The following is a 112,497-nucleotide window of genomic DNA, read 5'->3' as shown; positions in this document are numbered from 1 at the left end:
CATGCATAAACGGTGTTATGCATCATTTTGAGGTGTTTTGGCGACACATGACCGTTTTAGCGTGCGAGTGACGAAGAGGCATGGCAGGTGGTGCACGCCCCCTCTTGCCTTGTGGCCGGGCAGGTGCTTGCGCCACTCCTCTCTGCCCCCGTGCTTTCGAACAGATGTGCGCCTGACTGATGGGGTCCGGCTTCCTCGCGTAGGCACGAACCATCGCCCCTTCTCCCCCGCCTCGGCGGCCCAAGAGCCGGCGTCCGTCCGTATTTCGACTGAATGCGCAGTTCAGGTCGGGTGAACACACGCTCCCGCTCCCCCGGCGCCGGCGCTCACAGTCCCAGGGCGGCACGCACCTGAGGGTGTTCGAACGTACGTACACACCAGGCGAAGTGGCCGTCCTCGCCCCGCTCCGAATAGGCGTTGGCGCCCGCCAGCCCATAGGCGGCCCGATACACCAGCGCGCGCTCGCGCTCGATGCCCGACTCCCCCACCCATCGGGCCAACAGGGTCTGGTCGAACTCGCGGGCTCGGGGCCCGTACATGTCGTAGAACCCGGCGGCGGTGGCGGTGTCGAACAGCGGATCGCCCGCCGTGGTGTGAAAACCCCAGTCCAGTACCGCGGTGGGCTCGCCTTGGGGGGTGGCCAGGATGTTGGGCGGGCACAGGTCGCCGTGCACGATGCGCGCGGGTGGGTCGGGGATGCGGTGCAGGCGTTGGGTCAGTGCGCCCAGCAGGGTGTCCAGGTCGGGAAGGGCGGCGCGCAGGGAGGGGGCGAAGCGCCTGGTGCGGCGTTGGACCAGGGCGGCCAGGGCCTGGCCCCACATGGTGTGGCCCTCCCAGAGGGGGCGGGTCTCGTCCAGGACCGGTAGGGCTCGGGTGGCGGCTCCGGCGTGTGTGCGGGCCAGGGCGGCCAGGACGTCGGTGAAGGTGTTCTGGGCTTGGGCGTGGGTGAGGGTGCCTTGGGTGAGCAGGGTGTCCAGGGCGGTTCCCCTCAGGTGGGGTTCGATGGTGATGGTGGTGTCGTGGTGGTGGCGGATGTGGAGGATACGGGGGGTGGCGAAGGGTGGGTGTTGGGCGGCGAGTTCGTCGTAGAAGGCTTGGAGGGGCAGCAGGTCGGTGCTGGTGCGGGTGTGCCAGGCCTTGGCGATGAGGTCGTCGCCCAGGGGGCCCGGGCCCAGGTGGTGGACGGTGCCTTCCATGCCTTGGCCGAGGGGGCGGGTGTGGTGGTGGCCCCATTGGGCGTAGGTGGTCTTTGTGGTCATGGTGGGGATCAGGTTAGTTCCTGTGTTCGGGGTCCGTGGGTGTGCGCCGCTCCCCCGGTGTGGAAGGGGATCGGGGGCCCTCGCCGTTCGGGGTGGGTGGTGCGCGCACACCCGTGCCGAAGCGGGCAGGATGTGGGGTATGAGTGGCGATGCTGTGTTGGTGGAGCAGGCGATCGAGCGGTATTTGGTGGCGCGGCGGGCCGCCAAGCCCTCGCCGCACACGGTGGCGGCCTACCGGCGGGATCTGGTGGCGGTGTCGGGGTGTGCGGCGCGGGTGTTGGGGTGTGGTGTCGATGGGGTGGTGTTGGGGTCGTTGACCTCGCAGGTGTTGCGGGAGGCGTTCGCGGATTTCGCCGAGGAGCGGGCGGCTTCGAGTGTGTTGCGGGCGTGGTCGACGTGGAACGGGTTCTTTTCGTTCTGGGTGGCCGAGCAGGTGGTGGCGGGTAATCCGATGTCGGCGGTGCCGCGGCCGCGGGTGCGTCCTTCGACTCCCAAGCCGTTGATGGGTGAGGACACCCCGGAGCGGTTGTTGGAGGCGTTGGCGCGGGGTGCGCGTCGGGCGCGGGATCCGTGGCCGGAGCGGGATCTGGCGGTGTTGGCGTTGGCGTTGTTGACGGGGATGCGGTCGGCGGAGATGTTGTCGCTTCGGGTGGAGTCGTTGGGTGGGCGCCCTGGGGAGCGGCGGATTCGGGTGGTGGGCAAGGGGGGTGGGGAGCGGGTGTTGCCGATCGAGGTGCCGTTGGAGGCGTTGTTGGAGGCGTATTTGGTTTCGCGGCGGGCGAGGTTCGATGGTCCGGTGCGGGGGTCGGACGCGTTGTTGGTGGACAACCGGGGTCAGGGGTTGCGTCGGGGTGGGTTGCAGTACTTGGTGAAGCAGTGTTATCGGCATGCGGGTGTGCATGATCGGGTGGCGCGGGGGACGTTGGTGCACGCGTTGCGGCACACGTTCGCTACGAGGTTGGCCGAGGACGGGGCCTCGGTCACCGAGATCATGCATTTGTTGGGGCATGCGTCGGTGACGTCGTCGCAGGCCTATATCGAGGTGACGTCCAGGGCCCAGCGGGAGGCCGCCGGGTCCAATCGCACCTATGGGGTGTTGCGGAGGTTGGCTCAGGAGGGGGCTTGAGGGGGTGGCGTGGTGGCTACTCTGTTGGGCGTGAACGAGTCGAGTTTTGTTGTGTCCAGTGTGAACGTGAACGGGTTGCGTGCGGCCTCCAGGAAGGATCCTGGGTTCGTGTCGTGGTTGGGGGCCACGGAGGCGGACGTGGTGTGTTTGCAGGAGACGCGTGCCGAGGCCGATCAGTTGCCGGCTCATGTGGTGGAGCCGGATGGGTGGCATGTGGTGTTGTGTCCTGCGGTGGCCAAGGGTCGTGCGGGGGTGGCGATCTATTCGCGGGTGGTGCCCGATGCGGTGCGGGTGGGTTTTCCGGGCACGGAGTTCGAGGACGCGGGCCGGTATGTGGAGGCTGATTTCGGTTCGGTGACGGTGGCGAGTTTGTATCTGCCCTCGGGTGAGGTGGGTACGCCGCGTCAGGAGGAGAAGGAGCGTTTCATGGAGATGTTCCTGCCCTTTTTGGTGGAGCGGCGGGCGGAGGTCGAGGCGTCGGGGCGTGGGTTGGTGGTGTGCGGGGATTGGAATATCGCGCACACTGAGGCGGATTTGAAGAATTGGCGGGGGAATCGGAAGAATTCTGGGTTCTTGCCGCAGGAGCGTGCTTGGTTGTCGCGGGTTTTCGATGAGGCGGGGTATGTGGACGTTGTGCGTTCGTTCTTCCCTGACCAGGAGGGCCCGTATTCGTGGTGGTCGTATCGGGGTCGGGCCTTTGACAATGACACCGGGTGGCGGATCGATCTTCAGGTGGCCACGCCGGGTTTGGCGGGTGGGGCACGTGAGGGTGTGGTGGAGCGTTATCCCTCGCGTGAGGAGCGTTGGTCCGATCACGCGCCGGTGACGGTGCGTTACGCGGTACGGGGATGAAGGGGGGTTCGGTGATGGGTGTGCCGATCGTGTTGGTGCACGGGTTGCGGTTGTCGTCGAGTATGTGGCGGCCGCAGTTGGAGTTGTTGCGTGCGCAAGGGCGCACGGTGGTGGCACCGGATCTGCCCGGGCACGGGTCGCGGCGGGGTGAGGAGTTCTCGCTGGGGCGTGCGGTGGACACCGTTTCGGAGGCCATCGATGAGGTGGGTGGTGGTGCCTTGTTGGTGGGTTTGAGTTTGGGTGGGTTCGTTTCGATCGCCACGGCGGGGGTGCTGGGGCCGGGTCGGGTGGCGGGGTTGGTGGCGGCCAGTTGCACGGCCAAGCCGGCGCAGTCGCTTGCGCAGGTGTATCGGATTCCGGCGGCGTTGATGGATCGGTTGCCCGATAAGGGGGCCACGCTCAATGAGCGTTTTCATCGGTTGACGTTGCGTGATGGTGCGGTCGATGCGGTGTTGGATGGTGGGTTAGCGGTGGAGGCGGCCACGGCGGTGATCGATGAGATCTCTGATATGGACGCGATCGCGGCGTTGCGTGCTTATGAGGGTCCGGTGTGGTTGATCAATGGGGCGCGTGATCATTTCCGGATCCATGAGAAGCAGTTCTTTGATGCTTGTGGTGATGGGCGGTTGGTGAATGTTCCGCGGGCCGGTCACATGGTGAGTTTGGATCAGCCGGTGAATTTCTCGCGGATCGTGGGAGATGCGGCCGATGTGGTCTCGGTCGGGCAGGGGCGTTCGGTGGTGGAGGCGGGCACCGAGGAGCGTGCTCGGGCGCAGGCCGAGCAGGAGCGCGCGGAGCTGGAGTCCGACGGGATGTGAGGTGTGGGGGCGCGGGGGTGCGGGGGTGTGGGCCCGGGTGGGTCCACTCCCCCGTTCTTTTGTGTGTTCAGGTGCGGTGGGCGGGGTCGTCGTTGGAGGTGCGTTGGCGTGGTGGGCTGAACAGGGCCGCGGGCCTTGGGCGCTCGGGTAGGCGGAAGAAGATCATGGGGTTGTGGGTGGACTCGTGTACGGGGGTGTGCAGGTCGAGTTCGTCTTTGAGGTCGCTCAGGGCCCGGTGGTGGTGGGGTGCGCGGGCGGCCGAGGCGGTGAAGTAGTCGGTGGTGTTGTCGGCGAGCCATTTGAGGACGACGGCGCCTTCGGTGAAGGGCAGGGCGTAGCGCTGGTGGAAGACGTCGTGGACGCTGATGGGGATGTGGGCGGGCAGGGTGGGCAGTAGGTGGTGGATGTACCAGCGGGCGAACCAGCCGTTGTGTGCGGCGTCCAGGAACAGGTAGTCGGTGCGGGCGGGCATGTGGGTGATCTTGGCGCGTACGTCGCCTTGGGTGAAGGTCCAGCGGTCTTGGGTCAGGTCTTGGGGTACGTGGCGGGTGGCGTGGTCGACGATGTCGAAGGAGTGCAGGTGCCCGGTGCCGTTGTCGCGTAGGGCGGACAGGATCCAGGTGGTGGACCAGCCGTAGTAGGTGCCGATCTCTACGACGTTGGCGGGGCGGTGGTGGCGTAGGAGCAGGTAGGTGATCTCTGCTTCGAGGTCGTCGAGTTGGGGGGTCATGGTGGGGTCGGCCTGTTGGTGGTGGCGGCGCAGTTGGTCGCGTACGCGGGCCAGGTCGTGGTGGTGTGTTCGGTACAGGTGGGTGATGAGGTCGAGGTCGATGGCCGCTGGTGTGGTCATGGTGGTCTCCCCCGGTGATGTGCTGCCCTTTTGAGTGCCGAACGTAGCAGTGTTGTTACTTTCTGTTGGTGGTGGTGTGGGGTGTGTCGTGTTCTCAGGTGGGTCGGGCGGGTTGGATGAGGCCGGAGTCGTAGGCGGCGATGACGGCTTGGGCGCGGTCGCGTACGCCGAGTTCGGTCAGGGTGTTGGACACGTGGGTTTTGATGGTTTGTAGGCCCAGGTACGGGTGTGCGGCGATTTCGGTGTTGGTGAGGCCTTGTGCGATGAGGGTGAGGGTCGAAGCGGCGCGGTGAGGTGGCCCATGGTGGGGATGGTTGCACAGGGGGCGGGTGTGCGCCTCCCTCTTGGGGGTGATGGCGGGGGGAGACGGGATCGTGGTGGTGGGTTCGTTGGTCGTTGGGCGCGGGGTTTGGGGGAAGGGTGGTGATCCTTTCGTCCTATGGTGGGGCGTGTGAGAGGCAGTGAGAGATCGTCGCGAGAGACGACACAGGACGAGGACGGGTCGGGGCTGGCGCATTCGCTTCGCCGCCGGCACATGGCTTTGATCGCGATCGGCGGTTCGGTGGGGGCCGGGCTGTTCATCGGTTCGGGTGCGGTGATCCAGACCGCGGGTCCGGCGGCGATCTTGTCCTATGCGTTGGCCGGGGCTTTGGTGTTCTTGACCTTGCGCGCGTTGGGCGAGATGGTCGTGGCGGTGCCGGCGGGTGGGTCTTTTTCCGACTATGCGCGGTTGGCGTTCGGTCCGCGGGCGGGGTTCACCATCGGGTGGGTGTACTGGTGGATGTACGCGGTGTTGGTGGCCGCGGAGTCGGTGGCCGGTGCCACGATCCTTGGGCAATGGGTGGATGTGCCCGGTTGGGCGTTGGCGCTGGTGGTGTTGTTGGCCATGACGGTGGCCAACCTGATCTCGGTGAAGGTGTTCGCTGAGACCGAGTCGTTGTTCTCGCTGGTCAAGGTCGCCACGATTGTGGCGTTCTTGTTGGTGGGCGGGTTGTACGCGTTGGGGTTGTGGAGTGGCTCGGGTGGGTCGTCGGTGGCCAACCTGTGGCAGATCGGTGGGTTCGCTCCCAATGGGTGGGTCGCGGTTCTGGGTGCCACGGTGGTGGTGTTGTTCGCCTTTGGTGGGGTGGAGATCATCACGGTGGCGGCCGGGGAGAGTGATGAGCCCGAGCGTGGGGTGGCCTCGGCGATCACCAATGTGCTCTGGCGGATCGGTCTGTTCTATGTGGCCTCCATCGTGGTGGTGGTGATGGTGGTGCCGTGGAATTCCACGGAGTTGGACCGTAGTCCGTTCGTGGTGGTCATGGAGACCGTGGGTGTTCCGGGTGCGGCGTTGATCATGGAGGTCGTGGTGCTGATCGCGGTGTTGAGTGTGCTCAACGCGGCGATGTACACCTCTTCGCGGATGTTGTTCACGCTCACTCGTCAGGGGGACGCGCCGCGTGTGTTGCGTGGCACCAATCGGCGTGGGGTTCCGGTGCGGGCGATTCTGTTGGGCACCGTGGTGGGGTATGCGGCGGTGGTGGCCGACTATTTGTTCCCGGGTCGGGTGTTCGGGTTCTTGGTGGCCTCCATCGGGGCGATCCTGTTGGTGTTGTTCTTGGTGATCTGTGCTTCGCAGTTGGTGTTGGGTGCTCGGGTGCGTCGTAACGCTCCTGAGCGGTTGACGTTGCGGATGTGGGGTTTTCCGTATCTGACGTGGGCGACGTTGTTGGGGTTGGGGGCGGTCTTCGTGTCCATGGCGGCGTTGCCCGAGCACCGTCAGGCGTTGTGGGCGTCGGTGGGTGCGGTCGTGGTCGCGGTGTTGGTGTATGAGGTGCGTCGTCGGTTGGGTCCTGAGCCCAGTCGTCGGGTGTTGGGTGTGCCGGGTCGGGCGAGGCCGGAGGAGTTGGACGCGCTCGTGGGTCCGGGTTCGGTGTCTCGTGCGGGGTCCGGTTCGAGCGGGGGTGAGTCCTCTGAGTCGGAGTGATCGCGCTCACGGTGGGTGATTGTTCGGTTGTGGTGGCGTTCTGCCCTTGGGGGTGGGACGCCACCGTTGTTGTGGGGCCAGGGGTGTGGGGGTGTCGTCGCTGGTGAGGGGTCTTTGACGGCGGGGTGGGTGGTTTGTCCGGGTGGGGGGCGAGGGTGCCTTGGTCGGTTTTTGTCGCTATCGTGCTGCCAACCCCTGAGAGGAGCACCCCCGTGCGACATTTCGTCGGCTTCCTGTCGGGCCTTATTTTGGGCCCGGTCCTGCTGCTGGTGTGCGGCTGGGCCTTCGCGCATCTGCGGGGCCTGTACGCCGCCGACCTGAGTGTGCTGTCGGGCACCGGACCGGTCGCTCTGGCCGGGTTGGTGGGCGTGGGGCTCCTGCTGGCCCTGGTGGCCGTGCCCCCGCGTTTGACCCCGATGTTGCCCTTCGGTGCGGCCCTGGTGTTGGCCGGGTTGAGCGTGCTCTCCCTGGTGCGCCCGCACCTGGTGGAGCGTTTGCCCGTGGTTCCGGGCAGTGAGGGCGCCTTGGCGCTGCTGCCCTTGGGCGTGTTCGTCCCCTTGGCGCTGGTGTTGTTCGCCCCGTTGTTCGTGGGCGGTCGCTGGGTGCGCTCGGATGAGGACGGTCTCAGCAAGGAGGAGTACTTCGAGGGGCTCTATGAGGACGGTGAGGGTCGCTCCGATCGGCGCAGTGCGCTGCGTTCGGAGCCGGTCGCGGCCGTGCATGAGCCTCGGCACCGCCTGGAGGACGACTGAGAGGAGTCCTGGCCCCCGCCCCACGATTCTTGCGGCCCTCGCATCCGATCTTCTCGGGTGCGGGGGCCGCGGGTCCTCTCAGCGCCAGGTGGGTCCCCACCCCTTGGAGTGGGAGACTCCGGGCGGTAGTGGTGGCAGGTCCGGTCCGGTGGTGGGGCGCTGGGGCTCGGGCGCGGGCCGGGGCGCCTCGGGTTCGGGTTCGGGGTCTGCTTCGACGTCGGTCGGGGCCGGCTCGGGGTCTTGGCCCGCTCGCTCGTCCTGGTCGGCCTGCACGTCCTGGGGCTCGGGCGTGGGCGTGTCGGTGACCTGGGGTGGGGGCACGAAGCCGCGCACCCGACCGGCGGATTCGGTGTCGGGTTCCAGCACGAGTGGTTGGGGCAGGGGTGGTTCACCCTGATCAGGGGTGTGTGAGGGCAGGGTCTCGGCCGGGGCGACGCGCTTCCACCACAGGAGTGCCTCCTCGGGCTCCAGTTCGGAGTCCACTTCCAGCCAGCCGCTCACCTGGGGGTGGCGACGTTCGGCGTTCCAGGAGCGGGGGTAGGGCTGTTCGTCCAAGATGATGACGTGTTCGCCGTCGATCCTGGGGATCTCCGCGGGTAGGCCCTCGTTCCACACCCAGGAGCCGTCGTGGGCCACCAGGTTCCACCAGCCCCACACGGTTTGGGCTTGGGGGTCGGTCTCCGCGGAGCGGTAGGCGGCGGCCCAGCGCGGGTCGGGGGGTGTTCCCGCCAGGCCTTGGGCGTTGGGGCCGATGAGGGCGGCGGCGAGCAGGGTGTGGAGTTGGAAGTTGTCGCCGATGCCGTCGAAGAGGACACGGAAGGCCCGGTGTGAGGCGCGGTCCATGATCAGGGCGGAGGTGGCCTCTGCCATGCGCAGCAGGGTGCGCACCTCGTCGAATTCGTAGAGTTGGTCGCTGAGCTGGTTGGTGATGGCCACCAGTTGGACGTGCAGGATGGGGTCGCGGCGCAGGTGGGAGCGTACCTCGGGGTGGCTGAGCATGGTTTTGCCGGCCAGGCCCAGGCGGCGGCTGGTCCACCAGCACATGGTGGCGGCGGGGGCGTCGTTGCCCAGGTGTGCGGCCACGCGTGCTTCGGCGTCGGCGGTGACGTGGTCGGGGTCGGGTGGGGTGCCGCCGCCGGTGCGGTCCCAGGCGTCCAGGAAGGCGACGGCGCCGTTGCCCATGGTGCGCAGTAGGTGGAGGATTTCGATGCCGGCGGGGCCGGGGTCGGTGTCCATTTCGACCAGGGCGCCGGCGACGACGGCCAGGTCGGCCAGGACTCCGGGGGCGGCGTGTTCGCCGGCGAGCAGGGGGGTGAGGGCTTCCAGGGCCAGTTCCCGTTCGGAGGCGGGGATTTGGGAGGCCAGGAGGTAGACCTTGTGGACGGCCGGTGGGAAGCGGTGGGGGTCTGTGGCGACGGATGCGTCGATCAGTTCTTGGAATGCGGTGCGAAACTCGTCGACCATGGCTACGTCCCCTTTCTCACGCAACCAACCTAATGTTTCATCAGGGAAGGATCGCACGTTAACGGGCTATTTCGGGTGTTATTGGTGGGTTTGTTGGTGATTCGAGATGGGGTCCTCACAGCCCCAGTCGGGTGACGGCGTTGTCGTCCAGGGGGTTGGCGGTGCGGATGTAGTCGTGCACCGTGGCCGGGTTGGTCCATCTGCCCTGGCGCATGATCTCGCGGTCGGCGGCCCCGCTCAGGGCGGCCTGGGTGGCGAACCCGGCGCGCAGGGAGTGCCCACCGAAGTCGTCCGGATCCAGTCCGGCGCGCTGGGCGTAGCGTTTGACCAGGTCGCCCACGGCGCGTGGGGACATGGAGCGCTCACCGATACGGCCGTGGCGGTCCACCGAGGGCAGCAGCGGGCGACCGGTGCCATCGGCCAGGTCCAGTTTTTCGAGGGTGGTGCAGCTGTGGGCGGTGGGCTCGGGTGCGCCTTGTAGCCCTTGCAGGTGGGAGCGAAGGGCGTGGGCGCCGTGGGTGGCGTGCACGCGCACCAGGTGTGACCAGTCGGTCAGCGCGCATACGCAGCAGGTGGTGCGGCGCCGCCCTTGGGGTAGGGCCACCTGTTGGTGTTTGCGGCCCTCTTGGTCGGTCTTGGTGGTGTGCAGGGCCACCACCACGGTGGGGGCGCCGGTGGTGGGGTCGGTGGCCAGGGTGAGGTCGTCGAAGGTGAGCGCGGCCAGTTCGGAGCGGCGCAGTGCTCCGGCGAACCCGGTCAGGAGCAGTAGGGCGTCGCGGCGTCGGGCCACTCCCCCGGGGTGTCCCTCGGCCGGGCGTGCGGCCAGTAGCCCTTCCAGGGTGGACAGGATGACGGGGGCCTTGCGGCGCGGGCGCCTTTTGCGGGTGCGGCGGATGCCGCGCAGGGTCATGCGTACGACTTCGGCGCGGGTGGGTGAGTCCAGGCCGTGGGCGCCGTGGACGGCGGCGATGGCCGCGGCTCGTCGCTCCAGGGTGGAGGGGGCCAGGGCCCAGTCGGTGTCGTCGGGGGTGCGGGCGCGGGCGCACACGGCCAGGTAGACGGCCACGTCGGTGGGGTCGGCGGGCAGGGAGGTGCGGCCCTCGGCCAGGCACCAGGCGCAAAAGGAGGTCCAGTCGGCGCGGTAGGCGCGCAGGGTGGCCGGGGATTGGGCGCCGGCCAGGAAGGTGCCCAGTAGGTGGGCCTGGTCGGCGTCGAAGCGTTCGCGTACGCGTTCCAGGGCGCGGGTGTCCACGAGTACGCCGTGGTCGTGGTGGCGCAGGCGGCTGCGTACGGTGACGGGGAGTGCGCCGTCGGTGTCGATGGTGGGTGCTTGGGTGGTGTCCACGTGTTCCATTGTGGCCGGTGGTGGTTCGGGGTCGTGTCAGGCGTGGCCGGGTGGGAGGGGTTTCAGCCGAACAGGTGGGCGCTCAGGGCGTCCCAGATCTCGGTGGGCGGGGAGACCAGGAACAGCAGGGTCAGGGATAGGGCCAGGGCCACGGCGAAGCACAGGGCGGCCATCTTGCGGCGCGTGAGCAGGGCCAGGGTGGTGCCCAGTGCGGGTATCCCCCAGGCCATGATCAGTAGCCATACCAGGGCGTTGCCCATGGCGCGCACGGCTTGGCGTTGTTGTTCGGCCATCAGTTGGGCGGCCGCTTCGGGGTCGTCCATGCGGGGGTCGCCGGGGGCCGGGTCCGTGCCCAGCCCGGCGAAGAGCAGTCCGGCCAGGGCCAGGGGTGTGCCCAGGGCCCAGGCGATCCACAGGATCACCCACAGGGCGGTGAGGCGCCGGTCGGGTGGGGAGCCCACCACCACGGGGGTGCGTTTGAGGGTGCGTTTTTCGGGTGTGGTGCCCGCGGGGACGCGTCCTTGTTCGGCCTCCCCCGTCGGGGTGGTGGCCGGTTGTTCCTGGGGTTTGCGGCGTTTGCGCTTCTTGGGTGACACGGGCCGGAGCCTACCCGGCCATGCCCAGCAGGTGAACGACCACCACGAACACCACCGGCCAGGCCAGTAGGGCCAGGGACCACAGGGCGGCGCGGCGGTCGCCGGCGACGGTGGCCACGGCGGCGGCCAGGAAGGGCAGGCCGACGGCGGCGCCGAAGGCCAGGGTGAACCATTCGGCGGCCGATCCGGCGTGGGCTTGGGCGTCCAGCCCCATCAGGTATCCCAGGGGGCCAAGGGTCAGGGCGAGCAGGGCCAGGATGGCGATGACGACGCGGATCCCGGTGGGGTGGCGGGTGTTGCGGCCGCCCTCGGGGGCGGAGGGTCGTTCAGACACGGGGGCCGTTCGGCCTTTCGACAAATGCGGGTGGTGGTCCGGGTCAGGGGCGCGCGGCGTCGCGGCCCGCGGGCATACCGGGTACCCGTCACGGGGGTGAGCCGGGGTCGTGGTGTGCCATCTAAAACGTACTCCACCAGGGATGTGTCCGAAACCTGGGAGGGGCGTGTGCCTCACTGGGCCGGCCAGGGTCGGGCGGTGGTGACCAGGCCGGTGAAGGAGGCCAAAAGGCGTAGTTCGTCCACGGTGCGGGGGGTGGTGGTGAGCAGGTCGGGTGAGTGGATGACCAGGGCGAGGAGTTGGGCGCGGGAGAGGGCCACGTTGAGTCGGTTGCGGTCCAGGACGAAGGAGGGGCCGCGGCTGGTCTGGGCGGCGTTGGAGGTGGTCATGGAGCAGATGACGGCTGCTGCCTCTTGGCCTTGGAACTTGTCGACGGTGCCCACGCGTACCCCTTCCAGGGCGGGGTGGTCTTGGCCTGCTCGGGCCAGGGCGCGGCGTAGGGCGCGTACCTGCAGGTTGTAGGGGGCCACGACCAGGATGTCGGTGCCGGTCAGGGGGCGTGGTCCTTGTTCGGGGTCGGTGGTGAGGTGTTCGTGGGTCAGGCGCAGGGCGGCTTGGAGGACCGCGTCGATCTCTTCGGGGCTGTGGGTGGTGCGGCCGGTGTGGGTGATGGGTTGTGAGTACACCCCGGGGTGCAGGGTGCCCAGGGTGCGGGTCGTGGTGGTGGGGTGGGCTTGGAGGCGTCCTTGGTAGGACAGGGCGGAGACGGGGGCGCACACGGCCGGGTGCATGCGCCTGGTCTGGTCCAGGAAGTAGCCCAGGGCGGGGTCGATGATGGCCTGGTCGGCCATCAGGTGTTGCAGGGCCGAGGCGTCGGCGCCGTCGGTGTGCACGCCTTGGACGACCTGGGGTAGTTGTTGTGGGTCGCCCAGTAGGACGAGGTTGTGGGCGGAGGCGGACACGGCCAAGGTGTCGGCCAGGGCGAATTGTCCGGCCTCGTCGATGATGAGTACGTCCAGGGGGTCGGCGATGGTGTCGGCGCCGGACATGCCCCAGGCGGTGCCGCCGATGAGGACGGGTTCGCCCTTGGTGGTGTGTTTGGTGCGCCAGTTGGCCAGGACCTGTTGGCTGGAGGGTTGGTACCAGGGGGCGTCGGGGTCCTTCTTGCCGCCGCGGGGGCGTTTGGCGGCGGCCAGGGTCAGGCCTTGGTCCCGGGCGGCGCGCAGGGCGGCGGACATGACGTTCTCCACGGCTTTGTGGCCGGTGGAGCACACGCCCACGCTGCGTCCTTGTTTGATCAGGTGGGTGATGAGTTGGGCGGCCAGGTAGGTTTTGCCGGCTCCGGGTGGGCCTTGGACGGCCAGGTAGGAGTGGTCCAGGCGGTCCACGGCGCTGATGGCGGCGTCGATGAGGTCGCCGCCGCCGGTGGGTTGTGGCAGGGGGCCCGGGGGGTTCAGGCGTGGGGGGATGCGGCGTAGGGCGTCCAGGCCGGGGTGGGCGGGCCAGGTGGGCAGTTCTTGGGCGGCGGTGTGGGCGACCCCTTCCAGGGCGCCGTCCTTGGGTTTGGGGTCGATGGGCGATCCGGGCAGGGCGGCCACGGGGGCGGCGGAGATGGTGTCTTCGGGTGGGGCGCTCTCCAACAGTTCGAGGGAGTCGGGTTCGGCGGCCAGGACCTTGGCGGGGTGGGTGGTGGCGGCCTGTCCGGGGGCTCCGGGGTGCAGTAGGTGGACGCTGTCGCCGACACCGAAGGGGTTGGGGTGGGCGCGGTCCAGGCGCATGGTCACTTCGCGGCGTGCGGTTTTTTGGCGGCCGGTGGGCTCTTGCCATCCGCCCACGTGGACCTGCCAGGGCACGGCGCAGTTGGTGTCGGTCTCCAGTTCCGGCAGGGGTGCGCTTTGGCGTTGGAAGTGTTCGCGCCAGGGCGGGGAGTTCTCGCGCCGGTAGTAGCCGACCAGGGCGGCCAGGGCGGCGCGGGGGTGGTCGTCCTCGGTGCGCTGGTCGGGGTCTTGGGACACCCCCTCCAGGAGGGGGCCGGTCAGGGCGGCGTGGCGGGCGGCCTTCTCGGCCCTTTTGCGGGCGCGTTCGGCTTCTTCCTCGGTGAGTTCGCTCTGGATCAGGGGGCGGGTGGTGATGCCCTGGTGGGTGCGGTGTTCTTCGAGCCAGTCGCGTAGGCGTGCGGTGGAGTGGCAGTCGTCGCGGTTGTAGGCGGCGATGTCGTCCAGGACCCGTTGTGCGGTGGTGGGGTCGTGTTCTTGGCGGGCGGTGAGGTAGGCGGCGTAGGCGTCGATGCTGGAGGCGGCGGTTTTGACGTCGCCGGAGCGGGTGGTGTCCAGGTAGAGGGGTTCAAGGTACTTGATGGAGTAGGAGCGTTGGGATACGCGCAGGCTCTTGCGGACCACGGTGTACAGGTCGATGAGGCGGTGTTCGCGCAGGAGCCGGTCGACTTCCTCCTCGTGGGTGTTGTACTCGGAGCTGAGGTGTTTGAGGCGGTCCACCTCGTAGGAGGCGTAGTGGTAGATGTGGGCGCCCTGGTCGGCGTCGATACGGGCCAGGGCGAAGTCGACGAAGTCCTGTAGGGCCTTTTTCTCCTGGGCGCGGTCGTGGGCCCAAAAGGCGTGGAAGGTCTCGTTGCCCTGGGGGTCTTCGGTGGTGGCGCCGAAGAGGTATTCCAGGCCTCGTCCGCCCTGGGTGGAGTGGTAGGGGTAGCCCTCCATGTCGAAGAAGAGGTCGCCGGGGGCCGGTGCGGGCAGGGTGGCCAGTCCCTCGGGTGAGAAGACCTCGGCGGTGACGGTGCCCTGGGGGTCGGTGGGTGTGCGGGTGGTGTCCTGGCGTACTTGGAGTAGGGCTTGGGCGCGTAGTTGGTCGAAGGAGCGGCGGGGCAGGGTGGTGGGCCGGTCGTCTTCGGTGGCGGCGGCCAGGGCGTCGATGGTGTTCAGGCCGGCGTCGGTGAGTTTGGTGGCCTGGTCGGTGCGCAGGCCCGCGACCAGGGACAGGTGGCGGGCCACCACGCGTCCTTGGGAGCACCAGGTGTTGTAGCCGCAGCCCTCGCAGGTGGGGCGGGGTTGTCCCCAGGTGGGGGTGGGCAGGGCGGGTTCGGTGGCCAGGTGGTCGAGTAGGCGGGTGGTGATGGTGGTCAGGATGGGGGTGAAGTCGGCGGTGGGCAGGGTGTGGGTGTGTCCGTCGCCGGTGAGCAGGTGCATGTGGTGGGGGGCGGGGCCGTGCAGGTGGGGTACGGCCTGGGCGTAGGCGGCCAGTTGGACGATGGCGGCGGGGCCGGGGCGGCGGGCGAGTTTGGTGTCCCAGGGTTCGTAGGTGCTTTGGCCGGTGTGGTCGGGGCGGGGTCGGCCGGTGTTGGTGTCCAGGTCGGAGCGGATGAGGAAGTCGGCGCGTCCGTGGAAGGCGACGCGGTCGGTGAGGCGGTGGTGGAAGACGCCTTGGTAGATGACGGGGACGCCGGCGGCCATGGCCTGGGCGGTCTGGTGGGCGGCGCGGGCCAGGTCGTGGTCGTCGGGTTCGGGGTCGGCGATGGTGGTGACCTGGCCGAAGACTTGGCGTAGGCGGTCGAGTTCGGCCTTTTCGTGGGCGTGGCCGTGTTGGGCGATGAGGGCGTCGACGGGTTCGGGTCGGGGTGCGCCGGGCACGTGGGCGGCCAGGGCGCTCTTGAGCGTGGTGCGGTGGTCGCATTCGAGGGTGTCGACCAGGTCGGTGGGTGAGATGACCCATCCGGAGGTGGTGCGGAACAAGGCCCTGCGCTCCCCTTGTGTGTTTCGGTGTTCGTGGTGGTGCGGGATTGTGTCACGTGGGGGTGACGTGTGGGGTTCGCCCGCTGGTGGGGTGGGGTCCCTGGGCGGGAATTGTACGCCGCCGGGGGTGGGTGGGGTGGGTGGTGACATGGATGGGGGCGCCCGGGATGTGGTCCCGGGCGCCCCTTTGGTGTGTGTGGGTGGTGGGTGTTTTAGCCGACGACCTGCCAGGAGACGGTGCCCACTCCGGAGCCGGTGCCGATGATCTCGTCGAAGGCGGCCGTGGACAGGTCCAGGCAGCGTCCGTCGATGTAGGGTCCGCGGTCGTTGATGCGCACGGTCACCGATTTGCCGTTGCCGGGGTTGGTGACCTGGACCATGGTGTCGAAGGGCAGGGTCTTGTGTGCGGCCGTCATGGCGTTGGTGTCGAAGGTTTCGCCGTTGGCGGTGGTGGCGCCGTGGAAGCCGTCGCCGTAGAAGGAGGCCTGGCAGGTGCCGCCCTCGCCGGAGCCTTCGGAGGGTGATTCGGTGGTGGTGTCCTGCTCTTCCTCCTCTTCGGGCTCGGGTTCTTCGGCGATGGTGGTGCCGGCGGCCGACTGGGATTGGGTGGCCCCCTGGCGGGCGTTTTCGGCGCGCTCGCGTAGTTCGGGAGTGACCTCTTCGTCGTCGGTGGAGGCCTGTAGTGGGTCGGGTTGGGCCTGGGGGACGCCCACGGCGGTGGTGGCCTCTTCGGGGCCGGCGCCGGAGGAGATGACGGCGGCCGCGGCGCCGCCGCCCACGACCAGGGTCAGGCCGGCGGCCGAGGCCACGATCAGGGCGCGCTTTTTGCGTGAGCGTGCGGCTGCTCGACGTGGGCCCAGTGGCGCGGGGGCCGCTGGGGTGTAGGCGTCGGCGTAGGTGGCCGTGCCGTCGTCGAGGTGGTCGTCCACCGGTGGGTTCTGGGGCTGGTGTTTGCCCACGACGCAGTCCTTCGAACGGGAACAGTTCAGGGCGGGCCCTCTCCTGGTGCTTGCGGGGCACGGTCAGGGTCAGGTGCGTGGTGCGCCTGCCCGCGTGGGCCCCCCGGGGGGTGGGGGCGGCACGGGTGGAGTGGGGCCGCCGGTGTCAATGGCGTTGCACGGGGTCTGAGCGCAGAGCTTAGGAGTAACGCGAGGGTAACGGTACCGGAAAGGGGAGGTTTGTGGAACTTCTCACCGATGTGGGCAGAGGGTCTGGTGGGGGTTTTCAGGGGTGGGTGGTGTGGGGGCGCAGGTCGGGGCGTCGTGGGGGTGGGTGTCCGTTGAAGAGGGTGTGGGCGGGATCGGGTAGGTCGATGCCGCTGAGGTGGGCCACGGCCTGGGACATGGTGGGGTTGTCCAGGTGTCCGCCCACGGCGGTGATGAGGGTGGTCATGGTGGGCAGGGGTGGTGCGTCCAGGGTGGTGATGGCGTAGCGGGCGGCCACCGCGGGGGTGCGGGAGGCTCCGGCCCAGCAGTGCACCAGGACGCTTTTTCCTTCGGCGCGCAGGGTGGCCACGGCCGCGGCGGCCTGGTCCAGGGTGTAGTGCAGGTTGGGGTTGGCGCCTGGGGAATCGTGCAGCCATACGCGTACCCAGTCGGGGCCGGGCAGGTGGGGTGCGTCGTGGGGGTGGGTGCGGCACAGGGAGACCACGGCGTCGGTGGCGGTGGGGTGGCGGCGTAGGTGGGCCAGGTTGCCCAGTAGTACGTGGGGGTCCAGGGGGTGGGGGACGGCGAAGGGGGTGAAGCGTTGACGGTCCTCTTGGTTCAGGGGGGCTTGTGGCCATTGGGCGGGGTCGGAGTGGGTGGTGATCGCTTGGAGGGCGGTGGTGATGGGGGTGTGGGGGTCGGTGTGTTCGCTGAGGTGGCGCATCGCTTGCAGGGGTAGGGCCGAGGCGCCCCAGCGGGCTCCGGCCAGGGCGCCGGTGTACAGGGCGGCGGTGTGGCCGCCGGTGCGGTGGGCGGCGGTGATGGCGTCGACCAGATGGGTGCAGGCGAAGGTTCCGCGGGAGGGGGCGTTCGCCGGTAGTGGGGTGTGGGTCAGGGCCCGCCAGGAGGCGCCGTAAGGGTTGTGGTCGGGGGTGTGTTCCAGGGCGCGGGGGTGGTCGGGGGTGTGCCCGGTACGGACCAGGGTGCGCAGGGTGTGGGCCCAGGCGCGGGCGGTGGGGTCTTGGGGAGGGTCGGTGGGGGCGGCGGTGGTGAGTGCGCCTTGCAGGGCGGTGTGGATCAGGTGGTTCAGGGTCGGGTCGGTGGTGGCCTTGGTGGGTGGGGTGCTCACCATGGCGGCCGCGGCCAGGGGGCCCAGCAGGGCGCCGGCCGCACGGTCGGGTTCGGGGTGTCGGGGGTCGGGTGGTGAGGGCACGGCCGTCCTCGTTTCGGAGGTGGGGTGGGCCGGTCCGGGTGGGCCGGCCCCTTGGGGTGTGTGCCCTGGGGTGGGATCGCTCGATCGGGGCTTGCCGGTTGTGGCCACTCCTTGTGCGGGACTCTCTCGGGTGCGCTCGGGCGGGGTGGGAAGGGCTTGGGGGTGGCGGTCCACGGCGGGGTGGACGATGGCCGGGGCCGGGCACGGGGGTGCGCGGGCCACGTTCGAGCGCGCGGCCGGGAGGTGGCCATGGAACAGGCCGGTGGCCCCGGGCGGCTTGGTCAAGGTGGGCGTGCGCCACCAAAGGTTCGGCGACCAAGGTCGGGCGGACGCAAAGGAGCTCGCGTGCGCCCAGGGTCGGGAGGAGGGCGGGTTTCAGCATGGGTGGGTTTCCAGGGCCAGGCGGTAGCCGCGTTTGACGACCGTTTGGATGATCTTGGGGTCGCCCAGGGCGGTGCGCAGGCGGGCCACGGCCGTTTCGACGGCGTGGGTGTCGGCGTCCTGGCCCAGGCAGGTGAGTAGGTGGGTGCGGCTTTGGACCTGTCCGGGGTGGTGGGCCAGGGCGCGCATGAGACGCATCAGGGTGGGCGAGAGGGTGTGGACGGTGCCGTCGACCAGGACGGCGTGGCCGCGCAGGCGCAGTCGGTGGCCGGCGATGGTCAGGGTGGGGAATCGGGCGGGTAGTGCCTGGGCCAGGGTGCGGACCTGGGCGCCGATGCGGGCGCGTTCGGGCCACAGGGTGGGGATGTCGTAAGCCATGAGGGGGCGTGCGGTGACCGGTCCCACGCACATCGCCATGACGTGGTGGCGTAGGGCGCCCACCAGGGCGGGGCCGGTGTGGGTGGTGTGGGCGTGGGTGAGCAGGCCGGCTGCGGCGGGGGCGCTGGTGAAGGTGACCGCGTCCACTCCCCCGGTGGTGATGGCCTCGATGAGGCGGTCCAGGGGTGCGGTGTGTTCGGGTGGGGTCCACCGGTAGACGGGGACCTCGATGACCTCGGCGCCGGCCAGGCGTAGGGCGGCGGTGAAGTCCGGGAGGGGTTGGCCGTGTAGTTGGACGGCCACGCGCAGGCCTTGGACACCGAGGTTCAGCAGGTGGTCCAGGACCTCGGCGGAGGATTCCGAGGGTGGTGACCATTCCTCGGTGAGGCCGGCCGCGCGGATGGCGCCCTTGGCTTTGGGGCCGCGTGCCAGTAGGCGTGAGGAGCGCATGGCCTGGAGCAGGGGTTGGGCGGTGCCCCAGGTCTCGCAGGCCTCGACCCATCCGCGAAAGCCGATGCCGGTGGTGGCCACGACGATGTCGGCGGGGGTGCGGGTGAGTTGTTCGGAGACCGTGGCCAGGCGTTGGTCGTCGCTCAAGGGGACGATGCGCAGGGTGGGTGCGGCGATGACCTGGGCGCCCTTGCGGTGGAGTAGGGCGGTGAGTTCCTCGGTGCGGCGTGCGGCGGTCACGGCGACGGTGAACCCGGCCAGGGGTGCGGTGGTGCTCACGGTGTTCCTTGGGGTGTGGTGCCGATTTGGAGCATGCCGTGGTGTTGGCGTACGGGCCAGGTGGACAGGCGGATGTTGTCGTTGTCGAGGCCCTGGCCGGTGCGCAGGCTGAAGACGTGTTTGAGCATGGGTGAGGCGATGGTGGGTTCGCCTGAGCGGTCGCCGACGATTCCGCGGGAGATGACGGCGGCGCCGGTGTGGGGGTCGAGGTTGTCCACGGCGTACAGGTGGCCGTCGTGGGTGCGGAACAGGGCGATTTGGTGGTGGTCGGGTAGCAGGACGGCCAGGCCGATCTCGGTTTCGAGGTGGTGGGTGGGGCAGGCGTCGATCCAGGTCGGTGGTGGGGCCAGGGTGGTCATGGGGTGGTCTCCTTGGTGGGTGGGAGGGTGGGCATGCCCAGGGGGGTGGGTGTGGGGACGGGTTGGTCGCGGGTGGTGGTGAAGGCGATGGTGGGGTCGGGGGTGTGCGGGGCGTTGGTGAAGGAGACGAAGCGGGCGAGTTTGTCGGGGTCGGAGAGCACGGCGGCCCATTCGTCGGTGTAGGAGGCCACGTGGTCGGCCATGGCCGCTTCCAGGTCGGCGGCGATGCCCAGGTGGTCGTCGACGATGACGGCGCGCAGGTGGTCCAGGCCGCCGTCCATGGCCTGGATCCAGGTGGCGGTGCGTTGGAGACGGTCGGCGGTGCGGACGTAGAACATCAGGAACCGGTCGATGTGGCGGATGAGGGTGTGGGTGTCCAGGTCGGTGGCGAGCAGTTCGGCGTGGTGGGGGGTGAAGCCGCCGTTGCCGCCCACGTACAGGTTCCAGCCGGTGTCGGTGGCGATGACCCCGAAGTCCTTGCTGCGGGCTTCGGCGCATTCGCGGGCGCATCCGGACACGGCGGCCTTGAGTTTGTGGGGTGAGCGCAGGCCCCGGTAGCGCTCCTCCAGGCGGATGGCCAGGCCCACCGAGTCTTGGACGCCGTAGCGGCACCAGGTGGTGCCCACGCATGATTTGACGGTGCGCAGGGACTTTCCGTAGGCGTGTCCGGACTCGAAACCGGCCTGGACCAGGCGTGTCCAGATGGCGGGGAGTTGTTCCAGGCGGGCGCCGAACATGTCGATGCGTTGGCCGCCGGTGATCTTGGTGTAGAGGTCGAAGTCGCGGGCGACCTCGCCGATGACGATGAGTTTGTCGGGGGTGATCTCACCGCCGGGGATGCGTGGCACCACCGAGTAGCTGCCGTTGCGTTGCAGGTTGGCCAGGTAGCGGTCGTTGGTGTCCTGCAGGGTGGCCTGTTCGCCGTTGAGGATGTGGCCGTGGCCTTGGGAGGCCAGGATGGAGGCGATGGCGGGCTTGCACACGTCGCAGCCGCGGCCGGTGCCGTGGGTGGCGATGAGCTCGGAGAAGGTGGTGATGGTGGTGGAGCGGACGATCTCCCACAGTTCGGTGCGCGAGTGGGTGAAGTGTTCGCACAGGGCGCTGGATTGGGTGATGCCCGAGCGGGCCAGGATCTGCTTGAGCATGGGCACGCACGAGCCGCAGCTGGTGCCGGCGCGGGTGCGGGACTTCAGCGCGGGCACGTCTTGGGCGCCGTCGTCGATGGCCTGGCACACCTGGGCTTTGGTGACGGCGTTGCAGGAGCAGATCTGGGCGTGGTCGGGCAGTTGGTGGGTGCCCGGGCCGGTCTCGCCCGAGGGGCTGATCAGGGCCAGTGGGTCGCCGGGCAGGGGTTGTCCGACCAGGGGGCGCAGGGTGGCGTAGGCGGAGGCGTCGCCGACCAGGATGCCGCCGAGCAGGGTGGTGGCGTCGTCGGACAGGACGAGTTTGGCGTAGCGGCCTTTGGCGGCGTCGTTGACGACCACGTCCAGGGCTTGGGGTGCGCCGGCGTGGGCGTCGCCGAAGCTGGCCACGTCCACGCCCAGGAGTTTGAGTTTGGTGGAGGTGTCGGCGCCGGTGAAGGTGGCGTCGCCGCCCAGGAGGCGGTCGGTGAGGACTTCGGCCATGGCGTTGCCGGGGGCGATGAGGCCGTAGATGGTGCCGTTGTGGTGGGCGACCTCGCCGATGGCGTGGATGGTGGGGTCGCTGGTGGTGCAGGTGTGGTCGATGTCCACGCCTCCGCGTGGGCCCAGGCGCAGGTCGGCGGCTCGGGCGAGTTCGTCGCGGGGGCGGATGCCGACGGAGAACACGACCAGGTCGGTGTCCAGGTGGGTGCCGTCGTCCAGGAGGAGGCGTTGTGCGCGGCCGTTGGGTCCGGGTTCGATGGCGGTGGTGGCGGTGTTGGTGTGTACGTGCACGCCCAGGTCGGTGATCAGGCGTTGGAGGAGGGCTCCGGCTCCCTGGTCGATTTGGGTGGGCATCAGGTGGGGTGCCAGTTCGATCACGTGGGCCTCAAGGCCCAGTAGGCGAAGGGCGTTGGCGGCTTCGAGGCCCAGGAGGCCGCCGCCGATGACCACGCCGGTGTGGGCGCCTTGGGCGTCGGTGGTGAGGTCGTCCAGGTCCTGGATGGTGCGGTAGAGGTGGCAGCCGGGTAGGTCGTGGCCGGGGATGGGTGGCACGAAGGGGCTGGAGCCGGTGGCCAGGACGAGGCGGTCGTAGGGCAGGGTGCGGCCGGTGTGGGTGGTGATGGTGCGTTGGGTGCGGTCGATGGCGGTGGCGCGTTCGTCGACGTGTACGTGGACGTGGGGGCCGCTCACTCGGCCCAGGGACAGGTCTTGGGTGGTGGCGCCTTCGAGGTAGGTGGACAGGGCCACACGGTCGTAGGCGGTGTGGGGTTCCTCGCCCACGACGGTGATGCGCCATCGGTGGTCGTGGTCGCGGTCGTTGAGGGCTTCGATGAGTCGGTGGCCGACCATGCCGTTGCCGATGACGACGAGTTCTTCCACGGGTGGTCTCCTGCGTGGTCGGGGTGGGAGGTGTTTTTCAGGCAACCGGTCGGGTGTTTCCCCGGGGTCAGATGGTGGTTTCGTGGGTGTTTCGTTGTGCTGTCGGTGCAGGGCCGGGGGTGTGTGATCGGTGGCGTGGACAGGGTGGGTGCGCCGGGGGTGGGTGTTGTGGAGCGCGGGTCGGGTGAAGTGATTTGAGGGTTGTTCTCCCCTGATCGCTGATGGTGCGTGGTTTTTCTGCTCCAGGTCTCACAAAGCAGTTCAATGACACACTCGAAGGTAGGAGTGGGGCGGGCGTCCGGGTCGGCCCTGTGTGCTGAGGAAGGGGTGTGTGCGATGAACGAGGAGGAGGTCATCGCTTTGGTGGCCGCTCTGGGGTCGGTGCGGGTGGATCGGGCGAGTAAGGAGAGTGGGGCGCCCCAGGTGGCCTGGGGCGATACCTTCCTCACCTATGAGCCGCACGGGCGGGCCGGTGGGCGGGGGTTCCAGCCGTTCGTGACGGTGGTGACCAAGGACTATCCGGGCTTTGACACCGTCTCCGACCTGGACCGGGAAGGGGTGTTCCGGGTCAACGTCGCGGTGGGAAGGGCCCTGTTCACCGAGGTGGTGGGCCACTCCCCCGCCGAGCACGCCGCGGTCGGCGCCGACGTCGACTTCACCGAGTCGGATCGGTTGTTGCCGCATCCGGTCTACGCCGTGCAGGGGTGGGTGTCGGTGGTGTGCCCGGGCCCGCGCACCGGTGACCGGTTGCGTGAACTGGTGGGTGCGGCCTGGCGGCGGGCGGTGGCGCGCCATCAGGCGCGAACCACTGGGCAGGTACCCTAGGAAAAGTTACAAATGGGGTGAGTGGTGGGAAGTAACCGGCTTCGCTCGGTGTTGTGATCGCCGAATCGAGTGTGTGCGGCGGTGGTCGTCCGGCGTCGTCGAAGTCGGCGCTCATCGACCGGGAAGGGGCCTTGGAGTTGAACGATGGCGAGCCCGAACAGGATGAGCGGGTCCCGGATGAAACGCTCCCCCGGGACCGGGGCCAGGACAGGGAGCGGGTCTTGGCCCTGCCTTTGGTCGAGGGTCTGGTGACGTTGGGTTCCGAGGACGCGCCGGTGTGCTCGGACGGAATCTGTCTCTGAGCGGGGATGACATTGAGAATCGAAGTATGGTCCGACATCGTCTGCCCGTGGTGCTACATCGGCAAGCGTCGTCTGGAGCGGGCGTTGGCGGACTTCGAGCACGCCGAGGAGGTCGAGATCCTCTGGCGTAGCTTCCAGCTGGACCCCACCTTCCCCCAGGGGGTGAGCGAGCCGGTCTATGACTCCCTGGCCAAGAAGATGAACGCCCCACGCGAGCAGGTTCAGGCCATGACCGAGCAGGTCCAGCAGGTGGCCGCCCAGGAGGGGTTGCGCTATGACTTCGCGGGCGGGGTCATGGTCAACACCTTCGACGCCCACCGGTTGACCCACCTGGCCCGTGAGCACGGTCTGGGTGATGCGGCGCACGAGCGGCTGATGAACGCCCAGTTGGTGCAGGGGCGTGTGCTCAACGACGTGGACACCCTGGTGGAGCTGGCCGGCGAGATCGGTCTGGACACCGAGCGGGCCCGCACCGTGTTGGAGGGCGACCAATACGCCGACCAGGTGCGCGCCGACATCGAGGAGGCCCGCCGCCTGGGCGCCACGGGTGTGCCCTTCTTCGTGCTGGACCGGGCCTTGGGGATCTCCGGAGCCCAGCCGCTGGAGGTCTTCAGCGCGGCGTTGGACAAGGCCTACGCCCAAAAGGGCTGATCGAGGGGTTCACCTGCGAACGCGTGAGGGGGCCGGCGTCCCGGGCAGGGCGGCGGCCCCCTTCGTCGTATCCGGTCCCGGGGGGCGAGGGTGCTTTCGCTCGGATGGGGGCGGTGCCCCGTCCCCGTGCGGGGAGGCGGGGCACCGGACCATGTGGCCCGGGTCCCTACTGGATGGGGATCTGGGGGATCTCACCGAAGGCGCCCGCGTACAGGGTCATCTCGGCGACGTCGGTGGCCGGGGCGGGAAAGACCGCCAGGGCCAGGTACTCCTCGCCCGGGCTGAGGGTGTGGATCTCGTCGGCGAAGTCCTCGTACTCCTCCTCGCCGGTGCTGATGCGGATCACGTAGCGGATCAGTCCGGAGTCGGCCTCCTCCAGACGGAAACCGCCCATGGTGCCCTCGGCGTACTGGGCGGGGCTGCCCGGCAGGCGCGCCTCGTCACCCTCCAGGTCCGCCTCCAGATCGCTCAGGGTGGAGTTCTGGAACCCCACCACCTGGAACAGGTAGGCGCCGTCGCGCACCAGCGGGTAGACGTTCAGGTCGATGTCGTTGTGGGAGACGGTGGTGTGCACGTCCATCTCCTCGAAGTAGGGGGCCGGGTCGGCCACGTGGCGTTGGGCGGCGTCCAGGCCTTCGGTGTCCTCGCTGTCGGTGGCGTCCATGGGCACCTCGTAGAAGAACTCCACGCGGCGGTTGCGGGCGCGGGCCTCCTCGTCGTCGTCCCCGCCCTCCTGGGCCAGGAGTTCGTCGGCGCCGCGCCCCTCGGTGGCGAAGGTGAAGCCTTGCCCCAGTTCCTCTTCGATGAGTTCACGGGCGGCCTGGGCCCGCTCCTGGGACAGGGTCTGGTTGTGGCTGTCGGAGCCGGTGGAGTCGGTGTGGCCGATGACGGTGATCTCGGTGCCCTGGGCCAGGTTCTCGCGCAGGGAGGCCGCGGTCTGGCGGATGGTCTCGGCCGCCTCGTCGGTGGGGTCGGCCTCATCGACCTCGAACATGTTGTCCGAGTGCAGGGCGATGGTCTCCTGGTCACCGGAGCGGGTGGTGGAGGCGATGGGGCTGTCGACGAAGCTCTCCATGGACTGGCGGTAGGCGTCCACGTCCAGGCCCGGTTCGGGTACGTCCTCGGGGTAGAAGATCTCCTCGGGCAGCTCGCCCTGTTCCCAGGTGTCGGGGTCGATGTGGTCGTAGACGTTGGGTTCGGGTGCTTCGGTGAACTCGTCGACGTGGGTGATGGGGACCCCGGGGACGTAACCCAGTCCGGCGCCGGTGAAGGTGAGGGTCCGCACGTTCTCGCTGGGGGCGGGGAAGTAGCGGCGCATGGGCAGGGGCAGACCTTCGTGGGTGGGCAGGAAGGGGTCGCCCTCCTCGAAGTAGGTGCCGTAGTTCTCGCCGTGCTCTTCGTTGTTCAACACCCGAAGGACCTCGCCGGAGAGCGGGTCGACCATGCGGATGGGGGCCACGGCGCTGGTGACGGTGCCGGGCAGGGGTTCGAGGATGTTGTGGGTGACGTCGATCATCATGTACTCGCCGTTGGATTCGAGTGCGTTGATGACGACCTCGAAGGCGACGTCGTTGCCGTCTTCGACGAACATGCGGCCCTGGCGGGTGTAGGGAAGTTCCGGTGCGGGGCTCTCTTGGGCCTGTTCGGGGCTCTCCTGGGTCGGGGGCCCATCCTCACCGTCGGTGAGGTCGCGGACCAGACCACAGGAGCTCAGGGCCAGGCTCAGCGCCAGAGCCGCGCCGATCGCGCCGAGGGCTCGTTGGGACATGTGCGGGGGCTCCTTGTGCGTCTTCGGCCGTTGGGGAGGGCCGGGGGTTGTGGATCGCTTTGCCGCTCAGACGCTTGGGAGCCGATTCTGGTTCGGTAAGCGGGCAAAAGGGCTCGGGCCGATGGTGGCCCCGGGGCCCGCACCGAAGACACGGTATTCGGTTGGGAGGGTGACCGGTTTCGGTCGCGGCCTTGGGGTGGGCGGTGGTGGTGGGCCATGGCGCGCCGGGCGGGGAGGTGCTTCGATGTTGTGGGGCGGTTCCCCCGGGTGGGTCGTCCCCGGCGAGGGAGGGTGGGCGTGTGGATGTGACACAGGTGGTGTTCGGGTTCGTTCCGGTGCTGGCCGTGGTGTTGACGGGCCTGTTCGCGGGGTTGTTCCTGGGTTTTTCGATGGCGGTGATGCCCGGCCTGGCCAGGGCGCGGGACCAGGCGATGGTGGAGTCGATGCAGCGCATCAACTCCGCCATCCTCAATCCGATGTTCGCGCTGGTGTTCGTGGGTGCGCCGGTGGCGGTGCTGGGCTCTACGGCGCTCTTGTTCGCGGCCGGCGCGCACCACTCGGCGCTTTGGACGGGGGTGGGGTTGGCGGCGTTGGTGGTGGCGGTGGCCGTCACCTTCACGGTGAACGTTCCGCGCAACAACGCCTTGGACGCCGTGGGGCCGGCCGCCAAGGCGGAGGATGTGGCGGCGGCGCGGTCCGCCTTCGAGCCGGTGTGGGTGCGCTGGAACAATGTGCGCACCCTGATGTCGGTGGTCGCTTTGGTGTGCTGTGTGGTGGGTTTGTCCCTGCGCTGAGGTGGGCCCTGAACAGTTGCGTGAGTGGACCGAAACCCCGGGGGTGTGGTCGTTCAGGGCACGGAGGCGGGAGTGGGGATGGGGCCGGCCCGGCCCAGCCCCGCCAACAGGGCGTCGACGTCGCGCACGCAGCCTCCGCAGCCGGTGGTGGCACGGGTGTGTTCGGCGATGGCCTGGCGGGTGCGGGCCCCCTGCGACCAGGCCTGTTCGATCTCCTCTGCTCCCACCGCGTTGCACCGGCACACCGGGGCCGGGGCGGGGGTTCGCTCATCGGTGGTCGGCAGGGGGCGTCCCTGGACCAGGGCGAGGCGGTCGGCGGGTACGGGCGCGGCGGTGTCGTAGAGCTGGGACAGGGTGGCCGCGGCCTCGGGGAAGCCGAGTAGGACCGCGCCCACCACACGCTCGTGGCGCACCGACAACTTGGCGTAGCGGCCCCCGTGGGGGTCGCTGACGGTGACGGTCTCCACCTGGGGGCCCTCGTCCTCTTCTTGGACGCGGCCGAACGCGGTCAGTTCGATGCCCTGGGCCTTGAGGCGTGTCTGTGGGCGGGCGCCCCGGTAGCGGGCGCCCGGTTCGGCTCCGGTGAGGCGATGGGCCAGTACCGCGGCCTGTTCCCAGCCCGGTCGGATCAGCCCGGCCCCTCCCCCGGGGTGCTGGGCGCAGTCGCCGATGGCGTGGACACGGCTGTGCGAGGTGGTCAGGTGGTCGTCGACCACGACACCGTGTTCGACCTCGATACCGGCGTCCTTGGCCAGTTCGACGTTGGCGCGCACCCCCGCGGTGACCATCAGGGCGTCACCGGCCAGGACACGGCCGTCGTCCAGTTCCAGGCCGGTTGTGGGGATCCATCGGTGGGCCACCCGCCAGGAGTGCACGCTCACGCCCAGATCCTGGTAGAGGCGGGCCAGGATGTGGGCGGCCGGTCGGTCGATCTGGCGGCGCATGATCCAGGGCGAGGACTCCACCAGGCTCACCCGGGCGCCGCGCTCGACCAGGCCGCGGGCGGTTTCCAATCCAAGGACGCCGCCGCCCAGGACCACCACGGGTGCGCCCGGGCGGACCAGGGACAGCGCGCGTTCGCAATCGTCCAGGTCTCGTAGGGCGCACACCCCCGTGCCGGGGGTGTTGTCGGGGGTGTTGACGCCTGGGATGGGTGGCAGGGCGGCGCGGGCTCCGGTGGCCAGGACCAGGTCGTCGAAGTCCAGGTGGGTGCCCTCGTCCAGTTCCACGCGTCCTCGTGTGGTGTCGACGCGGGTGGCGGTCACGCCGGTGCGCACGTTCACCCCGGGGGTGTGGGGTATGGGCAGTCGGATCTGTTCGGGGGTGTGGGTGCCGGCCAGGACCTGTGGGAGCAGGACCCGGTTGTAGGCGGGGTGGTGTTCGGCGCCCACCACGCGCAGGTCCACCCGGGTGCCGTCGGGGTCCAGGCGGGCGATCTCCTCTGCCAGACGTGCGCCGACCATGCCGTTGCCGATGACCACGATCCGGCGCGGGGACGGGTGGGGGCTCACGGGGTTCCTCCGGTCGGTGGGGTCGGGGCCGGTTCCAGGCGCACGGCGGCGACCTTGAACTCGGGCATGCGGCTGGTGGGGTCCAGGGCGGGGTGGGTGAGGTTGTTGGCGGCCTGGGCCCCGGCGTAGTGGAAGGGCATGAACACCGTGTCCAGGCGGGCGGTGGGGTCAAGGCGTACCCGGGCCAGGGTGGTGCCGCGCCGGGAGGTCAGGTGGGCCCAGTCGTTGTGGGTGAGTCCGGCGCGCGCCGCGGTGTCGGGGTGCACCTCCACATACGCCGAGGGTTCGGCGTCGGTGAGTTCGCGAACGCGGCGGGTCTGGGCGCCGGACTGGTAGTGGCCCATGAGGCGGCCGGTGGTGAGGATGAGGGGGTGGTCCTGGTCGGGTTCCTCGGCCGGTGGGCGGTGATCGACGGGGGTGAAACGGGCGCGCCCGTCGGGGTGGGCGAAGGAGTCCAGGAACAGGCGGGGGGTGGTGGAGCCGTCTTGGGGAAGCGGCCAGTACAGTGCCTGCTCGCCGTCCAGGCGTTGGGGGCTCAGCCCGGAGTAGTCGGCCGCTCCGCCGGCGGAGGCGGCGCCCAGTTCGCTCAGGATGGTGTCGGGGTCGGTGGGAAAGGCCGTGTGGGGGTGGCCCAGACGGGTGGCCAGGGAGTTGAGGACGTGCAGGTCGGTGCGTACCCCCGGTGGTGGCGGTGTGGCGCGGCGTCGGCGTAGGACGCGTCCTTCGAGGTTGGTCATGGTGCCCGATTCCTCGGCCCATTGGGTCACGGGCAGGACCACGTCGGACATGGCGGCGGTCTCGGACAGGACGAAGTCGGCGGTGACCAGTAGGTCCAGGGATCGTAGGCGTTGGTGTACGTGGGTGGTGTGGGGTGCGGACACGGCCGGGTTGGCGCCGAAGAGGAGCATGGCGCGGGGTCCGCCCGGGGTGCCCAGGGCGTCGAGGAGTTCGAAGGCGCTGCGACCCGCTCCAGGCAGGTCTTGGGGGTCCATGCCCCACACCTGGGCCACGTGGGCGCGTGCGGTGGGGTCGTCGATGTGACGGTAGCCGGGTAGTTGGTCGGCTTTTTGTCCGTGTTCGCGGCCGCCTTGGCCGTTGCCCTGGCCGGTGATGCACCCGTAGCCGGAGCCGGTGCGGCCGGGTAGGCCCAGGGCCAGGGCCAGGTTGATCCAGGCGGAGACGGTGTCGGTGCCCTTGGTGTGCTGTTCGGTGCCGCGTCCGGTCAGGACGTAGGCCGATCGCTCGCGTGCGGCTCGGCCGAGCAGGTCGGCGGTGGCGCGGATCTGGGCGGCGGGTACCCCGGTGACGGGTTCGGCGTGTTCGGGCCACCAGGCGGCGGCTCGCTGCCAGGCGGTGTCGAAGCCGCTGGTGCGGGTCTGGACGAAGTCGGGGTCGCCCCATCCTCTGGTGAGGGTGGCGTGCAGCAGGCTCAGGGCCAGGGCGGTGTCGGTTCCCGGGCGTGGGGCCAGGTGGAGTCCGCCGTTGTCCAGGGCGGTGCGTGCGGTGGCGGTGCGGCGCGGGTCGATGACCACCAGGCGGGGTGCGCTCAGGTGTCCCATCATCGGTGGCATGGTCTCGGCCGGGTTGGCGCCGGCCAGCAGGACCACGTCGGCGTGGGCGAGGTCGGTCAGGGGGAAGGCCATGCCGCGGTCCAGACCGAAGGCGCGGTTGCCGGCGGCCGCCGCGGAGGACATGCAAAAGCGGCCGTTGTAGTCGATCTGGGAGGTGCCCAGGGCCAGTCGGGCGAACTTGCCCAGGAGGTAGGACTTCTCGTTGGTCAGTGCTCCGCTGCCGAAGACCGCGACGCTGTCGGGGCCCGATTCGGTGCGCAACGAGAGGAGTCGTTGGACGATGTGGTCCAGGGCGGTGTCCCAGTCCACTTCGCGCAGGGGTGAGGTGCGGTCCTTGCGCATCAGGGGGCGGGTGAGTCGGTCGGGGGTGTTGAGGACCTCGGTGGAGGTCCAACCCTTGCGACACAGGCCTCCCCGGTTGGTGGGGAAGGGGGCGGGTCGCACGGTCAGGGTCCCTTGAGGGGTGGGGCTCAGGTCCATGGCGCATTGCAGGGCGCAGTAGGGGCAGTGGGTGCGGGTGGCCTGGTCGGAGGGGGCGGTCATCGTGTGGCCGTTCCGGTGGGCGAGGTGGTGTGCGGGCGTAAGTAGACCAGGTACGTCAGGGCCGCGCACACCAGGTAGAACACCGCGAAGGCCGCGAAGGCGGGTGCGGTGGATCCGGTGGCGGCGAAGGACTCGCGGAAGGTGACGTTGACGCCCACCCCGCCCAGGGCGCCGACCGCTCCGATGAGTCCGAGCATGGAGGAGGAGGTGTCCCTGGTGCGTTCCAGGGCCTGTTCGCGGGGTTCTCCGGCGGCGATGGCGTCCTTGGCCCTGGCCGCGTGGATGGTGGGGATCATCTTGTAGGTGGAGCCGTTGCCCAGGCCGGTGAGGGTGAACATCACCGCGAACGCGCCGACGAAGAGCGTGAGGTGGGAGCCCTGGGCGGCGAGCAGGAGCACTCCGGCGCACACGGCCATGGCGGTGAACACCCACAGGGTGAGGCGGGCTCCGCCCAGGGAGTCGGCCCATCTGCCGCCCACCGGGCGTAGCAGGGAGCCGATGATCGGGCCCAGGACGGCGATCGCGGCCGAGGTGAGGGGGGTGAGTCCGAACTGGGTCTGCAACAGCAGGGCGAAGGCGAAGCCGGTGCCGATGAAGGATCCGAACGTGCCGATGTAGAGCACCGACATGATCCAGAAGTGGCGGTCCTGGATGGCCGAGAGTCGGGCGCGGGTGTGGCTTGGGACGTGGGGCAGGTTGTTCATCGATCGCAGTGCCCACCAGGCCACCAGCAGGATCAGCGGGGCGTAGAACAGGGGCACCAGGTGTGCGGCCGAGGTGGTGAACAGGGCGATGACCGCCAGTCCCACCAGTTGGACGGTGGCCACCCCGATGTTGCCGCCTCCGGCGTTCAACCCCAGGGCCCGCCCCTTTTCGCGTTCGGGGAAGTAGGAGTTGATGTTGGCCATGGAGGAGGAGAAGTTGCCGCCGCCCAGCCCCGCGGTGGCGGCCAGGGTCAACATCAGCCAGAACGGGGTGTTCGGGGCCTGGATGAGGAAGAACGCGGCCGTGGTGGGCACGATCAGCAGTGTGGTGGACACGATGGTCCAGTCGCGTCCACCGAACAGGGGTACGGCCAGGGTGTAGGGCACCCGCAGCAGGGCGCCGACCAGGGTGACCACCGACAGCAACAGGAACTTCTGCTCCGGTGTGGTGGAGAAACCGTGCTCGGGGGTCATGAACAGCACCAGTACCGACCAGATCGACCAGACCGAGAAGCCGACGTGTTCGGAGGCGATGGAGGCCCACAGGTTGCGGTGGGCCACCCTGCGGCCGGCGCTCTCCCAGAAGGTGTGGTCCTCGGGGTCCCAGTGGGTGATCGGGCCGGGTCCGATGCGTGGGGCTCGCACGCCGGTGTGAGCGCTCATGATCGGTGCCTTCCTGTGCGAGGGCTGCTTGTCGTGGCCGACGGTAGGAAGCGGGGGTTACCGGGACGTGTCGTGAGGTAACGCGCGGGAAACAGTGGGCTCACCCGGTCTGGGCGCCGGTGGTGAGAACGGTGGTGGCGTGCCCCTTGTGGGAGGGGGACAGCGCGGGGCCGGATGTGAAACGGTGTCGGGGTGAGCCCATTCGTGGAATCCTTCGACCCCGTCACGGCCTCCCACCCTGACCTGGCCGCTTGGACGGCGATCTTCACCGCGGGGCAGGGCGAGCTGTCGGGTGGGGCCCCTCGGGCCGAGGACCTGGCGGTGCGGTTGCGTTCGCGGCGGGCCGGTCAGGGGTGGCGGTGGGCCTCGCGTCTGTCGGCGGGGGATCCGGTGGTGGGGGTGGCCGAGCTGCGAGGACAACCCCACGATGAGCGGATCGGGTTCCTGCGACTGTTCGTGGCCCCCCTGGCCCGCCGCATGGGTATGGGGAGCGAGCTGCGCGAGACGGTGGTCGAGCGGGCTCGGGCGTTGGGCATGGAGCGGCTCCAGAGCACCGTGCTGGCCGGTGAGCCGGGTGAGCCCTTCGCTCGGGCCAGCCCCTACCTGCGCACCCTGTTGCGGTTGGAGTTGCAAAAGCAGTACCTGGACGAGGCCACGCTGCGGCGCTGTTGGTCGCTGGCGGCCACCCCGGCACGCGGTTATCGGCTCACCCATTGGGAGGGGCCCGCCCCCGAGGAGTTGGTGCGCTCGTTCGGGAGGGTGATGGGGCATCTGTTGGACGCGCCCGGAGCGGCGTTGCAGATGGTGGCCCGGTCCTGGGGGCCGGCGCAGGTGCGCGAGTGGGAACGCAAGATCACCGAGGACGGTTCACGTCTGGTGGTGGGCGCGGCGCTGGATCGGATGTCGGATCAGGTGGTGGCGGCCACCGTGTGCACGGTCACCGGTGGTGTGGTGGCCGATCAGCACGACACCGCGGTGATGCCGGCCCATCGTCGTCGGAAGCTGGCCAGCCGGGTCAAGGCCACCCAGGCGCTGCGGGTGCACGATCTGTTCCCGCACGTGCGGGCGCTGGCGGTGACCATCAACCAGGAGAACGCGGCGATGCTCGCGGTCAACCGGTCGTTGATGTATGAGCGGGTGGCCGAGCGTTTGCTGGTGGAGGAGTGCCTGGCGGCGCGCTGAGCACCTGGGTGGGGGTCTGGGGTCAGCGCTGGTTCTTCTTGGCGCTGGAGGCGCCGAAGCACAGTGCGAACATCACGCCGAAGGCGATGCCCATGGCCACGCTGTCGAAGAGCAATCCGAAACACAGGCCCAGGGCCACCCCCAGACCCAGGTTCATGCCCTGCCCGTACTTGCCGCCCATGTTCCCTCTTCCGTTCGGTGTCCCTGATCCGACGTCGTCGGCTCCCGTCGGGTTCCCGACGCCGTGTGTGCGCGCCCCGGGCGGGGCGCACACACGGTGGCTCAGACGCCGAAGGCCTCCGGGTAGCGGATGGTCCCGCGCGGTGTGGGCCGTGAGGGGTCCAGGGCCAGGGCCATCATGGCCTCGTCGGGCACCTCGAAGGGGGCGCGCACACCGAACCCGGAGGCCGGGGTGAAGCCGAACCTTGGGTAGTAGTCGGCGTGTCCCAGTACCAGGACGAGGTTCTCGCCCATCCGCTGTGCGCTCTCCAGACCGGTACGGATGGCGGCCGAACCGGCGCCGGTGCGCTGGAAGGCGGGCAGGACCGAGCACGGGGCCAACGCCAGCGCGGGGGCGCCGTCCACGTGACAGCGCGTGAACAGGGCGTGGCCCACGACTCGACCTTCGTCGGTCTGGGCGAGGATCGACAATCCCTCGATCCAGGCCTGGGCGTCGGCGCGCAGGGCCTCGACCAGGTCGGCCTCGGCCTCGGTGTCGAAGGCCGCCGCGTTGATGGCGTGGATGGCGCCGATGTCGGCACCGGTCTCGGGTCGGGTGGACCAGGTTCGTGTGGGGTCGGACAACTCAAGGACCTTTGCTCGTGGGGCCCCGTCGTCTGTTCAGCTCAGGGCCCGGTGTTCGGGGACGTTGTGGGCGCTGCTCGTGGCGGCACCGGCTCTGAGGGGCATCGACTCACCCGTATCTCGGTCTGCGGTGGCCGGCTCTCGGCTCCGCGCCGGTCAACGTTAACAGTGGTCTCGCTGTTGCCCGAAGCGGTTTTTCCCAGACCCGACGCGGAACCGCTCGGCGGGCTACCGTGTCTTATTCGTGGGGCTTTCCGGGTCGGTGAGAGTCCTGGTGACGACGGTGGAGGATGACGCGGTGGAGTTGTTCGAAGAGGGTGCCAAGGTCTTGACCCAGGAGATGGTCAAGGGCGGATGGACCGTGGTGCAGGCCTGGGTCACCCGCCTGTTCAAGGGTGATGCGGCCAAGAAGCAGGAGGCCTTGAGCGAGTTGGAGCGCTCCCGAGCGGATCTGGAGGAGGACCCCACGCTCCTGGAGGATATGCAGCAGGAGTGGAAGACCCGGCTGCGCCGTCTGCTGCGCGAGGACCCCCAGGCCGCGACCGAGCTGCGCGCCCTGTTGGACGAGGTGGCTCCCCAGCGGGGCGGGGACACCATCGTCAACACCGCCCGTGACATCGGGGGTGGCAGCTTCGTGATCCAGGCCGGGCACGTGCACGGCGGTATGCACGAGTACAAGGGCGACCACGTCGACATGAGTGGCGCGCGGGCCCAGGGGGACATCATCGGTACTCAGTACAACGACGGGTCCCGGGACCGTGAGGACTGAACGGGTGGGTGCTCAGCGCGCCGACAGGCTCAGCTGAGAGCCCCTCTCCTCGAACCGGGCGAGCTCGGGTTCGGGTGCCACGGCCAAAGGTCCGCCCAACCCGATTCCGGCCGGGTGTTCCCACATCGCGAAGGGCTCGATCACGCGGTCGAGCCTGCCATGGGTCGGCTCGGTGGAAAACCCTTTGTGTGTTGCTCGTGCGCCTTTGTAGGTTGCTCGTGGACCCATCGTCGTGAGGACAACAGAGGAGACGGCGCCGCGTGACCCCACCTGCTCTTGAGACCTGACATCTTTCGCTCTTCTTGAAGCCGGCCCTGGTGTCGGCTCTGCCGGGCCGCTCTCGCGCGCCCGGTGAATCAGCGTTCGAGGCCGCGCGTAATCGGTCTCGTGTCAGGTCTAGAGAGTGCTGTGTCTTCTCAACCTCATATCGTGCTGCCCTGGGTGGTCCGTCGTACCCGGTTGCCGCTGCTGTCGATGCGGTGCCCGAACTGTCGGGCCGGGTCGTTCACCACCGGACAGGGCAGGTTCCGTGTCAACGCCAATGGCAAGCTGCTGGACGTGTGGCTGTTGGTCCGCTGTCTTGCGTGTGATCACACGAGCAAGCTGGCCGTGCACGAGCGAGCGGCGGTCGGGTCCTTCGATCCGGCGACGCTGGATGGCTACCTCGCCAACGATCCGGGGGCGGTGGCGTCCTGGTTGTTGGATCCGCTCATGGCCCGGCGTCACCGCTTCGCCCTGGACTGGGAGGGGGCCTGGCGGTTGGAGGTCCCACAGGCCGGGTTCGATGAGCGGTGGCCGGTCCGAATCCGGGTCCACTTTCGGGATCCGGTGCCGGTGCGCCGTGATCGGCTCATCGCCCAAGGGTTGGGGCTGAGCCGCAACGAAGTGCGGTCTCGGGTCAAGTGCGAGGCCTCGTTGCGTCGTTCGACGGTCGCCGGGTTCACCTTCGTCTTGATGCCCCGGGACTGACCGGGGGCACGTGCGAGGGGTGAACATCACATCCGGTGGTGGCTCCGTGGGAATGGGGTCGCCACCGGATGACCGAATAGGATTCTGGTTGTTGTGGCCGACAAAGCTACTCACCGGTAACATTGGTGCATGAGCCAAGATCGCCCCGTCGAAGAGTACGAGTTCGACCGGGACACCCGTGTCCACAAGAGCGCCGATGGCGGGTTCACCGCCACCCTCACCGATGGGTGGACCACCTTCACCTCCCATCCCAACGGTGGCTACGTGTTGGGCACCGCCCTCAACGCCCTGGGTCAGACCCTCGCCCAGCCCGACCCTTTGGCGGTCTCCGCCTTCTACCTGCGGCCCGCCGCCCCCGGCCCGGCGAACCTGCGTACCGAGACCATCCGCGAGGGGCGTCGCACGGCCACCGGCGCCGTCGTGGTCGAGCAGGGCGGCAAGGAGATCCTGCGCGCCACCGCCACCTATGGCGACCTGAGCGTGGAGGGACGCGAGCTGCACCTTCAAGGTCCGCCGGAGCTGCCTGCCCCCGAGGAGTGCCAGGTGCCGAGCGAGTTCTCCGGCGAGGTGGAGGGCATCACCATCGCCCGGCGCGTCGAGTACCGCTACCCGCGCCGTCCCGCCTGGTTGGACGGGCAAAAGGACGGTCGCCCCGAGGTCGAGTTCTGGATGCGCTTCGCCGACGGTCGCGACGCCGACACCCACTCCCTGCCCGCCATGGTGGACTTCGCGGTCCCGGCGGTGCTGGAGATCGGTGAGTTCAACACGATCACCGTGGAGCTGAGCACCCACGTGCGCGCCCGGCCGGCCCCCGGCTGGTTGGCTTGTCGGGTGTTCACCAGGCACCTGTCCCATGGTCTGCACGAGGAGGACATGGAGATCTGGGACGGTCAGGGCACTTTGGTCGCCCAGGCTCGCCAGCTGGCCATGCTGATCTGAGGGCTGTCCGCGTGTGAGGGCGGGTGCCGTTCGGGGCCCGCTCCGACCACTAGAACCCAAGATCACCGGGGGCGGGCCCCGCCCGTTCGTGGTGGGACCCGGGTGAGTTCAGTGGTCGGTGCGGGACTGTAGGCGTTCGTGGCGTTGGCGGGCGGCCTGGGCGGTGCCCAGACCCAGCCCGTAGGCCAGTTCCTGCCAGGTCATTCCGCGCCCTTTGGCCATGGTGAGCAGGCCGGCCTCCATCTGGTCGAACTCGGCGCGGGCCAGGGGCACCAGGGTCAGGGCGGCGGTCAGGTCGGCCTCGTCCACGGCCGGGGCGCCTTCGTCGGGTACGGCGGTGCCGGCGGTCAGGTCGCACACGCGTTGGATGGCCTCGTGGGCGAACATGGGCAGGCGGCGCTCCTGCCACAGGTCGCGTGCCTCTCCGGTGGCGTGGCGTTCGGTGATGCGGAAGAGGGCCTCGGGGGCGCGGGCGCGGCGGATCCGTTCGGGGTCGGGTCGGCTGAAGGGGTGCTGTTCGGTACTCATGCTTCAACTATGCGTTGGCATGAGAATGTTGTCAACAGAGTATTCAAAATGGTTTGTTCAAGCCCGATTGTGCAGGGCGCGGGCGGTGCGACCGCGCCAGAGCACCCCTTGGCGGGGTGAGAACAGGTAGGCCAGGGTGAACAGGGCGGCCTGGGCGAGCACGATGCACCCGCCGGTGGACACGTTCAGGTGGAAGCTGGTGAAGACCCCGCTCACCGAGGCCGTGACCGAGACCGCCATGGCGATGAGCAGCATCCGCTCGAAGCGGTCGGTGAGCAGGTAGGCGGTCGCACCGGGGATGATCACCATGGCCACGACCAGGATGATGCCCACCGCCTGCAGCGCCACCACCACGGTCACCGACAACAGGCCCAGCAGCAGGGTCTCCAACAGGCGCGGGTTGACGCCGATGGCGTGGGCGTGGACCGGGTCGAAGGCGTACATGGTCAGGTCGCGGTGCTTGTACCAGACCACCGCCAGCACCACCGCGGCCAGGATCAGCACCTGGAGGATGTCGGTGTCGGAGGCCCCCAGGACGTTGCCGAAGAGGATGTGGCTCAGGTCGGTCTGGCTGGGCACCCGGGAGACCAGGACCAGCCCCAGGGCGAACAGGGCGGTGAAGACCACCCCGATGACGGCGTCCTCCTTGACCCGGGAGGTGCGGTTGACCACCCCGATCAACGTGACCGAACCGGCGCCGAAGACCAGGGCCCCCAGGGCGAAGGGCAGCCCGAACATGTAGGAGAGCACCACCCCGGGCAGTACGGCGTGGGAGACCGCGTCGCCCATCAGGGACCAGCCCACCAGGGTCATCCAGCACGAGAGGACGGCGCACACCAGCCCGGCGACCAGGCTGACCAGTAGGGCGCGTTGGACGAACTCGAATCGCATCGGCACCGTGAACCACTCCACGAGCGCGGTCACCGTGTCCATGTGGCCCCCTCCGAGGCTTGGATGCCGAACGCCTCCAGCAGCACGTTCGGTTCGAGTACCTGTTCGGGTGGGCCGTGGGCGATGACCCGGCCCTGTAACAGGAGCGCCTCGTCGCACAGCGCGGGCACCTGGGACAGGTCGTGGGTGGAGACCAGCAGGGTGTGTCCGGCTCGGCGCAGTTGGAGGAGTAGTTCGGTGATGGTGGCCTCGGAGCGTTTGTCCACCCCGGCGAAGGGTTCGTCCAGCAGCAGCACGGCGGCGTCCTGGGCGATGGCGCGGGCGACGAAGGCGCGTTTGCGCTGGCCGCCGGAGAGCGCGCCGATCTGGCGGTCGGCCAGGTCGGTCAGGTCGGTGCGGGCCAGGGCGTGCTCGACGGCCTCGCGGTCGGTGGGGCGCGGTCGGCGTCGGCCTCCCATGTGGCCGTAGCGGCCCATCATGACCACGTCGCGGACCCGGACGGGGAAGGCCCAGTCGACCTGTTCGGACTGGGGGACGTAGCCGAGCAGTCCTTTGCGGCGGGCGGTGGCGCTCTTCATGCCCTGGACGCGTACGCGGCCGCGGTCGGGTGTGACCAGGCCGAGCACGGTCTTGAACAGGGTGGACTTGCCCGAGCCGTTCATGCCGAGTAGGCCGCAGACACGCCCTGGCCGTACGGACACGCTCACCTCGTCCAGGGCCAGGACGTCGCCGTAGCGGACGGTGGCGTCCTTGACCTCGATGGCGGCGCTCACGGCCTCCTCCTTGCCTTGTGCGGGTGGGCGGCTCATGTGGTGGTCAGGCCCTCGACGATGGCCTCGGCGTCGTGGCGCAGCAGGTCCAGGTAGGTGGGAACGGGCCCGTCTGCCTCGGAGAGGGAGTCGACGTAGAGGGTCTGTCCCATCCGTGCGTCGGTCTCGCGGATCACCGACTGTTGGGCGCCGTCGTTGACGGTGCTCTCGCAGAAGACGGTGGGAACGTCGTTGTCTTGGACGAACTCGGCCACGGCGGCGATCTGTTGGGGGGTGCCCTCGCTTTCGGCGTTGACCGGCCACAGGTATCGCTCGGTCAGGTCGGCGTCGCGGGCCAGGTAGGAGAAGGCGCCCTCGCAGGTGACCAGGGCGCGGGCGTTGTCGGGGACCTCGGCCAGTTCGGTGTCCAGGTAGGTGGAGACCTCGTTGATCTCGTCCTTGTAGTCCTGGGCGGCTCGGGCGAAGTCGTCGGCGCCCTCGGGGTCGAGTTCGGTCAGGGCGGCCTGGATGTTGTCGACGTAGGTCAGGGCGTTGGTGGGTGACATCCAGGCGTGGGGGTTGGGTTCGCCCTGGTGGTCGCCGGAGGAGATGGGGATGGTCTCGACGTCTTGGGTGAGCACGGTGGTGGGGGCCTGGACGCGTTCGGTGAACTGGGCGAACCAGGCCTCAAGACCCAGGCCGTTCTCCAGGATGAGGTCGGCGTCCTGGCCGCGGACGAGGTCGTCGGGGGTGGGTTCGTAGCCGTGGATCTCGGCGCCGGGGCGGGTCAGGGAGGCCACGCGTACGCGGTCGGCGGCGATGTTCTCGGTCATGTCGGCCAGAACGGTGAAGGTGGTCAGGACCAGGGGGCGACCGTCGTCGTCGGAGGCCTGTCCGGTGGAGGAGGTGCAGGCGGTCAGACTGAGCGCGGGGACCAGGGCGCAAACCGTGACCAACCAGGTCTTTGAAGACAACCCATCTCTAATGTTCGGCACGCCTAACTTTTACCACAGTCGAGACGAACCCACACATGCCGCTGTCGACTTTTCGGTGTGGGATACGACCGTTTCGCGCCTCCTGAATCCGTTGTAGTCATTGCAGTCATTACTGCAATGACTGTACGATGAAGGCATGAGTGAACCCACCGAAGCCGAACTCGCCTTCGTCGACGACCTCGCGGTCTTCTTCGAACACGAAGGCATGCCGCTGATCGCCGGACGCGTCATCGGCTGGCTACTGGTGTGCGATCCGCCCGAACAGAGCGCCGCCCGCCTGGCCGAGGTGCTCCAGGTCAGTCGCAGCTCCATCGGCAGCGCCACCCGGATGCTCACCCCCAGCGGGCTCGTGGAGGGGGTGCGCAAACGCGGCCACCGCCAGGAGTACTTCCGTATCGCCGCCGACGGGTGGAGCCGCATGCTCCAACGCCGCTACGCGCAGACCACCGAGTTTCGTCGCGTCACCGAACGCGGACTCGCCGCACTACAGGACGCCTCACCGCGGCGGCGCGAGCGCCTGGAGAACGTGCACGAGCTCTACGGGTTCCTGGAGACCGAACTACCCGCCCTGCTCGACCGCTGGCGGGACCGACAGCGAAAGGACACCTCATGAGCAAGGCCGGCACAAGACCCGACGACTTCCACCGCGAACACATCGACATGCCCCAGGGCCGCCTGAGCGTCATCACCCAGGGCCCCGAAGGCGCCCCGCCGGTGCTGTTGCTGAGCGGGGGCGGGGTGGACAACGCCACCCTGAGCTGGCGCCACCTCATCCCCGACCTGGCCCGCGACCACCGGGTCATCGCCCCCGACTGGCCCAAGCAGGGACACAGCCGCGACTGGAACGGAATCGCCGACCACGCCGCCCTGCGCCGCTGCGTCACCGCGATCCTGGACCACTACGACGTGGACCGGACCGGGGTGGTGGGCATGTCCCAGGGCGGGGCGATGACCCTGGACACCGCCATCGAACACCCCGACCGGGTGGAACGCGTCGTGGCCATCAACCCGGGCGGCGTGCTCTCCTTCGCCCCCGGATACCACCAACTCCTGTGGCTCACCGCCAAGAGCCGCCTGCTCAACACCACGCTGCCCGGTCTGATGGTCGGGGACCGGCGCAAGGTGGAGCTCTTCGTCCGCAAGGCGCTGTTCGCCGGCCCCGCACCCGACCAGGAACAGGTCATCGACGAGGTCATGGCCGAGATCGAGGCCAATGGGGCGGGCTCCTCGGACTGGCAGAACACCTCCATCGGCCCCTGGCGCATGAACGTGGACCTGCGGCCACGCCTGGGCGAGATCGGCTGCCCCACCCTGTTCATCGCCGGGGAGAAGGACATCGGCGTCAAGCCCGCCACCACCATCGCCGCCGCCCGCGCGGTTCCCGGAGCCCGCGTCGAACTTCTCGCCGGTCAGGGGCACTGGGCCAACCGCCAGTCCCCCGAGTGGGTCGGCCGCCTGGTACGCGACTTCCTCACCGAGATCGAACCCGGCTCGTAGGGCCTGGAACGCACGGGAGATTCGGGGCCCGTGGGATCGTTGGGCAAGACAGGGACGATAATCCGTAAACTGGACTCCCCCACCGCGCCGCGCCCCCGCGTGGCCCTTTCCCGTCCCCGCGGGCCCCCACGCCCCACGACCCCCATCAGGAGTAACCGGTGGCCGATTCCCAGCGCACGCTGCACGAACGCTACGAATTGCGTGCAGAGGTCGGCCGGGGAGGCATGGGCCGGGTATGGAAGGCCCACGACATACGACTCAACCGCACCGTGGCGGTCAAGGAGATCCTCCTGGGCCCCGGCCTGGACGAGGACGACCGCACCCGCATGGCCGCCAGGGCACGGCGCGAGGCCCAGGCCACCGCCATGGGCCAGCACCCCAACATCGTGACCGTCCACGACATCCTGGAGGACGACGGTCGCCCCTGGATCGTCATGGAGTTCCTGGAAGGGGAATCCCTGCACCGGATCGTGCGCGACCAGGGGCCGTTGGAGCCCGAGCGCGCCGCCGCCTGGGGATTGTCCCTGCTCGACGCGTTGGGCACGGCCCACGCCCAGGGCATCACCCACCGCGACGTCAAGCCCGAGAACGTCATGGTCACCGACTCCGGCCGGGTGGTCCTGACCGACTTCGGCATCGCCACCATCGCCGACACCGCCGCGGTCACCCAGACCGCCGGGGTGATGGGCTCACCGGCCTACCTGGCCCCCGAACGCCTGGCCTCGTCCCCGGCCAGCCCCGCCGGTGACCTGTGGTCGCTGGGCGCCACCCTCTACCAGGCCACCACCGGCGTCTCCCCCTTCCAACGCGAGGGCATCCCGGCCACCCTGCACGCGGTGCTCAACGCCGAACCTCCCGGTGTCCTGCCCGGCCCGCTGGGCGGGGCGATCCAGGGGATGTTGGTCAAGGACCCCGCCCGACGGCTGGACGAGGCGGGCAGCCGATCCCTGATGGAGGCCGCGGCCCGTGGGTCCGAACACGGTGGCGACAACGGGTCACGACCCGCCACCGGCCCCCAGACCGGCACGACCACGCTCGGTGCGGGCACCCCGCCCACGGGCAACAGACCACCGCACCCCTATGGGACGCACCCGCAGCAGGTGGGGCATCCACAGGCGGCCCCGCCCTTCTCGGCCCCCACCCAGGTGAGCGACGCGGGCACCATGCCCGTGACCCCACAGGGTTCGCGTCGCCTGTCCTGGCCGGTGGTCGTGCTGACCCTGGGACTGGCCTCCCTGGTGGTGGCCGCCTCCCTGGTCGTGTTCAACCCCTGGAGTGATGAGCAGGGCGTGGTCTCGGCCGGCACCGGAACCTCCGAGGAGGAGGCCGGCGAGGAGCCCACCGAGGCCGAGGAACCGGCGGCCTCGCCCTCCACCCCCGTCGTGGAGACCGACGAGGAAGGCGACCCCACCGCCGCGGGCATGACCTGGACCCAGGACCCCGAGGGCTTCTCGATGCTCGTTCCCGACGGATGGGTCCGCCGGGTCGAGGGCGACAGCGTCTTCTACGACTCCCACACCGACAACTCCTACCTGCAGGTGGACCGCACCGCCCACCCCACCGACGACCAGTATCAACACGTGCTGGACCAGGAGGACGTCTCCGGCGGCGACGAACGCTTCCCCGGTTATGAGCGGGTCCGAGTGGAGGACGTCACCGGCACCACCGACTTCCACTCGGCCGCCGACTGGGAGTTCATCTGGTCCCAGAACGGGGTGCCCCGGCACCTGATGGCCCGCAACATCACGGTGACCAGCGGTGACTACTACACGGTGCTGTTCGCCGCCGAGGAGAACCGGTGGACCCAGCAGGGCGACCTGCGCGAGAACGCCATCACCTCCTTCGACCCGTTGTGACCACGGCGGTGGACGCGCGGCGGTACCCTCGATGCGTTCGTCCCTGAGCTGTGAGAAGGAGGGGCCGGGGTGACCCACACCTGGACCGCGATCGACTTCGAGACCGCCAACGCCGACCGCGGCAGTGTCTGCGCGGTGGGTCTGGTGCGCGTCGAGGAGGGTCGGGTGGTGGACCGCTACAGCACCCTGATCCGCCCACCGGAGCAGGTGTCGTTCTTCTCCCGGCACAACACCGCGGTGCACGGCATCACCGCCGCCGACGTGGTCGGGGCGCCCACCTGGCACGGAGTGCGCGACCGGATCCTGGAGTTCGCCCAGGGTGGGGCGCTGGTGGCGCACAACGCCGCCTTCGACATGGGTGCGCTGCGTCAGGCCTGTGCCCACACCGGCCAAGAGCTGCCCGCCCTGGACTACGCCTGCACCCTGGCCCTGTCCCGACGCACCTGGAAGTTGCCCGACCACCGTCTGCCCACGGTGTGCGCGCACATCGGCCACGAGATCACCCGGCACCACCGGGCCGACGCGGACGCCGAGGCGGCCGCCCACATCATGATCGCCGCCATGCGCGACTACGGCACCACCTCACTGCCCGAACTGGCGCGGGCCTCCCGGATGCCGTTGCGCCGGGCCGAGGCCGTCGCCGCCACCGTGCTGCCCGTGCCCATCGCACCGACCACGGTGCGGGCGGCGGCCACCGAGGACCGGTTCGGTCGTTGGCAACGGGCCGCGCAGAGCCCCCTGCCCGAGCCCTCCCCCGACGCCGACCCGGCCGGCCCCCTGTTCGGGCGCACGGTGTGCGTGTCCGGAGACCTGAACGGGATGGACAAGCCCGAGGTGTGGAAGCGCATCGCCGAGGCCGGTGGACTTCCCGCCAAGAACGTCACCAAGAAGACCGACGTGTTGGTGGTCGGAGACAGCGACCACGGGGGCAAGACCTCCAAGCACCGACAGGCGGAGACCTACATCGCCAAGGGCCAGCGCATCGACATCATCACCGGCTCGGAACTGATGGCCCGCCTGGGCATGGCCTCGGCCTGAAAGGCACCGGAGGGCGCCCGCGCACGTGCGTCGAGTCGACCTTGAGGTCGACATCGGTAGTGTCGCCGCCCCAACGGCCTTGAACTCCGGGCCGGTGGGGCGGCGACCGTGAGGGACTACCCGCGGCTCACAGGTTGCCGGGGCCCGCACCGTCGCCGACGATCGAGGGCACGTCCTCGGCCGGGTCCAGGCTGTAGGAGTAGGGGATCGACTCCACGGTCCCGCCCCCGCTCTCGGGCTCGCCGGAGCCGTCGAAGACGTTGCCGCTCTCCTCCACGGCACCGATGTCGGAGTCGGCGTAACCGGTGTGGGTGGGGTTGTCCACGTCCTCGAAGTAGTTGCCCTCGACGAGCACACCGCCGCCCATGGTGGAGGCCACGCCGTACTCGTCGTTGTCGCGGTAGTAGTTGTTGTACACGTGCACCGGGTTGCCGAAGCGCACCCGGGGATGACGGGTATCGGTGCCGTCGAAGTAGTTGTGGTGGTAGGTCACCCGCAGGTGGCCGGCGTCTTCGGTGTGGTCGTCGGAGTGCCCGACCAGGGACGTCTTGTCGTGGTCGAAGAAGTGGTTCCAGGAGATGGTCACGAAGTCCGACTCGCGCTTGACGTCCACGGCGCCGTCATAGCCGTCGGTGAAGCTGTTGTGGTCGATCCACACGTTGGTGCTGCCCTCCTGGACGTTGACGGCGTCGTCGTCCCAACCGGAGAAGGCGATGTTGCGGATGATCACGTTGGACACACCGTCCACGTCCAGGCCACCGCCGGTGATCTGGGCGCCGTCCAGCCCGATGAGGGTGGTGTCGGCGGGCACGTCGTTCATACCGGACAGCTCGATGGAGCCGTCGATCTGGATGACCTGGGGGCCCGAGCTCGATAGGGCCGAGAGCAGCGCGTCGGTGTCGGAGACGGTGACGACGTCGCCGCCCTCACCGCCGGTGGTGCCGCCGTTCTCACCGGCCCAACCCGAAGGGGTTTCCTGGGCGGCGCCGACCAGGTCGGCGTGGACGGTGGATTCTGAGCCGTCGGTGACGGCGAGCAGGCCGAGCGCGAGGGCTCCGGCGGCGGTGCCGGCCAGCAGGACGGTGCGTGTGGGGGTACCGGATTTGTTGGTCACGGATCGCATGGTGGGTTTCCTTCGGAATCGGGGGTTCTCATCATCCGAGCGGTGCGCGCCTTCACCCCGGGCGGAGGAGTTTTTCGGTTCTTGGGACACCCGCCCCAGAGGTGGCTAACGTGGTGTTCGAACACCGGAATCAAACACGGTCAGGGGCAGAGGGGGTGGGGAGCGGATGGCAGGAATCGATCAGCGGGGTCTACGACCGATCGCCGGCCCCTACCCGGTTTCGGGTCCCACCGGTGTGGCCGTGCGCACCCGCCTCAAGCACCTGACCGTCCAGGACGAGAAGGTACTCCGAATGGTCGGCGCCCATCTGAGTTCGCTGGCCGCCGCTGATCTCAAGGCCCGCTGTGCCGACGGGTTGGACCACGACAGCACGACGTGGGCGGAGCGTAAGCGGGTGCTGACCCCTGAGTGCTCCTCCCGGTGGGCGGGGTCGATCACCAAGGCCACCCACGACCAGTGGGCCCTGGCCCGACGTGTCCAAGCCGCACACCTGCGCTCTGTGGAAGCCGGGGTCGCCACGATCCGGCACCGGTTGTCGTTACCGGTCGGGGCCAAGAGCACCAGGAAGAAGCCGGGCGGCTACCGGTCCCGGCAGGAGTGGCACGCCAAGTCCCGGCGCCTGGCCACCCTGGAGAATCGGTTGGCCATAGCGCGGGCCGACTTCGAGGCAGGGAAAGTCTCTGTGGTGCGTGGCGGTAAGCATTTGGCCCGCAACCGCCACCACCTCGCCAATGCTGGGTTGACCGAGTCCTCATGGCGTGAGCGGTGGGAAGCCCGGCGGTGGTTCCTTCAAGCCGATGGGGAATCGGGGAAGCGGTTCGGCAACGAGACGATCCGCATCACCCCGCAGGGTGAGGTGTCGATCAAACTCCCGGCCCCACTCAAGGAATGGGCGAACGCCCCGCACTGCCGGTACCGGCTCTCCGGCAAGATCGCCTTCGCCCACCGAGGCCGGGAGTGGGCCGGCCGGGTGAAAGCGAACCGGGCGGTGGCCTACCGGGTGCACCTGGATGTGGAACGGGGACGCTGGTACATCACCGCCTCGTGGCAAACGCCGACCACACCGCAGATCCCCCTTCGAGCCGCCCTCACCGAGGGGGTGATCGGTGTGGATATGAACGCCGATCACCTGGCCGCCTGGCGTTTGGACACCCACGGCAACCCTCTCGGTGACCCACGCCGCTTCGACTACCAGTTGTCGGGCACCGCTTCCCATCGTGACGCCCAGGTCCGCCACGCCTTGTCCGGGCTGTTGCGCTGGGCGCACCGGTGCGGTGTGAAGGCGGTCGCGGTGGAGGATCTGGACTTCATGGACTCCAAGACCCGGGAAAGGCACGGAGGCAGGAAACGGTTCCGGCAGGTCATCTCCGGGATGCCCACCGGCAGACTCAAAGCTCGGCTGACCTCGATGGCCGATGCCACCGCGATCACGATCATCGCTGTGGACGCGGCCTACACCTCCAGGTGGGGTGCCCAGCACTGGCAAAAACCCACCACCAGCAGGAGAAGGAAGACGTCCCGGCACGATGCGGCGAGCATCGTGATCGGGCGACGCGCCCAAGGGCACCCGATCCGGCGTCGGACGGCACCGCCCCCGCATCACCGGAGTGATGGTGCGGGGCATCGGACCGTTCAGGCCAGGTCGGGCGCTCGTGGGGGTGAGGGAATCCGCCTCTCCGGTGTGGAACGCGCACACGATGCGCGCGCCCAAGCCTTGGAGGAAGGAGAACGCGGAGGACCAGTGCATCCAACACCGTTCGGGGTGCGCGCAGGACCAGGGGTGGCATCGGATGTCACTCCTGCGCACTGCTGAGGAACGGTGGGAAGCGCGGGACGCCCCTGAACGGAAACGATGTGCGGTCGATGGCGTCTCGGGAGTGGGCCCGTGCGCCGAACGGGAAGGTGACCCGTATTCGTGCAAACGCTTTCCGTGCACAAGAAGCTACGATCCCGTTACAGGTAAGTCAATGCCGGTAACGCGAAAGATTCGCCCACGATCGCTCTTTCCTCGTGTCACGGCAGGTCGGTGCGGGTCCTTCGGGGCGATCTTTCCGCATGGCCCTCACGTTCGGGTGTGCGTGGAGGTTCGCTCACGCTCGGAGGTCCTTGGCAAGCGTTTGCTCGTCGATGCGGCCCGGTTCGCCCCGCTGCGGCGCCGCTCACGGGGTGGGGCGGGCACCGTGTTCGGGCCGCTCGCGCGGCCGCTCACCGATGGGTCGGTGGGCCCTCCCCCGCTCAGGGTGGGTCTGGTGTGATCGTCGTGTTTGCCGTACGCTTTGGAAAGCGCTTTCAAAGAGAGGTGGTTACAACCCATGGCAGACCACGTGCTGGGCGTCGCGATGAACGGCGTCACCGGCCGAATGGGCTATCGGCAGCACCTGACCCGTTCGATCCTGGCCATCCGTGACGCAGGCGGCCTGGAGCTGCCCGACGGCACCCGCGTCATCCCCGAACCGGTGCTGGTGGGGCGTTCCGAGCACAAGCTGCGCGAGATCGCCCGGCGACACGACATCGAACGCTGGACCACCGACCTGGACTCGGTACTCGCCGACGACAGCGTCTCGATCTACTTCGACGCCCAGATCACCCATGCGCGGGAGGCGGCGGTGCGTTCGGCCATCGCCGCGGGCAAGCACGTCTACGTCGAAAAGCCCACCGCCGACACCCTGGAGGCCGCCCTGGAACTGGCCAAACTCGCCGAGCAGGCGGGGGTGCGCAACGGTGTGGTCCAGGACAAGCTCTTCCTGCCCGGCCTGCTCAAACTCCGCAGACTCGTGGACAGCGGCTTCTTTGGAAAGATCCTTTCCATCCGGGGCGAGTTCGGTTACTGGGTCTTCGAGGGCGACTGGCAGCCCGGACAGCGGCCCAGTTGGAACTACCGGGCCGAAGAGGGCGGCGGCATCGTGCTGGACATGTTCCCGCACTGGCACTACGTCCTGGAGCACCTGTTCTCCCCGGTGCGCACCGTCACCGCCCGCACCGCCACCCACATCCCCCAACGCCGGGACGAGCAGGGCCGGGACTATGAGGCCACCGCCGACGACGCCGCCTACGGCATCTTCGAACTCACCGACGGCACCATCGCCCAGATCAACTCCTCCTGGAGCGTGCGGGTGGACCGTGACGAGCTGGTGGAGTTCCAGGTGGACGGCACCCACGGCAGCGCCGTGGCCGGCCTGCGCCACTGCCGCATCCAGCACCGTTCCACCACCCCCAAGGCGACTTGGGACCCCGACGCCGTCGACGCGGGGGGCTACCGCGACCAGTGGGAGCGGGTCCCCGACAACACCGACTTCCCCAACGGTTTCCGGGCCCAGTGGGAGGCCTTCCTGGCGCACGTGGTGCTGGGCACCGACTTCCCCCATGACCTGCTCTCCGGGGCGCGCGGCATCCAGATGGCCGAGGCCGGGCTGGACTCGGCCCGCACCGGACGCACCGTGGAGCTGAGCGAGGTGACGACCCGATGAGCGACCTGATGCTGCCCTCCCTCGAAGGTGGCACCACACCCTTCTCCCCCACCGGCCCCCGCGCCGAGACCACTGTGCTGTCCCCCGCCCGCACCCGTGTGGCCTACGCCGCCGCCCACGTGGTCGCCGACCCCACCGCCGTCAACGCGCCGGGGGAAGCGGCCCGCCTGGACTGGGACGCCACCCTGGCCTTTCGGCACCACCTGTGGGACCAGGGGTTGGGCGTGGCCGACGCGATGGACACCGCCCAGCGCGGCATGGGGCTGGACTGGCCCGCCACCGCCGAGCTGATCCGCCGCTCGGGTGCGGAGGCCGCCGCTCGCGGGGCCGCCCTGGCCTGCGGGGTGGGCACCGACCAACTGGGGTCTTCGCGTCAGTCTTTGGAAAGCGTTGTCCAGGCGTATGTCGAACAACTCGACACCGTCCAGGGCGCCGGGGCCGCTCCGGTGTTGATGGCCTCGCGTGCGCTGGCCGCCGTGGCTCAGGGCCCCGACGACTACGCCAAGGTCTACGCCTCGCTGTTGGAGCGGGCCGAGCGTCCGGTGATCCTGCACTGGCTCGGTGAGGCCTTCGACCCGGCCCTGGCCGGCTACTGGGGGTACCGCGACCCGGCCGAGGCGATCGAACCGGTGGCCGAGCTGATCACCGACCACGCCGCGAGTGTGGAGGGCATCAAGGTGTCCCTGCTCGACGCCGACCTGGAGGTGCGTCTGCGCCGGCTGCTCCCCGAAGGGGTACGCCTGTACACCGGCGACGACTTCCACTACCCCGAGCTGATCCAGGGCGACGACCATGGCCACTCCGACGCCCTGCTGGGCGTCTTCGCCGCCATCGCCCCGGTGGCCGGTCGTGCCCTGGCGGCGCTGGACGAGGGCGACACGGCCCGCTACCGCGAACTGATGGACGCCACCGTGCCCCTGGCCCGGCACCTGTTCTCCGCGCCCACCTTCTACTACAAGACCGGGATCACCTTCCTTGCCTGGCTCAACGGCCACCAGAAGGGCTTTCACATGGTGGGTGGGCTGCACAGCGCGCGTTCGCTGCCCCACCTGGCGCAGATCCTGCGCCTGGCGGACCGGGCCGGGGCGCTCAGCGACCCCGACCTGGCGATGGAGCGTATGGGACGGCTGCTGCGCGTTTCGGGGGTGGAGCGATGACCATCGTCCCCCGAGCCGCGGACGTGGACGTGCCCTCCGGGCTCAAGGCCGAGGTGCCCACCCCGGCCCCGGGCGACGCGGTCCTGTCACGGCTCTCCCTGAACCAGGCCACCACCAAGTACTGGAGTCTGCGTCAGGCGGTGGACGGCTGCCTGCGCGCGGGCGTGCCGGCCATCGGCCCCTGGCGCGAACAGGTCGCCGAGGCCGGGCTCGCGGCGTCCGCGCGTCTGTTGCGCGACTCGGGTCTGCGGGTGTCCACCTACTGCCGGGGCGGGTTCCTCACCGATCTCGACCCCGCAGTGGCGTTGGAGGACAACCGTCGGGCGCTGGACGAGGCCGCCGAGTTGGGTGCCCCCGTCCTGGTCATGGTGGTGGGCGGCCTGCCCGAAGGCGACCGTGACCTGGTCGGCGCCCGGGAACGGGTGGGCGAGGCCTTGCAGGTGTTGGCGCCCTACGCCGCCGAACGCGGTGTGCGGTTGGGGTTGGAGCCCCTGCACCCGATGTTCTGCGCCGATCGCGCGGTGTTGTCCACCCTGGGCCAGGCCCTGGAGTGGGCGGAACCCTTCCCCGCGGAGCAGGTGGGCGTGGTGGTGGACACCTACCACGTGTGGTGGGACCCGGCGGTGTACGAGCACATCGCCTGGGCGGGCCCACGTGGACGCATCGCCTCCTTCCAGGTGTGCGACTGGGTCCTGCCCCTGCCCGCCGACCCGCTGTTGGGTCGGGGCATGGTCGGCGACGGCCACATCGATGTTCGTTCCCTGTACCGGGCGGTGCGGGCCGCCGGTTATGAGGGCGACGTCGAGTGGGAGGTGTTCAACGCCGATGTGTGGGCCGCCGACGGTGACGACGTCATCGCGACCATGGCCCGCCGCCACGTCCAGCACGTCCTGTGAACCAGATCCGACCTCGCCGCCAGGGGCGGCGCCCTCGTGACAAGGAGCAAAGCGCATGAATTTCGACGGGATCCTGTTCTTTCCCCTCACACCCTTCGACGACGCCGGAGCGGTGAACCAGGAGGTGCTCGCCGAGCACGTGGCCTCGGGTGTGGCCCATGGGGCCGGTGGGGTGTTCACCGCATGTGGCACCGGTGAGATCCACGCCCTGTCCGCGGCCGAGCACGCCGCGGTGGTGCGTCGTACGGTCCAGGTGGTCGACGGTGCCGTTCCGGTGGTGGCCGGTGCCGGTGGCAGTGTGGGCACCGCCATCGAGCAGGCGCGGACCGCGTTGGAGGCGGGTGCGGACGCCATCTTGTTGTTGCCGCCCTACCTGGTCTCGGCGCCCCAGCGGGGTCTGGTGGAGTACGTCAGGGCGGTGGCGGAGGCGGTGGAGATCCCCATCATCGTCTATCAGCGCGGCTCCATGGTGTTCTCCCCCGATTCGGCGGCGGAGTTGGCGGCCATCCCACGGGTGGTGGGCATCAAGGACGGTGTGGGTGACCTGGGGAACATGCACCAGGTCGTGTTGACGGTGCGCTCGGTGCGCGGTGCGGACTTCACCTTCTTCAACGGGTTGCCGACCGCGGAGTTGACCGTTGCGGCCTATTCCGGGGTGGGTGTGCCGTTGTACTCCTCGGCGGCCTTCGCGTTCGTCCCGGAGGTGGCCGACGCCTTCTACAAGGCCTTCCACTCCGCCGACCCGCTCGCGGGGCGCTTGGTGAGCGAGTTCTACGACCCGCTGGTGCGGCTGCGTGATCGTTCCCCGGGGTACGCGGTGTCGTTGGTCAAGGCCGGGGCCCGGTTGCGCGGGGTGCGGGCGGGCGCGGTGCGCGCTCCCTTCGTCGACCTGACCTCGGCGGAGGAGGCCGAGTTGTCGGCGTTGATCGAGACGGGTCTGTCCCTGGTCGGGAAGGGCTGAGCGGGTGCGTGTCACCGAGGTGGCGGCCCGCGCGTTCCGTCTGCCGCTGCGGCGATCCTGGGACGGTGGTGTGGACCGCAACGACATCGTGGTGGTGCGGGTCGCCACCGATGCCGGGGTGGTGGGCACCGGGTTCTCCTGGACCCCGTTGATCGGGGCGGGGGCGGTGGAGTCGTTGGTCAACACCGACCTGGCTCCGGTGGTGGTGGGCGGGCTCGCCCACCCGTGCCGGTGGGAGGAGTTGCGGTGGCATCTGCGCGAGGCGGGCACCACCGGGTTGACCCTGATGGCCCTGGCCGGGGTGGACATCGCCCTGTGGGATGTCCAGGCCAAGGTGGCCGGGATGTCGCTGGTGGACCTGATCGGTCGGCGTCGCGATCGGGTCGCCGCCTATGGCAGCGGGGTCAATCTCGACTACGACTCCGCCGACCTGCTCGAACAGGTGAGTTCCTGGGTCGGGTCCGGGCATCGGGCCGCCAAGATCAAGGTGGGCTCGGCCGAGGTGGCGCGCGACGTCGAACGGGTCGCCGCGGTGCGCGGTGTGTTGGGCCCGGATCGGACGCTGATGGTGGACGCCAATCAGCGTTGGGACGTGCCCACCGCCGTGCGGGCCCTGGATCGGTTGGTCGAACACGATCCGCTCTTCGTGGAGGAGCCGTTGCCGGCCCAGGATCTGGCCGCGCATGAACGCCTGCGGGCGCGCACCGCGGTGCCCTTCGCCCTGGGTGAGAACCTGCGCGGCGTCGAGGAGTTCGACAGGTTCGTCGAGGCGGGGGTGTGCGACGTGGCCCAGCCCAACGTGGTGCGGGTCGGTGGCATCACCCCGTTCCTGCGGGTGGCCGAGTCGATGGCGCGGCGTGGGGTGCCGGTGGCGCCGCACCTGTTGCCGGAGTTGTCGGGGCAGTTGGCGTTGTGCGTGCCCCGGGTGGCGATGGTCGAGGACATCGACCACGCCTCGTTCGAGGCGTTGGGGGCTTTGGCCGCCCCCAGCGGGGTGCGGATCGGTGAGGGGTGGCTGAGCGCCGAGACCGGCCTTGGTCACGGTCTGTCCTTCGCCCGGGATCTGTCCCCACTCCCCTAGCACGGGACGCGTCCTCTGGCACGGGACGCGAACGGGGGTGGTGGAGCGGAATCGCTCCACCACCCCCGCTGGGGTTCACCGGGCGGGGCGCTGCGTGCTCTCGCGCATGAGGACCTCGCCTTGGACGTTGAGGGTGCGGTTCTCGCCCTCGTGGTCGGTCTCCAACGCCATCTGCGCGGCGCGTTCGCCCATCTGTTCCAGGGGTAGGCGCACGGTGGTCAGGGCGGGGGTGAGGTCGCGCAGGGTGGGGATGTCGTCGAACCCGGCCACGGACAGTTCCTGGGGTACGCCAATGCCCGAATCGCGCAGGGCGGCCATGGCGCCGGTGGCCATGACGTCGTTGACCGCGAACAGGCAGGTGGCGTCGGTGCCCAGGCGCATCAGGCGTCGGGTGGACTCGAATCCGCCATCGCGGGTGAAGTCGCCGTGCACGATGTTGTGGTGTTCCAGCTCGATGCCGGCGGCGGAGAGCGCGGAGTGGAAGCCGTCCAGTCGCTCGCGGGCGGTGCTCAGGTTGGTGGGGCCGGCCAGGATGGCGAAGCTCCGGTGTCCCAGGGCGATGAGGTGGCGGGCCAGTTCCGCGGCCCCGGCGTGGTTGTCGGGGTTGACGGTGTCGGCGGGCAGCCCGGGTTGGGACACGCACGCCACGCGTCCGCCCTGTTGTTGGAAGGCCTCGATCTCGCGGATCAGCCGGGCGTTGCTCTCCTCGTCGGTGGAGCGCGAACCGACCAGGACGATGGCCCTGGCGCGGTGGGCGCGCAGGGTCGCCAGGAGGGTGCTCTCCTTCTGGGCGGAGCGGTGGGTGGTGCCCAGGACGGTGACCAGTCCCTGTTCCTCGGTGTGGCGGGTGACCCCGCGTGCGATGGAGGAGAAGTAGGGGTCGGCGATGTCGTGGACGAGCAGCCCGACCAGGGAGCTGCTGTTGCGGGCCAGCGTTTGAGCGGAGGCGTTGGCCAGGTAGCCCAGTTCCTCGGCGCTGGCGTTGACCTTCTCGCGCAGGCGTTCGCTGACCTGGCGGGTGCTGCCGTTGATGACTCGGGAGGCGGTGGCCAGTGACACCCCCGCGTGTTGTGCCACCTGTTCCAGCGTCACATACGACGAACTCACGACCCTGCCCCTTCTGCCATGACCTGTGGGAAAACTCTTTCCCAGGCTAGTGGAAGGTCGGGGGTGACCGTCGCCGTATGGGGAAGGTGGTTGGGCGCGCACCTAGCCGACCCGCCCTTCGCTCAGTTGTGTGCGCCAGGTTCGGGTGGGGTTCCAACCCAGTTCGGTGCGGGCCCGCCGGTTGGAGAAGACCGCGCGGCCATCGGCCAGGGCGGCGCTGTGCGGTGCGGTGGTCGGGTGCAGGTGGGCCATGAGTTCGTCGACGGGGCCGGGGGCCAGGGGGTCGTCGGCAACGGCGTTGTAGACCTGGCCGTGCCGGACCCGTTCGGGGTGTTCGATGACCAGGGAGAACAGTTCGGCGGCGTCGCGCGCGTCGACGTAGTTGAACAGGGACCCGGCGGCCAGGGCCGGGTCGGCCAGGCGCTCGGCCATGGTGTGGCCCTGTTGGGTGATGGCACCGGCCCATTCCTCGGGGGCCACCACGTAGCCGGGCCGTAGCGCGGAGAGCACGCAGGTGTCGGTGGTGCGGGCCAGGGCCTGGACGGTCTGTTCGATGATCTGTTTGCTCAGCCCGTAGGCGTGCCAGGGTTCGACGGGGTGGTCCTCGTCCAGGGGCAGGTAGCGCGGAGTCCAGGTGGGGGTGTTGTAGCCGTAGACGGTGGGGCTGGAGGCCGCCACCGCCGAGTGGGCGCCGTGTTCGATGGCCGAGGCCAGCACCGCCCAGGCCAGGCCGGTGTTGACCTGCAGGGTTCGCACGTCGGGGTGGGCGAAGGGGACGGCGATCCCGGCCAGGTGGATCACGGCCTGGGGTGCGGCGTGGGTGAAGGCGTCCTCGCGCGCGGTGGCGTCGAGCAGGTCGGCGGTGATCGCGTCGACCCCCTGTGGTGGGGTGGCCGGGGTGGTGTCGACCGAGGTGACCTGGTGTCCGCGTTCGGCCAGGGTCGACAGCACGCTACGGCCGAGCCTTCCCGAACCTCCGGTGACGAGCACGCGCATGGCGGGGTTTCCTTTCCGGGCCCCGAGCGGGTTCGGGGCGTGTTGAGAACGAGGGCGGGGCCACGCCGCGGAGGGGACGGCGCGGCCCCTGGTGGGTCGGGTCCGTGTGAGGGGCGGTGGCCCGGCCCGGGAGGGTGCGGGTCAGGGTTGGTCGGCCAAGGCCTTGGCCAGGGCGGGAAGGTCGTGGGGGTGGCCGTCGGCGATGGCCACCCGCAGGCCGCGTCCCAGGTGGGCTCCGTCCGGTAGGGGGAGCCGTTCGTCCCAGGCCAGGGCCGGTCCCGTTCCGGGGTAATCGTCCGCGCGCAGGAACCACGGTTCCGGGTGCGGGCCGACCTGGTGCAGCAGCAGGGTCCATCGGGCGCCTTGGTCGGTGGCTCCGGTCATGGCGAGCCAGGGCACGCGCGCACCGTGCAGGTCCGCCTCGCCGGTCAGGCCGTCGGGGCCGGTGACCGCGGGTGGGCGCGGGCCCAGGGGGGCACGCCAGAACAGGCCGCCGTAGCCGGCGCCGGGGCGGCCGTTGGTGGCGGGGCTGCCGATGCTCAGCCCTCGTCCCGAGGTGTTGCGCAGGACCGTACGCACGTGCAGTGCCCAGGTGTGTTCGTCCAGGGGTAGCGCGCGCAGGGTGCGTTCCTCGGCGATCAGCTCCCGGCCCTGTGGGTCGGTCCAGGACAGCAGTTCGGTGTGGCGATCGGGTGCCTGTTCCAGGGTGCGTACGTGCCGTTGGCGTCCGTGGTTGTCCAGCAGTACCGAACCGCGGTCGGGGGTGAAGGTGCGCCCGCCCCAGAAGCTGGTGCCGTCCACGTCGGGTACGGCCAGGCCGAACCCCAGGTGGTGGATGTGGTCCTGGGGTCGTAGTTCGGTGACGGTGGTGCCGGCCAGGGTGGTCACCGGGTGCAGGAACGGTCGTGGTGAGAGCACCGGGTCCACGTCGGTGCCGTCGCGGTGTACGGCCACGGTGGTGCCGTTCAGGGACAGGTTCACGGTCGGGCCTCCAACGGGTGCGCGGTGGGTTCGGGCATGGCCCAGGCGGCTCCGAGTTCGGTGAAGCCGCTCATGTGTTGGGCGCTTCGGTGGACCAGGGCGTCGATGCCGTGAACGATGCGATGGGTGACGCCTGCTTCGCGCCACACGTCCTGGTGGCGGGTGGGGATGGGGCGGGGGGCGGAGGCGGTGCGCACCGCCTCCAGCACGTGGGTGAACCCCAGGGTGGCGGTGGGGGGAACCAGCAGAGGTGTTCCCTCGCGCAGGTGGGCGATGAGGTTCTCCATCAGGCCGGTGCGCGGGTGGGTGGTGGTGTGCGGGTCCTGTCCGGGCAGGTGCACCGTGACCCGGTCCAGGGTGTATTCGAAGGTGATGTGCCCGTGTTCGCCGTGCAGGTGGAGTGTGGGGGGCAGACTGCGCGGCGAGCACAGGGTCACGGCCAGACAGACCGGGGTGCCCTGGTGGGTACGCAGCCGCAGGCAGGAGGTGTCGTCGGCCTCGATGGGGTGGGCGTGGAAGAGCTCGGGGACGATCTCGTTCGGGACGTGGTCGCCGCCGTCGGCCAGGGCCAGGGCGGTGGCGACCATGTGCGCGAAGGGGTTGGTCAGTGCCCCGTCGATCACGTCGTGTCCGGCCATGCGGCGGCGGCCGGCCCAGGGGGCGCGGTCGTAGTAGGCCGAGGTGCGTTTCCAGGTGCCCGCGCCCCCGATGCCGCGCAGCCGGCCCACGACGCCTTGGGCCAGTAGTCCACGGACGTGGTCGATGGCGGTCGATCCCAGGCTCTGGAAGCCCACCTGGCAGACCATGCCGGAGGCGGTGACGGCGTCGGTGAGTTCGTGGAGTTCGGCCAGGGTCGCGGTGGTGGGCTTCTCCAACAGCAGGTGGGAGCCGTGGGCGAGCACGGTGCGGGCCAGGGGCAGGTGGGTGTGGATGGGGGTGACCAGGACGGTGATTCGGGCTCCGGTCTCCTCCAAGGCCCGGGACAGGTCGTCGAAGTGGGGCAGGGGGCCCTGCCCCTCCAGGTCGTCGTCGGGGGCCGGCGGGCGGGGGTCGCACACACCGACCAGGCGCACCAGCCCCTGTTCGACCATGGGGCGCAGTGCGCGCAGGTGGGAGCGCCCGTGCCCGTGCAGGCCCACCAGGAGCACGGGCACGGGCCCCTCGGGCAGTGGGCGGGCGCTCACCGGTCCTCCCGCGCCAGTAGTTCGGCCACGCGCACGGGGCGCCCCGAGGCGATGGAGGCGTTGGCGCACAGTCCGGTGATCAGGGCGTTGCCGCCGTCGGCGTGATCGGGACGGACACCGTCGTCGACCCGGCCGAACAGGGCGGTGAGCATGGCGACGTCACCGCCGCCGTGTCCGCCCCCGCCCACGGTCACGGGGATCTCCTCGGGTTCTTGCCAGTGACGGCGCAGCCACAGCCGGGCGACGCTGTTCTCCTTGGGGGCGGGCATGCCGCGGACGGGGTGTTGCTCGTCCTGTTCGGGCGAGGTGTGCGCGAACTCGGTCATGTCCAGCTCCAGGCGCCCCTTGCTGCCGGTGATGGAGATCCGGTAGCCCTCCCAGGGCGCGTAGGCCACCAGGTGGTAGCTGAGCCGTACCCCGCTGTCGTAGCGCACCAGCACCGACATGTCGTCCTCGATGGTGATGCCCTCACCGAAGACGTTGAGGTCGCGCCGGTAGCCGTCCTCGTGTTCGGCCTCCAGGTACAGGGCCGTCAGGTCGGGGCTGTCGGCCATGTGCAGGGCGAAGGGGTCCTGAGCGGCCTGGGGTGAGGAGTGCCCGCGCGCGTAGTCACCGGCCACACCGTGGCGGTGGCCGTTCTCGGCGCCGTAGAAGAACAACCGGCCCGAGGCGTAGACCTCCTCGGGGCGAGCACCGATCCACCAGTTGACCAGGTCGAAGTGGTGACTGGCCTTGTGTACCAGCAGACCACCGGAGTTGGCCTTGTCGCGGTGCCAGCGGCGGAAGTAGTCGGCTCCGTGGCGCAGGTCGAGCAGCCACTCGAAGTGCACCGAACCGACCTCGCCGATGACGCCGGAGGCGATGAGTTCGCGCAGCTTGAGGTGGACGGGGTTGTAGCGGTAGTTGAACCCGACGGTGACGCGACGGCCGGTACGGGCCTGGGCCGCGTTGATGCGCTTGAGCCCGTCCAGGTCCGCGGTGAGGGGTTTTTCGGTGATGGCGTCGACGCCGGCCTCCAGGGCGGCCACGACGTAGTCGGCGTGGGTGTGGTCGACCGTGCACACGATGACCTCGTCCACCTTCTGCTCGTGGAGCATGCTGCCGAAGGACTCGGCCGCATAGGTGGGGACGGGGTCCAGCCCCGCCTCGGTGACGATCCGGTTGTGCACGGCCATGCGAGTGGCGTTGGTGTCGCACAGGGCCACCAGGAGGCCCAGGTCCCGATGGGTGTCGGTGAGGGCGCGGGTGTACATGCGCGCCCTGGACCCGGTGCCGACGATGGCGAACCTGCGTGGAGAGGTGTCGTTCACGCCGCCAGGGTAAACGCTTTCCAGAGTGAAACTCAATGTTCGCCCATGGTTTTCCCTTGGGCGCGAAGGCGGGAAAAGCGGCTCGGACCGGCCGGAACGCGGGTTCCGGAGTTGTTTTTTCGGCTTCGCGAGGCCGCCGGGGGCGAAGATAACGATCCGGAGAGGGGGTTTCCCGTGGGGCGATCGTCTGTTGACACCCATCTGGCCCGGTGCTAGAAACTGAACATCTTAAACTATGGATAGCGCTTACCAGGCCATAACCTGCGAGTTCGCCACGTGTTCTCGGCCACGTCAGCGAAGACGGCCCCACGTCCTCCGCATCCGCCCTGACCAGATTGGTGGTCCCCCGACCATGAGCCCCCTCAGTCGCCGCCTGTGCCCGGCACGGTCTCAGGTGTGCCCCGGGAGTGGTGCGCCGTGAGCGCACTGCTCCAGCGAAGCCCCAAGAAGGTCGATCCCGCCCCGTCCAAGGCCCGCGTCGCCAAGGGGTCCGCGGGACGCGGCACCGGCCGGCGCCGCCAAGAGAACCTGGCCGCCTACGCCTTCCTGGCGCCCTGGTTCCTGGGCCTGATCGTCATCACCGCGGGCCCATTGCTGGCCTCGTTGTACTTCTCCTTCACCGACTACAACCTCATCGGTGACCACCAGTGGGTGGGACTGGAGAACTACGAACGCATGCTGAGCGACGATCGTCTGTTCAGCGCGCTCCGGGTCACCTTCGTGTACGTGTTCGTGTCGGTCCCGCTCCAGTTGGCGTTGGCGCTGGCGCTGGCGATGGTCCTGGACCGAGGGGTGCGCGGCCTGCCCCTGTACCGTTCGGTGTACTACCTGCCCTCGCTGCTGGGCGGCAGCGTGGCCGTCGCCATCCTGTGGCGGCAGGTCTTCGGCGCCGAGGGGTTGGTCAACCAGGTCCTGGCCTTCTTCGGGGTGCAGGGGTACGGCTGGGTGTCCCACCCCGACTACGCCCTGGGCACGCTCATCGTGCTCAACGTGTGGACCTTCGGCGCCCCCATGGTCATCTTCCTGGCCGGGCTGCGCCAAGTCCCCCGCATGTACTACGAGGCCGCCGCCGTGGACGGGGCCGGTCCCCTCCATCGGTTCTGGAACATCACCGTTCCGATGCTCACGCCCATCATCTTCTTCAACCTGGTGCTGCAGATCATCAACGCCTTCCAGACCTTCACCCAGGCGTTCATCGTCAGTGGCGGCACGGGCGGCCCCTCGGACTCCACCCTCTTCTACACGCTCTACCTGTACCAACGCGGTTTCGGGTCGTTCGACATGGGCTACGCCTCGGCGATGGCCTGGCTGCTCCTGATGATCATCGGGGGGTTCACGGCCGTGAACTTCCTGGCCTCCAAGTACTGGGTTTTCTATGGCGACTGAGACCAAGGCACCGGCTCCCACCCCCACTCGGACCCGGTCCGCGCGCACACGACGACTGCTCACCCACATCGGCTTGATCGGCTTCGGCCTGATCATGCTCTACCCGCTGTTGTGGATGCTCTCCAGCTCCTTCAAGCCCACCGCGGAGATCTTCCGCGAACCCGGGCTCATCCCTTGGAGCTTCACCCCGAGCAACTACACCGAGGGTTGGGGCGCCCTGCAGTTCCCCTTCCACCACTACCTGCTCAACTCCGCGATGGTGGTGGCCGGCTCCATCATCGGCAACCTCATCGGGTGCTCCATGGCGGCCTACGCCTTCGCCCGCCTGGAGTTTCGGGGCAAGCGCCTGTTCTTCGCGATCATGCTGGCCACGATCATGTTGCCCATCCACGTGGTGATCGTGCCGCAGTACATCCTGTTCGCGCAGCTGGACTGGATCAACACCTTCTACCCGCTGATCGTTCCCAAGCTGCTGGCCACCGACGCCTTCTTCATCTTCTTGATGGTCCAGTTCATCCGCGGGCTGCCCCGTGACCTGGACGAGGCGGCGCGTATCGACGGATGCGGGCACGTGCGGATCTTCTGTCAGATCATCCTGCCGCTGTCGTTGCCGGCTCTGGCCACCACCGCGATCTTCACCTTCATCTGGACCTGGAACGACTTCTTCAGTCAGCTGATCTTCCTGACCAGTCCCGACATGTACACCGTTCCGGTGGCGCTGCGCACCTTCGTCGACTCCAGCTCCCAGACCTCCTGGGGGCCGCTGTTCGCGATGTCGGTGGTGGCCCTGGGGCCGGTGTTCGGTTTCTTCCTCGCGGGTCAGCGTTACCTCGTCAAGGGCATCGCCACCACCGGCATCAAGTAGAGCCGCACCACAGAAGGGATCCCCCCCGTGCCGCCCCTCACCCGCGTCCGTTCCACACGACGACACCCGCGTCCGAGCATGGTCGCCGCGGCCACCGGTGCCTTGGTCCTGGCCCTGGCCTCCTGTTCCGGATCCGGCGACTCCGGGGACGTTGTGGAGTTGCGGTTCTCCTGGTGGGGGTCGGACGAGAGGCACGCCAACCTGCAGGAGGTCATCGAGGTCTTCGAGGCCGACAACCCCGATGTGCGGATCAGCCCCGACTACACCGACTGGGACGCCTACTGGGACCGGTTGGCCACCGGCGTCGCCGCCAACGACGCCCCCGACGTGATCATGCAGGACGAGTCCTACCTGAGCGAGTACGCGGAGCGGGGCGCCATGGCCGATCTGAGCACCTTGGAGGGGTTGGATCTGTCGGGCCTGGACCCGTTGGTGGCCCAGAGCGGGGTGGTGGACGGGGCGGTCTACGCCGCTCCCACCGGCGTCAACGCCTCGGCGATGCTCGCCGATCCGGAGGCCTTCGCCGAGGCCGGGGTGGAGATGCCCGACGACACCACGTGGACCTGGGACGACTACGTGGAGATCTCCATCGAGATCAGTGCGGCCACCGACGGTGAGATCGTGGGAACCCAGGGCTTGACCAACGAGAACGCCTTCCACATCTTCGTCCGCCAGCACGGGGAGAACCTCTTCGACGAGGACGGTGAGGTCGCCTTCTCCGAACAGACCCTGCGGGCCTGGTACGAGCTCACCGATCGGCTCTTGGAGGGCGGTGGGCAACCGGACGCCTCCCAGAGCGTGGAGATCGCCGCCGGTGGCCCCGACCAGTCGGTGCTGGCCACCAACACAGGTGCCACCGCGCACTTTTGGAGCAACCAGCTGGGCGCCATCGTCCAGGCCTCCGGGCGCGACATCGAGCTGTTGCGTTTTCCCGGAGAGACCGAGAACGAGCGCACCGGCACCTACTTCAAGCCCGCCATGTACTACGCGGTCTCGGCCGGGACCGACCACCCGCAGGAGTCGGCCCGGTTCGTCGACTTCCTGCTCAACAGTGATGCGGCGGGCGAGATCGTACTGGCCGACCTGGGGCTGCCGGCCAACACCGAGGTGCGTGAGCACATCATGTCCGACCTACCCGAGGCCGAGACCCGGGGTGCCGACTTCCTCGCCGACATCGAGGACGAGGTCGTCGATGGCAACCCGCCCCCGCCTGTGGGCTCGGGCGAGATCGTCGACATCAACCGGCGCGCCTACCAGGAATTCAGCTTCGGCAATCTCACCGCGAGTGAGGCGGCCGAGCAGTTCGTGTCCGAACTGCGCAGCGCGGTCGGTTCGGGCACCTGACCCGAACGACCCCCGGCGTGGCCCCGCCCGCGCAACCCTGCCCACCCGATCAACGAGACCTTGAGGACCCCCCGATGAACATCCCCTCCGGCGGCGTACGCACACGCCGCACGGCCGCTCCCCTGGCCTTGGCCGCCGCCGTCACACTGCTCGCCTCCGCCTGCGGGAGCGGCTCCTCCGCCGAGGACGGTGTGGTGGAACTGCGCTTCTCCTGGTGGGGAGCGGACGATCGACACTCGAACATGCAGCAGGTCATCGAGATCTTCGAGGCCGACAACCCCGACATCCGGATCAGCCCCGACTACACCGACTGGGGCTCGTACTGGGACCGGTTGGCCACCAGCACCGCAGCCGACGACGCCCCCGACATCATGATGCAGGAGGAGCGGTACCTGCGTGAGTACGGTGACCGGGGTGCGCTGGCCGACCTCAACGAGTTCTCCGATGAGCTGGACCTGGCCAAGATCGACCCACTGATCGCCGACAGCGGTGACCTGGACGGTCAGACCTACGGGGTGGCCTCCGGTGTGAACGTCTACGCCATCCTCGCCGACCCGGAGGCCTTCGCCGAGGCCGGGGTGGAGATGCCCGACGACACCACGTGGACCTGGGACGACTACGTCGAGATCGCCACGCAGATCACCGAGGCCACCGACGGCGAGGTCGTTGGGACCCAGAGCATGTCCTACAACGAGAGCGGTTTCCAGATCTTCGCCCGTCAGCACGGGGAGAACCTCTACGGCGAGGACGGTGAGCTCGCGTTCTCCTCCGAGACCCTCGCCGAGTGGTTCCAGATCACCGAGGACCTGCTGGAGAGCGGCGGGCAGCCGGGCGCCTCTCAGAGCGTGGAGATCGAGGCGGGTGGCCCCGACCAGTCGGTGCTGGCCACCAACACCGGCGCGATGGCGCACTTTTGGAGCAACCAGCTGGGCGGGCTGACCGCGTCCTCCGACCGTGACCTCGAACTGCTGCGCTACCCGGGTGAGAGCGATGGCGAGCGTACCGGCATGTACTTCAAGCCGGCGATGTTCTACTCGGTCTCGGCCGGGAGCGAGCACCCGCAGGAGGCGGCCCGGTTCGTCGACTTCATGATCAACGACAACCAGGCGGCCGAGCTGATCCTGGCCGACCTGGGGCTGCCCGCCAACATCGACGTGCGGGCGCACATCCTGAGCTCGCTGCCCGAGGCGGACGAGCGCAGCGCTATCTTCCTGACGGACGTGGAGGGCGACATCGTCGACGGCAACCCGCCGCCGCCGATCGGCGCCGGTGAGGTCGTGGAGATCACCAAGCGGGTGTCCGATGAGCTGGCCTTCGGCAACCTCACGCCCGAGGACGCGGCGGAGCAGTTCATCACCGAGGTGGAGTCCGCCACCGGTTCCTCCTGAGGTGGTACTCGATCCGCATGACGTGGGCCGGGCCCGGTGGGAGCGTTCCCCCGGGTCTGGCCCCTCTCCTTTGTCGGAGCGCACATGAAGGTGCCCCGCTCCCCTTGGGTGGGAGCGGGGCACGGTGTCGGTCGGTGGCGGTTACTTGGGGAATCGCAGGGTGGCCCCGGCCTCGCCGCTGGGTTCGCCCTCCTCCAGCAGCTCACTGAACCGGGCGTCCGACATCACCGCCGAGCGCAGCATCAGGGCGCTGGCCGGCGCCTGGAAACCGGAGTTCGGATCGTCCAGGCCCCGGGGTGAGGTGTCCACCAGGATCGGGGAGGTGGTCGAGCCCCACAGGTGTGGTTCGTCCTCCCTGTCGGCTCCCAGTAGCAGGGTGTCCACCCGGCCCTCCGACAGCATCGGCAGGGTGGGGGTGGTGCCGCGAACCGCCTGGTCGTGGGCGAGTTTGCGGTGGTAGTCGTCGATGGTCTGTTCCTGTTCCTGCTGCACCAGTTCGCGCAGGCATTCCTCAGCGCTCTCCTGCAGGCGCTCCTCCGCGTCGATTCCTCCGCGGCCACCGGCCACCACCCTGATGGGGATGGTGAGTTGCCGCGGGCCGAGGTTGTCGCGCAGGTAGGCGATGGCCTCGTCGTCTCCGCCCACGATGATGGCCTGGGCCCCGACCTTGGCCACGGCCTTGCGGACCAGTTCGGCGACCCCTACGGCGTTCTCACGCCAGATGTCCTGAGCGGTGCCGGTGTCGGCTCGGCGTCCACCCGCGTCCCCGCGCTGACCGGGGAAGATCCGGGTGGCCCCGTCGATGTTCTGCATGTTCTCGCCGACGTTCTCGGATTCGAGGACGGGCCCTTCGGTGGGATGGCCGGCGTAGGCGTACACCTTGGCCTTGACCCGGTCCAGGGCCACCAGGACGTAGGGCCGCCGGCGGCCGCGGTCGATGGCCAGTGGAAGGGCGTCGGGGACCGGAAGGAACGAGGCGCGGTCCTGCCCGGGTGGCGAGGTCAGCGTGTACTCGCCCAAGAGTCGTCCTTGGGAGGCGTAGGCCGCCTGGCCGTGGTCGCCGTAGGCGCGGGAGTTTCCCTCCCCGATGGCCTCTTCCAGGACGTCGAGGGTGGCCTCGTCGGTGCCCAGCGCCGCCAGTTCCTCGCGTAGGTGGCGCCAGCGCAGATCGATCTTCTTGTCGGCGTCGGTGGTGTCCCGGCTGGTGTCCAGGTGCACCGATGCCACGGGGCCGTCGCTCTCGTACAGAGGTCGCAGAAAACCAAGATCCATCAAGTTCGCGGGACGCGTGTACCCCCGCCCCGCCCACCTCCTTCTCGGGGTCGGCCTGTCGACGATCCTGAAGGTCCATGGTGGTTTCCGAAAGGGCGCCACGTCGAATCAGACACGGAAGTTGCCCGGAGATTTCCAGTCTTTTCCTGTTCGTCCTAAGTCAGGCCGGTTCGACTTCGTCCAGCGCTCGGTCGATCACTCCCCGTGTGAGCCTCAGAATGGCGACCACGGCCAGGATCAGACCGATCGTTCCCGCCACCAGGTAGGGGACTGCCAGGGCCCATTCGCGACCCAACGTCCCTTCCAGGGCGGAGGCGAGTGCGCCGCCCAGGGCCATGCCGATCGAGAGCATCCCCCACGACAGGGTCCGGTGGGCGCTGAAGGCCCGTGAACGCAGCCGGTCGGGGGTCAGACGTTGGAAGAGGCTGATCAGCGTGATGTTCCACCAAGTGGCGGCGAACCCGGTGAACAGGTAGCAGAGCACGAACATCGGAACGTCGCGCGTGAGCCCCACGGTCAGAGCGGTCGTGCCCAGGATCACCAGGACCACGGCCAGGGCGGTGGCCGGGTGTACCCGGTGGGAGAAGGAGGGCACCACCAGTGCGCCCAGGACGGCGCCCACCGCGGTCACGGTCATCAACAACCCGTAGCCCTGGGGCCCCACCCCCAGCACGTCCTGGGCGAAGAGCACCAGGACCGCCGCCATCATCGCCGCGGCCAGGTTGGAGGCCCCACTGACCAGGGCTGTCAAGCGCAGCACCGGGTGGTGCCACAACCACGACAGTCCTTCGCCCAGCATGACGCGAATTCCGGGGCGTCGCCGTCCGTCCGTCGCCGGGCGGTGATCGCCGCTCAGACCCAGCAGACAGACCAGGGCCGACAGGATGAGCGCGGCCTGCGCGCCGAAGGCCCAGGCGGTGGAAGCGGCCAGCAGCATGCCGGCGATCGGGGCGCCCAGGAACTTGTTGAGCACCCGCTCCACTCCCTGCAGGTGGCCGTTGGCCCGCTCCAACCGTTGATGGGGGACCAGGGTGGGCACCATGGCCTGCGCGGTGTTGTCGAAGAACACTTCGCAGGTACCCACCAGCAGCGCGACGCCGACCAGCAACGGGATCGAGCCCGCACCCAGGGCGATCGTGGTGGTCAGTCCCACCAGCAGTACCGTCTTGACGCCCGCCGCGGCCACCATCAGTCGGCGGCGGTCGACCCGGTCGCCCACCACCCCGGCGATCAGGGCGAACAACAGCCAGGGCAGGCGGGTGGCGGCACCCACCAGCGCCACCTGGAAGGGGTCGTCGGTGAGGGTGGCGGCGTACCAGGGCAGCGCCACCACCGCGATCCCATCGCCCAGGTTGCCCAGGCCCATGGCGCCCAGGAGCATGCCGAATCGGCGGCCCAGGGGTTGGCGGGGGGAATGTTCGGCACCGGTTCGGATCGGCTTTTCGGTCATGGAGTCCTTCGATGAGGGGGTCGCCGATCAGACTGGCACAGGGTCGGTGGGCCGGACAGGTCCTTTTCCCGTGGGCGGAAACGGCGGTGCGGAGCGTGCCTCGACCCGATCGAAGCCGCACCGCAACTGTCGGGTCGGAGTGGGTGGGGCGTCCGTAACTTGGGGGTGCGAGCAAGGGAGGAACCGATGCTGGACCGGTTGAACGAGGCGCTGGAGCGGGTCGAAAGAGACCTGGGCGAGCCCGTGGACGTGGCCGCGATGGCGCGTTCGGTGTTCGTCTCCGAGCAGCACTTCCGACGGATGTTCTCGGCGCTGTCGGGGATGCCGATCTCGGAGTACGTGCGCCGGCGACGCCTGACCCTGGCCGGGGCCGAGGTGATCCAGGGCAGGGACACCTTGCTCGACATCGCGGTGCGTTACGGCTACGGCTCGGCCGAGGCGTTCGGTCGGGCGTTCCGGTCCGTGCACGGGGTCGGCCCTGGCGAGGTTCGCCGCGGCGGCGCCGTGCTCGGCTCCCAATCGCGATTGACCTTCCACCTGACCATCGAAGGGAACACCATCATGCGCTATCGGATCGTCGACAAGGACGCGTTCGCCGTCACCGGACCAAGGGCACGGGTACCGCTGGTCTCCGAGGGGCCCAACGAGGCCATGATCGAGTTCGTCAAGGGCATCGACGAGGCCACCCACGAGAGGATCGAGGAACTGTCCGACCAGGAACCGAGCGGGACGCTGGGTGTGACCCACGCTCTGGAGCCGGGTCGTGGGGAGGGAAGCGCCATCGACTACTACCAGGGAGCCGCCACCTTCGCCACGGAGGTTCCCGAGGGGATGGAGTCACTGCGGGTGCCGGCGGGCACCTGGGTGGTCTTCCCCTTCGAGCGGTACACCTTCCCCGAGCAGATCCAGCGGATCTGGTTGTACGCCTTCTCCGAGTGGTTCCCCTCCAACCCCGCCTACCAGCACGGGCAGGGGCCGGACATGCTGAAGCTGGACTACGACGAGCAGGAGGAGGGCCTGGTCTCCGGGGAGCTGTGGATGCCGGTGGAGAAGGTCTGATCCGGGCGTGTACATGTGTGCGCCCGCTCTGGGGTGGTCTTCCGTCCGGGGTGGTCGGGGACGCGCTCAGCCGACCCCGGAGGGGCGAGGGCGCAGGCGGTTCTGTTCGAGGAAGCGCCGCAGTACCTCGTTGAAGCGGCCGGCGCGCTCCAGGTTGGGAAGGTGACCGGCCCCTTCGATGATCTCCATGATCGAGTCCGGGACGCGCACGTGCATGAGTTCGGCGCCCTTGGGCGGGGTGAATCCGTCGTGTTGGCCCACCACGAGCAGGGTGGGGGCGGAGATGTGCCTGAGCAGCGGGGTGTGGTCGGGGCGCCGGGCCCGACCCAGTTGGGCGGCGGCCACGCCCTCGGGAGGTGCGGCGCACATCATGTCGCGCACGTGGTCGGCGACCGCGGGCAGGTCACGGACGTTGTCGGCGGTCATCATGCCCACGAGCATGTCGTCGGCGTAGCCGCGCATGCCCTCCTCGCGCAGCCGTGCGGCCAGCCGCTCACGGGCCAGGCGGCCCTGTTCGGTCTCGGGCAGGGGGTTGGTGGCCACCAGGGTCAGGGAGTCGACCCGGTCGGGGAAGAGGCGGCACATCTCCAAGGCGACCTGGCCGCCCATGGACACACCCACGACGTTGACCACGTCCAACCCCAGGTGGTCGAGCAGCGCGGCCATGTCCCGCGCGAAGACGTCCAGGGGGGTGACCCCCGGCACGACCGTGGAGCTGCCGTAGCCACGCAGGTCGGGAACGATGGTTCGATAACCACGTCCGGCCAGCGCTCGGACCTGGGGTTCCCACATCGTCCGATCGAAGGGGTGCCCGTGCAGGAACAGCACGGGGCATCCCGCCCCACGATCGGTGTAACCGACGCTGATTCCGCGCACGGACGCGGTGTCCAGGTCGTCCTGGTTCGCGGTGTTCGTCATCTGGTGAGCCACAACAATCGATGTTATTCATCGGGTCAAGGGGAGCAATAGGGTGCACCTTGAAAAACGGCGGGCCGTAGGTGGTCCCTCGACACCTACGGCCCGTGCACCACGGCCCGCCGTCCTCGGGCATGGTGCGGCACGGTGGGCCTTGCCACTCGTACCGGTGACCGGAGCGCGAACGCCCCGGCACCTGGGGAGACGCTCGTCGGAGCGTTCGAGTTCGGACGGAAGTCCCAAGGAACGGGAAAATCTGTACAGAACTTCGTAGGATCGGCTTTCAGTCGTCTCGACGGGCCAGGAGCAGGGCGGCGAGCAGGTGGGGCACGGCGAAAAGGGCGAAGGCCGCGCCGTGACCCATGGCGGTGAACACCCCCGCGTACACCAGGAACGTGGTGATGCCGAGGGTCTCGGTGCCAAGGTCCGCCAACGAGGTGACCGTGGCTCGGCCGGGGCCGGTGATGCTCTCTTGTAGACGGGCATCGGCCACCACCATCATCGCCTGGCACACCCCGAATCCGAAACCGAGCAGCGCCCAACCCGCCGGGCCGGTGAACAGGGCTCCGGCCGCGATGGCCACCGAGGCCAGGGTCATCAGCGCGGCCAGAGCCCGGCCGGGGAGTCGGGAGAGCGGGCCGGCGGAGAGACCTCCCAGGGTCACCCCGACCCACACCACCAGCACCACCAACGGCACCGATTGCGCGGGGACCCCCGCGTCACGGGCCAGCAGTGGAACGTACTCCTCCAAAGCCCCCCAAAAGGCGCTGACCAGCACCACCAACAGCAATGCCGGACGCACCCCAGGGTTGTGGCGTACCTCGGCCAGGCCTGAGCGCAGGGTCTGGAGGTAGCCCGGTTCGTCGCCGGGGTCGCGCTCACGCACGCGATGTTCGGGCAGGGCCAAAGCGCACACCGAACACAGCAGACAGGCGGCCACGCTGGCCAGGCCGATGACCATGTAGCCGCCATGGGTCATGGCGGGAACGGCCACCAGGGTGGCCACGCCCACCGCGGCCACACCCAGGGCCCGGGTCAGGCCCATCACGCGGGGATAGGCGTCGGTCCCCCCGCGGTGGTCGAGTTCGGTGTACACCAGTGCCTCGAAGGCGCCGGAGGACAAGGCTCCGGCCGCGCCCCAGAGCACGAACCCCAGGGCGAACGCCCACGGGGAGGGTAGGAGCAACCACAGCGCGAACGCGGATCCGGTCAGAAGCGGGGCGGTCGCCAGCAGGTGGCGGCGCGGCACCAGATCGGCCAGGGCACCGGCCGGCACGGTCAACAGCACCGAGGTCAGGGACCACAGCACGAACAGCGCGCTGATGTGGGTGACCGTCAGGCCGTTCTCGGCGAACAGCAGGGCGTAGAGCGGGTAGAGGAGGATGAACTCCTCGAAGAAGGCGTAGCCGTAGACCGGCCAGGTCAGCCGGATCAGACGCGTGCGGGGCACACGTGGGTTCACGGTGGTCATGGAGGCCTTTTCCGTCGAACGGGTCGGGGACACCGGATGCGTTCGGTGCGTCCGGCGGTCCTCGGACGTTCGCCGCGGATCGACCTCTGGCTATGACTTAACATCGCTTGCGCATGTCACCAGGCTAGAACAGTGGATCGGTTCGGCGCGAGTGGATTCTCGACCCGTGGGCCAAGGCCCTTGCGACGTCAGCGGCCGGTGGGCAGGTCCGGGTGCGGCCCCAGACGTGGCACCGGAGGCAGGGGCGCTCGCCCGGGTCGGGCCTCGAAGGCCTGGATCAGGTAGGTGCTCAGCCGGCGAGAGGCGGCCATGGCCTGGGCTTCGGTGGCGGCCGTGATCCCCCTGTTGGCCATCATGACCAGGGTGAGGTCGTCCCGGACGAAGTCGGGGCGCAGCCGCCCGGCGTCCTTGGCCCGGCGGGCGAGTTCGGCGAAGCCGTTCTCGGCGCGGATCCGCTCGGCCTCGAAGAGCGCCGGGTCGGGCAGGACCTCCAGGAAGATCGCGCTCAAGCCGCGGTCCGTGGCCTGCATGACGCATGTCTTCTCGATCACGGTGGTGAAGCCCCGCCAGGGATCGGGGTCGGCCAAGGCGTCGTCGATCACCGCCACGCATTCGGCGACCTGGTCGCGGGAGACCTCGGCGAGCAGTTCCGACTTGGTGGGGAAGTGCCGGTAGAGCGTGGCGACGCCGACCCCGGCCCGGCGGGCGATGGCGGTCATGGACGCTTCCATGCCCTGCTCGGCGAAGATCGTGTGCGCGCTGTCCAGGACACGGCGGCGGTTGTGCAGCGCGTCGGTACGAGGTTTCCGAGAGGATCCGGTCGTCATGTCTCCCACTTTAGCGTTAACCGGAGGGCCTACTCCATTTCGGTCGTTACCTTTGACGACGGCGGTGCGAGCCGCCCGCCGCAAGAGGAAACGGGGACGATCTTGGAACGCATGCGCATGGCCCGCTACGACCGTTACGGCCCTCCGGAGGTGCTGTACGTGACCACCGTGCCACGGCCCGAACCGTCCCCGCACCAGGTCCTGGTGCGGGTGCGTGCGACGAGTGTCAACGGTGGTGAGCTGCGCATGCGATCGGGTGAGCTCGCCCTCCTGGGCGGTCGACGGTTCCCCAAGACCCTCGGGATCGACTTCGTCGGCGAGGTCGTCGCCAGGGGCGCGAAGATCTCCACCGTGACCGTGGGGGAACGGGTGTGGGGTGCCCTGCCGCGCCTGGCCACCGAGTCCAACGCCGAGTACGTGGTGGTCGATCCGGGCCGACTCTCCCCCGCCCCGGCCGATCTGGATCCGGTCGAGGCGGTCACCCTGCTCGCGGGTGGCACCACCGGCATTACCGCGCTACGCGACCACGCGCGCCTACGCGCGAATGAGCGTGTGCTGGTGCGCGGCGCCGCGGGAGGGGTCGGGAGCGTGGTGGTGCAGTTGGCCAAGGCCCGGGGCGCGCACGTCACGGCCCTGGCTCGGGAGGCCAACCTGGACTTCGTGCGTGGACTGGGCGCCGACGTCGCCTTGGACCATCATGCGCACGGCCCCGCCGACCTGGGCTCCTTCGACGTGATCATCGACTGTGTGGGCACCGACGTGCCCGCCTACCGGGCCCTGCTCGCTCCGCGTGGGCGGATGGTGGCCATCGTTTTCGGTGCGGTGCGCGACCTGGGCCACATCGTGGGTTCGATCGTGTACGGGCGTGGGAGGGTGCGCTTCTTCAGCGGCAACCCCAAGCGGCCGTTGCTGAGCGAACTCGCGGGCTTGGTCGAGGGAGGACGGGTGCGTCCGGTGGTGGACACCGTGTACGAACTCGACGACGTCGCCGCCGCCCATCGGGCGTTGGAGGCCGGGGGCGTGCGGGGCAAGCACGTCATCCGCGTCGACTGACCCGGCTCAGTCGGAGGCGTGTTCGGCCCAGTCCTCGGTGTGGCGGTGGGCGCCCAACCCCACGGCGGTGAACTCGTCCCGGTCGTGGGGGCCCACGATCACGCCCAATCGGCGCAGAGTGCGGGAGAGCAGGAATCCGTCGGCGGGAGCCGGTTCGTCCGCGCCCACGCGCAACGGTCCCAGGGTGAGCTCGCCGTGCTCCCACACGGCGGCCGCCTGGGTCATGGCTCCGCCGAAGGAGTCGATCTCCACATAGGCGAGGGGCCCGCCACGCGACCACTCGGTCGCCCATCGTGACAGCCACGCGGGCAACAGGTGGAACTCGCGAAAGGGACGCTCGCCCAAAGGCCCGGAATCGTGTAGCGCGTCGGTCAACGGAACCAGGGCCAACCCCTGCAATAGTCCGAATCGTTGGGCTCGGGGTAGGTCGACCGTCGCCTCGCGTATCAGCGCGGCATCGGCGATGACGGCTTCGAGCGTGTATCCCACGAAAGGGCTCCCATGAGGACGAGGGGCATTGAGGATCCTGCGGACCAAGATCGTTACTTTAAGTCACATGATGAATACGGAAGGTCGCCAGATGTTCATTCTCCGGTGGTGGGAACCTTCCCGGACTCGTGGCGAGATGGTCAACGGTCCTTTTCCCCCGATGCCCCCAGGAGCCCTCGCATGCCGGATACCCCCCACTTCAGTACCCCTTCCGTTTCCTCCCCCGAACCAGGTGTGATGGCGACCCGACGGCAGGCGCTCATGGGAGCCGTCACGTTGGGTGCCGCGGCGCTGGGTACGACCCTCGGTGCGTCATCCGCGTCAGCGGCCACCTCGACCCCCCGAGGCCCCATGATCTCCGACCCCTTCACCCTGGGAGTCGCCTCCGGCGACCCCTTCCACGACAGCGTCGTCCTATGGACTCGACTGGCCCCCGACCCCCTGGCCGAGGACGGCCTGGGCGGCATGCCCGACCGTGTGGTCGAGGTCCAATGGCAGATCTCCCAGGACGAGAACTTCTCTCGTACGGTCGCCGCCGGAACGGTGGAGACCGGCCCCGATCAGGCCCACTCCGTGCACGTGGAGGCACAGGGCCTGCGTCCTCGCGCCGACTACTTCTACCGGTTCCGCGTCGGCGGTGAGATCAGCCCCGTGGGACGCACCCGCACCGCCCCGGCCCCGGGCGCTCGCCTGAACCACTTCGCGTTCGCCATCGCCAGCTGCCAGAGCTACGCACAAGGGCACTACACGGCCCAGGCCCATCTGGCCCAGGAGGACCTGGACCTGGTGGCCTTCCTCGGCGACTACATCTACGAGACCGAGGACCAGGGCGATATCGGTCGCGGCCACCTGCCCCCGGTGGAGGTGCGTTCCCTGGCCGAGTACCGTCTGCGGCACGCCCAGTACAAGACCGACCACGACCTTCAGGCCGCACACGCGGCCTTCCCCTGGGCGGTGGTCTTCGACGACCACGAACTCGAGAACAACTGGGCCGACGACACCTCCTACGGGGAGGACGTCCCGCCCGAGGAGTTCATGCGGCGCCGAGAGAACGCGCTGAAGGCCTACTATGAGCACATGCCCCTGCGCGCAGCCCAACGCCCTGCTGGACCCGACCTGCACCTGTACCGCCGGCTCGTGTTCGGAAACCTGGTCGACATGCACCTGCTGGACACCCGCCAGTACCGGGACGTGCAGGTGGCGGATGAGGAGCGCGGGGACCCCGACCGCAGCATGCTGGGCGCCGACCAGCGACGTTGGCTCTCCCAGGGGCTGGGCGATTCCACCGCCACCTGGAACGTGTTGGCCCAGCAGGTGTTCTTCTCCCAGCGCGACTTCGCCGAGGGCGCGCTCACCGACTTCAGCGACGACGCCTGGGACAATTACCGGTTCGAACGCGACGCGGTGCGCGATGAACTGGCCGAGGTGGGCAACGCCGTGGTGCTCACCGGGGACGTGCACGCCAATTACGTGGTCGACGTCAAAGCCGACTTCGACGACCCCGACTCGGCGACGGTGGCCACCGAACTGGTGGGGACGTCCTTCACCAGCGGCCGCGACGGCGTCGAACAGAACAACCCGGGTGACGCGGTCCAGCTGCGGGAGAACCCCCACATCAAGTTCATCAACCGCAAACGCGGATACGTGCGCAACACCGTCACCCCCACCGAGTGGACGGCCGACTACCGGGTGGTGGACCGGGTGAGTGAACCGGATGCCCCGATCCGTGACCGGGCACGGTTCGTCATCGAGTCCGGCGAACCCGGCGCCCACCCCCTGGCCTAGATCGCACCCGATCCGGGGTCGGGCGGGATCTTGCGTCCGACCCCGTGCGCTCCGGCGGTCTGGGCCGGGACGGCCCCGGCTCCGTCGGCGATCGCCCGTTCAGAACCTGTAATGGGACACACGCATCGACGCACGTGTGGGACCCCAGGCGTTGAACGCCCGGTACATGGTTCGGTAACCCCACTCGGGGACGTCGGCGTACTCGGCCACGAGCGGATACTCCCCCACCAAGCGCAACCCGGGGTTCCACCGTTCGGGGGTGCGGGGGTCGTTCATGCCGAACATGGCCACGCCGTGGGCACGGGCCGTCGCACTCACCCACCCGGGGACCGTGTCGAAGACGATCTCCCCACCCAGGGGGAAGTGCTCGACCAACCGGTCGAGCAACTGTCGTGTCCGGTCCGGTGGCAGGTATTCGATCAGGCCCTCGGCGATGATCAGCACCGGTGCGTCGGAGGGGACATCACCCGCCCAGTCGGGCTCGGTGACCGAACCGGACAGCAGGTGATAGCCCTGGGGTTCGGGCAGTAGCCCTTGCCGTAGTTCGACCACGTTGGGCAGGTCCAGGTCGAACCAGCGGCCGCCCGTCGGCACCCCCAGGCGCAGGGCCCGCGCGTCCAGGCCACAGGCCAGGTGCAGCACGGTGCCCCCGGGGTTCTCGGCCATCCAGCGGCGTGCCCGTTCGTCGATGCGTCGGGCCCTGAGGAGTACGAGGTTGCGGTCTCCGCCCACACCCCACAAGACGCGCCGGTCGAACTCCAGGCGGTCGAAGACGTCCACTGCCCAGACGTCGCCCAGCAACGGTGGGTCGTTCCGAAAGTCCAGGACCTTGATGTAGACGGTCCACAACAGCGTCTTCTCGATCGCGCCCAATCGGACCCCGTGTGTCTGTCCGCCCATCGCGTCCCCTTCACTCGTGTGGGCGGGTTCCTACCCCGACGATCGTTCGACGGACCGGGGTTTCTCGCGCTTCGCGGGTCGTCGAGGACGAAACGATCGGGGCGCGACGGAGTTCGGTGCGGTCAGTCCTCGGGACTGATCCACAGGGCTTCGGCCGCGACCAGCCCCAGGGCCTGGTCGCGTTCCTGGCCGCCCTTCTCCGGGCGCACCGAGATCTGGATCGAGCCGGCGAAGGGTTGGCGCTCGACCACGGTGACGCGCATGCCGATGCCGAGGTCGATGTCGGCCAGGTAGCGCAGCAGTTCGGGGTCGATGTCGTTGACCCGCACGATCACCCCTTGGGTGTCGGCCTCGGCCTCCGACAACAACACCGTCTCGCGCTGGACGATGGTGCCCTCGCGGGTGGGGATGGGGTCACCGTGCGGGTCCACCACCGGATCTCCCAGGTGGGAGGCGATGCGGTCGACGAACTTGTCCGAGACCACGTGTTCGAGGATTTCGGCCTCGTCGTGCACCTCGTCCCAGGAGTAGCCCAGCTCGGCCACCAGGTAGGTCTCCAGCAGTCGGTGCCGGCGCAGTACCGCCAAGGCGGCCTTGGTTCCGACCTCGGTCAGGCTCACGTTGCCGTAGCGCTGGTGTTGGACGAACCCGAGTTCGTTGAGCTTGCGCAGCATCCCCGAAACCGAGGAGTTGGACACCGCCAGCCGCTCGGCCATCCCGGAGATGGTCACCGGTCCGGTGCCGCGCTCCTGGAGGTCGTAGATGACCTTCACGTAGTCCTCGGCCGATGTGGACGGCCGTGCCGGTGTGTGCCCCATGCCCGTAACCGTATCGTGTACCGCTTCGGCGCCACGATTTCCGCGCCGTCGCCCGTGGACCACGCCGTTCCGTTCATAAGACGGCGCGGGGCGGATTCCGCGGGTGCGGGCGGTGCCTCCTCGGGTCAGGATCTCGGGCTCCGGAGATGCCGGTGCTTCGGGTGCGGTTGGACGGAGTCGGAACGTCCGGCGTTTCCCCGTGGTGGCATGACCGGTCCCGCCCTCGACCCGATTAGCCCGCCTCCACGAACCCGGGGCCCGGCGACCTCCCCGACGGTTCAGGTGAGGTGTGCGCCCGAGGTGGGTGCGGGGCACGTTCGGGCGCCACTGGATTTCGCACTGTGCCGGTCGGGGATCCAGGGACCGACCGTAACTCGGAAAATCATTCTCTCGAGAACAGAACGAGCGCGAATTGGTCCGAGTTCGCGCCGTTTTGCACTTGAGGCGTTATCGATTGTCGAAGTCGAGTTCCGAAAACCTGCACCAAGCGGCCTTCCTGGCCACAAGACTGTGAGGTGACGCTAGGAAGGGAGCAGATGGACGACGTTCGGGTTCGGTACGTGTTGGCGTTCGACTCCTCGTGTGAGCGGTGCGCGAGTATCTCCACCGCGGTGGCGAGGGCCTCGGCGGGCAGGTTGGAGACCCTGCCGCTCACCCACACCGACGTGCGGGCCTGGCGGGCCAGGCAGTGGGGACCGACGGCCCCGTGGGTGCCCACACTGATCTGCAGGTACGGGCGGCGGGTGCGCTGTTGGCGCGGGGCGGCGATGATCGCGCCGCTGGTGCGCGGGCTGGGTGCGCGGGCGAGCCTGCGGGTCGTGGAGGTCCTGGGCGAACTCGGTCGCAGCCGGCGGGCGCCCCATGAGGACCACCACCGGTGGGGGCGGGTGGTCGCCGGACTGCGCGCCGTGTGGGATCTGACCCTGGCCCGGCGTACTCCGGACCTGGCCCGCTCGGACCAGGCGCTGGCCCGCGAGTGGGTGGAGGAGCACCGTTCCCGGCTGCCCACCGACTTCGACGAGTTCGCCGTCCATCCCCTGGTGCGACGCAGGTTGATCTTCGCCGAACTCTCCCCCGAACAACGACGCGACCTGTGGGCCGAACACCTGCGCCGTTTCGACCTGGCCAACCCGGACCTGACGCGGGATCAGCGCGCCGCCCTGGACCTGGCCGTGGTGACCTTCTCCGAGGAACAGGTCTTTCGGGACGGGCTGGGCCCGGTGCTGGAACAACGGTTGCGCGACCGTGCGGTGGCCGCATTCGGCTCCTACCGGGCACACGCGCTGCTGGCGACCCTGGGCCCGGTCGAGACCGACCCCGAATGCGTGGCCGCCCAACCGTTGGTCCCCCGCCGTCGTTCCTGGGCGCCCTGCCTGTCCAAGGGGTGTGTGGAGATGCCCTTCACCTGCGGGGTGGCCTGGGTGTCCACGCACGATCGCAGTGCCTCTCTGGCCATCACACGGGCCCATCCTTGACCCTTCCTCCTGGCCTGGCCCGTCCTCCCACGTCGATCGGCGCTTCGTGGGTGGATGGACCGGGCCGATGCCCTGGCCGCCGGGCGTGGGCGCGCCAGGGCATCCTCTTGGCTTCCCGTTCCGCTTCGGCGCGGGTGGGCGCCCTCAGCTCAGGCGTTCGAGCAGCTTTCGGGCCAAGGGCGCGGAGGAGGCCGGGTTCTGGCCGGTGACCAGGGTGCGGTCGACCACGACGTGGGGCGCCCACGGTTCACCCTCCTCGACCTGGACGCCGGCCTCGGTGAGGCGGTCCTGCAACAACCAGCGAGCCTTGTCCGCCAGGCCGGCCTGGGTCTCCTCGGCGTTGGTGAAGGCCGCCGCCCGGTAGCCGGCGAAGGTGTTGGTGCCATCGGGGCGCTCGGCGGCCAAGAACGCGGCCGGGGCGTGGCAGACCACGCCCAGCGGTTTGCCCGACTCCAGGGCGGCGGTGAGCAGGTCACCGGAGACCGAGTCGACCGCCAGGTCCTCCATGGGTCCGTGCCCACCGGGGTAGTAGACGGCGTCGTAGTCGTCCAGGTCGACCTCCTCCAGTCGGATCGGTGCGCCCAACTCCGTCATGGACGCCAGGGTGGAGGCGACGCGCTCGGCGCCCTCCACGCCACCGTTGGCGTCGGCGGTCAGACTGGCCTCATCGACGGTGGGTTCGACCCCTCCGGGGGTGGCCACGACGACCTGGTATCCGGCCTCGGTGAGGATCTCGTAGGGGGCCACGGCCTCCTCGGCCCAGAAACCGGTGGGGTGTCGGGTTCCGTCGGCCAGGGTCCAGTGGTCGACGCCGGTCATCACGAACAGGATCTTGGACTTGGGCATGGTTGCTCGCACTCTTCCGAACGTGTGTTCTGGTGTGTGGTTCGGGCGGTTGTGCCACGGATTCCCGAACGTAGCGGTGCGGGCCCATCGATGGCCAATGGGATCGCCGGAGATCAAGGTCATGGTGTTCGCGCGGGTGCGTTCGGGCAGTCTGGGGAACATGAGCGAGCACACCACGGCGACCATGTTCGCCAACAGACAGAGCATCTATGGCGGCCCCGAGGTGCTGGAGTGGACCAGGGTGCCTCGGCCCGACCCCGGGCCGGGGCAGATCCTGGTCGCGGTCCGGGCCGCCGGGGTCAATCCCACCGACTGGAAGCATCGCGCCCAAGGCGTGTTCTTGAACCGGCTTCCCCTCGTCCTGGGTTGGGACGTCTCCGGTGTGGTCGAACGGGTGGGCTATGGCGTCACCCTGTTCGAGCCCGGTGAGGAGGTCTTCGGGATGTTGCCCTACCCGCACGGGGTGGGTTCGCACGCCGAGTACGCGCTGGGTCCGGCGCGTGCCTTCACCCACAAGCCCTCCGAGATCGACCATGTCCGGGCCGGGGCGCTGCCGTTGGCCGCGTTGACCGCCCACCAGGCATTGGTCGACACCGCCCGCGTCGGTGCCGGGCAGCGGGTGCTGGTGCACGCGGCCGCCGGCGGGGTGGGCCATTTGGGCGTACAGATCGCCAAGGCGCACGGGGCGCACGTCATCGGCACCGCGAGCGCGCCCAAGCACGACTTCCTGCGCGAGTTGGGCGCGGACGAGGTCGTGGACTATCGCGAGGTCGACTTCGCCGAGGTGGTCGAGGAGGTGGACGTGGTCCTGGACCCGGTTTCGGGCCAGACCCGAGCCCGTTCCCTGGACCTGCTGCGCCCGGGTGGAGTCCTGGTCTCGCTGCTGCCCGGCCAGGACCCCGACGAGGCGGCCAAGGTCGAAAGGCTGGGCGTGCGGGCGAAGACGATGTTGGTGGAGGCCGACCACGAGGGGATGCGCGCCATCGCCGACCTGGTGGCGCGGGGCGCCCTGCGACCGCACGTGGAGGCGACCTTCCCGATGGACCAGGCGGCCAAGGCGCACGCCCTGGGCGAGAAGGGGCACACCACCGGCAAGATCGTCCTGGTCGCCGAGAACGCCTGAACGTCCTGGGCCGGACCGAGGTCTCCCCCGCGTGGGGGAGGTGTCCACGCATGATCCCCTGTCTGCGGGAGGCGTGCTCGGGGTGCCCGGCGAAGACCGGGGTGTATGGACACACCACCCGGTGTCGAACGCACCGAACCCCACCACCGAACACGTGCGCGATGGGCCTGGGCTGCCGCGGTCCTTACGACGCTGCTTCGTCGGAGGAGTTGAGCGAGGCGGGCAAGGGCACCCCGGTGGGACGGCGGCGGGCGGCCCGGGGCGGGCCTGTTCCGGCCGGGCGGCCAGGCGCGGCAGCGTGTCCTCACTGGCCGCGGGCCGGGACCCGGGCCTTCAACAGCATCTCCTCGTACTCCTCCTCCGGATCCGAGTCCAATACGATCGCCCCGCCCGCCCCGATGGTCAGTTCCCCGCCGGCGCGCACGGCCGTGCGGATGACGATGCTCAGATCCGCCTCACCGGAGTGCGACACATACCCCAGCGCCCCGGAGTACACCCCGCGCGCCGAGGACTCCAGCCGGTCGATGATCCGCATGGTGCGCACCTTGGGCGCGCCCGTCATCGAGCCGCCGGGGAAGCAGGCGCGCACCGCCGCCATCGTCGACACCTCCGGCCGGAGTCGGCCCTCGATGGTGGAGACGAGCTGGTGCACGGTGGTGTGGGACTCGGTGTACATGAACGCCGGCACCCGCACCGAACCCACCTCGCACACCCGCCCCAGGTCGTTGCGGAGCAGGTCCACGATCATCAGGTTCTCGGCACGGGTCTTGGCGTCGGTGCGCAGCCGCTCGACGACACGCGCGTCGACCCGCGGGTCGGGGTGACGCGGCGCGGTGCCCTTGATGGGTCGGCTCTCGGCCACACGGTCGGAGTCGACACGCAGGAAGCGTTCGGGGGAGGCGCTGAGCACGCTCACCTCGCCCAGGCGCAGGTAGGCGGCGTAGGGGGCGGGGTTGGCCGCGCGCAGCCTTCGGTAGAAGTCCAGGTCCTCGCCCTGGTCGGGCAGGCGGACCCGGTTGGTCAGACAGATCTCGTAGCTTTCGCCCTGGGTGAGGTGGGCCAGGCACTCCTTGACATCGTCGACGTATCCGGCGTGGGGGCGCTCCAGCAGGGCGGGCAGGTCCACGGGGTCGGCGGACGGCGAGGGTCGGGGCGGGTCTGGAAGGTCGAGCAGCTCCGTGCGGGTGCGCTCCACCCAGGAGCGGGCGTCGGGTGCCCCGTCGGCGCACACCACGTAGGTGCGTCCCCGGTGGTGGTCCACTGCCACGAAACGATCGCAGCGCATCCACACCGCGTCCGGGGTGGGTGCGCTGTGGGTGCGTTCTCCCCCGGTGTGTGCCTTGAGTTCGTAGCCCAGGTAGCCCACGTAGCCGCCGGTGAAGTCGAAGGGCAGTCCGTGCTGGGAGGGGGCGGCTCCGGTGCGGCGCTCCAGGGCCTCGAAGACGGTGCCCGGTTCGGTGCGGGTTCCGTGGGCGTCGCGCACACGGACGCCCTCCCTTCCCACGTCGTAGGTGAGCACCTCGGCGGTGGGGCCTTGGGGTGCGCCCAGGAAGGAGAACCGGGCCGCCCCCTCGGGCCGGGAGCTGTCCAGCCAGAACGCGTACTCGGCGTCGGCGTACAGGTGGACGAAGGCCTTTTCGGTGTCGACCGCCCGATTGACTTCGGCCACCACGTGTTCGACGCCATGGGTGGGCCGTCGAGGCTCAAGCGCGGGTGACGGCGGTATGGGGAGGGTTCGCGAGCGTGTGTACGGGCGGGCCAGGTCCAGGAAGTTGGCCACCAACTCCGCGCCGTGTTCACCGGCCACCGACTCGGGATGGAACTGCACCCCCCACCGAGGCAGTTCACGGTGCGCCAGCCCCATGATCACGCCGTCTTCGGCCCGCGCGGTGACCCTCAACGTGGTCGGCGGGGGGTCGGCCACGGCCAGGGAGTGGTAGCGCACGGCGGTGAAGTCCTGCGCGATGCCGCTGAAGAGCCCGTGGCCGTCGTGTCGGACCCGGCTCAGATGACCATGTCGGGGCTGGGGCGCGGAATCGACCGAGGCTCCGGCCAGGTGGGCGATGGCCTGATGACCCAGGCACACCCCCAACACCGGCAGGTGGGAGTGGGCCAAAAGGTCGGGGACCCGGCCCAGGTCACGGGTGGTCTGCGGGCGCCCGGGGCCCGGTGAGACGACCACGGCGTCCACCGTGCCCGGGTCGAACCCGGCCCAGTCGGGGTCGTCGTTGGTCAACACCAGCGGCTCTTGGCCCAGGACACGGGCCAGGAGCTGGAAGACGTTGAATGTGTAGGAGTCGTGGTTGTCCACGAGGAGGACCCGCATCCCGCCCTTTCGTTCTCAGTAGGCGCGGCGTTCTCAATCGGCGCGGTGTTCGCGGCCGGTGCGGCCGGATTGCGACATTCCAGGTTACGGCGGTCGATGTCGTCACCTGCGCGCGGTGTCGGTTGTCCACAGATCCCGCCGACCCCTGGTGCGCCGCCCCCTGTCCGGGTACACAGGAAGAAGAGGACGAGGGGTCCGGCCCCTCGTGCGGACCAGGGAGTGGCACATGGCCGTCTTCACCGCGATGATCATGATCCTGATCATCCTGCCGCTGGCCTTCTTCTTCGTACTCACCGTCGGAGAGGTCGGGCGGGTCACCCAACATCACCAGTCCAGGCGGGCCGCGCGCACGCGTCCGCACCCGCCCGCTCCCCCACCCTTGGACGCGGCCGAGAACGAGCTGCGGTTGCGCTACGCCAGGGGCGAGATCGATCGTGAGGAGTTCCTACAGCGCAAGATCGACCTGGAACGCTGAGGACCCATCCGCCACCGCGAAAACGGTTGACACCCACCGGCGGATGGGTAAGGTACGAACGTCCTGTCGTCGACGAATGAGGTGGACGTTGCGCATCTGAGGTTCGCGATCATCACGCGGTACGGCCCTTGGCCGTCTATTCAGCGTGGTTGCAACCTCGGTGCATGAGCCGTCCCCGTTCCACAGGACCTCTTCCACCTTCTGCCCGGCCCCAGGCCGCGTGGTGCTCGCATACGAAGCCCTTTTCCACAACGCTTCCGACTGCGAGAGAAAACCATGTCTCAACCCGTCACCACCGACGTCTCGGTGGCCTGTTCCGACCTGACCTTCGGCTGGCCGGAGGGCACCACCGTCTTCGACGGATTGTCCCTGTCCACGGGCCGAGGGCGCATCGGCCTGGTCGGTGCCAATGGTTCGGGCAAGTCCACCCTGCTCAAGCTCCTGGCCGGACACCTGCGCCCGGCCCGCGGCTCGGTGACCGTCCACGGTCGCCTGGCCTACCTGCCGCAGAACATCACGCTCGACACCGAACCGACCGTCGACCACGCCCTGGGCATCGCGGACAAACGCGCCGCGCTCAACGCCATCGAGTCCGGCGACGCCTCCGAAGCCAACTTCGAGGTCATCGGTGAGGACTGGGACGTGGAGGAGCGCGCACTGGCCACCCTGGGAACGCTGGGGTTGGACGGCATCGGTCTGGACCGCACCGTCGGCGAACTCTCCGGTGGGGAGACCGTCCTGCTGCGCCTGGCCGCACTCCTCATGGAACGCCCCGACGTGTTGTTGCTGGACGAGCCCACCAACAACCTGGACCTGTTCGCCCGCCGGCGCTTGTACGAGGCCGTGGACTCTTGGCGCTCGGGAACCCTGATCGTGGTCAGCCACGACCTGGACCTGCTGGAGCGCGTGGACCGCACCGCCGAACTGCGCAAGGGCGAGGTCACCTGGTACGGCGGCGGATGGTCGGCCTACCAGGAGGCCCTGGGCGTCCAACAGGAGGCCGCCGAGCGGACCCTGCGCGCGGCCGAGTCCGACGTGCGCAAACAGAAGAAGGAGCTCGCCCAGACCCAGATCAAGCTGGCACGACGTCAACGCACCGCGAAGAAGGCCGCCGCGGAGAAGGGGATCCCCAAGATCGTCCAAGGTGCTCTGAAGCGGGCCGCCCAGGAGTCGGCGGGAAAACTCAAGGGGACGCACGAGGACCGCCTCCAAGAGGCACGCGAACGCAAGGATGAGGCCGCCGAAGCGGTCCGCGACGACGCCGAGATCAGGGTGGAGTTGCCGCACACCGCCGTACCCAACGGGCGAGACGTGGTGCGCGTCAGGGGGTTGCGTCCGGCCCATGGCCGGTTGCGCGGCGCGGACCTGTTGGTGAGCGGCCCCGAACGGATCGCCCTGGTGGGCCGCAACGGTGCGGGCAAGACCTCCCTGTTGCGCACCCTGGCCGGGCTGCTCGACCCGTTGGAGGGTGAGGCGAAGGTGATGGTGCCGCTGCGATTCCTGCCCCAGCGCCTGGACCTGTTGGACGAGGAACGGTCGGTGGTCGACAACGTCGCCGAGGCCGCACCCGGTGTGTCGGGGCAGCACATCCGCGCCCGGTTGGCCAAGTTCCTCTTCCGGGGGGCGCGTGCCGCGCAACCGGCCGGCACACTCTCGGGCGGGGAACGCTTCCGGGCGAGCCTGGCCATGACCATGCTGGCCGCTCCGGCCCCACAACTGTTGATGTTGGACGAGCCCACCAACAACCTGGACGTGTCCAGTGTCCGGCAGCTGACCGGTGCCCTGTCCGCCTACGAGGGCGCCCTGTTGGTGGCCTCGCACGACCTGCCGTTCCTGGAGTCGGTGGGGATCACCCGCTGGCTGTTCCTGGACGAGGAACTACACGAGACCACCGCCGAGCAGGTCCACGACCTGTTGGAGGGCCGTGAGCCCGAACAGGGCTGACGGTGAGGCCGGCGCTCACACGCCCGAGTGTCGCGGTGCCCGGTCAGGACACCGCGACACTCGGGCGGTGTTGGGTCAGGGCACGGGCTCGCCCGGGTAGGTGCCGAAGGACCACAGGTTGCCCTCGGGGTCGCGAACCGTGAACTCGCGGGATCCGTAGTCGGTGTCGGCCAGGGGCCTCGTGACGTCGGCGCCCCGCGCCCTCACCCGCTCGAAGAGGGCGTCGGGGTCGGTGGTGACGACGTAGGCGCCCATGGTCCCGGGCTCGCGGGTGTACTCCCTGCCGGGCTGGTGACTGCCCAGCATCAACCCGCCCCGGCCCTCGGGCCAGTTGAGCTGTGCGTGGTGGACGATCTCGCCTTCGCCGTACCGGGCGGCGACCACGAAACCGAAGGTCTCGACGTAGTAGTCGATCAGCTTGGGTGCGTCGGTGGCCTGTAGGGTCACCCACACGCTCGGATTGTTCTCGCTCATGGGGCCCACTGTGCTCCAGGCGTGTGGGCTCCGTCTTGAATGTTTCGGAACTCCCCGGCCGACCAGGCACCCGGGGACAGGCCGGTGAAACCAACGAACTCCCTGCTCAGGTGGGCCTGGTCACTGAAACCGGCCTGGGCGGCGACCTCGGCGAGGGAGGCGCGCCCGGTGGTCTTGACGCTTTCGGCGATCCTGGCCCGGGCGTGTTCGAAGCGCATCAACCGGGCCACCGTCTTCGGGGAACGTCCGCACTCGTTGTGGAAGAGGTTGCCCAGGTGACGTGTGCTCACCCCGACCTGCCGGGCGAGCGCGCCGATGGGGATCCTCCCCCGGGTACGTTCCAGCAACGTCCAGGCGTGCACGAGCGCGGCGGGCGGGGCGGCCACCTCCAGGTCGCGGTAGCGCCGGACCAGGTGGTGGCGCACCAGCGTGAAGGCCTCGTCCCAGCCCCGGCTCCCGGACAGCCGGTCCAGGACCTGTGATCCTTCACGGCCCAGGAAGTCGGCCCCGTCGAAGTCGTGTACGTCCAGCTCCGCGCTGGGGACACCGAACAGTGCCCGGGAGCTCAGTGGGTGCACCGCGATCTGGACCCCGGCCTGGCCGGGGCGTTGGCGAACATGGCCGGCCCTCACATGCAGCCCACCGAGGATCACCGGGTTGGGGCGGGCCTTGGCCAGTCCCTCCGGGGTTCGGGCGGCCTCCACCCCCTCGTCCAGGCTCAGGATGAACGTGAGCGTCGCGGAGGGAAGACCGAGGTGGACGGTGTCGGGCACGTCGAGCCCTCGGTAGCCGACCATCGAGGCCACCCCTGGAGCGCTGTTTGGTGCGGCCGTGGCGAAGTCCCAGGCCGCGGGTGGTTCCGTACTGCCCACGGCACCCACGCTAACAGTCCGGGGGTCGCCGTTTCGAGTGATGCGCGAGGGGGTGACCGATGTTCGGTCACCCCCGTCATCGCACCGGATCGGGCCGCGCGCCTCAGCCCCGCATCTCCTCCAGGGTCTTGCCCTTGGTCTCTTCGACGAACTTGAGCACCAGGAAGAACGAGATCAGCGCGAACGCCGCGTACATCAGGTACGCCCCCGACAGGTTCCAGTCGCGCAGCGAGGGGAAGCTGACGGTGACCAGCCAGTTGGCCAACCACTGGGTGGCGGTGGCCACGCCCATGGCGGCCGCGCGGATGCGCAGCGGGAACATCTCCCCCAACAGCACCCACACCACCACACCCCATGACAGGGCGAAGAAGAGCACGAACGAACTCGCGGCGACCAGCGCCGTCGCGGCCCACCCGAAGGCCAAGGTGACCTCGTCGCCCTCCACCCGGGCGTTGCTGAAGGCGAAGGCCGCACTGGCCAGCGCCACCGTCATACCGGCCGAACCGGTCAGCAACAACGGCTTGCGGCCGATCTTGTCCACCAGCATGATCGCGATCACGGTGCCCACGATGTTGACGATCGAGGTGAACAGGCTCAACAACAGGGAGTCGGACTCCGCCACACCGACCGACTGCCACAGCGAGCTGGAGTAGTAGAAGATGACGTTGATGCCCACCAGCTGTTGGAAGGCGGAGACCGCCATGCCGATCCACACGATGGGCAGCAGGCCATAGCGTCCGGTCAGGTCGCGCAGTTTGGGCCGCACCTCCGAGCCCAACGCCTCACGGATCTCGTTGATGCGCCCGTCGATGCGGTCGTCTCCACCGCCCTCGACCTCGGCCAGGATCTTGCGGGCCTGGTCGGTCTTGCCGACCCGCACCAGGTATCGGGGCGATTCTGGGATGACCAGGCTCAGCCCCAGGTAGACCAGGGCCGGCAGTGCCTCCACGGCCAGCATCCACTGCCAGGCCTGGATCGGTCCGATCGGGTTGTGCGCGCTGCCACCGGCTCCCGCGGCGATGGCGTAGTTGACCAGTTGGGAGGCGGCGATGCCCAGCACGATGGCCAGCTGTTGCAGTGAGGCCAGACGACCGCGGTAGGCCGCGGGGGAGACCTCGGCGATGTAGGTGGGCGCGATCACCGAGGCCATGCCGATGGCCACACCGCCCACGATCCGCCAGGCGGTCAGGTCCCACACACTGAAGGGCAGCGCCGAGCCGATCGCGCTGATCGCGAAGAGGACGCCGGCGATCTGCATGACGCGGATACGGCCGAGACGGTCGGCGATGTTGCCGGCCGTGCCCGCGCCCACCACGCATCCGAGCAGAGCTGCGGCGATGGTGAAGCCGAGGACCCCCGGACCCACCTGGAAGCGTTCCTGGATGGCGTCGACGGCGCCGTTGATGACGGCGCTGTCGTAACCGAACAGGAAACCGCCCATCGCGGCGGCCGCCGCGATCATGGTCACGTGGGCGAGGTTGGCACCACCGTCCTGGTGGCCCACCCCTCCCGTGCTGGCATGGCTCACTTGGAGCTCCTTCCCCGGGCACACCTGAGTGCCCGTTGGGCACCACGGTGCCCAACGGGTCCAGGGCATGCGAGAGCGCAACGCTGACGTGGCCGAACACGCTCCGATGTTTGGCCTTCAGCAGACTGCGGGGATTTACTACGAATACTTTCCATAACCGTGCAGAGGGTGGTCCTGACCTGCCTGATGGTGATCTCACCGGCGGTCCTTGTGGGTGCCCCCTCCCAGGACACACAGGTGGGCACCGCGGTTTCCCCACGGTGCCCACCACTCGGACCTCTCAACCACGCTGCTGGGCGGGGTCCGGCTGCCAGATCGGCATCTGCTGGTACAGCTGCGCCTGCTCGGCCGCGATCTCGTCGTCCTGGCGGTCCCGTACGCACTTGGCCAGGGTGAACGCGGACGTGATCACGAACAGCACGCTCATGCCCAGGAAAGCGCGCATCCACAGGTCGACGGGCAAGAAGATGATTCCGGCGCCGACACCGACGGTGGACACCGCGAAGGCGACGATCGACTGGAGGTAGAACTGGGAGGTGGACCGGGGTGGGGGCGGGGGTGTGTTCATGCCTTCCATGGTGTGTGAACACCCGACCGTCGGGCTTGAGTACACCTACTCAAAACCCGGCCCCGTTGATTTCCTCCCCACGGCTGAAGCCGGGGGCTGCGCCGCTAAGAAATGATCACTCAGCCCGGTTGTTGCGTCCGGTCGGGAACGAAGTCCGACAGGTCCAGGCCCGGGTCCTCCCCCATCGCCAGCCGGGCGGCGACCGTCCCCTGGAACGGCCCGAAGGTCAGCCCCTGCGAACCCAGGCCGGTGGCCACCAGCACCCCGGGTAGCCCTTCGATCGGCCCCAACAGCTGCGCGCCGTCGTGGGTGCCCGGACGGAACCCCACCCGGGTCTCGACCACGGTCGCCTCGGCCAACTCCGGCAGGACCTCCAGGGCAGTGGACAGGTTGCCCAGCAGCCCCGAGGCCGTCACCCGATGGTCGAACCCCGCCTCGGGCTCCCAGGTGCCGGCGGTGATCACTCGGTCGGGGGCGGCGGCGCTCACGAAGTAGTCGCGTTCTCCGAACCGCACCACCGGCCAGGAGCGGGTGCGGTGCCCGGGAAGGGCGAAGTGCGTCGACTGTCCGCGCACCGGACGCACGCCCACCCCTACCCCGACCCCCGCCAGCAGGTCCGCCGACCACGCCCCGGCCGCTACGATCACCGTGTTCGCCGTCAACTCCTCGGAGCCCACCCCCACACCCGTCACCCGCTCACCGTTCCACAGCAGGCGCGCGTCGCCCTTGTAGTGACGCAGGCCCCGCTCCTCGGCTGCGTCGAACAGCGCCGACCTCGCGGAGTGGCCGTTCACCCGGGCCATGCCCTCGATGTGGACCCCGCCGTAGTCGGCCGGTATCAGGGGGAAACGCTCGCGCGGCTCCCCCGCGGCCAGGCGCTCCACCCGTCCCATGGTGGCGAACTCCGAGCGTTGCGAGAGCGTGCTGAACAGCTTGAATCCGGCGTCGTCGCCCTCTCGGTCTACCGACAACCCACCGACCACCTCGAAGCCGGGGTCGTGTCCATCCTCGACCAGTTCGGTCATCAAGCGTGGGTAGTGCGCCGCCACGGCGGCCTTGAACGCCTGCTCGGCGGGTGAGTCCCAGGGGAAGGGCCAGGGGAAGACGATGCCCGTCCCCGCTGCGGTGGCCTGCCCCGGGTGGGAGGCGTCCACCAGCGCCGTGGACACGCCCTTCTTCGTCAGGTGGAACGCCGCGCCGGCCCCCACGATGCCGCCGCCGACCACGATCACGTCCATGGCCCCCACCCTGCCCCGACCACCGGCCGGGCACAAGCCGTTGGACCCGCGTGCCGCTCACCTGATCCGGGTAAGGGCGCGCGATAGGCTGCGGCTCCTCCCAGGAAGCCCGGCTCCCTCACCCATTCCTACGCAGGAGGTCGAATTGAACGGATACACCACCCACGGGGTCGCTCTGACCCGGCCGCCCGGACCGCACCTGGCCGATGGGATCGTCACCCACATCGCCCGCTCGGCGGTGGATCCGGTGCTGGCCGCCCGCCAGTACACGATCTACCAGGAGACGCTGGCCTCGGCGGGGTGGCGGGTCGTGGAGGTGGACGCGGCGCCCGAGCTTCCGGACTCGGTCTTCGTGGAGGACACCCTGGTGGTGTGCGAGGACCTGGCCGTGGTGACCCGGCCCGGCGCCCGGGAGCGTCGCGGGGAGATCGAGGGCGCCGAACGGGCCGCGCGTTCCCTGGGGCTGCGGGTGGCCCGGATCGAGGAACCCGCGACCTTGGAGGGCGGGGACGTCCTGCAGGTGGGGTCCACCGTCTATGTGGGGGTGGGCGGGCGCACCGATGTGGAGGGTGCCGAACAGCTCCAGCGGTTGCTCGCCCCCTTGGACCGCAAGGTGTGTCAGGTGCCCTTGGGGCGGGTGCTGCACCTGAAGTCCGCGGTGACGGCGCTGCCCGACGGCTCTCTCGTGGGTCTGCCCGATCTGGTGGAGACCTCCGGTCTGCCACCGATCCGTCGTGCCCCCGAGGAACCGGGAGCGCACGTGGTGCCCCTGGGCGGGCGGGACGTGCTGGTCAGCGCCGCTGCGCGGGAGACCGTGCAGCTGTTGGCCGCCGAACACTGGCGGGTGCTGCCGGTGGACATCTCCGAGTTCGAGAAACTGGAGGGCTGTGTGACCTGCTTGAGCGTTCTGGTGCGGGATCGCACCGAAGGTGCCTCCTAGGCGTGGGCGCGGCGGTGGGCGGCCACCCGCGAGCGGGTGGCGCAGCGGCGGGAACAGAATCGTCGTGCGCCGCCGTGGGCGGTGTCGACGAACACTCGCTCGCACGCGTGCGCGGCGCACACCCCGCCGGGGTGGCGTTGGCGTTCGCTGATCAGGCGGGCCAGGAACAGGCCGGTGGAGGCCACGAACCATTCGTCCCAAGGTGCCTCGTCGTCGCTGTCCACGTGCAGGTGCCAGGGGTGGGTGCCGGCGTGGTCGGTCAGCCGGGGCGGGTGTGTCTCCCGGGCGAGTAGGACGTTGACGCGCCTGGCGGCCTGGTCCAGGGTCGGGGCGGCCAGGACGTCGCGCAGTTCGACGGCGACCTCGCGCAGGGCCCTGACGTCCTCAGGGGTCAGGGCCGGGTCGGTCTCGCCGTGTTCGGTGAACAGGTCGGAGATCCGCCTTGTGTCCACGTCCTCCTCGGCGAGGGCGTTGAGCAGGTCGGTGGTGCGTTCGGCCAGTGCGCGGGTGGAACCCACCGGGTGCGGTGCTGTGGTCATACCTCCAAGGTAACGCCCATGGTGTGTTCACTGGTTACTTTGTAGCGTCTTGTGGATGAATGACCGTTACTCTCTGGTGCGTTACCTGTGCGGTGCGGCCGCCGCCCGCACCGGGGATGAGGCCTCCGGGCCGGCCCTTCTGCTGTTGGGGGTGGCCGTCACGGGGAGCGCCGCCACCGGTTCGGCCCTACTGGCGGGGGTCACCGCCACCGCGGCGATCGGCGGGCCCACGGTGGGGGTGCTGCTGGACCGTGCCGTGCGCCCGGGTCGACTGCTCTGCGGCATCTTGGTGTTGAACGCGTTGGGTCTGGCCGCCGTCGCCCTGTTGCTGGAGCCCCTGCCGTTGGCTCCGGTGCTGGCCTTGGCGTTGGCCGTGGGGCTGCTGGGCCCGGCCCTGTCGGGTGGGTGGACCGCCCAGCTGCCGCGCCTGGTCGCCCCCACCCACCTGAGGCGGGTGAGCGCGTTGGACGCGATGACCTTCAGTACCGCCTCCCTGCTCGGGCCGGCGCTGGCCGGAGCGGTGGCACTGGGGGCGGGTGGCGGCGCCGCGGTCGTGGTCGCGGTGGCCCTCATCGTCTTGGCCGCCCCGGTGGCCTGGTCCCTGCCCGCCCGGAGCACACCACCCCCACCATCCCCGGTGCTCACCGATCTGGTCGCGGGGACGCGCATGGTTCTGGGCAACCGGGCGTTGCTGCGCGTCACCGTGGTCTCCACGGTCTCCATCGCCGGGACCGGGGTGTTGGTGGTGGCCGCTCCGGCGCTGGGGGAACGGTCGCTGGGCGGGGCGGCCCAGGGCACGATGTTGTTGTCGGTGATGGCGGTGTGCGCACTGGTCGCCAACCTGGTGTTGGCCCGCCGCCCGGCCCGACTCCCCCCGGACTCGATGGTGCCGCTGTGCGTGCTGGCACAGGCGGTCGGCGTGACGGGCGCCCTGGTGGCTCCCTCCGCGTCGTGGCTGCTGATCGCGGTGGCGGTGGTGGGCGCCGCGGAGGGGCCCCAGTTGACCGCCCTGTTCACGGTCCGCCACCGGGAGGCCCCCGAGCGTCTGCGCACCCAGGTGTTCACCACCGCGGCGAGCCTGAAGGTGAGCGCCTTCGCCGCCGGCGCCGCGTCGGCCGGCCCCTTGGCCGACCACTCACTGACACTTTGTCTGGCCCTGGCGGTGGCGCTACAGGTCACCGCGGCCCTGGCCCATCTGTTCCTGCCCGGGCCCCGTCCCACACCGAATCAACCGGCGGTGAAGGACCGTTCCTGACCGCCACTGCCGGCACACTCACATCATGAAGTCGACCTCGGCCCGACTGCTCCAACTCCTGTCCCTGCTCCAGACCCGCAAGGACTGGCCCGGCAACGACCTGGCCGAACGCCTGGCGGTGAGTCCGCGGACCGTGCGCCGCGACGTGGACCGCCTGCGCGAGCTGGGTTATCCCATCCACGCCATCATGGGCACCGGCGGCGGATACCAGCTCGGTGCCGGCGCCTCCCTTCCCCCGCTGCTGCTGGACGACGACGAGGCCGTGGCGGTCGCGGTGGGGTTGCGCACCGCCGCCCAGGGCGGTGTCTCGGGGATCGAGGAGACCTCGGTGCGCGCCCTGGCCAAGCTCTTGCAGGTGTTGCCCTCCCGGCTGCGTCGCCGGGTGGACGCGCTGGGCACCTTCACCGTGCCGATGCCCTCCGAAGGACCCACCGTGGACGCCGACACCCTGGCCTTGGTGGCGGCCACCTGCCGGGACAGCGAACGACTGCGGTTCGACTACGAGAGCCACCAGGGCGCTCCGAGTCGACGGATCGTGGAACCGCACCGCCTGGTCTCCCATGGGCGGCGCTGGTACCTGGTGGCCTGGGACACCGCGCGGGAGGACTGGCGGACCTTCCGGGTGGACCGGATGCGCCCCCTGACCCCCACCGGCCCCAGAGTGCCCCCGCGCGACCCACCCGGGCGAGGGGTGGCCGCCTACCTGGCCGAACGGATGAACCTGCACATGTGGCCGATCAAGGCGAGGGTGCGACTGGCGATGTCGGCACAGGAGGCCCTGCGCGGTCGGGCCGCCCACTACGGCCCCATCGAGGCCGTGGACGAACACTCCTGTGTACTGCTGTGCGCCGGTGAGGACATGGGCGCCATGGCCTGCTACCTGGCGATGTTGGACGTGGACATGGAGGTGGAGGAGCCCGCCGAGCTACGCGAGGCGATGGCCCACCTGGGCGGGCGTCTGCTGCGCACCGCCGGAGAGGACCGAGCACCGAGGAACTGAGCCCTTCGGCCCGCGGGCTAGGGCCCATCGCGGTGTGTTATCGCTGAGGATCCGACCCTCGACGTGGAGGCGCCCGTGTCCGAGAACCCACCCGATCGACCCGAACCCTCCCCCGCCGCGCTGCGGGCCGTGGAACTGGCCGGGCGTGAGGCCATGGCCCTGCGTCACCCGTTCCTTGGCACCGAACACCTGGTCATCGGAGTGGCCGGTCAGGCGGAGGAGACGGGGCGGCGCATCGCCTTGGAACCGGCCCCGCACCTGCTGCGACGCGAGGTCGTGCGCGTCATCGCACCCGGTGGCGCCCCTCGCGCGCAGGCCCCGACCTTCACCCCTCGGGTGCGCACGGTGCTGCGCCTGGCCCGAGAGGAGGCCCGGCGCCGAGAAGGACCACATCTGGGCCTGCACCACCTGGTGTGGGCTCTGGTCCGGGTCGAGGAGGGGACGGCCCTGCGGGTGCTGCGGGCACTGAACGTGGACCTGCCCGACGCACGCGAGCGCGCCCGCGCCTTCCTGGACCGGGAGACGCTCGATTGAGTCCCTGAGTACTCCTACTCACCGATACCGGGTAGGAACACGGATGTAGGGCCCTACCATCCATCCCTAGGTTCTGAGAATGGACCACTTCGGCATCCTCCTCATCGGCCACACCGCCATGGTCGTGCACTACCTGTTCTTCGCCTACGTCGTCTTCGGCGGCTTCCTGTCGCTGCGGTGGCCGCGCGTGTTCTGGCCGCACCTGTTCGTGGCCGCCTACGCCCTGGGCATCGTCACCATCGGCTGGCCGTGCTTCCTGACCGACATCGAGAACCGGTCAAGGGAGGCCACCGGGCGCGAGGTGATGGAGAACGGGTTCATCGATCACCACCTGACCGGGGTGATCTACCCCGAGGACCACCTGATGACCTCGCGGTTCGTCATCGCGGGCATCGTCGCGCTGTCCTACGCCGCCTTGGCCTGGAAGCTGTACCGTGCGCGCGTCGAGCGTGACCGGGGAGCCCTGTCCCGATAGCCGGGGAAACCTCCGAATGAGGGAACCCGACCCCCGAAACCCCCCGAGGCGCTACGTTAAGGAGTCGTTCACTTTCGAAGAGTAATGAAAGTAGGGCTTCCGCGTGCCCGAACAGACCCGAACCCTCAGCCCGGACCTGCGTGACCTCGGTGCTCCCCCCACCGTTCGACCCCTGGTCAACGGCTACCAGGTCGCCCGCTGGGACACCCCGGCCGCGCTCACCGGGCCCGGTCGCCAGAGGATGCTGACGCTCCTGCGCGACCTGGCCGCCCGGTCCTTCGGCGCCGACCACTCCGACTACTGGCATACCCGGGTCGACTCCGGGTTCTTCGACCACATCTCCTGCCTGGCCCTGATCCTGGACCCGGCCGGCACTCCCGTGGGCTGGGGCGGCTACCACCGGCACCGTTTCGCCTCGCGCCGAGCCCTGTACCTGGACGCCGCGGGCGTGGTCCCCGCCCACCGCAGGTTCGGGCTCTCCAGCGCTCTGATGACCCACTTCCTGACCCGTGAGCTCATCGCCCGTCCCTGGGGCAACACCTACGTCGTCCTGCGCACCCGCCACCCGGCCGTCTACTCCGGTTGGCGCAAGGGGTTGGGGCGGACCCGTGTGCACCCCCGACGCGACCGACCCGTGCCCGCCATGATCGCCCGCATCGCCACCGACGCCGCCCACTGGCTCGGTGACGGTCCCCGCCTGGACCCGCGCACCCTGCTCGTGCGCGACGCCTACCGCATGTTCGAAGGTCGCGTCTACGGTGTCACCCCGCGTAGCGGCCACATCGACCTGGACACCTACTTCGCCGAACAGGTGGGGCCCAAGGACGCCGTGTTGATGGTGGTGCGCATGAGCGCCCTGCCCCTGGCCCGCATTCTGCTGGGCCGCTACCTGGGCGGCCCCTCCCCCGCCCCTACGGGTGGCCGGCCCCCACGTGGGGCGGTCCCGGTGAGGTCGACCGTTCAGGCCGCCCCCACCGGGGCCGGAGCCTCCGGACTCATCCCAGGGGAACGGCCTTGACCGTGGGTCGGGTGTAGGCCAGGGCGCCCATGTCACGGACCTGGTCCATGACCCCGGCCAGGCTCAGGCTCTCCGACCAAGGCATTCGTGGACTCTCCCGCTCCTTCGAGGCGATTCTGCGCGCGACCTCCTCGGCCTCGTACTCATAGCCGTTGGCGCGGAAGGGCCGGTGGAACCGTTCGGGTTCGTGACCATCCCGGTGCAAGACCAGGTCGGTTCCGGCCCAGAACCGTTCGATCTCAAGCCATCCACCCGTACCGGAGAGCACGGCCCGGCCCGGCAGGGCGGTACGCGAGGCGCATTCCACCGTGGCGCTCACCCCGTTCTCGCCACGCACCAACAAGGTCGTGTGCACGTCCACCATGCGATCCGGTGACAGCCGTCGGGTCGCCCCCACCACGGTCAGCTCTCCCAGGTATTGGGAGGCCAGCGCCAGCGGGTAGATCCCCAGGTCGAGTAGGGCACCACCGCCCAGGTCGGCGTTGAACAAGCGGTGATCGGGGTCGTAGGGGACGTTGATGCCGAAGTCCGCCGAGAGCGCGCCCAGCTCCCCGATGGCGCCCTCGGCCACCAGAGTGCGCGCCAACTCGTGCACGGGCAGGTAGCGCGTCCACATCGCCTCCATCAGGAAGCGGTCGTTGGTTTTCGCGGCGGCCACCATCTCGGTGACCTGCAGGGCGTTCATCGCCATCGGCTTTTCCACCAGCACGTGCTTGCCGGCGTGGAGCATCTGCAACGTGACCGTGTGGTGCCAGGGGTGGGGGGTGGCCACGTAGACCACGTCGACCTCGGGGTCCTCGGCCAATGACTCATAGCTCGCGTGGCGGTGGGGGATGTCCCAGGCGGCCCCGAACTCCTCGGCGCGTTCGGCGGTCCGGGAACCCACCGCCACGACCCTTGCGGAGGGGACGGCCCGCAGGCCCTCCAGGAAGGCGTGGGCGATGCCTCCGGTACCGACCACGCCCCAGCGTGGTCCACCGTTGTGTTGTGTCATGAAGACATCCTAAAAACACGGTCTTCTCCGGGACCAGGCGGGGAAGGTACTCGGTTTCCGTGTCCGGAAAACATACGGTGGCCGGGCAAGGAACGTGAACGGAGGAGGAATGTCGTCCACACTCGCCCAGAGGTTGGGGGTAGGGGCCGGAGACCGGTTGCTCGTCCTCAACGCGCCCGAACGCTATCTGCGTCTGCTGGAACCCCCGCCCGACGTCCACATCGACCTGGGGGTGATCGAGGGCGTGGACTACGATCACGTGCACCTGTTCGCCCTCGATCGGGGCACGGTGGACCGTGAGGGGCCGGCGGTGTCGAACCTGGTGGGACCCGCCACCCGGTGGTGGGTGTGCTTCCCCCAACGCGGCGGCACCATCATCACCGACCTGACCGTGGACAAGGGTTGGGACTCCCTCACCGACGCCGGGTGGCGCTCCACCGCCCAGGAGCCCATCGACTCGGACTGGGCGGCGTTGCGCTTCGAACGCGAAAGCTGAGGAGTGAGCCGCCCCTGGCCCGGGCCAGGGGCCCGGGCCTGCCGGGGCGCCGCGCGACAGGGAACGTATTCGCCGAACACGCCCTAGCGTCCCACCCGCACCGAACCGCTGGTGGTGTTCACCTCGATGCGGCTGTCGGACTCTGAAGCGGTGTCCACATCGAACTCACGGTCGCCGGAGGTGGACTCCCCACCGATCTCGTAGGTTCCCGCCGGCACCCTCGCCTCGACGCCGCCGCTGACGGTCTCCACCTCCATCAGTTCGAAGGGGGTGTCGGTGGTGACCTCCACTCCGCCGGAGGTGGTCTCGGCCTCCAAGGTGGTGAACCCGCCGCCCAGTTTCAGGGAGCCGCTCACCGACTCGGCCACGACCTCCTCAGCGGTGAAGTCCTCCACGTCCACGCTCCCGGAGGTGGTGGACACCTCCAACCGCTCTCCCTCACCGGTGGCCTCGATGTCACCGCTGACGTTGTGGGCCCGAACCGAACCGGTGACGTCGGACAGGGAGATCATGCCCGAGGTGGCCTCGGCATCGACCGACCCCTCATGGTCGAAGACCTCGATCGTCCCGCTGACGGAGTTCACCGACAGCTCCGATGCCAGGTCGCGCACCTCCACGTTCCCACTGTTGTTCTCCAAGGTGACCGTGACGTCCTCGGGCACCTGGATGGTGTAGTCGATGGAGCAGGTGGAAAAGAGCGGGAAGCCTCCGCAGCGGCCGTCGACGTCCAGGCTGTCACCGCCCTCGTCGACGCGCTCGGTCGGTTCGGACAGCGGCCCTCCCCGCAGGGTGCGTTCGACGACGATCTCGTCGCCCTCGGCGGCACCGACCTCGATGTGCCCACCGGTGTGGTTGTTCACGTTCAGCGTGCTCGCACCGCCGTAGGAGTCGGTCTTGTCGCTCTGATGGGCCACCACGTTGCCCAGCACGGACACCCCTGTGAGTACCACCAGGAGCACCACGAGCACTCCGCCCAGGAGCATCCACGGGCCCCATCGGAACCGCCTCGATTCCTTGCTGGACGAGGCGTACAGACCCCGTGCCCTGAAAGTCACGTCGTTCTCCTTCCGGAAGGCGCGGCCCTCCTTGGTGTGGTCGGTCAGTCCCGGGCCGAACCGCGCAGGTAGCGCAGCACCGCCAGGACCCTGCGGTGGTCGTGGTCGTCCCGGCCCAGGTCGAGCTTGAGGAAGATGGAGCGGATGTGTTTCTCCACCGCCCGTTCGGTGATGGTGAGCCGGTCGGCGATGCCCGCGTTGTTGATCCCCTCGGCCATCACCTCCAGCACCTCGGTCTCGCGCGGGGTGAGCCGCTCCAAGGAGCGGTCACGGTTGCCGCTGAGCAACTGGGACACCACCTCGGGGTCGATCGCGGCCCCGCCGTCGGCCACCCGGCGCAGCACCTCGGTGAACTCCTCGATGTCGGCCACCCGGTCCTTGAGCAGGTAACCGACCTTGAAGGCGCCCGCTCCGAGCAGGTCCGCGGCGTAGCGGCTGACCACGTGCTGGGACAGCAACAACACCGCCACCTCCGGATGGGAGCGACGGATCCTCACCGCGGCCTGGATGCCCTCCTCTGAGTAGGTGGGCGGCATACGAATGTCCACCAGACACAGGTCCACGTCGGGGTGGGTCTCGACCGCGCCGATGAGCGCATCGGCGTCGCCCACCGAGGCCACCACCTCCACCCCGGCGTCCTCCAACAGCCGGGCCATCCCACTGCGCAGCAGCACCGAGTCCTCGGCGATGATCACCCGGGGCCCACTTCGCTCGATCTGTGCGGTGCTCACGGTCAGGCCTCCCATGGGATGTGTGCGGTCAGGACGGTTCCTCCGCCCTGGGGGCTGTGCACGGTCAGGACCCCATCGACGGCGTCCACCCGGTCCCACAACCCGTACAGGCCGGTACCCGCCTCGGGGTCGGCGCCGCCCACGCCGTCGTCGGTGACGGTCAGACGCAGGGAATCACCGTGTCGATCCGCGATCCGCTCCAGCGCCACCCGAACCTGTCCGGCGCGGGCGTGCTTGGCGACGTTGGTCAGCGCTTCGCTGACCACGTAGTAGGCGACCCCCTCCGCGCGCGGGGAGGGACGCTCCTCAAGTTCCAGGTCGAGCCGGACCGGTACGGGTGAGCGGCCCGCGGCCACCGGCAGGGCGGCGCCAAGACCGTGGTCGGTCAGCACCCGCGGATGCAGCCCCCGGGCCACCTGGCGCAACTCGGTCATGACCTCCTTGGACTCGCGCTGGGCCTCGGTGATGAGCTCGCGCGCCCCCTCGGGGTCCCGGGCCAGCCGGGTGCGGGCCCGGGTGAGGGTCAACGTCAAGGCCAGCAGGCGCTGTTGGGCACCGTCGTGCAGGTCGCGTTCGATGCGTCGACGCTCGGCCTCGGCCACGTCGACCATGCGTTGGCGGCTGTCCTGGACGTGCAGCAGACGGCGCCGCATGCGTACCTCGGGTGCGTCGAAGAGCAGGGTGCGCAGCAGCAGGACCTCGGAGGAGACCACCATGCGTGCGATACGCAGACCCACCAGGACCGCCACCGGGCCCAACAACACCAACCCGAGGGGGCCGAGCAGGTCGACCGGGGTGGCGCCACGCGCCAACACGTACACGATCCCGAACAGGGAACCCAACGCCGCGGCTCCCCCGCACACCACCAGCACCGCCACCAGTCCACCGGCCAGGAGACCGTGTAGCCCGGCGACGGTGCTGTAGACCACCATCGACCACGCCTCACGGCCGAACACGGTGGCCAGGCCGCGCGCCCAGCGGCCGGAATCGGCCAGTGGGTCGGGTGGTCTGGTCTCCACGATGCCGAACACGTTGGCCAGTCGGGAGCGCTGGGTGTAGCAGGCCAGCCGGGACAGCACGATGGCCATGACGGGGAAGACCACCATGAACAGCACGATGTCCACCAGCAGGTGGCCCGGGGCGAGTTCCAGGGGGAAGCCGCCCAGGGGAACGTAGAGCCGCAACCCCAGCCAGGTCGCCGAGGTCACCAACAACACCGCCGGGACCAGGTAGAACACCGCCAGGGCCAGGGAGGTCATCAGGTGTAGGACCTCGACCAGGCGGACCCGCCAGGTGTCGCTCCGGGTCTCATGGAGGAAGGGCACGGTGATGGCGGCACCCGGCCTCGCCGTGATGCCCGTACCCGTCTGCTCCGTCCCCGCGCCGCTCACAGAGACCAATCTAGATTCGCGGACCCCCGCGGCACGAGGTCAGCAGCACGAGAGTGGCGGGTGGTGCCAGCACTACCCGGTCGGGTGCGGGACCATACCCAGGGCATCGCCGTCGGGTCGGCGGGCTGTGGTGGGGGGAAGGGGAACGTGTGGGGCGCGAGCGCGACATCGCCGGGGACGTCGAGGGGCCGGCTTCCCTCTTGGCCCCGGTCCTTGAGGACATCGCCGGGATCAACATGTTCTTCGCGTTGGAGACGCGCGGCCCCGAACAGGGGTGGGTGGCGGCGCTGGGCGGTGGATTGTCCCCAAAGCTCCTGACGGCGGAGGTGGAGGCCGTACGGAGCCGACTGGCCGCGCCCTTCGGCGGCGGGGCCGAGGACGTGGAGTGGCGGGTGGGCGCCTCCCTGTTCCACCAGGGCCTGGCCTCACGGGTGCTGTCCCCGGTACTGGCGGCGGCCCTGTACCACGGGGTGCGCCTGGACCCGTGGCGGCTGTTCGTGCGCCCGGGCGGACCGATGGTCGTGCGCACCACCCAAACCGGGGCACGCCCCCTGGCCTCCCCGGTTCCACAGGAGATCGCCCGGGGCCCGGTCGAGGAAACGGTGACGGGTCTGGAAGGGGTCGCCGCCGCGCTGGGAGGGGTGGGCGGTATCGCTCCGGGCCTGTTGCGCGGCAACACCGCGGCGGCGCTGGCCGGCGCCGCCCTCTCCCTGGGCAGGGCCCGCCCCGAACACCACGAAAGCGCCGAACAGGTGGTGCGCACACTGCTGTCCAGGCCCTGCCTGAAGGGCACCGGAACCTACACCGGGACGAAGGAGCAGGGACGTGCGGGTTTCCGACGCACCACCTGTTGCCTGTACTACCGTCTCCCCGAGGGCGGGCTGTGCGGAGACTGCGCCTTGCGGCCCTGACCGGCGCCTTGACACCTTCGACGCCACGACGAGGCTGAGACGGCTCTCTTTGGGCACCAATGGGATGTGACCTCTGCGAGCGGCGGCCCCGGTGATTCCCCCCGACCCCGGCCGAACCGCGACAACCTGTGGGGACCCCTGGCCTGCGCGGCGGCGTCCGCCGTACTCGCCCCCGTCCTGGCCCTGTGCCTGCTGATGGTGCCGGCCCTGTTCGCCTTCGCCGGGGTCACCCGGGGACTGGGCGAGGTGTGGCCGTTGGCGCTCGCGGTGGCCGCCATCGCCTTCCTACTGCTGTGGGGCTACAGCCGGTTGCTGCGTTTCCTGGGGGAGGACTTCCCCTGGCCGGTGGCGGTGGCGAGCCTGGCGCTCGGGGTCGTCCTGGGCATGCTCTACCGCCCCGGTTCGCTGGGCTACACCGACTGGATCCAGGTCCCCACGGTGCTGTGGGCCTTCCTGGTGGTGTGGCTGCGCCTGACCGGACGGATCCGATGGCGGCGCACCACCCCGACCGAAGCCGCCTGAACCACGGAGCTTCCCCAAACCGCCCTTCCATCGCCGATCAGGGGTGGTTGGGGGTAACGTCGGGGTGGTTCAGGGATGTTCGGGGAGGTTGGTGTGGCCCAGCAGTACTACTCGGTGGATCAGGTCGCGGAGCTGTTGGGCCTGCACGTGAAGACCGTGCGTGCCTACGTGCGCCAAGGACGACTGGCGGCCACGCGGATCGGTAAGCAGTATCGGATCCACCGCAAGGACCTGACCGAGTTCACCGGCGGCGAGCCCGAACAGGACGGGACCGGTGAGGGTGGTCCCCGGGTGGAGGTCTCCACGGTCCTGCAGGTGGAGGACGTGGACCGCGCGATGGCCGATCGGATCAGCACCCTGGTCACCTCCTCCACCACCGGGGCCTCGGGAGGCGGAATCCCGGCCCAGTCCCAGGTGGTGTACGACCCCGAACGGGCCCGGCTACGTGTGGTCCTGGTGGGCGGCTTGGAGGAGACGGGCAGGATGCTGGACTTCGTCCGCGCCCTGGTCGGGCAGGACCACACCTGACCATCTTCAGGAGACCTGAAGGGGTGTGGAACCACCCCCGGAGTTGCGACGAAGGACGGCACGCGATGGCTCGTTACACCCATGGCCAACATCCCACGGTCACAGGCTCCTACCTTTGGCGCGACGCCGAGAACTCCGCCGCTTACGCGCTGGCCGAGATGCTCCCGGGGCGTTCCCTGTTGGACGTGGGCTGTGGGCCGGGAAGCATCACCTTGGACCTGGCCCGACGTGTGGCGCCCGGGCCGGTCACCGCCTTGGACGCCTCCGCCGAGGCCGTCGAACAGGCCCGAGCCTTGGCCGAGAAGGAGGACGTGACCGGCATCGACTTCCGTGTCGGCGACGTCCACGACCTGGCTCTGCCCGACGACTCCTTCGACGTGGTCCACGCCCACCAGGTCCTACAGCACGTGGCCGACCCGGTGCGGGCCCTGGCCGAGATGGGCAGGGTGACCCGCCCGGGTGGGGTCGTGGCGGCCTGTGACAGCGACTATTCGGGGATGTACTGGTATCCGTTGCTGCCCGAACTGGACGCGTGGATGGACCTGTACCAGGCGGTGGCGCGCGCCAACGGCGGCGAGCCCGAGGCCGGTCGGCGCATGCACGCCTGGGCGCGCGCGGCCGGTTTCGAGGACATCACCTACGTGTCCGAGGTGTGGAACCACTCGGCCCCCGACCGTCGCACCTGGTGGGGACACATGTGGTCACGGCGGATCCTGGAGTCGGATCTGGCCCGCCAGGCCGTGGACGAGGGGTTCGCCACCCGCACCGACCTGGAGGAGATCTCCCGGGGGTGGAGGCGCTGGAGCGAGCACCCCGACGGGGTGTTCGTCGTCCCCCGCGGCGCCGTCCTGTGCCGGGTGTCCGAGGGGACCTTCGGCGGCCCGACCCGGGCGTAGTGGCCCGGTGCGGGGCACACATGAACGACCCGTGTTCTTCCAACACATCTGGGAAGGTGCCCATGCACGCCACGGACCTGGACGTCGCCCGGATCGAAGAGGCCACGCGCCTGATCGACCCGGTCTTCCTGAACAGCCCGCAGTTCTTCGAGGAACAGCTGTGCTCGGTGCTCGGGCGGCGGGTGCTCACCAAGGTCGAGACCCTCAACCCGCTGCGCAGCTTCAAGGGCCGCGGGGTCGACCTGCTCGCCCGTGAGTTCTCCCCCGGCACCGAGCTGGTGTGCTCCTCCACTGGAAATTTCGGGCAGGCCATGGGTTACGCCGCCGCCCGGCACGGCATGAGCGCGCACGTGTTCGTTCCGTCGGGCACCAACCCGGTGAAGATGAGGCGGATGGTCGCGCTGGGCGCGTACGTGCACGAGATCGAGGGCGACCGGTTCAAGCATGAGGCCCGACGGTTCGCCGACCGGGACCCGAACCGGGTGTTCGTCGAGGACGGAGAGCACCCCAGGGTGGCCGAGGGGGCGGGCACCATCGGGGTGGAACTGCTGGAGGTCGAGGGCATGGACACGATCGTGCTGCCGGTGGGCGACGGCGCACTGATCACCGGGGTGGCACGGTGGACCAAGGAGCACGCCCCGCACATCCGCGTCGTGGGGGTGTGCGCCACGGGCGCGGCGAGCATGGTCGACAGCTGGAAGGCCGGGCGAGCGGTGTCCACCGAGGTAGCCGACACCTTCGCCGAGGGCATCGCCATCAACCGACCCATCGCCGCCTCGGTGGAGCGCATGAGGGCATTGGTCGACGACATGGTGGTGGTGGACGACGTCGACATGCTCGACGCGATGCGCCTGGTGTTGGAGACCGTCGGTGTGCTGCCCGAACCCGCGGGCGCGGCCGGGATCGCCGCCCTTCGGGTGCACGATCTGCCGGGTGCGACGGTGGCGACCGTGATCACCGGAGCCAACGTCCCCACGGCCCTGCTCCCCGACGTTCTCGCCCACGACACGGGTCCCTCTCAGCCGGTGTCGTAGGAAAGAGGGCGAGTCGGACATGCTCGCGGGCGGGCGAACGGGTACGACACCTTGGAGGAATGCCGGCCGCGCCCCTCGGCGGCGAGATAGCGTCGAGGAAGCGCCGTCGCGGGCGCCGTCGTCCCCACCGGAGGAAGCATGTCCGACCTGCCGATCGGTTACTGGCTCAAACACCTGGACCGGCTCATCGAGAGCGACCTGGACCGGGTGCTGGCGGCGGACTCGCTGGGGCGCCGCCAGTGGCAGGTGCTCAGCTCACTGCACCGCGAACCCGCCACCCTGTTGGAACTGGACCAGCGCCTCCTGCCGTTCCTGGAGGAGGGCGAGGACGGCGTGGGGCCGGTGGTGGAGGCGTTGCGGCGGCGCGGTTGGGTCAGCGGCCTGGTCTCTGTGGAACTCACCGAGGAGGGCACACGCGCCCACGACGCGTTGTTGGAACGTGTTCAGGGCACTCGGGCCCGGCTGATCGCCGGGATCAGTGATCAGGAGTACCGGGCCACCGTCGACGTGCTGGAGCGGATGTCGGCCAACCTGGAACAGGGCTGAGCCCGTTCCAGGGGTCGGCTCACAGCGGTAGTTCGCGGGTGAGCTCGACGAAGGCCAGGTCGTCGCGCCTGGGCAGCCCGAACTCCTCGTGCCCGTAGGGGAAGGGTTCGATCTTGCCGGTGCGGGTGTAGCCGCGCCGTTCGTACCAGGCGATGAGCTCGGGGCGCTGCTTGAGCACCTTCATCCGCATCAGCCGGCTGCCCCACTCGCGCACGGCCATCTGCTCGGCCGCGGCCAGTACGGTCCGACCCAGGCCGGCGCCCTGAAGGTCCGGGCGGACCGAGAACATCCCGAAGTAGGCCCCGTTGACCCCGCGCTGCAGTTCACAGCAGGTGATGACCCCTTCCCGGGTCTCCCCCACCAGGACCAGGGTGTTGCTGCGGGCGAGCAGTTCGCCCATGCCTTGGGCGTCCATCCGCTGACCGTCGAGCAGGTCGGCCTCGGTGGTCCAACCCTGCTGGGGACCCTTACCGCGATAGCAGGAGTTGACCAGATCGACCAGGGCGGGCACGTCGGCCTGCGTCGCGGACCGAAAGTCGATGCGGCCCGCCGCGGTGGACGCGTCCTGGGCGTTCGGAATGGTCGTCACGCGCACTTCCCCCTCGTGTCCGTTCCGTCCCACAGTATGCCTCTCGTCACGGTGCGGTGCCCACTCGGTTCCCCTCCCCGGCCGGTGGACGGACGGATTCGATGTGGGCCAGAAAGGACCGTAGGCGGGCGAGGGCCGTCCGCGGATCGATCTGCTCGGGGTTGGTCATCAACTGCAGGGACAGCCCGTCGATGAAGGTGTGCAGGAACTCCGACCAGCTCTCCAACCAGGGGTCGGGGTGCACCAGGCCGGGGTCCTCAGGGGGTTCGATTCCGCCCAGGGCGGCGACCAGCCGTCGGTAGAGCCGGCGCTGTTGGTGCCAGCGGTGTTCGATCTTGGGGTCGAGGTAGTCGGGGTCGCCGGTGGCCTGCCAGGCCCGGTACTCGGCCCGTCGAGCCTGGTCCAGGGGCAGCATCTGTTCGACGAAGCCCATTACCCGGTCCACCAGGGACATCTCGGGGTCGAGGGCGTGCGCGTGCTCGGTCATGCGCTCGGTGACCCGCTCCTCGGACAGGTCGATCGCGTAGGTGAGCAGCTCTTCACGGGTCTGGAAGTAGTGGCGCAGGGCGCCGGTGGACAGGCCCGCCTCGGCCGCGACGCTGCGGATGGAGACCGCCTGTGGTCCGGACTCGGCGATCACCCGCCACAGGGCCTCGGCCAGGGCGCGGCGGCGTTCTTCATGGTCGACGATCTTCGGCACCCTTCCTTTTTAGCACACCTGTGTTATTTTATTTAGCACAGACGTGTGAAAAAGGAGGACGCATGCCGCCCCTGGACGTACTCATACCGGTCGCCGGCCTGGCGCTGCTGGACACCCTGAGCCCCACCACCCTGGGAGTCTCACTCTTCGTGCTGCTCAGCGGCGCCCGCGACATCGCCAGGCCGCTCTTCGCCTACCTGGGCACGGTCGCCCTGTTCTACTTCGTGCTGGGCTGCGCGATCATGCTCGGTCTGGGAGCCGCGCTGTCCCACCTGTCGCACCTGACCGACAGCCCCGCGACGGGCTGGGTCATGGTGGTCCTTGGCGGAGCCCTGTTCGCCTACTCCTGGGTGATGCCCACCAAGAAACGCGCCCCGCGCCGCCCCGCCACCCTGCGCACCACCACCATGATCGGCCTGGGCCTGGCCACCGGCCTGTTGGAGGCCGGTACCGCCTTCCCCTACCTGGGCGCGATCGGCGTCATGGGCACCGCCGGACTCACCGCCACCACCTGGGTGCCGATGCTGGCCGGCTACAACCTGATGATGGTGCTGCCGCCCGTTCTGCTCTACGTGGGCCACCGGCTCTTCGGTGAGCGCCTGCGCCCGCGCCTGGACCGCTGGCGCGAGAAGATCGATTCCGGCTCCCGGGAGGCGATGTCCTGGATCATCGGCATCGTCGGTGTGATCCTGGTGCTCAACGGCCTGCAGTTGATCGGCTTGGACGACCTGCTCAGCACCCGATGACCGTGTGGAGGGGACCCACCGCAACCGCCGGGGCGCCCACGCCCGGTGGTACCGGCCCCACCACGCTTACTCACCCTGACCACCCTGACACCGAGCGCCGCCGCGCGTAGCGTCGAGACCATGAGAACGCCCCCCTTCGTGCGCATGGTCCGTAACACCCGCTACCTGCTACTGGGCCTGCCCCTGGCGGTGGTCTCCTTCAGCCTGGTCCTGACCGGTCTCGTCGCCGGCGCCGGCACCTCGGTGCTCTTCGTGGGGCTGTTCCTGCTCTCGGGCACCCTGCTCCTGGCCCGGGGACCGGCGCACCTGGAACGCCTGCGCCTGTCCGACCTGCACGGACGAGCCGTGGTGCGCCTGCCCTACCGCCCGGCCCCCGCGGACGCCGGCCCCATACGCCGCCTGCTCAACCCCATGACCTGCGCGCGCAGTTGGATGGACGTCCTGCACGCGATCGTGGGCCTGCCCCTGGCCCTGGTCGGGTTCGTCCTGGCGGTGCTGTGGTGGTCCCTGGCCCTGGGCGGCCTGCTCTACCCGCTCTGGGGTTGGTCGCTCCACCTCATCCCCGGCTACACCGACGTGGGCAGCCACCTGCTTCCGGACAACCCGGCGTTGGCCACCCTGGTGGTGTACATGATCGGCGGCGCCCTGTTCGCCCTCACCCTGCCGATGGCACTACGCGTCCTGGCCGGGATCAACTCGGCCCTGGCCCGGATGTTGCTGCTGGCCCCCGAAGAGATCAGCGCACGCGTGCTCACCACCGGGAACACCATCGTCCCGACCCCTGAAGTGCCCGATCGGGAACGCCACTACGTCTCGCTGCGCTGACCCCGCCGGTGTGCCCCGGCTCTCGGGGCCGGCCACCAAGGCGGAGGTCCTTCGGGGGCACCGCTGAACCCCGTGGTGATCCGGTCTCGTACCCGAAGAGATCAACGCCCCTCGTGGGACCGCTTCCATATGGTCCCGGGCCGACCTCCGGGGCGAGTGTCGCCATGAGCGCAGCCCAGGTCCGGGTTTCGTGCCACACCGATGACTTCGTCGAGCCGGTCACGCACGGAGAGCAGGTCGGTGATCCGCTGCTCGATGAGCGCGCGTTCGTCCACCAACCGCTCCAACAGGGCAGGGGAGGTCTCGGTCTCACCCGAGTCCACGCACGGCAGTACCTCTCGGACGGTGGCACTCGTCAGGCCCGCGGCGTACAGCCGTTGAATCAACCTGACGCGTTCGACGGCGGATTCGGGATACCTCCGCTGGCCACCGGCGGTGCGGTCGGCGAGGAGCAGACGCTGTTCCTCGTAGTAGCGCAGGGCCCTCACGCTCACCCCCGACTGCTCGGCGACCTCACCGATCCGCACCTGTCCTCCTCCGGCCGAGAGACGGTCCCGGCTCGCCGATTTGCACCTCACGTCAACGTCAGGTTCTAGGGTAACGGCGATCGAACGAACACCTCGTCGAGGACCATCAAGGTAAGGCGGACATCATGCGCGCAGCACGCTTCCACGAATACGGCGGAGCGAAGAACCTGGTGATCGAGCAGGCCCTCGACCCCCACCCTGGCCCCGGAGAGATCCGTGTCCGTGTCGCGGCGGCCGGCGTCAACCCCATCGACTGGAAGCTGCGCACCGGCGCCCTGCACGAGGTGTTTCCCCTGGAGCTGCCCGCCATTCCCGGGCGTGAGGCCGCCGGGGTGGTCGACGAGATCGGTGACGGAGTGCGAAAGGTGAGCATCGGCGACCGCGTCTTCGGGCTGGGCGGTGTCACCGGAGCGACCGCCGAGTCGGTCGTCTTCTCGGCCTGGGCCCACACCCCCGCCACCTGGACCGATGAGCAGGCCGCCGGAGCCGCTCTGGCCTCCGTGACCGCGATGCGTGGACTGAACCCGCTCGGCTCCCTCCCGGGGCGAACCCTTCTCATCGAGGGTGCCGCCGGAGGCGTGGGCAGTGCGGCGGTCGAAATCGCCGCGGCACGAGGCGCCACCGTGGTCGGGACGGCGAGCGAACGCAACCACGAGTTCCTCACCTCTCTCGGTGCGATTCCCACCACCTACGGCCCCGGCCTCGCGCAGCGCCTCACCGCTCTCGCCCCGCGCGGCGTCGACATCGCGCTCGACACCGCGGCCTCCGGCTCACTGGAGGACCTCGTCGCGATCACGGGCGACCCGACTCGCGTCGCCACGGTCGCCGACCACGCGGGCGGGCAGCGTCTGGGCACGCACGTGGTCAACGCCGAGAACGATTCCGATCTCCTGTCCGCGGCCGCGGAACTGGGTCGGCAAGGCCACTACACACCCCGCATCGAACAGAGCTATCCCCTGAAGGCGATCGCCGACGCCCACGCGCGCGCCGAGCGCGGACGCACACGCGGAAAGATCGTCATCCTCTTCTGAGGGGGCAACGTCCCGGCTCAGGCGCGCAGGAACCCCAACACCGGTTCGGTCTGTTCCAGGACGGCGTGGCCCACACCGGGCAGCACTCGCACCTGGGCCTTCGGCGCCAGGGCACGCATGCGGCGGGCGGTACCGGCCGAATCGAACATCCGGTCCCGCCCGCCCACGATCACCGACACCGGCATGCTCAGGGCACGTAGTCCCTGGTCGGTGAAGATCGGTAGTCGCTCGGTGCGAGGCCGGAACCCGGAGAAGTTGTCCAGCACCGCTTCCAGCATCGTCCGGCCCGCGGGACCGTCCAGTCCCGTCAGGTAGCTGGTGGCGGCCACCCTGCCACGCCGACCGAACAGCATCAGCAGCCCGGCCCCCAGGATCCGCCATCGGCGCTGTGTGCCCACTCCTCCGGGGCAGACCACCACCAGCCGCGAGACACGTCCCGGGCGGCGGATCGCGTAGTCCAACGCCGTCCACCCGCCCAGCGACATCCCCGCCAGGGCCACACGCTCCAGGCCCAGCCCGGAGAGCACGTCGTCGAGCCACAGCGCGCTCGACTCCGTGGCCAGGTCCGGGCGGGAGGGGGGCACTCAGCCCGGGTTCGCCGACCAGGTCCACCGCATGCACCCGAAAGTGCTCCGACCAGGCCGCGATGTCCGCGCGCCAGGTGGTGGCGTTGGCCCCCGATCCGTGTAGCAGTACCAGTGGCGGTGCCTGTTCGGGTCCGGTGACCAGGACGAAGGTCTGACCCTCCCGGGTGGGCAGGTGGCACCGCTCGGCCGGTACCGGCCACCGCTCCAGTTCCTGTTCGTATCGGTCCCGGATCCTTCGGGCCGTCTCTTCGTTGCGGTAGATCTTCTCCACTCGGACTCCCCTGTCCATCCTGAAACGACCCTAATCCTCCCTTAGTAAAGAAGTAAAGGGAATGATGAGGAACGCCACGTGCATAGATTGACCTCAATCAATGTTGAGGTTCTACGGTTCAGGGAAGCCCGAACCCACGACCGATCGGCGGACCCATGAGCATGGAAATGGCCGCGTGGAACTCCATCTACCACGCGATGCACGCCAAGGAGGACCAGCGGCCCTTCTCCTTGCCCGTCCTACGTAGGATCGCCGGCTTCGCCCGCCCCCACGCCCGCCCGCTCATCTGGTTCCTGATCCTGAGCGTGGTCACCGCCGCCTTGGCCGTGGCCACACCACTACTGGCCGGACGCGTGGTCAACGCCATCATCGATGGTGGCGCCCTGCGCCCCGTCCTGCTCCTGGCCGGTCTCATCGCCGCCATCGCCGTCGCCGAGGCCGTCCTGGCCCTCATCGTGCGTTGGCTCTCCTCCCGCGTGGGCGAAGGACTCATCCTGGACCTGCGCACCACCGTCTACGACCACGTCCAACGCATGCCGGTCGCCTTCTTCACCCGCACCCGTACCGGAGCGCTGGTCAGTCGCCTCAACAACGACGTCATCGGCGCCCAACGCGCCTTCAGCGACGTGCTCTCCGGGGTGATGAGCAACCTGGTCACCCTCATCCTGGCCCTGGCCGTGATGATCACCCTGTCCTGGCAGATCACCCTGCTGTCGCTGCTGTTGCTGCCCGTCTTCGTCATCCCCGCCCGCCGCATGGGCGCCCGCCTGGCCAGGATCGAACGCGAACGCGCCCTGCACAACTCCGCCATGGGCACCCAGATGACCGAACGCTTCTCCGCGCCCGGCGCCACCCTGATCAAGCTCTTCGGGCGCCCCGCCGACGAGTCCGCGGAGTTCGCCCGCCGTGCCTCCCGGGTTCGCGACATCGGCGTGCGCACCGCCATGGTCCAAGAGGTCTTCTTCACCGCCCTGACCCTGGTCTCGGCCATCGCCCTGGCCCTGGTCTACGGGCTGGGCGGCTTCTACGCGCTCAGCGGTCGTCTGGACGCCGGAACCGTGGTGTCCATGGGCATGCTCCTGACCCGTCTGTACGCACCCCTCACCGCACTGGCCGGCGCCCGCGTGGAGGTCATGAGCGCCCTGGTCAGCTTCAGCCGTGTCTTCGAGGTACTCGACCTCAAACCGCTGGTGGACGAAAAGCCCGACGCCCGACCCCTGCCGGCCGGCCCGGTCTCCCTGGAGTTCGACGACGTCACCTTCGCCTACCCCACCGCCGACAAGGTCTCCCTGGCCTCCCTGGAGGAGGTCGCCACCTTGGATCCGGCCGATCACGGGCCCGTCCTGCACGGGGTGTCCTTCCACGTCGAACCCGGTCAGACCGTGGCACTGGTCGGCTCCTCCGGCGCGGGCAAGTCCACCATCGCCCAACTAACCCCGCGCCTGTACGACGTGGACACCGGTTCGGTACGCCTGGGAGACACCGACGTACGCGACCTGACCTTCGATTCCATCCGCGCCACCCTGGGCATGGTCACCCAGGACGGGCACCTGTTCCACGAGTCCATCCGCGTCAACCTCACCCTGGGCGCACCGCAGGCCACCGAGGAACAGGTCTGGGACGCCCTGCGCCGCGCACGACTGGACACCCTCGTCGCCGCCCTGCCCGACGGTCTGGACACGGTGGTGGGCGAGCGCGGCTACCGCTTCTCCGGTGGTGAACGCCAACGCCTGACCATCGCCCGACTACTACTGACCGACCCCGAGATCGTCATCCTCGACGAGGCCACCTCGGCGCTGGACTCCACCTCCGAGGCCGCGGTCCAGGCCGCCCTGAGCGAGGCCCTGCGTGGGCGCACCGCCCTGGTGATCGCCCACCGGTTGTCCACCATCCGCGCCGCCGACGCGATCCTGGTGGTGGAGGCCGGCCGGATCACGGAACGGGGAACCCACACCGAGCTGCTCGCCCGCGGTGGTCGCTACAGCGAGCTGTACCGCACCCAGTTCGCCCAGGAAACCGCCTCCGCCGACGACGGCGACCCCGTGCACGTGGCGGGCTGAGCCCCGCCGCCTCCGACCCCGTCCCCCGGTGGCGCCACACCGGGGGACGGATCACCCTTTCCACCGTCCAAAGGCATCGAGGTCCCTGCTTCCGGACGGTCGCGGTCCAGGAGCAGAAAGAGGAAGTTCCTCTTCACCTCGGAGGTGGTGGGCCAAGGTGTGACACCTTGGCCCTCACTCCGCCGTTGTACCGCGCGGGTACGACATTTCCCCGAGCCCGCCGAGGTCAGATCCGCTTGATCACCCTGGCGGGGTTGCCGACGGCGACCACACCGGCGGGCAGGTCCCGGGTGACCACCGCTCCGGCACCCACCACGCTGTTGTCGCCGATGGTCACACCGGGGCAGACGATCACGCCACCGCCCAGCCACACGTTCTCACCGATGGTGATGGGCTCGGCGGACTCCCAGCCGGCCTTGCGCTCGGCGGGATCGAGAGGGTGGGTGGGGGTGAGCAGTTGGACGTTGGGGCCCATCTGGGTGTGGGCGCCGATCCGGATCGGCGCCACGTCCAGCATCACCGCGCCGAAGTTGACGAACACCCCCTCGCCCAGGGTGATGCGGTGGCCGTAGTCCACGTACAGGGGCGGGCGCACGGCGGCGTTCTCACCCACTTCGCCGAGCAGGTCGCCCAACGCCTTGACACGCCCCTCATGGTCGTCGGACGCGGTGGAGTTGAAGACGTCCATGAGCTTGTGGCACCGGACGGCCTCGGCCGCCAACTCGGCGTCGACCCGGTAGGGCTCACCGGCGAGCATTCGTTCCTTGGCGCTGGTCACAGCGGTCCTTTCCGTGGCTGAAAACTCCGTCGAGCCTAACGCCACGCTCTGCGACAATGCCCATCATGCGATCCCCCACCCCCACGGTCCTGGTGAGCGGAGCCACCGGCGGCATCGGCGCCGCCCTGGTCGACGAACTCCTGCGACGCGAACGCCACGTGGTGGCGATGGGCCGTGACCTGGACCGTCTGGCCGACCTGGCCCGAACCCGGACGGGTGTGCGGACCGTGCTCGCCGATCTCGAACACCCTCAGACCCTGGCCGAGACGCTGGAGCCGCTGACCGAGGAGATCGGGGAGCTGTCGGCCTTCGTGCACTGCGCGGGACTCTCCCCGGTGGCGTCGGTGGCCGACTCCCCCGCCGCCCTGTGGAACCGGGTGCTGGCGGTCAACCTGATCGCCGCCGCCGAACTCGTCCGCCTCGTGCTGCCCGCCTTGCGCACCGCCAAGGGCCACGTGGTGCTGGTCAACGCCGCCCCCGGCCTACACGGGGTGCCGCGCTGGTCGGCCTTCGCCGCGAGCAAGGCGGGGCTGAGCGAGCTGGCCGGCGCCTTGCGCGCCGAGGAGGCCCAACACGGGGTGCGGGTCACCTCTGTCCACCCCGGAGGGACCGCCACCGAAACCCTGCGACGGGTGCGCGCGGACTTCGATCGGCCCTACGACCCTGAGGCCTGTATTCGCCCCACCACCTTGGCCGGGGCGATCGCGGACGTGCTGGATCTGCCCCGCGACGCGCTGGTCACCGAGCTGCACCTGCGCCCGGGTCCCTGAACCGGTACGGGGCCGCCTCGTCCGCTCGGTGCGGATGAGACGGCCCTTTCATTCCATTTTCCCGCGTAGCGGGACAAAGGCAGCCGAACCGCCGCTAGGCGGTCCGGCGTCCACCACAGGACACAGAAAGTAGACCTGTGTCGCCTGTATACTACTCTCGTGTCTGTGACTCGCAAGGTTCGCCGGTTCTCCGGTGGCGTGTACGACCTCGGACTCCACGTCGTGTGGTGTTCGAAGTACCGCCGACCGGTACTCGCTGGACGCGTGGCACAGCGCCTAGAGGAACTGATCAGGTCCAAGGCGAATGAACGCGGTTGGGAGATCATCGCAGTTGAGGTGATGCCCGACCACGTGCACCTGTTCGTCAAGCACGACCCCAAGACATCGGCGTCATACGTCGCCAACCAGTTCAAGGGGTACACATCGCGCGTTCTGCGTGAGGAGTTCCCCCACTTGAGGTCGAAGCTGCCCACCCTGTGGTCGTCGTCGTACTTCGCCGCGTCCGTGGGAGCCGTCAGCGCTGACACGGTGCGGCGGTACATCGACACCCAGTGGGAACGCCCGTGGAAGAAGGGAGACGGTACGTGATCCGCGCGTACAAGTTCCTTCTTCGCCCTACCAAGCGCCAACAGGCATCTCTCACGCAGATGCTGCGCAGCCACTGCGCTTTGTACAACGGAGCATTGCAGGAACGCCGCGACGCCTACGCCCACCCTTCGAGGACGAAGATCAAGTACGGCGACCAGTCGGCTCAGCTCAAAGAGATCCGCGCGTTTGATCCCGAGCGGCAGGGGCGATGGTCCTTCTCCTCCCAGCAAGCCACGTTGCGGCGCCTGGACAAGGCCTTTCAGGCGTTCTTCAGGCGGGTGAGGGCCGGTCACGAGCCCGGGTATCCCCGGTTCCGTGGAGTGGGCCGGTTTGACACGGTGGTCTTTCCCAAGGACGGCGACGGCTGCCGGTGGGACTCCACACCCCAAGACGCGGTGACCCGTGTGCGGTTCCAGGGTGTGGGGCATGTGCGTGTCCACCAGCACCGCCCGGTCAAGGGGCGTGTGAAAACGGTCAGCGTCAAGCGCGAGGGCGGACGGTGGTTCGTGGTTTTGGCCTGCGACCAGGTGCCGGCCGAACCCTTAGAGCCGACCGGGCACGTGGCCGGTATCGACATGGGTGTGGCTTCCTTCCTTACCACGAGCGAGGGTGAGCACGTTGACAATCCCCGGTTCCTCGC

Annotated in this window: 108 protein-coding genes and 1 pseudogene; 54 read left to right on the top strand and 55 right to left on the bottom strand. The window is 69.3% G+C overall.

All coding sequences use genetic code 11. From position 1 onward, the window contains the following. Positions 1-326: 326 nt before the first annotated feature. A complete protein-coding gene (locus ACWGKS_RS07330) occupies positions 327-1,259 on the bottom strand; it encodes a phosphotransferase (RefSeq protein WP_358504842.1) in 933 nt (310 codons plus the stop codon). Between the two features lie 139 nt (positions 1,260-1,398). On the opposite strand from ACWGKS_RS07330, the gene ACWGKS_RS07325 reads away from it, so the two are divergent. The 3 genes from ACWGKS_RS07325 to ACWGKS_RS07315 are packed head-to-tail and all read left to right on the top strand — an operon-like array spanning position 1,399 to position 4,055. Next, on the top strand, positions 1,399-2,385 hold the full coding sequence (locus ACWGKS_RS07325; RefSeq protein WP_358504845.1) for a tyrosine-type recombinase/integrase: 987 nt from the start codon (positions 1,399-1,401) through the stop codon (positions 2,383-2,385). A 30-nt stretch (positions 2,386-2,415) separates the two neighbouring features. Then, entirely contained in the window at positions 2,416-3,237 is an 822-nt protein-coding gene (locus ACWGKS_RS07320; protein ID WP_358504849.1) for an exodeoxyribonuclease III, read from the top strand. 14 nt (positions 3,238-3,251) lie between these two features. Then, on the top strand, positions 3,252-4,055 hold the full coding sequence (locus tag ACWGKS_RS07315) for an alpha/beta fold hydrolase (protein WP_358504852.1): 804 nt from the start codon (positions 3,252-3,254) through the stop codon (positions 4,053-4,055). 67 nt (positions 4,056-4,122) lie between these two features. On the opposite strand, the gene ACWGKS_RS07310 is transcribed toward ACWGKS_RS07315, so the two are convergent. Next, complete coding sequence (locus ACWGKS_RS07310) at positions 4,123-4,905, bottom strand: class I SAM-dependent methyltransferase (protein ID WP_358504855.1); 783 nt, start codon at positions 4,903-4,905, stop codon at positions 4,123-4,125. Positions 4,906-4,999: 94 nt separating this feature from the next. After that, a pseudogene (locus tag ACWGKS_RS07305) lies at positions 5,000-5,194 on the bottom strand (LuxR C-terminal-related transcriptional regulator); the annotation flags it as partial. Positions 5,195-5,440: 246 nt separating this feature from the next. Between ACWGKS_RS07305 and ACWGKS_RS07300 the strand changes: the two are divergent. Continuing rightward, positions 5,441-6,874: an amino acid permease gene (locus tag ACWGKS_RS07300; RefSeq protein WP_358504858.1), complete on the top strand. Its 1,434-nt coding sequence runs from the start codon at positions 5,441-5,443 to the stop codon at positions 6,872-6,874. A gap of 212 nt (positions 6,875-7,086) precedes the next feature. After that, positions 7,087-7,626, top strand: coding sequence for a hypothetical protein (locus ACWGKS_RS07295; protein WP_358504861.1), 540 nt, complete (start codon positions 7,087-7,089; stop codon positions 7,624-7,626). A 78-nt stretch (positions 7,627-7,704) separates the two neighbouring features. Here the strand turns inward: ACWGKS_RS07295 and ACWGKS_RS07290 are convergent, their stop codons facing one another. The 10 genes from ACWGKS_RS07290 to nirB form a co-directional block, all read right to left on the bottom strand. Next, positions 7,705-9,090, bottom strand: coding sequence for a hypothetical protein (locus tag ACWGKS_RS07290; protein WP_358504864.1), 1,386 nt, complete (start codon positions 9,088-9,090; stop codon positions 7,705-7,707). Positions 9,091-9,205: 115 nt separating this feature from the next. After that, a complete protein-coding gene (locus ACWGKS_RS07285; protein WP_358504866.1) occupies positions 9,206-10,444 on the bottom strand; it encodes a site-specific integrase in 1,239 nt (412 codons plus the stop codon). A 53-nt stretch (positions 10,445-10,497) separates the two neighbouring features. After that, positions 10,498-11,031, bottom strand: coding sequence for a hypothetical protein (locus tag ACWGKS_RS07280; protein WP_452455140.1), 534 nt, complete (start codon positions 11,029-11,031; stop codon positions 10,498-10,500). A gap of 10 nt (positions 11,032-11,041) precedes the next feature. Further along, a complete protein-coding gene (locus tag ACWGKS_RS07275; RefSeq protein ID WP_358504870.1) occupies positions 11,042-11,365 on the bottom strand; it encodes a hypothetical protein in 324 nt (107 codons plus the stop codon). A gap of 173 nt (positions 11,366-11,538) precedes the next feature. Then, complete coding sequence (locus ACWGKS_RS07270) at positions 11,539-15,108, bottom strand: TM0106 family RecB-like putative nuclease (RefSeq protein WP_452522049.1); 3,570 nt, start codon at positions 15,106-15,108, stop codon at positions 11,539-11,541. A gap of 212 nt (positions 15,109-15,320) precedes the next feature. Continuing rightward, complete coding sequence (locus tag ACWGKS_RS07265) at positions 15,321-16,067, bottom strand: septal ring lytic transglycosylase RlpA family protein (RefSeq protein ID WP_358504876.1); 747 nt, start codon at positions 16,065-16,067, stop codon at positions 15,321-15,323. A gap of 265 nt (positions 16,068-16,332) precedes the next feature. Further along, positions 16,333-17,466 (bottom strand): dual specificity protein phosphatase family protein, encoded by a 1,134-nt coding sequence (locus ACWGKS_RS07260; protein ID WP_358504879.1) that lies wholly within the window; start codon positions 17,464-17,466, stop codon positions 16,333-16,335. 375 nt (positions 17,467-17,841) lie between these two features. Further along, complete coding sequence (locus tag ACWGKS_RS07255; protein ID WP_358504882.1) at positions 17,842-18,954, bottom strand: uroporphyrinogen-III synthase; 1,113 nt, start codon at positions 18,952-18,954, stop codon at positions 17,842-17,844. After that, positions 18,951-19,313 (bottom strand): nitrite reductase small subunit NirD, encoded by a 363-nt coding sequence (gene nirD / locus ACWGKS_RS07250; protein ID WP_358504885.1) that lies wholly within the window; start codon positions 19,311-19,313, stop codon positions 18,951-18,953. The genes ACWGKS_RS07255 and nirD overlap by 4 nt, the downstream gene beginning before the upstream one ends. Continuing rightward, positions 19,310-21,817, bottom strand: a complete 2,508-nt coding sequence (nirB, locus tag ACWGKS_RS07245; protein ID WP_358504888.1) for a nitrite reductase large subunit NirB — start codon at positions 21,815-21,817, stop codon at positions 19,310-19,312. Before nirB ends, nirD begins: the two co-directional genes overlap by 4 nt. Before the next feature lie 336 nt (positions 21,818-22,153). On the opposite strand from nirB, the gene ACWGKS_RS07240 reads away from it, so the two are divergent. From ACWGKS_RS07240 to ACWGKS_RS07230, 3 genes are read left to right on the top strand one after another with little or no spacing between them, the layout of a single operon-like run. Continuing rightward, positions 22,154-22,642, top strand: a complete 489-nt coding sequence (locus ACWGKS_RS07240; RefSeq protein WP_452455143.1) for a DUF6194 family protein — start codon at positions 22,154-22,156, stop codon at positions 22,640-22,642. Positions 22,643-22,695: 53 nt separating this feature from the next. Further along, entirely contained in the window at positions 22,696-22,944 is a 249-nt protein-coding gene (locus ACWGKS_RS07235) for a hypothetical protein (protein WP_358504926.1), read from the top strand. 12 nt (positions 22,945-22,956) lie between these two features. After that, the gene (locus ACWGKS_RS07230) at positions 22,957-23,595 is read left to right on the top strand and encodes a DsbA family oxidoreductase (protein ID WP_358504929.1); all 639 of its coding nucleotides are present in this window, start codon (positions 22,957-22,959) and stop codon (positions 23,593-23,595) included. Positions 23,596-23,761: 166 nt separating this feature from the next. On the opposite strand, the gene ACWGKS_RS07225 is transcribed toward ACWGKS_RS07230, so the two are convergent. Then, positions 23,762-25,363, bottom strand: coding sequence for an OmpA family protein (locus ACWGKS_RS07225; protein WP_358504933.1), 1,602 nt, complete (start codon positions 25,361-25,363; stop codon positions 23,762-23,764). A 305-nt stretch (positions 25,364-25,668) separates the two neighbouring features. Between ACWGKS_RS07225 and ACWGKS_RS07220 the strand changes: the two genes are divergently transcribed. Further along, positions 25,669-26,157 carry an anthrone oxygenase family protein gene (locus ACWGKS_RS07220; RefSeq protein ID WP_358505037.1) on the top strand — a complete coding sequence of 163 codons (489 nt, stop codon included), beginning with the start codon at positions 25,669-25,671 and terminating at the stop codon, positions 26,155-26,157. Positions 26,158-26,210: 53 nt separating this feature from the next. Here ACWGKS_RS07220 and ACWGKS_RS07215 read toward each other — a convergent pair whose 3' ends face one another. Genes ACWGKS_RS07215 through ACWGKS_RS07205 form a run of 3 tightly spaced genes read right to left on the bottom strand, consistent with a single transcriptional unit; the run spans position 26,211 to position 31,149 of the window. Beyond that, positions 26,211-27,668, bottom strand: coding sequence for an FAD-dependent oxidoreductase (locus tag ACWGKS_RS07215; RefSeq protein WP_358504936.1), 1,458 nt, complete (start codon positions 27,666-27,668; stop codon positions 26,211-26,213). Beyond that, positions 27,665-29,782: a molybdopterin oxidoreductase family protein gene (locus ACWGKS_RS07210; RefSeq protein WP_358504939.1), complete on the bottom strand. Its 2,118-nt coding sequence runs from the start codon at positions 29,780-29,782 to the stop codon at positions 27,665-27,667. The genes ACWGKS_RS07215 and ACWGKS_RS07210 overlap by 4 nt, the downstream gene beginning before the upstream one ends. Continuing rightward, on the bottom strand, positions 29,779-31,149 hold the full coding sequence (locus ACWGKS_RS07205) for a nitrate/nitrite transporter (RefSeq protein ID WP_358504942.1): 1,371 nt from the start codon (positions 31,147-31,149) through the stop codon (positions 29,779-29,781). Before ACWGKS_RS07205 ends, ACWGKS_RS07210 begins: the two co-directional genes overlap by 4 nt. A gap of 192 nt (positions 31,150-31,341) precedes the next feature. Here ACWGKS_RS07205 and ACWGKS_RS07200 point away from each other — a divergent pair, with 192 nt between their 5' ends. Continuing rightward, a complete protein-coding gene (locus tag ACWGKS_RS07200) occupies positions 31,342-32,331 on the top strand; it encodes a GNAT family N-acetyltransferase (protein ID WP_358504944.1) in 990 nt (329 codons plus the stop codon). Positions 32,332-32,353: 22 nt separating this feature from the next. Here ACWGKS_RS07200 and ACWGKS_RS07195 read toward each other — a convergent pair whose 3' ends face one another. Together ACWGKS_RS07195 and ACWGKS_RS07190 are read right to left on the bottom strand one after the other, a co-directional pair. Continuing rightward, a complete protein-coding gene (locus ACWGKS_RS07195; protein ID WP_358504947.1) occupies positions 32,354-32,512 on the bottom strand; it encodes a hypothetical protein in 159 nt (52 codons plus the stop codon). Positions 32,513-32,613: 101 nt separating this feature from the next. Then, positions 32,614-33,135 carry a GNAT family N-acetyltransferase gene (locus ACWGKS_RS07190; protein ID WP_358504950.1) on the bottom strand — a complete coding sequence of 174 codons (522 nt, stop codon included), beginning with the start codon at positions 33,133-33,135 and terminating at the stop codon, positions 32,614-32,616. 274 nt (positions 33,136-33,409) lie between these two features. Here ACWGKS_RS07190 and ACWGKS_RS07185 point away from each other — a divergent pair, with 274 nt between their 5' ends. Further along, on the top strand, positions 33,410-33,904 hold the full coding sequence (locus ACWGKS_RS07185) for a hypothetical protein (RefSeq protein ID WP_358504953.1): 495 nt from the start codon (positions 33,410-33,412) through the stop codon (positions 33,902-33,904). A 12-nt stretch (positions 33,905-33,916) separates the two neighbouring features. Here ACWGKS_RS07185 and ACWGKS_RS07180 read toward each other — a convergent pair whose 3' ends face one another. Further along, on the bottom strand, positions 33,917-34,048 hold the full coding sequence (locus ACWGKS_RS07180) for a hypothetical protein (protein WP_358504956.1): 132 nt from the start codon (positions 34,046-34,048) through the stop codon (positions 33,917-33,919). A gap of 285 nt (positions 34,049-34,333) precedes the next feature. Between ACWGKS_RS07180 and ACWGKS_RS07175 the strand changes: the two genes are divergently transcribed. Both ACWGKS_RS07175 and ACWGKS_RS07170 read left to right on the top strand, forming a co-directional pair. Next, positions 34,334-34,873 (top strand): DUF1062 domain-containing protein, encoded by a 540-nt coding sequence (locus ACWGKS_RS07175; protein WP_358504959.1) that lies wholly within the window; start codon positions 34,334-34,336, stop codon positions 34,871-34,873. 129 nt (positions 34,874-35,002) lie between these two features. Next, entirely contained in the window at positions 35,003-35,812 is an 810-nt protein-coding gene (locus ACWGKS_RS07170) for a thioesterase family protein (RefSeq protein ID WP_358504962.1), read from the top strand. A 108-nt stretch (positions 35,813-35,920) separates the two neighbouring features. Here the strand turns inward: ACWGKS_RS07170 and ACWGKS_RS07165 are convergent, their stop codons facing one another. Genes ACWGKS_RS07165 through ACWGKS_RS07150 form a run of 4 tightly spaced genes read right to left on the bottom strand, consistent with a single transcriptional unit; the run spans position 35,921 to position 38,975 of the window. Then, positions 35,921-36,340: a DNA-binding protein gene (locus ACWGKS_RS07165; protein WP_358504965.1), complete on the bottom strand. Its 420-nt coding sequence runs from the start codon at positions 36,338-36,340 to the stop codon at positions 35,921-35,923. Positions 36,341-36,397: 57 nt separating this feature from the next. Then, positions 36,398-37,273, bottom strand: coding sequence for a metal ABC transporter permease (locus tag ACWGKS_RS07160; RefSeq protein ID WP_358504968.1), 876 nt, complete (start codon positions 37,271-37,273; stop codon positions 36,398-36,400). Beyond that, on the bottom strand, positions 37,261-38,004 hold the full coding sequence (locus ACWGKS_RS07155; RefSeq protein ID WP_358504971.1) for a metal ABC transporter ATP-binding protein: 744 nt from the start codon (positions 38,002-38,004) through the stop codon (positions 37,261-37,263). The genes ACWGKS_RS07160 and ACWGKS_RS07155 overlap by 13 nt, the downstream gene beginning before the upstream one ends. A gap of 32 nt (positions 38,005-38,036) precedes the next feature. Beyond that, positions 38,037-38,975, bottom strand: a complete 939-nt coding sequence (locus tag ACWGKS_RS07150) for a metal ABC transporter substrate-binding protein (RefSeq protein WP_452522041.1) — start codon at positions 38,973-38,975, stop codon at positions 38,037-38,039. Between the two features lie 136 nt (positions 38,976-39,111). On the opposite strand from ACWGKS_RS07150, the gene ACWGKS_RS07145 reads away from it, so the two are divergent. The 4 genes from ACWGKS_RS07145 to ACWGKS_RS07130 all read left to right on the top strand — a co-directional run bounded on the left by ACWGKS_RS07145 (position 39,112) and on the right by ACWGKS_RS07130 (position 43,366). After that, on the top strand, positions 39,112-39,588 hold the full coding sequence (locus ACWGKS_RS07145; protein WP_358504974.1) for a GbsR/MarR family transcriptional regulator: 477 nt from the start codon (positions 39,112-39,114) through the stop codon (positions 39,586-39,588). Beyond that, positions 39,585-40,472, top strand: a complete 888-nt coding sequence (locus ACWGKS_RS07140; RefSeq protein ID WP_358504976.1) for an alpha/beta fold hydrolase — start codon at positions 39,585-39,587, stop codon at positions 40,470-40,472. The genes ACWGKS_RS07145 and ACWGKS_RS07140 overlap by 4 nt, the downstream gene beginning before the upstream one ends. 158 nt (positions 40,473-40,630) lie before the next feature. Continuing rightward, a complete protein-coding gene (locus tag ACWGKS_RS07135) occupies positions 40,631-42,328 on the top strand; it encodes a serine/threonine-protein kinase (RefSeq protein WP_358504979.1) in 1,698 nt (565 codons plus the stop codon). Positions 42,329-42,397: 69 nt separating this feature from the next. Next, complete coding sequence (locus ACWGKS_RS07130; protein WP_358504982.1) at positions 42,398-43,366, top strand: exonuclease domain-containing protein; 969 nt, start codon at positions 42,398-42,400, stop codon at positions 43,364-43,366. A 127-nt stretch (positions 43,367-43,493) separates the two neighbouring features. Here ACWGKS_RS07130 and ACWGKS_RS07125 read toward each other — a convergent pair whose 3' ends face one another. Beyond that, entirely contained in the window at positions 43,494-44,480 is a 987-nt protein-coding gene (locus ACWGKS_RS07125) for a pectate lyase family protein (protein WP_358504985.1), read from the bottom strand. A gap of 175 nt (positions 44,481-44,655) precedes the next feature. On the opposite strand from ACWGKS_RS07125, the gene ACWGKS_RS07120 reads away from it, so the two are divergent. The 6 genes from ACWGKS_RS07120 (at position 44,656) to ACWGKS_RS07095 (ending at position 52,051) form a co-directional block, all read left to right on the top strand. Further along, on the top strand, positions 44,656-46,302 hold the full coding sequence (locus tag ACWGKS_RS07120; RefSeq protein ID WP_358504987.1) for an IS200/IS605 family accessory protein TnpB-related protein: 1,647 nt from the start codon (positions 44,656-44,658) through the stop codon (positions 46,300-46,302). A gap of 499 nt (positions 46,303-46,801) precedes the next feature. Further along, on the top strand, positions 46,802-47,956 hold the full coding sequence (locus ACWGKS_RS07115) for a Gfo/Idh/MocA family protein (protein WP_358504990.1): 1,155 nt from the start codon (positions 46,802-46,804) through the stop codon (positions 47,954-47,956). Beyond that, positions 47,953-49,113, top strand: coding sequence for a dihydrodipicolinate synthase family protein (locus ACWGKS_RS07110; protein WP_358504993.1), 1,161 nt, complete (start codon positions 47,953-47,955; stop codon positions 49,111-49,113). Before ACWGKS_RS07115 ends, ACWGKS_RS07110 begins: the two co-directional genes overlap by 4 nt. Next, positions 49,110-50,009: a sugar phosphate isomerase/epimerase family protein gene (locus ACWGKS_RS07105; protein WP_358504996.1), complete on the top strand. Its 900-nt coding sequence runs from the start codon at positions 49,110-49,112 to the stop codon at positions 50,007-50,009. The genes ACWGKS_RS07110 and ACWGKS_RS07105 overlap by 4 nt, the downstream gene beginning before the upstream one ends. Before the next feature lie 55 nt (positions 50,010-50,064). Beyond that, a complete protein-coding gene (locus ACWGKS_RS07100; protein WP_358504999.1) occupies positions 50,065-50,970 on the top strand; it encodes a 5-dehydro-4-deoxyglucarate dehydratase in 906 nt (301 codons plus the stop codon). 4 nt (positions 50,971-50,974) lie between these two features. Beyond that, on the top strand, positions 50,975-52,051 hold the full coding sequence (locus ACWGKS_RS07095) for a mandelate racemase/muconate lactonizing enzyme family protein (RefSeq protein ID WP_358505002.1): 1,077 nt from the start codon (positions 50,975-50,977) through the stop codon (positions 52,049-52,051). Between the two features lie 75 nt (positions 52,052-52,126). On the opposite strand, the gene ACWGKS_RS07090 is transcribed toward ACWGKS_RS07095, so the two are convergent. From ACWGKS_RS07090 to ACWGKS_RS07070, 5 genes are all read right to left on the bottom strand, one after another. After that, on the bottom strand, positions 52,127-53,158 hold the full coding sequence (locus tag ACWGKS_RS07090; protein ID WP_358505005.1) for a LacI family DNA-binding transcriptional regulator: 1,032 nt from the start codon (positions 53,156-53,158) through the stop codon (positions 52,127-52,129). Positions 53,159-53,260: 102 nt separating this feature from the next. After that, the gene (locus ACWGKS_RS07085) at positions 53,261-54,154 is read right to left on the bottom strand and encodes an NAD-dependent epimerase/dehydratase family protein (RefSeq protein ID WP_358505008.1); all 894 of its coding nucleotides are present in this window, start codon (positions 54,152-54,154) and stop codon (positions 53,261-53,263) included. A 141-nt stretch (positions 54,155-54,295) separates the two neighbouring features. Continuing rightward, on the bottom strand, positions 54,296-55,135 hold the full coding sequence (locus tag ACWGKS_RS07080; RefSeq protein WP_358505011.1) for a DUF6807 domain-containing protein: 840 nt from the start codon (positions 55,133-55,135) through the stop codon (positions 54,296-54,298). Then, complete coding sequence (locus tag ACWGKS_RS07075) at positions 55,132-56,319, bottom strand: Gfo/Idh/MocA family protein (protein ID WP_452455157.1); 1,188 nt, start codon at positions 56,317-56,319, stop codon at positions 55,132-55,134. The genes ACWGKS_RS07080 and ACWGKS_RS07075 overlap by 4 nt, the downstream gene beginning before the upstream one ends. Beyond that, a complete protein-coding gene (locus ACWGKS_RS07070; RefSeq protein ID WP_358512746.1) occupies positions 56,316-57,629 on the bottom strand; it encodes a Gfo/Idh/MocA family protein in 1,314 nt (437 codons plus the stop codon). Before ACWGKS_RS07070 ends, ACWGKS_RS07075 begins: the two co-directional genes overlap by 4 nt. A 417-nt stretch (positions 57,630-58,046) precedes the next feature. Between ACWGKS_RS07070 and ACWGKS_RS07065 the strand changes: the two genes are divergently transcribed. The 4 genes from ACWGKS_RS07065 (at position 58,047) to ACWGKS_RS07050 (ending at position 62,612) form a co-directional block, all read left to right on the top strand. Further along, a complete protein-coding gene (locus ACWGKS_RS07065) occupies positions 58,047-59,015 on the top strand; it encodes a carbohydrate ABC transporter permease (protein WP_358512744.1) in 969 nt (322 codons plus the stop codon). Continuing rightward, entirely contained in the window at positions 59,005-59,880 is an 876-nt protein-coding gene (locus tag ACWGKS_RS07060) for a carbohydrate ABC transporter permease (protein ID WP_358512741.1), read from the top strand. Before ACWGKS_RS07065 ends, ACWGKS_RS07060 begins: the two co-directional genes overlap by 11 nt. Before the next feature lie 78 nt (positions 59,881-59,958). Further along, a complete protein-coding gene (locus ACWGKS_RS07055) occupies positions 59,959-61,224 on the top strand; it encodes an ABC transporter substrate-binding protein (protein ID WP_358512761.1) in 1,266 nt (421 codons plus the stop codon). 74 nt (positions 61,225-61,298) lie between these two features. Next, a complete protein-coding gene (locus ACWGKS_RS07050) occupies positions 61,299-62,612 on the top strand; it encodes an ABC transporter substrate-binding protein (protein ID WP_358512738.1) in 1,314 nt (437 codons plus the stop codon). 141 nt (positions 62,613-62,753) lie between these two features. Here ACWGKS_RS07050 and ACWGKS_RS07045 read toward each other — a convergent pair whose 3' ends face one another. Together ACWGKS_RS07045 and ACWGKS_RS07040 are read right to left on the bottom strand one after the other, a co-directional pair. Continuing rightward, positions 62,754-63,884 carry a baeRF2 domain-containing protein gene (locus ACWGKS_RS07045; protein ID WP_358512735.1) on the bottom strand — a complete coding sequence of 377 codons (1,131 nt, stop codon included), beginning with the start codon at positions 63,882-63,884 and terminating at the stop codon, positions 62,754-62,756. Between the two features lie 160 nt (positions 63,885-64,044). Beyond that, complete coding sequence (locus ACWGKS_RS07040) at positions 64,045-65,334, bottom strand: MFS transporter (protein ID WP_358512732.1); 1,290 nt, start codon at positions 65,332-65,334, stop codon at positions 64,045-64,047. A 186-nt stretch (positions 65,335-65,520) separates the two neighbouring features. On the opposite strand from ACWGKS_RS07040, the gene ACWGKS_RS07035 reads away from it, so the two are divergent. Beyond that, complete coding sequence (locus ACWGKS_RS07035; protein WP_358512729.1) at positions 65,521-66,393, top strand: AraC family transcriptional regulator; 873 nt, start codon at positions 65,521-65,523, stop codon at positions 66,391-66,393. A gap of 66 nt (positions 66,394-66,459) precedes the next feature. On the opposite strand, the gene ACWGKS_RS07030 is transcribed toward ACWGKS_RS07035, so the two are convergent. From ACWGKS_RS07030 to ACWGKS_RS07020, 3 genes are all read right to left on the bottom strand, one after another. Continuing rightward, complete coding sequence (locus ACWGKS_RS07030; protein WP_452455158.1) at positions 66,460-67,323, bottom strand: alpha/beta fold hydrolase; 864 nt, start codon at positions 67,321-67,323, stop codon at positions 66,460-66,462. Positions 67,324-67,591: 268 nt separating this feature from the next. Then, a complete protein-coding gene (locus ACWGKS_RS07025; RefSeq protein WP_452455159.1) occupies positions 67,592-68,779 on the bottom strand; it encodes an MFS transporter in 1,188 nt (395 codons plus the stop codon). Positions 68,780-68,967: 188 nt separating this feature from the next. After that, on the bottom strand, positions 68,968-69,606 hold the full coding sequence (locus tag ACWGKS_RS07020) for a TetR/AcrR family transcriptional regulator (RefSeq protein WP_358512720.1): 639 nt from the start codon (positions 69,604-69,606) through the stop codon (positions 68,968-68,970). Positions 69,607-69,717: 111 nt separating this feature from the next. On the opposite strand from ACWGKS_RS07020, the gene ACWGKS_RS07015 reads away from it, so the two are divergent. Next, positions 69,718-70,659 carry an NAD(P)-dependent alcohol dehydrogenase gene (locus ACWGKS_RS07015; RefSeq protein ID WP_358512759.1) on the top strand — a complete coding sequence of 314 codons (942 nt, stop codon included), beginning with the start codon at positions 69,718-69,720 and terminating at the stop codon, positions 70,657-70,659. Between the two features lie 6 nt (positions 70,660-70,665). On the opposite strand, the gene ACWGKS_RS07010 is transcribed toward ACWGKS_RS07015, so the two are convergent. Beyond that, positions 70,666-71,148 carry a hypothetical protein gene (locus ACWGKS_RS07010; RefSeq protein WP_358512717.1) on the bottom strand — a complete coding sequence of 161 codons (483 nt, stop codon included), beginning with the start codon at positions 71,146-71,148 and terminating at the stop codon, positions 70,666-70,668. Positions 71,149-71,328: 180 nt separating this feature from the next. Here ACWGKS_RS07010 and ACWGKS_RS07005 point away from each other — a divergent pair, with 180 nt between their 5' ends. Next, the gene (locus ACWGKS_RS07005) at positions 71,329-72,933 is read left to right on the top strand and encodes an alkaline phosphatase D family protein (RefSeq protein WP_358512715.1); all 1,605 of its coding nucleotides are present in this window, start codon (positions 71,329-71,331) and stop codon (positions 72,931-72,933) included. A gap of 99 nt (positions 72,934-73,032) precedes the next feature. Here the strand turns inward: ACWGKS_RS07005 and ACWGKS_RS07000 are convergent, their stop codons facing one another. Together ACWGKS_RS07000 and ACWGKS_RS06995 are read right to left on the bottom strand one after the other, a co-directional pair. Next, positions 73,033-73,833, bottom strand: coding sequence for a class I SAM-dependent methyltransferase (locus ACWGKS_RS07000; protein ID WP_358512712.1), 801 nt, complete (start codon positions 73,831-73,833; stop codon positions 73,033-73,035). A 122-nt stretch (positions 73,834-73,955) separates the two neighbouring features. Then, entirely contained in the window at positions 73,956-74,651 is a 696-nt protein-coding gene (locus ACWGKS_RS06995) for a metal-dependent transcriptional regulator (protein ID WP_358512709.1), read from the bottom strand. A gap of 536 nt (positions 74,652-75,187) precedes the next feature. On the opposite strand from ACWGKS_RS06995, the gene ACWGKS_RS06990 reads away from it, so the two are divergent. Next, positions 75,188-76,126 (top strand): bacteriocin fulvocin C-related protein, encoded by a 939-nt coding sequence (locus ACWGKS_RS06990; protein ID WP_358512706.1) that lies wholly within the window; start codon positions 75,188-75,190, stop codon positions 76,124-76,126. Positions 76,127-76,270: 144 nt separating this feature from the next. Here the strand turns inward: ACWGKS_RS06990 and ACWGKS_RS06985 are convergent, their stop codons facing one another. Further along, the gene (locus ACWGKS_RS06985; RefSeq protein ID WP_358512703.1) at positions 76,271-76,972 is read right to left on the bottom strand and encodes a type 1 glutamine amidotransferase domain-containing protein; all 702 of its coding nucleotides are present in this window, start codon (positions 76,970-76,972) and stop codon (positions 76,271-76,273) included. A 184-nt stretch (positions 76,973-77,156) separates the two neighbouring features. On the opposite strand from ACWGKS_RS06985, the gene ACWGKS_RS06980 reads away from it, so the two are divergent. Continuing rightward, positions 77,157-78,095 (top strand): NADP-dependent oxidoreductase, encoded by a 939-nt coding sequence (locus tag ACWGKS_RS06980; RefSeq protein WP_358512757.1) that lies wholly within the window; start codon positions 77,157-77,159, stop codon positions 78,093-78,095. Between the two features lie 304 nt (positions 78,096-78,399). Here ACWGKS_RS06980 and pabB read toward each other — a convergent pair whose 3' ends face one another. Continuing rightward, on the bottom strand, positions 78,400-80,421 hold the full coding sequence (gene pabB, locus ACWGKS_RS06975) for an aminodeoxychorismate synthase component I (protein WP_358512700.1): 2,022 nt from the start codon (positions 80,419-80,421) through the stop codon (positions 78,400-78,402). Positions 80,422-80,647: 226 nt separating this feature from the next. Here pabB and ACWGKS_RS06970 point away from each other — a divergent pair, with 226 nt between their 5' ends. Both ACWGKS_RS06970 and ACWGKS_RS06965 read left to right on the top strand, forming a co-directional pair. Next, entirely contained in the window at positions 80,648-80,896 is a 249-nt protein-coding gene (locus tag ACWGKS_RS06970) for an SHOCT domain-containing protein (protein WP_358512697.1), read from the top strand. A gap of 276 nt (positions 80,897-81,172) precedes the next feature. Beyond that, positions 81,173-82,840 (top strand): ABC-F family ATP-binding cassette domain-containing protein, encoded by a 1,668-nt coding sequence (locus ACWGKS_RS06965; protein WP_358512694.1) that lies wholly within the window; start codon positions 81,173-81,175, stop codon positions 82,838-82,840. A gap of 75 nt (positions 82,841-82,915) precedes the next feature. Here ACWGKS_RS06965 and ACWGKS_RS06960 read toward each other — a convergent pair whose 3' ends face one another. The 5 genes from ACWGKS_RS06960 to ACWGKS_RS06940 all read right to left on the bottom strand — a co-directional run bounded on the left by ACWGKS_RS06960 (position 82,916) and on the right by ACWGKS_RS06940 (position 87,520). Further along, the gene (locus ACWGKS_RS06960) at positions 82,916-83,314 is read right to left on the bottom strand and encodes a VOC family protein (protein ID WP_358512691.1); all 399 of its coding nucleotides are present in this window, start codon (positions 83,312-83,314) and stop codon (positions 82,916-82,918) included. Then, positions 83,311-84,186 carry an AraC family transcriptional regulator gene (locus ACWGKS_RS06955; protein ID WP_358512688.1) on the bottom strand — a complete coding sequence of 292 codons (876 nt, stop codon included), beginning with the start codon at positions 84,184-84,186 and terminating at the stop codon, positions 83,311-83,313. The genes ACWGKS_RS06960 and ACWGKS_RS06955 overlap by 4 nt, the downstream gene beginning before the upstream one ends. A 103-nt stretch (positions 84,187-84,289) precedes the next feature. Beyond that, on the bottom strand, positions 84,290-85,714 hold the full coding sequence (locus ACWGKS_RS06950) for a sugar porter family MFS transporter (protein WP_358512685.1): 1,425 nt from the start codon (positions 85,712-85,714) through the stop codon (positions 84,290-84,292). A gap of 280 nt (positions 85,715-85,994) precedes the next feature. Continuing rightward, positions 85,995-86,282, bottom strand: a complete 288-nt coding sequence (locus ACWGKS_RS06945) for a YiaA/YiaB family inner membrane protein (RefSeq protein WP_358512683.1) — start codon at positions 86,280-86,282, stop codon at positions 85,995-85,997. Between the two features lie 119 nt (positions 86,283-86,401). Then, positions 86,402-87,520 carry an NAD(P)/FAD-dependent oxidoreductase gene (locus ACWGKS_RS06940; RefSeq protein ID WP_452522027.1) on the bottom strand — a complete coding sequence of 373 codons (1,119 nt, stop codon included), beginning with the start codon at positions 87,518-87,520 and terminating at the stop codon, positions 86,402-86,404. A gap of 145 nt (positions 87,521-87,665) precedes the next feature. Here ACWGKS_RS06940 and ddaH point away from each other — a divergent pair, with 145 nt between their 5' ends. Next, positions 87,666-88,460, top strand: coding sequence for a dimethylargininase (gene ddaH, locus ACWGKS_RS06935; protein ID WP_358512677.1), 795 nt, complete (start codon positions 87,666-87,668; stop codon positions 88,458-88,460). Here the strand turns inward: ddaH and ACWGKS_RS06930 are convergent. After that, positions 88,457-88,999, bottom strand: coding sequence for a CGNR zinc finger domain-containing protein (locus tag ACWGKS_RS06930; RefSeq protein ID WP_358512674.1), 543 nt, complete (start codon positions 88,997-88,999; stop codon positions 88,457-88,459). The two genes, ddaH and ACWGKS_RS06930, sit on opposite strands and share 4 nt — an antisense overlap. A 55-nt stretch (positions 89,000-89,054) precedes the next feature. Here ACWGKS_RS06930 and ACWGKS_RS06925 point away from each other — a divergent pair, with 55 nt between their 5' ends. The 5 genes from ACWGKS_RS06925 to ACWGKS_RS06905 all read left to right on the top strand — a co-directional run bounded on the left by ACWGKS_RS06925 (position 89,055) and on the right by ACWGKS_RS06905 (position 93,281). After that, complete coding sequence (locus ACWGKS_RS06925) at positions 89,055-90,254, top strand: MFS transporter (RefSeq protein WP_358512671.1); 1,200 nt, start codon at positions 89,055-89,057, stop codon at positions 90,252-90,254. Positions 90,255-90,279: 25 nt separating this feature from the next. After that, the gene (locus tag ACWGKS_RS06920) at positions 90,280-91,254 is read left to right on the top strand and encodes a helix-turn-helix transcriptional regulator (protein WP_358512668.1); all 975 of its coding nucleotides are present in this window, start codon (positions 90,280-90,282) and stop codon (positions 91,252-91,254) included. A 75-nt stretch (positions 91,255-91,329) separates the two neighbouring features. Then, on the top strand, positions 91,330-91,788 hold the full coding sequence (locus ACWGKS_RS06915) for a Clp protease N-terminal domain-containing protein (RefSeq protein ID WP_452522024.1): 459 nt from the start codon (positions 91,330-91,332) through the stop codon (positions 91,786-91,788). Positions 91,789-91,867: 79 nt separating this feature from the next. After that, positions 91,868-92,263, top strand: a complete 396-nt coding sequence (locus ACWGKS_RS06910) for a DUF2784 domain-containing protein (protein WP_358512662.1) — start codon at positions 91,868-91,870, stop codon at positions 92,261-92,263. A gap of 103 nt (positions 92,264-92,366) precedes the next feature. Next, positions 92,367-93,281, top strand: coding sequence for a GNAT family N-acetyltransferase (locus ACWGKS_RS06905; protein ID WP_358512659.1), 915 nt, complete (start codon positions 92,367-92,369; stop codon positions 93,279-93,281). On the opposite strand, the gene ACWGKS_RS06900 is transcribed toward ACWGKS_RS06905, so the two are convergent. Then, on the bottom strand, positions 93,259-94,275 hold the full coding sequence (locus tag ACWGKS_RS06900; RefSeq protein ID WP_358512656.1) for a Gfo/Idh/MocA family protein: 1,017 nt from the start codon (positions 94,273-94,275) through the stop codon (positions 93,259-93,261). The genes ACWGKS_RS06905 and ACWGKS_RS06900 overlap by 23 nt on opposite strands. 109 nt (positions 94,276-94,384) lie before the next feature. On the opposite strand from ACWGKS_RS06900, the gene ACWGKS_RS06895 reads away from it, so the two are divergent. Continuing rightward, on the top strand, positions 94,385-94,771 hold the full coding sequence (locus ACWGKS_RS06895; RefSeq protein ID WP_358512653.1) for a hypothetical protein: 387 nt from the start codon (positions 94,385-94,387) through the stop codon (positions 94,769-94,771). A gap of 83 nt (positions 94,772-94,854) precedes the next feature. Here ACWGKS_RS06895 and ACWGKS_RS06890 read toward each other — a convergent pair whose 3' ends face one another. Genes ACWGKS_RS06890 through ACWGKS_RS06880 form a run of 3 tightly spaced genes read right to left on the bottom strand, consistent with a single transcriptional unit; the run spans position 94,855 to position 97,816 of the window. Further along, positions 94,855-95,826 carry a DUF4097 family beta strand repeat-containing protein gene (locus ACWGKS_RS06890; protein WP_358512650.1) on the bottom strand — a complete coding sequence of 324 codons (972 nt, stop codon included), beginning with the start codon at positions 95,824-95,826 and terminating at the stop codon, positions 94,855-94,857. A gap of 44 nt (positions 95,827-95,870) precedes the next feature. Next, positions 95,871-96,572 carry a response regulator transcription factor gene (locus ACWGKS_RS06885; protein WP_358512647.1) on the bottom strand — a complete coding sequence of 234 codons (702 nt, stop codon included), beginning with the start codon at positions 96,570-96,572 and terminating at the stop codon, positions 95,871-95,873. After that, positions 96,560-97,816, bottom strand: a complete 1,257-nt coding sequence (locus ACWGKS_RS06880; RefSeq protein ID WP_358512755.1) for a sensor histidine kinase — start codon at positions 97,814-97,816, stop codon at positions 96,560-96,562. The genes ACWGKS_RS06885 and ACWGKS_RS06880 overlap by 13 nt, the downstream gene beginning before the upstream one ends. Positions 97,817-98,097: 281 nt before the next feature. Here ACWGKS_RS06880 and ACWGKS_RS06875 point away from each other — a divergent pair, with 281 nt between their 5' ends. The 6 genes from ACWGKS_RS06875 to ACWGKS_RS06850 all read left to right on the top strand — a co-directional run bounded on the left by ACWGKS_RS06875 (position 98,098) and on the right by ACWGKS_RS06850 (position 102,385). Continuing rightward, positions 98,098-98,859, top strand: a complete 762-nt coding sequence (locus ACWGKS_RS06875) for a (2Fe-2S)-binding protein (RefSeq protein WP_358512644.1) — start codon at positions 98,098-98,100, stop codon at positions 98,857-98,859. A gap of 66 nt (positions 98,860-98,925) precedes the next feature. Continuing rightward, the gene (locus ACWGKS_RS06870) at positions 98,926-99,381 is read left to right on the top strand and encodes a hypothetical protein (protein WP_358512641.1); all 456 of its coding nucleotides are present in this window, start codon (positions 98,926-98,928) and stop codon (positions 99,379-99,381) included. Positions 99,382-99,474: 93 nt separating this feature from the next. After that, positions 99,475-99,909 carry a helix-turn-helix domain-containing protein gene (locus tag ACWGKS_RS06865; protein ID WP_358512638.1) on the top strand — a complete coding sequence of 145 codons (435 nt, stop codon included), beginning with the start codon at positions 99,475-99,477 and terminating at the stop codon, positions 99,907-99,909. A gap of 65 nt (positions 99,910-99,974) precedes the next feature. Beyond that, positions 99,975-100,805 carry a class I SAM-dependent methyltransferase gene (locus tag ACWGKS_RS06860; protein ID WP_358512635.1) on the top strand — a complete coding sequence of 277 codons (831 nt, stop codon included), beginning with the start codon at positions 99,975-99,977 and terminating at the stop codon, positions 100,803-100,805. Between the two features lie 62 nt (positions 100,806-100,867). Next, complete coding sequence (locus tag ACWGKS_RS06855; RefSeq protein ID WP_358512632.1) at positions 100,868-101,839, top strand: threonine ammonia-lyase; 972 nt, start codon at positions 100,868-100,870, stop codon at positions 101,837-101,839. Positions 101,840-101,977: 138 nt separating this feature from the next. Then, complete coding sequence (locus ACWGKS_RS06850) at positions 101,978-102,385, top strand: MarR family winged helix-turn-helix transcriptional regulator (RefSeq protein ID WP_358512629.1); 408 nt, start codon at positions 101,978-101,980, stop codon at positions 102,383-102,385. 19 nt (positions 102,386-102,404) lie between these two features. Here ACWGKS_RS06850 and ACWGKS_RS06845 read toward each other — a convergent pair whose 3' ends face one another. Continuing rightward, a complete protein-coding gene (locus tag ACWGKS_RS06845) occupies positions 102,405-102,974 on the bottom strand; it encodes a GNAT family N-acetyltransferase (RefSeq protein WP_358512626.1) in 570 nt (189 codons plus the stop codon). Between the two features lie 46 nt (positions 102,975-103,020). Further along, on the bottom strand, positions 103,021-103,674 hold the full coding sequence (locus ACWGKS_RS06840; RefSeq protein ID WP_358512623.1) for a TetR/AcrR family transcriptional regulator: 654 nt from the start codon (positions 103,672-103,674) through the stop codon (positions 103,021-103,023). 62 nt (positions 103,675-103,736) lie between these two features. Here ACWGKS_RS06840 and ACWGKS_RS06835 point away from each other — a divergent pair, with 62 nt between their 5' ends. Next, complete coding sequence (locus ACWGKS_RS06835; RefSeq protein WP_358512620.1) at positions 103,737-104,420, top strand: GAP family protein; 684 nt, start codon at positions 103,737-103,739, stop codon at positions 104,418-104,420. A 120-nt stretch (positions 104,421-104,540) separates the two neighbouring features. Further along, a complete protein-coding gene (locus tag ACWGKS_RS06830) occupies positions 104,541-105,245 on the top strand; it encodes a sensor domain-containing protein (protein WP_358512617.1) in 705 nt (234 codons plus the stop codon). A gap of 101 nt (positions 105,246-105,346) precedes the next feature. On the opposite strand, the gene ACWGKS_RS06825 is transcribed toward ACWGKS_RS06830, so the two are convergent. After that, positions 105,347-105,772 (bottom strand): MerR family transcriptional regulator, encoded by a 426-nt coding sequence (locus ACWGKS_RS06825; RefSeq protein ID WP_358512614.1) that lies wholly within the window; start codon positions 105,770-105,772, stop codon positions 105,347-105,349. Between the two features lie 125 nt (positions 105,773-105,897). Here ACWGKS_RS06825 and ACWGKS_RS06820 point away from each other — a divergent pair, with 125 nt between their 5' ends. After that, positions 105,898-106,803, top strand: coding sequence for an NADP-dependent oxidoreductase (locus ACWGKS_RS06820; protein WP_358512611.1), 906 nt, complete (start codon positions 105,898-105,900; stop codon positions 106,801-106,803). A gap of 17 nt (positions 106,804-106,820) precedes the next feature. Here ACWGKS_RS06820 and ACWGKS_RS06815 read toward each other — a convergent pair whose 3' ends face one another. Further along, on the bottom strand, positions 106,821-107,387 hold the full coding sequence (locus ACWGKS_RS06815) for an alpha/beta fold hydrolase (protein WP_452522016.1): 567 nt from the start codon (positions 107,385-107,387) through the stop codon (positions 106,821-106,823). Positions 107,388-107,816: 429 nt separating this feature from the next. Here ACWGKS_RS06815 and ACWGKS_RS06810 point away from each other — a divergent pair, with 429 nt between their 5' ends. After that, positions 107,817-109,721: an ABC transporter ATP-binding protein gene (locus ACWGKS_RS06810; RefSeq protein WP_358512605.1), complete on the top strand. Its 1,905-nt coding sequence runs from the start codon at positions 107,817-107,819 to the stop codon at positions 109,719-109,721. Positions 109,722-109,947: 226 nt separating this feature from the next. Here the strand turns inward: ACWGKS_RS06810 and ACWGKS_RS06805 are convergent, their stop codons facing one another. Continuing rightward, positions 109,948-110,478, bottom strand: a complete 531-nt coding sequence (locus tag ACWGKS_RS06805) for a sugar O-acetyltransferase (protein ID WP_358512752.1) — start codon at positions 110,476-110,478, stop codon at positions 109,948-109,950. Positions 110,479-110,564: 86 nt separating this feature from the next. Here ACWGKS_RS06805 and ACWGKS_RS06800 point away from each other — a divergent pair, with 86 nt between their 5' ends. From ACWGKS_RS06800 to ACWGKS_RS06790, 3 genes are all read left to right on the top strand, one after another. After that, entirely contained in the window at positions 110,565-111,269 is a 705-nt protein-coding gene (locus tag ACWGKS_RS06800) for an SDR family NAD(P)-dependent oxidoreductase (RefSeq protein WP_358512602.1), read from the top strand. Positions 111,270-111,434: 165 nt separating this feature from the next. Further along, positions 111,435-111,857, top strand: a complete 423-nt coding sequence (tnpA, locus tag ACWGKS_RS06795) for an IS200/IS605 family transposase (protein WP_452522014.1) — start codon at positions 111,435-111,437, stop codon at positions 111,855-111,857. Next, positions 111,854-112,497 (top strand): RNA-guided endonuclease InsQ/TnpB family protein (locus ACWGKS_RS06790; protein ID WP_452522012.1); only part of this gene is annotated, 644 nt, incomplete at its 3' end. The genes tnpA and ACWGKS_RS06790, both read left to right, overlap by 4 nt.

The sequence above is a fragment of the Nocardiopsis sp. NPDC055879 genome, assembly GCF_053615935.1.
Note: the sequence above shows the minus strand (reverse complement) of the source record. Positions and strands in the feature narration are given on the sequence as shown.

Bases quoted from the DNA above. Each gene is read 5' to 3' on its own strand.
- ACWGKS_RS07195 (WP_358504947.1), bottom strand. From the start codon at position 32,512: ATGGGCGGCAAGTACGGGCAGGGCATGAACCTGGGTCTGGGGGTGGCC.
- ACWGKS_RS07100 (WP_358504999.1), top strand. From the start codon at position 50,065: ATGAATTTCGACGGGATCCTGTTCTTTCCCCTCACACCCTTCGACGAC.
- ACWGKS_RS07020 (WP_358512720.1), bottom strand. From the start codon at position 69,606: ATGACGACCGGATCCTCTCGGAAACCTCGTACCGACGCGCTGCACAAC.
- ACWGKS_RS06945 (WP_358512683.1), bottom strand. From the start codon at position 86,282: ATGAACACACCCCCGCCCCCACCCCGGTCCACCTCCCAGTTCTACCTC.
- ACWGKS_RS07240 (WP_452455143.1), top strand. From the start codon at position 22,154: ATGAACGAGGAGGAGGTCATCGCTTTGGTGGCCGCTCTGGGGTCGGTG.
- ACWGKS_RS07060 (WP_358512741.1), top strand. From the start codon at position 59,005: ATGGCGACTGAGACCAAGGCACCGGCTCCCACCCCCACTCGGACCCGG.
- ACWGKS_RS07120 (WP_358504987.1), top strand. From the start codon at position 44,656: ATGGCAGGAATCGATCAGCGGGGTCTACGACCGATCGCCGGCCCCTAC.
- ACWGKS_RS07325 (WP_358504845.1), top strand. From the start codon at position 1,399: ATGAGTGGCGATGCTGTGTTGGTGGAGCAGGCGATCGAGCGGTATTTG.
- ACWGKS_RS06850 (WP_358512629.1), top strand. From the start codon at position 101,978: ATGTCCGACCTGCCGATCGGTTACTGGCTCAAACACCTGGACCGGCTC.
- ACWGKS_RS07105 (WP_358504996.1), top strand. From the start codon at position 49,110: ATGACCATCGTCCCCCGAGCCGCGGACGTGGACGTGCCCTCCGGGCTC.
- ACWGKS_RS06980 (WP_358512757.1), top strand. From the start codon at position 77,157: ATGTTCGCCAACAGACAGAGCATCTATGGCGGCCCCGAGGTGCTGGAG.
- ACWGKS_RS07315 (WP_358504852.1), top strand. From the start codon at position 3,252: ATGGGTGTGCCGATCGTGTTGGTGCACGGGTTGCGGTTGTCGTCGAGT.
- ACWGKS_RS06820 (WP_358512611.1), top strand. From the start codon at position 105,898: ATGCGCGCAGCACGCTTCCACGAATACGGCGGAGCGAAGAACCTGGTG.
- ACWGKS_RS06920 (WP_358512668.1), top strand. From the start codon at position 90,280: ATGAAGTCGACCTCGGCCCGACTGCTCCAACTCCTGTCCCTGCTCCAG.
- ACWGKS_RS07005 (WP_358512715.1), top strand. From the start codon at position 71,329: ATGCCGGATACCCCCCACTTCAGTACCCCTTCCGTTTCCTCCCCCGAA.
- ACWGKS_RS07085 (WP_358505008.1), bottom strand. From the start codon at position 54,154: ATGCGCGTGCTCGTCACCGGAGGTTCGGGAAGGCTCGGCCGTAGCGTG.
- ACWGKS_RS07140 (WP_358504976.1), top strand. From the start codon at position 39,585: ATGAGCAAGGCCGGCACAAGACCCGACGACTTCCACCGCGAACACATC.
- ACWGKS_RS07300 (WP_358504858.1), top strand. From the start codon at position 5,441: ATGGCTTTGATCGCGATCGGCGGTTCGGTGGGGGCCGGGCTGTTCATC.
- ACWGKS_RS07210 (WP_358504939.1), bottom strand. From the start codon at position 29,782: ATGACCGCCCCCTCCGACCAGGCCACCCGCACCCACTGCCCCTACTGC.
- ACWGKS_RS07310 (WP_358504855.1), bottom strand. From the start codon at position 4,905: ATGACCACACCAGCGGCCATCGACCTCGACCTCATCACCCACCTGTAC.
- ACWGKS_RS06895 (WP_358512653.1), top strand. From the start codon at position 94,385: ATGTCGTCCACACTCGCCCAGAGGTTGGGGGTAGGGGCCGGAGACCGG.
- ACWGKS_RS07000 (WP_358512712.1), bottom strand. From the start codon at position 73,833: ATGGGCGGACAGACACACGGGGTCCGATTGGGCGCGATCGAGAAGACG.
- nirD (WP_358504885.1), bottom strand. From the start codon at position 19,313: ATGACCACCCTGGCCCCACCACCGACCTGGATCGACGCCTGCCCCACC.
- ACWGKS_RS06910 (WP_358512662.1), top strand. From the start codon at position 91,868: ATGGACCACTTCGGCATCCTCCTCATCGGCCACACCGCCATGGTCGTG.
- ACWGKS_RS06805 (WP_358512752.1), bottom strand. From the start codon at position 110,478: ATGCTCGCCGGTGAGCCCTACCGGGTCGACGCCGAGTTGGCGGCCGAG.
- ACWGKS_RS07205 (WP_358504942.1), bottom strand. From the start codon at position 31,149: ATGAGCGCTCACACCGGCGTGCGAGCCCCACGCATCGGACCCGGCCCG.
- ACWGKS_RS06835 (WP_358512620.1), top strand. From the start codon at position 103,737: ATGCCGCCCCTGGACGTACTCATACCGGTCGCCGGCCTGGCGCTGCTG.
- ACWGKS_RS07170 (WP_358504962.1), top strand. From the start codon at position 35,003: ATGAGCCAAGATCGCCCCGTCGAAGAGTACGAGTTCGACCGGGACACC.
- ACWGKS_RS07050 (WP_358512738.1), top strand. From the start codon at position 61,299: ATGAACATCCCCTCCGGCGGCGTACGCACACGCCGCACGGCCGCTCCC.
- ACWGKS_RS06985 (WP_358512703.1), bottom strand. From the start codon at position 76,972: ATGCCCAAGTCCAAGATCCTGTTCGTGATGACCGGCGTCGACCACTGG.
- ACWGKS_RS06855 (WP_358512632.1), top strand. From the start codon at position 100,868: ATGCACGCCACGGACCTGGACGTCGCCCGGATCGAAGAGGCCACGCGC.
- ACWGKS_RS07145 (WP_358504974.1), top strand. From the start codon at position 39,112: ATGAGTGAACCCACCGAAGCCGAACTCGCCTTCGTCGACGACCTCGCG.
- ACWGKS_RS07110 (WP_358504993.1), top strand. From the start codon at position 47,953: ATGAGCGACCTGATGCTGCCCTCCCTCGAAGGTGGCACCACACCCTTC.
- ACWGKS_RS07055 (WP_358512761.1), top strand. From the start codon at position 59,959: ATGGTCGCCGCGGCCACCGGTGCCTTGGTCCTGGCCCTGGCCTCCTGT.
- ACWGKS_RS07290 (WP_358504864.1), bottom strand. From the start codon at position 9,090: ATGGTCGACGAGTTTCGCACCGCATTCCAAGAACTGATCGACGCATCC.
- pabB (WP_358512700.1), bottom strand. From the start codon at position 80,421: ATGCGGGTCCTCCTCGTGGACAACCACGACTCCTACACATTCAACGTC.
- ACWGKS_RS07040 (WP_358512732.1), bottom strand. From the start codon at position 65,334: ATGACCGAAAAGCCGATCCGAACCGGTGCCGAACATTCCCCCCGCCAA.
- ACWGKS_RS07285 (WP_358504866.1), bottom strand. From the start codon at position 10,444: ATGGAACACGTGGACACCACCCAAGCACCCACCATCGACACCGACGGC.
- ACWGKS_RS06965 (WP_358512694.1), top strand. From the start codon at position 81,173: ATGTCTCAACCCGTCACCACCGACGTCTCGGTGGCCTGTTCCGACCTG.
- ACWGKS_RS06930 (WP_358512674.1), bottom strand. From the start codon at position 88,999: ATGACCACAGCACCGCACCCGGTGGGTTCCACCCGCGCACTGGCCGAA.
- ACWGKS_RS06990 (WP_358512706.1), top strand. From the start codon at position 75,188: ATGGACGACGTTCGGGTTCGGTACGTGTTGGCGTTCGACTCCTCGTGT.
- ACWGKS_RS07225 (WP_358504933.1), bottom strand. From the start codon at position 25,363: ATGTCCCAACGAGCCCTCGGCGCGATCGGCGCGGCTCTGGCGCTGAGC.
- ACWGKS_RS07115 (WP_358504990.1), top strand. From the start codon at position 46,802: ATGGCAGACCACGTGCTGGGCGTCGCGATGAACGGCGTCACCGGCCGA.
- ACWGKS_RS06900 (WP_358512656.1), bottom strand. From the start codon at position 94,275: ATGACACAACACAACGGTGGACCACGCTGGGGCGTGGTCGGTACCGGA.
- ACWGKS_RS06960 (WP_358512691.1), bottom strand. From the start codon at position 83,314: ATGAGCGAGAACAATCCGAGCGTGTGGGTGACCCTACAGGCCACCGAC.
- ACWGKS_RS06885 (WP_358512647.1), bottom strand. From the start codon at position 96,572: ATGGGAGGCCTGACCGTGAGCACCGCACAGATCGAGCGAAGTGGGCCC.
- ACWGKS_RS07045 (WP_358512735.1), bottom strand. From the start codon at position 63,884: ATGGATCTTGGTTTTCTGCGACCTCTGTACGAGAGCGACGGCCCCGTG.
- ACWGKS_RS07330 (WP_358504842.1), bottom strand. From the start codon at position 1,259: ATGACCACAAAGACCACCTACGCCCAATGGGGCCACCACCACACCCGC.
- ACWGKS_RS07160 (WP_358504968.1), bottom strand. From the start codon at position 37,273: ATGGACACGGTGACCGCGCTCGTGGAGTGGTTCACGGTGCCGATGCGA.
- ACWGKS_RS07015 (WP_358512759.1), top strand. From the start codon at position 69,718: ATGCGCATGGCCCGCTACGACCGTTACGGCCCTCCGGAGGTGCTGTAC.
- ACWGKS_RS06830 (WP_358512617.1), top strand. From the start codon at position 104,541: ATGAGAACGCCCCCCTTCGTGCGCATGGTCCGTAACACCCGCTACCTG.
- ACWGKS_RS06995 (WP_358512709.1), bottom strand. From the start codon at position 74,651: ATGGGGCACACACCGGCACGGCCGTCCACATCGGCCGAGGACTACGTG.
- ACWGKS_RS07025 (WP_452455159.1), bottom strand. From the start codon at position 68,779: ATGACCACCGTGAACCCACGTGTGCCCCGCACGCGTCTGATCCGGCTG.
- ACWGKS_RS06880 (WP_358512755.1), bottom strand. From the start codon at position 97,816: ATGACCTCCCTGGCCCTGGCGGTGTTCTACCTGGTCCCGGCGGTGTTG.
- ACWGKS_RS06925 (WP_358512671.1), top strand. From the start codon at position 89,055: ATGAATGACCGTTACTCTCTGGTGCGTTACCTGTGCGGTGCGGCCGCC.
- ACWGKS_RS07035 (WP_358512729.1), top strand. From the start codon at position 65,521: ATGCTGGACCGGTTGAACGAGGCGCTGGAGCGGGTCGAAAGAGACCTG.
- ACWGKS_RS06810 (WP_358512605.1), top strand. From the start codon at position 107,817: ATGAGCATGGAAATGGCCGCGTGGAACTCCATCTACCACGCGATGCAC.
- ACWGKS_RS06940 (WP_452522027.1), bottom strand. From the start codon at position 87,520: ATGGACGTGATCGTGGTCGGCGGCGGCATCGTGGGGGCCGGCGCGGCG.
- ACWGKS_RS06970 (WP_358512697.1), top strand. From the start codon at position 80,648: ATGGCCGTCTTCACCGCGATGATCATGATCCTGATCATCCTGCCGCTG.
- ACWGKS_RS06800 (WP_358512602.1), top strand. From the start codon at position 110,565: ATGCGATCCCCCACCCCCACGGTCCTGGTGAGCGGAGCCACCGGCGGC.
- ACWGKS_RS07165 (WP_358504965.1), bottom strand. From the start codon at position 36,340: ATGAGTACCGAACAGCACCCCTTCAGCCGACCCGACCCCGAACGGATC.
- ACWGKS_RS06860 (WP_358512635.1), top strand. From the start codon at position 99,975: ATGGCTCGTTACACCCATGGCCAACATCCCACGGTCACAGGCTCCTAC.